Source organism: Microbispora sp. NBRC 16548 (assembly GCF_030268985.1).
Taxonomy (GTDB): Bacteria; Actinomycetota; Actinomycetes; order Streptosporangiales; family Streptosporangiaceae; genus Microbispora; species Microbispora catharanthi.
Map to the genome: position 1 here is coordinate 53,915 of NZ_BSSF01000013.1, position 111,917 is coordinate 165,831.

Below are 111,917 nucleotides of genomic sequence, written 5' to 3' on the forward strand. Positions count from 1 at the left end.
AGGTCCTGGTGTCGTGCCACATCTGCCATCCTTCGCTGGCCAACGACAACCTCGCCGGCGTCGCGGTGGCCGTGGAGCTCGCCCTGCGGCTGGCGGAACGGCGGCCTCGCCGCACCTACCGGTTCGTCTTCGCCCCCGGCACGATCGGGGCGATCACCTGGCTGGCGCTCAACCGCGACCGGGTCGGCCGGATCGGGGCCGGGCTCGTGCTCGCCTGCGCCGGCGACAGGGGATCGCTCACCTACAAGCGCAGCAGGCGGGGGAACGCCGAGATCGACCGGGTGATGGAGCACGTTCTGCGCGCCTCGGGCCGTCCGCACTCCGTCGTCGACTTCTCGCCGTACGGCTACGACGAGCGGCAGTACTGCTCGCCCGGGTTCGACCTCGGGGTCGGCTCGCTCACCCGGACCCCGTACGGCGCCTACCCCGAGTACCACACCTCGGCGGACAACCCCGGTTTCGTCTCTCCCGAGGCGATGACCGAGACGCTGGAGACCCTCTGGGAAGCGGTGGACGTGCTCGAGCGCGACCGCCGCTATCTCAACCTCAGCCCCTACGGCGAGCCGCAACTCGGGCGGCGCGGCCTGTACGGCTCACTCGGCGGCCGGAGCGACACCAAGCGCGACCAGATGGCGATGTTGTGGGTGCTCAACCTCTCGGACGGCGACCACAGCCTGCTGGACATCGCGGAACGCTCCGGACTCCCCTTTCCCCTCGTGGCGGACGCCGCGCTGGCGCTGCAGAGCGCCGGATTGCTCAAGGAGTAACAGGGATGACCCAATTGGACACCGGCAGCAGGCCCGGCACGCTCAAGCTGCGCGTCGGCGACCTGGTGGAGGTCCGGAGCGAGGAGGAGATCCTCGCCACCCTCGACGAGAACGGCGAGCTGGACAACCTCCCCTTCATGCCGGAGATGCTGCGCTTCTGCGGGCAGCGGATGAGGGTGCACAAGGTGGCGCACAAGCTGTGCGACACGATCAGCCGCAGCGGCATGCGGCGCATGGACAACGCCGTGCATCTGACCGGGGCGCGGTGCGACGGCTCGGCGCACGGCGGCTGCCAGACGGCCTGTTCCCTGTACTGGAAGGAGGCCTGGCTCAAGCGGGTGGATCCGGACGACCCGCCCGCGCAGGCGCCCCGGCCGGCCCGCGCCCTGCTGCCGCTCCTGGAGGTGAACAGCCGCAGGCCGCCCGCGGAGGACGGCGAGGAGCGCTACTCGTGTCAGGCCACCGAACTGCTGCGCGCGGCCCCCGTCTGCCTGCCGTTCAGGGACGTCCGGCAGTACGTCGAGGACGTGCGCACGGGCAACGCCGGGCTGCTGCCGGTGGTGCGCGCCTTCCTGATCTCGGCGTTCAACCGCTACCAGGACATCAGCAAGAAGGTCCTTCCCCAGGCGTGGTGGATCAGGGGAGGCCGGCGCTGGGGAGGGCTCAGGGGGATGGCCGGCGAGCGCACCCCGACCGTGGAGCTCGGCCTCCAGCCCGGCGAGCTGGTCAGAATCAAGTCCAAGGCGGAGATCCTCCGCACGCTCAACGACGACCTCCTCAACCGGGGAATGGGGTTCGAGGAGGAGATGGCCCGCTACTGCGGTCGCAGCGCGCGGGTCCGTGCCCGGGTGGACAGGTGCATCGACGAGAAGAGCGGACGGATGCTGCGAATGAAGAATCCCTGCATCATCCTCGACGACATCGTCTGCGCCGGTGTCTACAACTCCAACTGCCCGCGTGAGTTCGTCCCCTTCTGGCGAGAGATCTGGCTGGAGCGCATCGAGGAGCCCCGTCCCGTATGACCGCACAAGAGGAACCCGGCAACGACGCCGGTACCGTGGGCACGATCGGCCGCCAGGCCGGTCGTGGCCTTCGCTGGAGCCTGTTCGGCACGTTGCTCACGCGCATGGGCTCGTTCGCCATGGGGCTGGTCCTGGCCCGCCTGCTGGCCCCCGCCGACTTCGGCCTGTACGCGATCGCGCTCGCGGCCACGCAGTTCGTCATGCACGTCAACGACGCCGGTCTCATCGCCGCCACGGTGCAGTGGCGGGGCAAACTCGAGGAGATGGCGCCCACGGCGAGCGTGCTGGCCGTCGTCTTCAGCACCGGGGTCTACGGGATCTTCTGGGTCGGCGCGCCGTACTTCTCCACGTTGGCGGGCAGTGAGCAGGCGACCGGCGTCGTCCGCCTGCTCACGGCCGTCATCCTCGTCGACGGCATCACGGCCGTCCGCGCGGGCGCGCTGATGCGCCACTTCGAGCAGGACAAGCTGACCAAGGCGAACCTGGCCGGAGTGCTGGCGAACGCGGCGATCGCCGTAACGCTCGCCGCCATGGGCGCCGGCGCCTACAGCTTCGCGGCCGGTCAGTTCGGCGCCTCCGTGGTGACGGGCGTGCTGGTGTTCGTGTTCGCCCGGGTGCCCGTCCGCATCGCCGTCGACCGGGCGATCGCCGTACGGCTCCTCCGGTTCGGCCTGCCGCTGGCGGCCAGCCTCGGCCTGGAGTCGGTGCTGATGAACGCCGACTACGTCATCGTCGGCGACCGGCTCGGTATGACGATGCTCGGGTTCTACCTGCTCGCGTTCAACGTGTCCAGCTGGGTGCCCGGCCTGATCGGCACGGCCATTCGCTACGTCTCCATCGCCGGGTTCTCCCGCCTGGCGGAGGGCGACCAGGAGTCGCTCGCCGAGGGCGTGCGGCGCTCGGTGCCGCTCCTGATCGCGTTCGTGCTGCCGGTGGCGGTGGTGATGGCTACACTCGCCCACGCGATCATCATCACCCTGTACGGCGCCCAGTGGAACATGTCGGCCGGCGTGCTGCGGTTCCTGGCGGTCCTCATGGTCGTGCGGATGCTCACCGGGCTCGCCTTCGACATCCTCACCTCGGTCGGCGCCACCCGCGCGACCGTGTGGCTGAACGCCGGCTGGGCCGCGGCCCTGGTCGCCGCGCTGCTGGTCGGGATCGGGCTGGACGGGATCCGCGGCGCCGCGATCGCGCACGCCGTCGTCGGCCTGTTCGTCGCGTTGCCGCTGGCGGTCTGGGCCCTGCAGCGGTCCGGGGTGAACCTGCGGCCCGTCCTGCCCGCGCTGGTGCGCCCGCTGGCCGGGGCCGCCGCGGCGGCAGGCGTCATCCTCCTGGTGAGCCAGGTGACCGGGCACATCCTCCTGCTCGAACTCGTCGCCGCCGGAGGGGCGGGCATGATCGTCTACGTGCTGATCGTCGTGCCCGCGGCCCAGCTCAAGGGGCTCGGCGGCCGTCTGGCGCGGCTCGTCCCCGCCCGTTCGTGAAGACGCGCCGAGTCCGCTCGGCGGCTGGAAGGAATGCCATGTCCTCTCACGACACCCTGGTGTCCGTCGGACTGCCCGTGCGCAACGCGGCGGGGCGGCTGCGCGAGGTGGTGGAATCCGTGCTCGCGCAGGACCACGAGAACCTCGAACTGATCATCTCCGACAACGCCTCCACGGACGGGACCGAGGAGGTCTGCCGTGAGCTGGCCCGTTCGGACGGCCGGATCCGTTATCGGCGGCAGGCGGAGAACATCGGGCTCCTCAACAACTTCAAGGCGGTGATACGCCTGGCCGAGGGGCCGTACTTCCGGTGGGTGGGCGACGACGACCGGCTCGACCCCCGGTGCGTCTCGCGCTCGCTCGACCTGTTCGCCGAGGACGAGCGGCTCATCCTCGTTACCACGCAGATCGCTTACAAGGGGCCGGACGGCAGAACCGAGACCGCCGCCTACGAGGGGGCCGCGCTGCGTTCCGGCGACCCGGTCGAGCGGTTCGCCGAGATGCTGCGCATGCTGAACGAGAGCCACCTGATGATCGACCCGCTCTACGGGCTGATGAGACGGGAGGCCGTGCTGCCGATCCCCCGCCGCAACATGCTGCGGGAGGACGAGGTCTTCGCCGCGAAGCTCGCGCTCGCCGGGCCGTGGGGGCACGTGGCGGAGGTGCTCGGGCATCGGAACTGGAAGCACGAGACGATGCCGGTGCTGGCCCGCCGCCTCGGCGTGCCGGCCTGGCAGGCGCACTTCGCGACCACCCTGCAGTGCCGTGAGATGCTCCGCTGGCTGAAGCAGGCGCCGCTCACCCCCGAGCAGCGGGCCCGGGCGCGGGCGGCCGTCTACCGGATGTACGCCCGGAGGCAGCGACGGGTGGCCGTCCGGCGGGGCCGCAAGGCGGCTCGGCTCGTGACCGGACTGGTGGGCGCCGGACGGGGCTGACGCCTACGGCGCGGTCCTGCGAGCGAAGCGGGCGGAGGCGGCCGCCCGCAGCGCCCGCCAGGACCGGTGACGAAGGAAGGGCAGCTCGAACACCGCGGCGAACAGCCGCGCCACCAGCAGGCTCAGCGGCACGGCCAGGACCGTGGTGAGGAGGAACGCGGTGAGGCCGTGCCCGGCCGCCGGGCTCACCACGAGCGTGCTCAGCGCCACGACGATCGGCGCGTGGATCAGATAGAGACTGTAGGAGAAGTGGCCGAGGCCGCGGATCGGGCGGCTGTCGAGCAGCCGGACCAGCGGGGCCGGACGGCCCGACGCCACGGACACGAGCAGCAGGGTCACCGCCGGGCCCATCGCGATGTCCACCCAGAAGTAGTGCTCGACCGTCCAGATCGGCCCCAGAGCCACGATGACCGCGACCACGGGCAGGGCCGCCGCCAGGGCCCACCACGGCCGGAGGGCGGCGGCCTTCGACGGTCTCCCGGCGGCCTCCGTCCCGGCCTTGGCCGCGATACCCGCGCCGACGATCCCGAGCGCGAACAGCACCGCGAACTGCGGGGTGAACCGCAGGAGCTTGTCCACCAGCGGCACCGAGGGGGCGAGCAGTCCGATGGCCGCGACGGGCACGGTCACCGCGGCGAGCATGACCGTGGTTCCCGCACGCCGCAGCATCAGCAGCATCAGGGGGAAGAGGATGTAGAGGTGGGCTTCCACCGCGATGGACCAGAAGGCGCCGTTGGGGCTGGGGGAGCCGGCCACGTCCTGCAGCAGCAGGCCGTACAGGAGGACCGATTTGGCCGTGGGCGGGCCCTCGCCCGGCTGGGGAGCCAGGGTCCAGGCGACGACGAGGCTGAACGCCAGCGCGGCCCAGTAGGGCGGGAGGATCCGCCAGGCGCGCCTACGCGCGAAACGGCCCGGCCCGCCGAGCCGCCACTGTGACCGGGCAGGGGAGACCGCGAGCGAGAACCCGGACAGCACGATGAAGACCACCACGGCGAAGTGGCCGTAGAGGAGCCAGCCGAGCCACCAGGGTCCGCCGTCGCCGGGAAATCCGGGGAACGCCATCAGCCAGCAGTGATGCAGGACGACGAACAGAGCGGCCAGCCCCCGGACACCGTCCAGGCCCTCAAGCCGGCGACGCGCCGTAGGCCCGGTGACATCCCTGCTTACGACCCGTTGTGTGGACGATTTGTCCAATTCGTTCCGCTCCGCTCGCGAAGGCCGGTAACGCTGCGTGAGGGTTGCCAGATGTAACGGTTTGTTGGACCGTTTGAACCGGGTCGCGCCAACCCATGATTGGTAAAGTACATTCTCGGGTGGCCGGACGTATATGGTCACGGAGGGCGGGGAAGCATGGACTTCTGGAAGAGCATCTTCACGCTCGCTCGCCGCCGGTCCGTGGGCCCGCCGATTTTCGCGCTCGCAATTCTCGTGGCCGTGATCGCTTATCTCATGCTGCCCACCACGTATGTTTCCAGCACGGCCATGGTCCTGACCACGCCGACGAGCGGCGGCACCCTTTCGCCCGACCCCAAGGAGGCGGCCGGGCTCACCAACCCGCTCCTGCAGTTCAACGACGGTTTGCGGACCACGGCGGGCATCCTCATCCTGTCGATGAACACTCCGGAGATGATGACCCGCCTCGGCGTCAGGCCCGGCGGCCCCACCGAGATCACGATCAACGACGGCCGCACCAATCCCGACCTGCTCGGCATCAGCACCAACGGCCCGTTCGTCTACGTCGAGGTGGACAGCAGGTCCCCGGCCACGGCCGACGCGACCGTACGGAAGGCCGGGCAGCTCATTCGCGCGGAACTCGCCGCCAGGCAGCGGGCGCTGAAGGCGCCGCCGTCCACGTACATCGCCATCACCGACGTGATGCCACCCGGGACGCCCGAGGCGAAACGGACGGTCAAGTGGGGCGCGGCCGCCGGTGGGCTGCTGGCCGTCATGGTCGTCGGGTTCGGCCTGGCCTACCTCGTGGACCGGCAGCGTGGCAACCGCCGCGCGTCGTACGTCGTCCACGCCCCCTGGGTGGCTCAGCCGCAGCGCCCGGCCATCACGCCGTCGGCGTACGAGCCGGACGTCCCGCCGCCGGACGCCGACGCCGCGCCGGCCACCACGGCTCCGCCCGCGCCGAGACCATCCCAGAACTGGGACGACGACGCGACCGCCGTCATCGTCGTGGTGTCCGACGAGCCGCAGGGCGGCGACCGCTCCGGGGGGTTGCGGCTCGCGCCCGACCCCGACGGCGACGCGGTCGGCGACGGGTCCGGTGAGGACATCTCCCGCCCCGCTTCGCGCGCCGGCTGAGTGAGGAGCGGTCGATGGACTTCTGGGGGACCGTCCTTGTCGTCTTCCGGCGCTGGTTCGTGACGCTGCCCGCCTTCGCGCTGGCGGTGGGCGTGACCATCGCGGTCTATATGTCGATCCCGGTCACCTACACGTCCACGACGGTTCTCGTGCTGACGACGCCGACGACGGGCGGCAGCCTGCCGAGCAATCCCAAGTACCCGAACGGGCTGACGAACCCTCTGCTCAACTTCGACCGGGGGCTCAGCATGACGGCCTCCATTCTCATTGGGGCCCTCGCCACACCGGAGACCGCGGCGGCGCTCGGGGCGTCGCCCGAGGGCGACCCGAGCTACGAGGTCAACAACGGCAGCACCAACCCGGAGCTGCTGGCCCAGACACCGTTCGTCTTCATCACCGGTGAGAGCGCGTCCCCGGCGGCGGCCCGCGACATCGTCATGCGGGTGGAGGCCCGCGCGAGGAAGATCCTGGCCGAGCGGCAGGAGGCGCTCAAGGCGCCGCGCGCCACGTTCATCAGGATCGACCGGGCCGTGCCGGCGACCATGCCCGAGCCGCAGAAGGGCCGCAAGATGCGGTCGGCCGCCGTGGCCCTGGCCCTGGGTGCCGCCGCCACCCTCGTGGCGGCCTTCGCCGCCGAGAGCATCGCCCAGGCGATGCGCGTGCGGAAGGGCAGAAAGGTGCGCAAGGCCGGCGGAGCCGCCGATGCCGAGCCGTACGGGCCGTCCACCGTCTCAGTGGCGGACCGGACGCGACCGCGTCCATCCGAGGGACGTCAGCCGGCGGTGAGCGGCTGAGATGCCCGCAGACCTGCCGGCCCGCGGGGCCGACGACCAGGACGCCCGCCGCACTCTGACCCTGCCGGTGCTCGGCACGGCGCCGATGCGCGGCGCCCCGCTCCGCGGCGATCCGGTCCTCGCCGATCCGCTCCTTCCCGGGGCGGGCCGTCGTGCCGACGGTGCGACGCTGGCTGCCCTGTTCGCGTTGTCGCTGCTCATCATCCCGGCCCGGCTGGTCCTGAGGGGCCTGCCGCTGTCGCTGACGCCCGCGAACATCCTCAGCCTGCTCGCCGGAATGTGCTGGCTGTGCGCGCAGTTCACCACCACCCTCGGAGTGGCCAAGGGCCGCACCCCCGTTCGCACCGCCCTGTTCTGCTACACCGTCGCGCTCACCGCCACCTACGGCGTGGCCAGTTACGGCTACCTGCCGAGTGACGAGCTGAAGCTGTCCGATCACGCCCTGGTCCTCGTCATGGCGAGCGTCGGCATCGCGCTGGCCGTCTGCGACGGGGTCCGCACTCCGGAGCGCCTCGACTTCCTGCTGAAGACCATGGTGACGGGCGGGGCGGTGATCGCGGTCATCGGCGCGCTGCAGTTCATGGCCGACTTCGACCTCACTCAGTATCTCGCGCTGCCCGGTTTGCGCTTCGCCTCGGAAGGCGGGGCGGTCGACATGCGTGACTCCATGCGGCGGGTGGCCGCCACCACGGGACATCCGATCGAGTTCGGCGTGCTGTGCTCCATGCTGCTGCCCCTCGCCGTCCACTACGGTTTCCGCGGCGGCCGTGGCGCCCTGCGCTGGTGGTTGTGCGCGGCGCTCATCGGCATGGGCCTGCTGTTCTCCGTGTCGCGGTCGGCGGTCCTGGGTGTCGGAGTCGTCGGCATCATCTTGATCCTCGGGTGGCCCGTGCGGCGCAAGGTCCAGGCCCTGATCGTCACGGCGGTCTTCCTGGCCGTGGCGAAGCTGACGTTCCCCGGCCTGCTCAACACCTTGTACGGGCTGTTCGCCAACGCCGGGACGGACAGCAGCGTCCAGTACCGCACCCACGACTACGATGTCGCGGCTACCGAGGTCGCCAGGCACCTGTGGCTCGGCCGGGGCATCGGCACCTGGTACGCACCGAAGTACCAGGTCTTCGACAACCAGTACATCCTGACCGCGGTGGAGAGCGGAGCCGTCGGCGTCGCCGTCTTCGTGGCGCTGTTCTTCTGCGGGATCTACTCGGCCGTGCGGGCCCGCCGGCTGAGCGTGGACCCGGCCCCGCGCGACCTCGGCCTGACGCTCGCCGCCTGTCTGGTCGTGCCGCTGGTCGGCTCCGCGACCTTCGACCTGCTGTCGTTCGCCACCGTCACCGGTGTCGCCTTCCTGCTCATCGGGGCGTCGGGTGCGTTGCTGCGCTCGGCCCAGAGGGAGGCGGCGGTGCGGGCATGGGAGGACGACCACGCGGAGCGGGCCCCAGGCCGGTACGGCGCAGCAGACCGAGCATGGTCGCGGCTACCGTGGCTCCCCCTGCCAGGGCGATCGCCCGGCCGGCCCTGAGCGCGGCCGGATCGCCGTCTCCGCCGAGAGCCGCGAGGACCGCGACCGCGAGCCCTGCCACGGCCCCGGTCACGTGCAGCCCGATGAGCAGGCGCATCGCGACGCGTCCCAGCGGGCCGAGAGGCTCCGCCTCCCGCGTCGCCCCCACGCGTGCGAGGAACGCGACCGCCGCGCACGCGTAGGCGAGCACGATCAGATCGCTGCCGATCGTGTCGCTCGGCCGGTGCCAGTTGGCGGTGACGGTGGAGGCGCCGACGGCGATGGCCCAGGCCGAGGTGGGGAGCACCACGACCCAGCGGAACCGGTGGGGGATCACGAGGACGAGCGCGCACATGACCGACATCGCGACCGTCGTGTGGCCGCTGGGGAAGCTCTGGTCATCCCGCCGCACGCCGGACGGCAACAGGATCGGCCGCAGCAGGACCAGGTGACGCAGGACCTCGGTCGTGACGACCGATCCGGCGATGACCGCCGTACCGGCGACCGCGAGCAGGGGACGGCGCCGGACCAGTGCGACCGCGCACACCAGCAGCACCGCGCCGGCCAGGGAGTAACGCGAGATCGTGCCGAGGGCGGCGAGGGCGGCCTCCTCCTGCCGGCCGCCGGCCACGCGCTGCGCTCCCTCCAGCACCGCGTCCTCGAACCGCTGTCCCGGCACCGTCCACACCGCCAGCAGGTAGACGGCCACCAGCAGGACGAGGCAGCAGCACGCGGTGAGGGCGGCCCGCCGGGACGTCGTCATCCCACGCAGGGGAGGGGACCGACGGTCGAGACGATCCGGTAGTCCTTGTCGATCGTCACCAGCGTGTTGCCCGACCAGTCGATCCTGTCGCAGTCGGCGTCGACCGGCCCGTACACCCACGACTTGTCGACCAGCTTGTTGTCGCGGACGACGGCACGGTCGCGGACCTTCCTGACCTGGATGCTGTACGTGCCGCCCATGACGAGGTTGTCGGTCACCGTCACGTCCGACATGCGGGGGTCGGTGATGAAGATCGGCGCGGTGATGTCCCTGGCGTCACGCTGGTCCACAGTGTTGTGCTGGAAGATCAGCCCCTTGCCGCCGACGTACGTCTGGATGCCGTCGGAGTGGTCGCCGGGGTTGGAACACAGGTGAACGTAGGAGTCCCGGATGGTGACGTTGTTCCCCGAGTCGCGGAAGCCGTCCCCGTGACCCCGCACGAGCACCCGCACGGCCGTGTAGTCGGTGTCCCCGACGCCGGGCATCGACTGGCACCTGTCGGCCGTGCCCACGGTCGAGTCGGTGATGGTGAACGAGTAGGTCTTGCCGGCGTAGCTGTCCAGCACGATGCCGTCGATCTGACTGTTGCTGATCTTCACGTCGCGGGCGGTGATCAGCAGGTCGCCGGCGATGTGCACGCGGTCGAGAACGGTACCCGGGGCCGTGACGCGGTAGGCGCCCTTCTCCGTGAGGGGCAGGGTCGTCAGCCGTGTTCCGGGCGGAACCCCTGTGCAGGCCGGCGCCGGATACCCGGGGCACCGTGCGGGGGGCGACGTGCCGGGCGGTCTGGTGGGGGACACGGACGCCTCGGAGGGGTCCTCCGCCGAGGGAGAGCAGCCGAGCAGCATCAGCACGGCGGCGAGGGCCGCCGCCACAGGTGCCAGGGAGACCCCTCGCCGTCGCATGGACGCTCGCTTTCAGGTGCGTAGCCGGTCCCGCAATTGTGCCCAACTTCCCGCGGCCAGGTCGCGCTCACTGATGAGAGAAACCGGTTGGGGCCACGGGATTCGCAGGTCCGGATCGTCGTAGCGCACCGACAGGTCCTCGGACGGGTCGTGCTCCCTGTCGATCCGGTAGCAGACGTCGGCGTCCGTCAGGGCCTGGAATCCGTGCAGCAGCCCGGGGGGGACGTACAGGGTCACGAACGTCTCGTCGTCGAGCAGGACCGACGTCTGCACGCCGAACGTCGGCGAGTCCGGCCGGGCGTCCACGATCACGTCGTACACGGCTCCGCGGGCGCACCGCACCAGCTTGGCCTCGCCGCGCCCGGACCGGCCGTGCATGCCGCGGATCGTCCCCCTGCGGGAGCGTGACTGGCTGTCCTGAATGAAGGCAGCCGGGTCCAGCCCGGCCTTCGCCGCGACGTGCGCGTCGAACGTGCGGGTGAACAGTCCCCGCTCGTCACGGTGCGGTGTCGGTACGAACAGCAGCGCCCCGTCGATGGCCGTTCGCTCTACTCTCAATGCTGTGACCCCTCTCCGATCTGTGAGCCGTCCGATCGTGAGCGTCGTCGTGCCCGCGCACAACGAGGAGGGCGTTCTCGCCGGCAACCTCGCGCGTCTGCTGGACGGGACGGCGCCCGGTGAGTTCGACGTCGTGGTGGTCGCCAACGCGTGCACCGACGGCACGGCCGAGGCGGCCAGGAGAGCAGGCGTGCGGGTCCTGGAGACGGCCACGCCCGGCAAGGCCAACGCGTTGCGGCTCGGCGACGAGGCGTGCCGGACGTTCCCTCGCGTCTATCTGGACGCAGACGTCGTGCTCACGGCGGAATCGGTGCGCGCGCTCGCGGCGGCGGCGGCCCGGCCGGGGGTGCTCGCCTGCGCGCCGGTCCCCCGGTGGGACCTGGACGGCGCGAGCGCGATTTCCCGGCGGGTGCACAAGGTCCATGATCTGCTCATCGCCCCGTCCCGCGCGCTGTCCGGCGTCGGCGTGTACGTGCTGACCGAGGAAGGGCACGCCCGGGTCTTCCCCATGCCGGACGTGATCTCCGACGACGGCCTCGTCCACCGGACGTTCGCGGCCGAGGAGCGGGCCGTGGTGGCCGGCGCCTGGTCCCTGGTCCGCCCCGCCCGGACGGTCCGCGCGCACCTGCGCCGCCGCGTGCGCGTACGGCAGGGCAACCGTGAGCTCGACGCGCTGGGCCTGCCGCTGGCGGAAGGGCGGCTGGAGCTCGGAGCGCTGCGGGCCCTGGTGGCGAGGCGCGCGGTCACCCGGCTCGACGCGGCCTGTTATCTGGCCGTCCTCGCCCTCGACCGCGCGCTCACCCGGCTGCGGGCCCTGTCGGGAGGCTCGAGTCGCCGTCATTGGGGCACCGACACCGGCAGTCGCGTTCAGGCGTAGTGCGCTCAGGAGACGGCCGCGTCGTAGGCGGCCAGCAGTGCCGCACGGGAGTTCTCCCACGACAGCGGTCCGCCGACCCGGGCCTGGCCGATCTCGCCCATGCGCCGCCGCTCCTCGGGGTCGTCGAGCAGGAGGGCGATCAGCTTGGCGAACTCGGACTCGTCGTTCGGGGGCGCGTACACCGCGGCGTCCCCCGCGGACACCCGCGCCTCCTTGAGGTCGAACGACACGATGGGCCTGGACATGGCCATGTACTCCATGATCTTGTTCATCGTGGACACGTCGTTCAGCGGGTTGTACGGGTCGGGGGCGAGGCAGACGTCCGCCGTGGACAGGTAACGCAGCAGGTCCTCGTCCGGGATGCGGCCGGTGAACTCCACCATGTCGGACAGGCCGAGCTCGTGTGACAGGGCCACCATGGCGTCGAAGGTGTCGCCCGCTCCCACGAACACCGCGTGCCAGTCCGAGCGCCCGATCTCGTCGCGGAGCAGGGCCAGGGAGCGGAGGGCGTAGTCGACCCCGTCCTGAGGGCCCATCACGCCGAGGTAGCACAGCAGGTGGGGTTTGCCCCGCTTCAGTGCCTCCTCCGGCGGCACCTGATGGAAGCGTTCCACCACGGGCGCGCTGCGCACGACGAAGACCTCGTCCGGCTTCTTGCCGCCCCGGGTGAGCGCCGCGCGGCGGTAGCTCTCGTTGGTCGCGATCACGACGTCCGCTGCCCGGTAGGTGAGCCGTTCGAGCCGCAGGACGAGCCGGTAGAGGAAGTCCTCTCCCCGGCCGAACCGGGACAGGTAGAGCTCGGGAACCAGGTCGTGCTGGTCGAAGACGAAGCGGGCGCCGCGCCTTTTGAGCATCCGCGCCACGAGGAACAGCAGGTCGGGCGGGTTGCAGGCGTGGACGACCTCGACCGGGCCGACCTTGCGCGCCAGCCGGTAGGTGTGCAGCAGCGCCAGGCCGTACTCCCGGAGGTAACCGACGGGGCCACCGGTCGCGGGCCGCAGGGGATAGCGGTGGATCCGCACCCCGTCGATCACGGCCTCCGGCTCGGTGTCGCGGTTGGCCCCCATGGGGCAGATGACGTGCACCTCCCACCCGGCATCCCGCAGCGCCGTGCTCTCCTGCCAGACGCGGCGGTCGAAGGGTACGGACAGGTTCTCGACGAGGATGAGCGCTTTACCAGCCAAGGCCCACGTATTCCGGTTGTGCCCGGCGCTCCTCCGCGTCGGGAAGGCGGACGAGGTCGATGATCGCGCGGTCGCCCGCGCGTTCCAGCGCGGTCAGCACCGCGGGGTCCTTGCAGCCGACGACGCAGACCTCGGCGTGCGCGAGGACGTCGTCGGCCGAGTTGGTCAGCAGCTGGCCCAGGTGAGGCAGCCGGCCCTCGATGTAGTCGCGATTAGCCCCGGTCAGGCGCGACATCGTGACGTTCGCGTCGTAGATGCGCAGGTCGTAGCCCTTGCCGAGGAGGCGTTCCGCGAGTTCGACCAGAGGGCTCTCGCGCAGGTCGTCGGTGCCCGGCTTGAACGACAGGCCGAACAGGCCGACGCGGCGCCTGCCGGTCGCGGTCACCAGGTCGAAGGCCCGTCGCAGATGCTCCTCGTTCGACGGCAGGATGTGCGACAGCAGGGGGACGGACACGTCGGCCTGTCGCGCCGCGTAGACGAGGCCGCGCAGGTCCTTGGGCAGGCAGGAGCCGCCGAAGGCGAAGCCGGGCCGCAGGTAGGCGGGGCTGATGTTGAGCTTGCGGTCGGCCAGGAAGGCGTCCATGACCCGATGGCTGTCCAGGCCGAGCGCCCGGCAGATCGCGCCCAGCTCGTTGGCGAAGCTGATCTTGAGCCCGTGGAAGGCGTTGTCGGCGTACTTCGTCATCTCGGCCACCGCGACCGGCACCCGGAAAACCTCCCCGGGCAGCCCCTCGTACAGGGCGGCCACCACGTCGCCGCTCGTGCCGTCGAGCTCGCCGATGACGGTCTTCGGCGGATCGAAGAAGTCGCGTACGCTCGTGCCCTCGCGGAGGAACTCCGGGTTGACCGCCACCCCGAAGTCCACCCCCGCTGTGCGGCCGGAGGCCTTCTCGAGGATCGGGACGAGCAGTCCCTCGCATGTGCCCGGCAGCATCGTGCTGCGGAAGACGACCGTGTGCCATCGATCCCGGCTAGCCAGGGCCTCGCCGATCTCCTCGGCGACCCGCTCCAGGTAGTCGGTCGAGAGGCTGCCGTTCGGCGCGGACGGCGTGCCGACGCAGACCAGGGAGACGTCGCTCGCCTCGACGGCCGCGTGCACGTCGTGGGTGGCCCGCAACCGCCCCGCGGCGACCGCCTGCTCGGTCAGCTCGCCGATCCGCTCCTCGACCACCGGTGCGGTGCCGGCGTTGATGAGGTCGACCTTCACGGGGTTCACGTCGACCCCGACGACCTCGTGCCCCCGGGTCGCCAGGCACGCGGCCGAGACGCAGCCGACGTACCCGAGCCCGAACACGCTGATCTTCACAATGCGCCGTCCTCCGTCGAATCGCGTGGCGGGCGTGGATCGTTCCAGGTCAGAGGCGACGACCGCGTCGGCCGTCAGTCGCGGCCGGGCGACTCCGGGAAAAACGGTGCGTAATGTCGTTATGGTTCGCCGCGGTCACACAGATATGATCGCACATCCCTCTCCCCTCGTTACGGCCTAATACGAAATCTCAGAATCGGTCTGTTTCGGTTACGGACCGGTGATGTGGAATTTCGCGGATGTGTATTCTCGCGGCAGGAACGGCCTGGAACGGCCACGCCCGCGGAATGGACGGTGCTGGATGCGCGAGGGAACCGGGGCGTCCGCGAAGCGTCTGCCGTCGCTCACCGGGCTGCGCTGGATCGCGGCCTTCGCCGTCTTCGGATTCCACGTCCTCCACACGCCACGACTGGCCGGGGACGGCGCCGGCCGGGCCGTGCTGGAGGTGCTGTTCGGGGCGGGCGCCACCGGCGTGCCGTTCTTCTTCGTCCTGTCCGGGCTCGTGCTGACGTGGTCGGCCCGGCCCGGCGACCGCGCGGCGGCGTTCTGGCGGCGGCGGGCGGCCCGTGTCGTGCCCTCGCATGTCCTGGTGTGGATCGGGGTGCTGGCCGTCCTCGTCGTGACGGCGCGTCCCGAGAGGCCGGGGCCGGTGCTGGCCGGGCTGGTCCTGATGCAGTCGTGGGTGCCCGACCCGGCCTACTACTTCGCGGTCAACACCCCCGCGTGGTCGCTGTCGTGTGAAATCGCCTTCTACGCCGCCTTCCCGCTCCTGCTGCGGGCGCTGCGCCGGGTGCCCGCCCACCGCCTGTGGACGGTCGCGGCGGCGGCGTACGCGCTGATCTGGCTCGTCCCGCTCGCCTCGCTGCCGATGCCGCTCGACCTCGGTTACTGGTTCGTCTGGATCCTCCCGGTCACCCGGGCTCTGGAGTTCCTGCTGGGGATGACGCTGGCCCTGATGATCCGGGCCGGCCGGTGGCACGGCCCCGGGCTGCTCGCGTCCTCGGCCCTGGCGCTCGGGGCGTACCTGACCCAGCCGCTCGTGTGGGACCGCTGGGGGTGGGTCGCGTGGATGTCCGGCCCACTGGCGCTGCTCGTCGCGGCGGCGGCCACGGCTGACCTGCGGGGGCGCCGCTCGCCGCTGCGCGCGGCCTGGCTCGTCGCCCTGGGCGAGGTGTCGTTCGCCTTCTACCTCGTCCACCAGCCGGTCCTCAGGTTCGGGGCGCGAGTCGTCCCGCAGGCGCCGGTCCTGCCGGCGGTGGGCATGCTGCTCGTCGCCACCGCCGCGGCCTGGCTGCTGCACCGGCTGGCCGAGCGCCCGCTGGAGCGGCTGCTCGCCGGCCGCCGCCCGCTGCGCCGTCCCCCCGCACAGGAGAGTTCAACGCAGGAGAGAGCGGACCGACCGGACGATCCGGCGCAGGCCGGGGCCCAGGGGTGACACCTTCGCCGCCTCGACCATCGAATCGCGGGCTCTGCGCATGGTCCGCTTGGCCGCACTTCTCGTCACCAGGCCCTGCGCGACCATGACCTCCCCGGTTTTGGCCCGCCGCTTGTACTCGTCCTCACCCCGACCGAGGTCGATGCGGCCGATCCCGAGCGCCGGGGCTGCCGACACCAGCTCGCGCAGGAGCATCCAGCCGGGCGCGAGATGGGCGAAGGACGGGTCGTACACCGGGAACCACCAGTGCAGCACGCCGCCGGATCGCAGGCCGAAGTGCGCGGCGAGCAGATGGGGGCCGGCGTGCAGCGTCGACAGCATGCCGGAGAACCCGGGGCTCCGGGTGTGCAGGAGACGGTCGACGAGGTCGATGCGGTCGGGCGCGGCGAAGTAGTCGGGGGCGCCCGTCGCCGCGTACTGCGCCCGTTTGAGCTCGACGACCCGGTCGAGCGCCTTCGGGTCGACGGCGTCCGCCTCGAACCGCACCGGTCCGAGCTCGCGCTCGGCCTTGGCCGCCCGCCGGCGGGCCTGCCCCATGTTGTCCTTGCCGCTGCGGGAGGCTCTGCCGAGATAGGCGTCGAGACCGCCGCTCACGTCGATGTAGGGCGAGGGGCGGCGCGACTCGATCCAGGGGCCGAAGCCCGCTTCACCGTCCTCGTGGCCGTCTTCGTGATCGTCGGTCTGATCGTCCGCGTGGCCGTCGAGCAGATGGTCGAACGCGAAGCCGCGCACTCCTCTGGACAGCAGGAGCAGCGGCGAAAAGGACGTGCCCGGGGCGAGCACCGGTCCCTGGAAGTCGGCGCCGGGCCAGCCGGCCGGACGCAGCAGCGAACGCTCGCGGTGGCAGGGCAGCAGCGCGAGGACCCGGCCGTCCGCGTCGCGGCCGACGGCCACCTCCACGGGCCGGCCGCTCACGTGGACGGCCTCGGCGAAGCCGGGATGGAAGTACGGGCTGTCGAGCAGCGGGTTGCCCTCCCGCAGCCGGTGCCACGCGTCCAACTCCTCCTCGCCCAGTGCGTCGAACGAGGTCAGGCGCATCGTCCTGATCGGCGCGCCGGTCATGAGGCCGGAGGGGGCGTGATCAGGCGCAGCCGCCGGGAGGGCCGCAGCAGCGCGGCCACCGCCGCCCGCGAGGTCGGCCGGCCGGAGAGCGCGCGGACCCCCTCTCCCAGGGCCACGGCCAGGAAGTAGGCGGCCGCCGCGATCCGTCCCCTGCGCCGCCTGAACAGCCGCACCTTGTTCACGACGATGAGCGCGGCGAGCGTCGGGTTGACGGCGGAGTCGCCGCCGATGTGCTCGAACACGGCCGAGGGCTCATACCACAGCGACCAACCCCGGTCCGCGGCCCGCAGGGCGTACTCCGTCTCCTCGCTGTAGAGGAAGAACGACTCGTCCCAGGGGCCGATCTCCCGCCAGGCCGCTGCCGACATCAGCATGGCCGCGCCCGTGGCCCAGGCCGCCGTACAGGCCGCCTCGTACCTCACCGGGTCGGTCACCAGCTCCCCGAGCGTGCCGATACGCCCGGCGAGCGTGCCGCCGATCACGGCCTCGACGAGGGCCCGCCGCACGGTGGGCTGCCGGCGCAGCGACGGCTGCAGCGTGCCGTCCGGGTTGACGAGCCGGGGGACGGCGATGCCGCGGCCGGGCGGCCGCAGGGCCTCCGCCAGGACGGCCAGCGAGCCGGGACGCAGCCGGCAGTCGGGGTTCAGGACGAGGACGGCGTCGAGGGCGTCGAGGTCCAGGGCGGCGACCCCGGCATTGATCGCGGCGGCGTATCCGGCGTTCCTGCCGGTCTGCACGACCGTGATCGGCAGCGCCTCCGCGCGTTCCGCGACGCCCACGGAGTCGTCCCGGGAGGCGTTGTCGGCGACCACGACGTCGGCGAGGACGACCCCCCGCGCTCCCTCCGTGAGGGAGCGCAGGCAGTCGCCGAGCACGTCCGCGCTGTTGTACGTGACGATCACGACGGCTGTGCGCAGCCGGTTCTCATCCGTTCCATTAGACATATGTGGAGACTCTTCCCGATGGGGAGGTTCGTCGGTCAGCCGCGCAGGCGCTTGAACGCGCGGGCGGCGACTCTGCGGGCACGCGTACGGAGAGAGGGGCGGCCGTCGAGGACCGCCCTCGTCCAGGCGTCGTCCAGGTCGCAGGTCAGGCTGGTGCGCGCCTGCAGCCAGGCGTCGGGACGGGCCCGCCCGCCGTCGCTGGTGTACGCGCGGGAGAGCCCCGCGCGGCGCAGCCGGTGCAGTACGTGCCTGTCGTAAGAACCGAACGGGATCGCGACCCGCGTCACCGGCTGCCCCGTCAGGTCGCTCAGCAGGGCGTTGGCCCGGCCGATCTCCTCGTCGGCCTCCTGCCGGCCGATCCGGCGCCAGTCGCGGTGGGCCCAGCCGTGCGAGCCGACCCGCATACCGGCCCGGACGAGCTCGCGCACGCCGTCCGCGTCCAGCCTGCCGGGCTGCCCCAGGAGCCCGGCCAGCACGAAGAACTCCGCCGTGAGGCCGCGCTCCCGCAGGCGCGGCAGGGCGATCTCGACATCGGAGGCGTTGCCGTCGTCGAAGGTGATCCGGACGTCCGGGCGGCCCATGACGGCGTCGAGCACCTGCTCGAACTGGCCGACGGTGACCCAGGTGCCGTCCTCCCCGGGGTCGAGCGTCCTCGGGTAGGGGCCGATGCCGTGCACGGTCAGGTTGACCACACTCCTCGCCGCGGCCATCAGCCCTCGCCTTCGTACGCCGGATGGGGACCTGAGAAGTTACGGGTCACGGTAGCGCTATCGCCGTTCGGGAAGCTTCCGTTACCTGTGCTCGCGATACCAGGCCAGGGTCCGCCGCAGCCCTTCCTCCAGGCCCACGGCCGGCCGCCAGCCGAGCACCTCGGCGGCGAGGCCGATGTCGACGGTCTGGGCGTTGTCCAGGGGGCGGTCGGCGACCTCGCCGAACCTCGGACGCAGTGGGCTTCCCATGACCCGATACAGCAGCTCCACCGTGTCCCTCACCGATGTCAGGACGCCGGTCCCGATGTCCATGACGTGACCGGCCGCCCGGTCGCTCCGCCCCGCCGCCACGAACGCCTCGGCCACGTCGTCCACGTACACCCAGTCGGCCATCTTGGCGCCGCTGGTGAGGCTCGGCTCCTCGCCGCGCAGCAGCGACAGAGCCACGTACGGCACGAGCTTGGTGAGATCCCGCTGGCCCGGGCCGTAGACCATCGTGGGCCGCAGGACCGTGGCCGGCAGGTCCCACAACCGCTGGAACAGCTGGGCGTAGCCGGTCGCGGCCCACTTGGCCATCGCGTAGGGGGACGGCGGCGGCGCGTGGTCGTTCGCCGGCCGCGGCTCCTCGCACGAGCCGCAGAGCACCACCCGCGTGCCCGTACGGCCCACCGCCGCGGTCAGCAGGTTGACCGTGCCAAGCAGGTTGTTCTCGAGGGTGGGCAGCACGAGCCCGGTGTCCCTGCCCCCGTTCACCTCGCCGGCCAGGTGGAACACCACGTCGGGACGTACGGCGCCGAGGAGTTCGCCGGTCGCCGCGGCGACGCGGAGATCGGCCCGGTGCCAGACCTCGCCTACGTGCGTCACCGTGGGCGGCTTGCGGCTGACGGCGTGGACCTCGGCGCCGAGGGAGACCAGTCGTTTGACCAGACGGGCACCGATGAAGCCCGCAGCACCCGTCACCAGGGCACGCGTCCCGGCGTAGGAAAGGCCCTCCTTGCGGGTGGAGGACCGTGACGACGGCCGGGGGTCGATCGTGCGGACCCGGGGCATGGGCGCTCTCCTCGTATGCTCGATCATGGTGCGTCTCGGGCAAGGAGACGGCCGGGGGGCGACCGGGGTTGACGAGGCCGAACTTGTTCAAGCCCGGTAATAAGGAAAGGGACCCGTCCGAAGACCGGTCCCTTCCCTGGTGGTCCTGTTCAGCCGATGGTCCAGGTGTCCCCGCCGTGGAGCAGGTCGGCGAGGCTGCCCGTGCCCTTGTCGGTCGTGGCCGCCTGGACCTGCTCGTTGAGGAGCTGGTCGTAGGAGGGCCGGTCGATCGAGCGGAAGACGCCGATCGGCACGTGCTCGAACGCCGGCTCGTCCAGCCGCGACAGCGCGAACGCCAGCGACGGGTCGGGGTTGTGCGCGTCGTGCACGAGGATCTCGCCGTCGGAGACCTCGGCGCGGCGCACGACCTCGACGCCGCCCGTGGGCGACAGCCGTACGGCGCGCTCGTTGTCGCCGGTGCCGAAGACGATCGGCTGCCCGTGTTCGAGCCGGACGGTGATCTCGTCGCGGGTGCCCGGGTCCTTCAGCGTGTCGAAGGCGCCGTCGTTGAAGATGTTGCAGTTCTGGTAGATCTCCACCAGCGAGGCGCCGCGGTGCTCTGCGGCCTGGCGCAGCACGCCCTGCAGGTGCTTGCGGTCGCTGTCGATGGTCCGGGCGACGAACCCGGCCTCCGCGCCGAGCGCCAGCGAGATCGGGTTGAACGGCTTGTCCAGCGAGCCCATCGGCGTCGACTTGGTGATCTTGCCGATCTCGCTCGTGGGGGAGTACTGCCCCTTGGTCAGGCCGTAGATCCTGTTGTTGAACAGCAGGATGTTCAGGTTGACGTTGCGGCGCAGCGCGTGGATCAGGTGGTTGCCGCCGATCGACAGCGCGTCGCCGTCACCGGTGATGACCCACACCGACAGGTCCGGCCGGGAGGCGGCGAGACCCGTCGCGATGGCCGGCGCCCGCCCGTGGATCGAGTGGAAGCCGTAGGTGTTGAGGTAGTACGGGAACCGCGAGGAGCAGCCGATGCCGGAGACGAACACGATGTTCTCGCGCTTGAGCCCCAGCTCGGGCAGGAAGCTCTGCACCGCCGCCAGGATCGCGTAGTCACCGCAGCCCGGGCACCAGCGCACCTCCTGGTCGGACTTGAAGTCCTTCAGCGTCTGCTTGGCGTCCGTACGGGGGATCAGGGCCAGGCCCTTGCCATTGAGGGTGTCAGTCACTTTCGATCACGTCCTGAATGACGGCGGCGAGTTCGGCGGCCTTGAACGGGAGCCCGCGCACCCGGTTGTAGCTGATCACGTCGACCAGGAAGCGGGCCCGCAGCAGCATGGCGAGCTGGCCGAGGTTGATCTCGGGCAGCAGCACCTTGTCGTACGAGCGCAGCACCTCGCCGGTGTTGGCGGGCAGCGGGTTGAGGTGCCGCAGGTGCGCCTGGGCCACCTTGTGCCCGGCCGCGCGCACGCGGCGGGCCGCCGCCGCGATCGGCCCGTACGTCGAGCCCCAGCCGAGCACGAGCACCCGGGCGTCGCCGTCGGGGTCGTCGACCGTCAGGTCGGGCACGTCGATGCCGTCGATCTTGGCCTGGCGCAGCCGCACCATCTTGTCGTGGTTGTCGGGGTCGTAGGAGATGTTGCCGGTGCCGTCGGCCTTCTCGATGCCGCCGATCCGGTGCTCCAGGCCCGCGGTGCCCGGCACGGCCCACGGGCGGGCCAGCGTCTCCGGGTCACGCTTGAACGGCAGGTACGTGCCGTCGTCGCCGTTGGGCTCGGTGGTGAACAGCACCGAGATGTCCGGCAGCTCGTCGATGTCCGGGATGCGCCACGGCTCCGAGCCGTTGGCCAGGTAGCCGTCCGACAGGAGCATGACCGGCGTGCGGTACTTCAGCGCGATCCGCGCCGCCTCGATCGCCATGGTGAAGCAGTCCGACGGCGTGGCCGGCGCCAGCACCGGCACCGGCGACTCGCCGTTGCGGCCGTACATCGCCATCAGCAGGTCGGTCTGCTCGGTCTTGGTCGGCATGCCGGTCGAGGGCCCGGCCCGCTGCACGTCCACGACGATCAGCGGAAGCTCCGTGGTCACCGCGAGGCCCACGGTCTCGGCCTTGAGGGCGACGCCCGGGCCGGAGGTCGTGGTCACGCCGAGCGACCCGCCGAAGGCGGCGCCCAGCGCGGCGCCCACGCCGGCGATCTCGTCCTCGGCCTGGAACGTCCTGATCCCGAACCGCTTGTGCTTGGACAGCTCGTGCAGGATGTCGGAGGCCGGGGTGATCGGGTAGGACCCGAGGAACAGCGGCAGCTTCGACTGCACCGACGCCGCGATCAGCCCGTACGCCAGGGCCTGGTTGCCGGAGATGTTCCGGTAGGTGCCCGGGCGGAGCGTGGCCGGCTTGATCTCGTAGGAGACCGAGAAGGACTCGGTCGTCTCGCCGTAGTTCCAGCCCGCCTGGAAGGCCGCGATGTTCGCCTTGGCGATCTCCGGCTTCTTCGCGAACTTGGCCTCCAGGAACTGGATCGTCCCCTCGGTCGGCCGGTGGTACAGCCAGGACAGCAGCCCGAGCGCGAACATGTTCTTGGCCCGCTCGGCGTCCTTCTTGGAGATGTCGTAGCCCTCGAGCGACTTGACCGTCAGCGAGGTCAGCGGCACCGCGTGCAGGCGCCACTCGGCCAGCGAGTCGTCCTCGAGCGGGTTGCCGTCGTAGCCCACCTTGGACAGGTTGCGCTTGGTGAACTCGTCGGTGTTCGCGATGATGTCGGCGCCCTTGGGCAGGTCCCCGAGGTTCGCCTTCAACGCGGCGGGATTCATGGCGACGAGCACGTTGGGCGCGTCGCCGGGGGTCAGGATGTCGTGGTCGGCGAAGTGCAACTGGAAGCTCGACACCCCGGGCAGGGTGCCGGCGGGAGCGCGGATCTCCGCCGGGAAGTTGGGGAGCGTCGACAGGTCGTTGCCGAACTGGGCCGTCTCCGCCGTGAACCGATCACCGGTGAGCTGCATTCCGTCGCCGGAGTCACCCGCGAACCGGATGATCACGCGGTCGAGTTGCTGAACCTGCTTGGTCACAGCTCCTCAGTCCTCCTTGACGCGCCCAGGCCTGCCTGCTGGTGGCACGTTGTCATGTCCATGCTAGATCCATCGGGGTCACGCTGGTTTTTCGCAGATGCGCACTTGGGGTGCGCTCTACCGGGACTTTCCGCGCCTGTGGCGCGTTCCCGCTGGTGCCTCGGCCGCCGGGGGCGGCGCACCGTCAGCTTTGAGAACCGTCCGGGCGACACAGGCCCGACGCGAGCCGGCACAGGTCCAGGTGCAAGCGGGCGACGAGCTTGATTCGGGTCACGATCCTCAACTATATGCGGGGGACTCCGATGTGACCGTCAGGTGTTCAGCCCTTGAGATCGTGCCGGGGTTATTCTCGAGACCTGGGAGGCAGTATGAGTGGATACTTCGGCTCATATGCCGTGGTCGTCGTCCTCTTCCTCATCGGCGTGGCGATCTTCGCGGGCGGATTGTTCGTGAACCGCATGTTACGTCCAAGCCGGCCGACGCCCGAGAAGCTCACGACGTACGAGTGCGGGGTCGATCCCGTCGGCGAGGGCTGGGCGCAGTCGCAGATCCGCTACTACGTCTTCACGTACCTCTACGTGGTCTTCGCCGTCGACGCCGTGTTCCTCTTCCCCTGGGCCACCGTCTTCGCCGCCCCCGGGTACGGCATGACGACGCTGGTGGAGATGTTCGTCTTCCTCGCGTTCATCGCGCTCGGCATCCTGTACGCCTGGCGCAAGAGGGTGCTGGGCTGGACGTGACCCGACCGGCTCAGGGGAGGACAATGGACGGCATGGCGGTGACCGCATGCCCGTGAACGATCTCCCGATGCCCACGGTGGGGCCGGTGTCCCGGCTGGCGCCCAAGCCGATGAAGTTCGTGTTGAACTGGGGCCGGCGCTACTCGCTGTGGGTCTTCAACTTCGGGCTGGCCTGCTGCGCCATCGAGTTCATCGCCACGTCGATGAGCAGGCACGACTTCATCCGCTTCGGGGTGATCCCGTTCGCCAACGGCCCCCGGCAGGCCGACCTGATGATCGTGTCGGGCACGGTGACCGACAAGATGGCTCCCGCCGTACGGCGGCTGTACGAGCAGATGCCCGACCCCAAGTACGTCATCTCGTTCGGCGCCTGCTCCAACTCGGGCGGGCCCTACTGGGACTCGTACTGCGTCACCAAGGGCGTGGACCAGATCATCCCGGTGGACGTGTACGTCCCCGGGTGCCCGCCCCGCCCCGAGGCGCTGCTCCACGGGATCATGAAGCTCCAGGAGAAGATCGCGGGCGAGACGCTGGAGGACCGCTACCTCCCGGAGGCGGACGCATGAGCGAGCGGAGCGAGCGAACCGGTGAGCGCAGTGCCGAGGCCGTGCGCGAGCGGTACGGCTCACGCGTCACCGACTCCTTCGGCCAGGACGTGCTCGACGTGGACCCCGGCGAGTGGACCGACGCGCTGGCGTTCGCGCGCTCGGCCGGATTCGAGTTCTTCGACTGGCTGACCGCCGTGGACGAGCCGCCCGAGGCGTTCGCCGTCGTGGCCCACGTGTTCGACCCGGTCGCGTTCGCGCACCTGCTCGTGCGCACCCGGGTGCCGCGCGCGGACCCCCGCCTGCCGACCGCCACCGGCGTCTTCCGCGGGGCGAACTGGCACGAGCGGGAGACGTACGAGATGTTCGGCGTGGTCTTTGACGGCCATCCGGACCTGCGCCCGTTGCTGCTGCCGGACGGCTTCGAGGGCCACCCGCTGCGCAAGGACTTCGTGCTGGCCGCCCGGGTCGCCAAGGCCTGGCCCGGGGCCAAGGAACCGGGGGAGTCCGACCACGGCTCGCCGAGCCGCCGCAGGATGCTGCCCCCGGGCGTGCCACCCGACTGGGCCTCCGGGTGAGAGGGGTTCCATGGCCGAGGTGCTCGACATAGCGGTCCGGCTGGTCGTCGTGGTGGCGGCGTTCCTGCTGCTGCCACTGATCGTCGGGCAGATGGAGCACAAGGCCATGGCCCACATGCAGTCCCGCCTCGGGCCGATGTACGCCGGCGGTTTCCACGGGTGGGCGCAGCTCCTCGCGGACGGCGTCAAGTTCGCGCAGAAGGAGGACGTCATCCCAGCCGCGGCCGACCGGCGGATCTTCGCGATCGCCCCGGCCGTGGCGCTCGTGCCGTACCTCGTCGTGATGGTCGTGATCCCGGTCGGCCCCGGACTGGCAGCCGTGGACCTCGACGCCGGGCTGTTCTTCGTGCTGGCGGTGATGGGTGTCGGCGTGCTCGGCGCGATCATGGCGGGGTGGGCGTCGGCCAACAAGTACAGCGTGCTCGGCGGCATCCGGGCCGCCGCCCAGCTCATGTCGTACGAGCTGCCGCTGGTGCTCGCCGCCGCCAGCGTGGCGATGGCCGCGGGCACGCTGTCCCTGCAGGGCATCGCCGAGCAGTGGCGCTGGTGGTGGCTGCCCTGGCAGGCGATCGGGGCCTTCGTGTTCTTCGTCGCCGGCCTGGCCGAGCTGCGCCGGCCGCCGTTCGACATGCCGATCGCGGAATCCGAGCTCATCATGGGCCCGATGACCGAGTACGCCGGGTTCCGCTTCGCCCTGTTCATGCTGGCCGAGTACGCCGGGATCGTGGTGCTGTCCGCCCTCACGACCGTGTTGTTCCTCGGCGGCTGGCAGGGGCCACTCCTGCCCGGCCCGGTGTGGACGCTCCTCAAGGTCTTCGCCCTGGCCTTCGTCGTCATCTGGGCGCGCGTCAGCTATCCCCGGCTGCGCGAGGACCAGCTGCAGAAGTTCGCCTGGACCGTCCTGGTGCCCCTCGCCCTCCTCCAGCTCGCCCTCACCGGAGTCGTCAGGGTCCTCATGGCCTGAGCGCGATCACAACGGGCACTTCCACCCCGGCCACCCCGCCGTCGCCTCGTCCTCCCACGCTGACAACGTCTTCCCCCGGTAGATCGTGTCCGCATGGCTTGCGGCCCAGGTCGTGAAAGCGGCATCGGGCTCGACCCGGCCGCCGACCAGCCAGCTCCTGCGGGAAAGCTCGTTTCTGGGAATGACGCCGCTGTCTATGAAGCACTGCACGACAGCGACGAGCGCCTCCCCGCGGCGCTGAACGTCGTCGGGAGACGGAACGGGGCGCTGCTCGCCACGCTCGCACCCCGCAAGCAGCAGGATCGCCGCGATGCTCACCAAGACACCCGCGCGGCTCGTCATCGCTGGCCCCCCATAGCGCTCCTGGCTTCCTCCACCCAGTCGTCGAGCCGTCTTCCGCCGAGCACTGTCTCTCCGTGTGCGCTGAGCCAGGCGGTCAGATTGCGATTGGGCACAACCTTCCCGTCCTTGAACCACGTCGCGTCCGCCGGTGGCCGAAGGACGCCCGCATTCACCAGCCCTTGTACGACGGGGAGCTCCACGCCGAAGACGGCGTTGCGAAAGGCGTCGTTGTTCTTCTGCAGGGCCTGCGAGGCGTGACCGGTGTCAAGGGAATCGTTCACGACCGGTGCTGTCACCCCCGTGAGGAACTGGGCGATGGTGCCGGGACCCCACGGATTGGAGAAGCTCAGTGCCCCGAAGCCCCCTGAAAGTATGGAAAGGGCCACCTGGTTGCGGGTCGCCTCCTCATCCTGCTTCTGCGCCGACGCGAACTGCCTGCCGTTCTCGACGCGCTGAACAAGCCCGTACAGGCCGGCCATCTCGCGCAAGAAGTTCTCATCTCCCGGCGCCTTCACAGTCGCCGTCACCGCGGCCGCTATCCGGGCATCCGCCAAACCCTTGAACGCGCCCAGTTCTCGGGGATCACGCAACGCCTGGTCGAGAAACTTCTCCAGTTCGGACCGGTTGACGATCGCCACCCACGGATTGCCCTCGACATCGCCGAGAGGGGTCGCACCCGACCCGTACTCGCGGCTCGCCCCCTGAGCGAAGTCGGGGAGGTAGCGGCCGGCGGTGTAGATCAACGCGTGGCGGATTTCGTCGGGCAGCACCGTCTGCGGGTGGAGCTTGGAGAATTCGGCGGTGGCTTGGACGATGTGGACGACGGACCAGGCGGACTCCTTGGCGTCCACCGAGGTCCCGCGCTCGGCCGAGACGGCGGCCTTGAGGAAGGCTCCGGCGGGGGCGGACAGGTCCACCTGACCGGTGGGTGGAAGTGTGCCGCCCGGGTGTACGTATGAGCTCAGGAAAGGCCCGGGGTCGTAGCCGGGGGTGTGCCAGGAGTCGCTGACGAGCATGCGGGCGTACGTGAGGCCGGTGGCGGGATCGCCCAGCACGTGCCGGGCGGCCAGGCCGTTCTCGGCGGCCCGCTGGAGGACGGCCCCCACGGCGTCGTACTCCGCCATGAGTCGCTGATGGCGTGAGGCGTCGGCGTCGGTCTCCAGCTTGCCCCGGGCAGGCGGCCAGATCGTCTTGCCGGCGGCGCGGGCGTCGAGCATGTCGCGGGTGAGGTCGGCGAGCAGGCGGGAGTCCCACGACCTGCCGCCGGGGCCGTACTTCACGAGCATCCCGACCGACCAGGGGTCGGAGTTCCCGGTGAGGGCGGCGCGGGTCTCGGCGGGCAGGAGGGGCCGGCGATCCTCGCCCGTGCCGACCCGCATCTGGCTCGCGGCGGCCAGGGACGCCCCGAGCGCCCGTAGTACGCTCTCGCTCTCCGTGCTGAACAGGGCGGCTCCGGCCCGTTCGTAGAGCGCACGGGCCGCCCGCAGTGCGAGCGGTCCCGCGCCAGCCCAGAAGGCCGCCTGGTAGTCCTTGTCGGCGAGGTGCCGCTGCAGGCGCTCCGACAGCCCTGACAGGGCGATGCGGGTGTCCTCGGGGTTCTTGTTTGTGACGGCGGCGGCCAGCGCCTCGGCGTCGCGCTTGCCCTGGTAGCCGCTCTGCCCGGTCGCCTCCCAGTCCAGCCGTACGTCCGGAGGGCGGTCGAAGGTGAGGCCGAGGGCGCCGGGCGCACGGGTCAGCGCGCTCCAGCCCTGCTCCCTCGCCAGCTCGTACGCCCTGGTCGTGCGGGCGTCCATGTCGCGGACGTCGTCGAGCGCGGCGGCGATCAGGCCGGGCAACGACGTTGTTCCGACTTCGCTCCCCCATTTCTGCATTTTTTGCTGTATTAGCGGACTATGCCGGGCCAGCAGATCGTGGAGCTGTTCGAGCCGTTTGGTCAGCTCCTTGAGATTCGCGGGATCGACTCCGACGAATTCGCCCACGGCATTCCTTCCGTTGCGGGGTCTACGAGGCGGCTTTCCGGCGCTCCGCCTCCTCCACACGGGCGATCAGGTGCGGCTGCTCGGCCAGTACGGCGTCGAGCAGCCTGGTGAGCTGGGTCCTGCGGGCGTTCCAACCGGCGGCCCAGCGGTCGGCCGCCGGGCCCTGCCAGGTGTGGTTTCCGAACATCGCGGGGACGGCGGTGAGCGCGTGGAGAACCTCCCGTACGGCGGTGGCGGCCGCGGCCATGTCCGCCCTGCATTCGACGATCTCGGATGACGTCACTGGCCCTCCCGCTGTCACGGCTGACGCACCCTAAAGCCTAAGGAAACGCCGATGGCCCAGCCAGGGATATGTGCGACGACAATCGGGATTATCGAATGACTATGGGAGGAAAATGCCGTATTCGGCGAGGTCGGAGGTGAGGTGCGGGGGCAGGGAGGCGGCGGCCGAGACGTCCTCGGCCGAGACGAAGCCGCCGACCTGGTCGCGTACGCGCACGATCTGCTCGGCGAGCGCGGACGTCAGGCCGGGCAGGTTCGCGATCACCGAAGCGGGGGCGTGGTTGACGTCGATCAGGCCGCCGTCGTCGTACTGCCGGGGCAGGTCGGGCCGCCCGATCCGCACCTCGCGCGCCATGACCGGATCGCGCTCGGCCAGTTCCCTGGCCTGCTGCCGCAGCGCGCGGCGGTGCTGCGCGAGCGCGATCGCCTGCTCGTTCCCGGTCTCGTACGGCGCGGCGTCGCCGAACACCTGTCTCCTGATCGCGAGGGAGTGCACGGTGCCGAAGAGCCAGGGGGTCAGCATGCAGAGAACCATCAGGAGGGACGCCAGGGGCGGGGCCTGTGTGTCCTCGTACTTCTCGGACAGGTAGATCCACACGCCGGTGGCCGTGGCGTACCCGGCGGAGGCGAGCCCGTACCCCACGCTCCGGCGGCGGATGGCCGCGTACATCATGCTGAAGGGAGCGCCGAAGCCGCAGGTGTACAGCGGGGCGAGCGCCCACAGGTAGCTGGGGGCGCTGGAAGGCCGCCGCGCGGGCGGCGGCGTCGGCGGAATCGGCGGCGGCGGAGGTGGCGGCACAGGCGGCTGTGCGGGCGGCGGCGGATAGACGCCGTAGGGCCCCGGCTGCCCCTGCTGCCCGTACGGTTCCCGGTGTCGGTACGGGTCCTGTGGTCCGTGCGGTCCCTGAGAACCCCCGAGTCCCTGCGGTTGTCCCTGTGGACCCCATGGTCCCTGCGGTGGTCCCTGCGGTCCGGGCGGGTAACCTCCCGGCCCCCCATAGCCGTTCATGGTCCAGACGATACGTATTTGTCGGTGTCTGCGCGTCCCCCTTCTCCTCACATCCTGTGGACAACTCTGGGGATGACGGTGTGGACGGTGTGGAAAACAGCTGGGATGGAGTCACACGTTCACTCGCCGCCGATAGTGCGCGATGATGAGCCTGTGGCGCGCATTCCAGGAGAAGGGCTGGCCAAGGGCCTGGCCGTGACCATGCGGCACATGCTGCGGAAGTCGGAGACGCAGCAGTACCCGGAGGTCCACCCCGACCTGCCCGCGCGCAGCCGGGGCGTGATCGCCCTGGTGGAGGAGAACTGCACCGTCTGCATGCTCTGCGCCCGCGAATGCCCCGACTGGTGCATCTATATCGACTCCCACAAGGAGACCCTGCCGGCGCCCGAGGGAGGACGGCCGCGCGCCCGCAACGTACTCGACCGCTTCGCGATCGACTTCTCGCTGTGCATGTACTGCGGCATCTGCATCGAGGTGTGTCCCTTCGACGCGCTGTTCTGGTCGCCCGAGTTCGAGTACGCCGAGTACGACATCCGCGATCTTCTGCACGAGAAGGACAGGCTGGGCGAGTGGGCGGCCACCGTGCCGCCGCCACCGGCCCACGAGGTCGGCGCCGAGTCGCCGAAGGAACTGTCGGCCGGTTCCCGCCCGGCACCGGCTCGCCGTACGGCGCCGCCCGCACCGGTGAAGGGACCAGCCGAGGGCGCGTCCGTGGCACAGGAGACCGCGCAGGACACCGCGCAGAAGGCGACACAGGACGCCACGCAGGACACCGCGCGGGAGACGGCGCGGGGCGCCGCGCAGGACACCGGGCGGGAGGCGCGGCGACCGGCGGAACCCGCGAAGGGGCCGGAGAGCCGCCCGCGTCGTGAGCCGCCGAGAGCCATGCGGGACATCCGCTCCATCCGGCCGCCGGGCTCGCTGCCCAGGAACGCCGGGTCACCGCCGCAGAAGAAGGACGGGCCCGAGGGGGAGCGATGACCTCCCAGGCGCCGGGGTTGTGGCCGCCCTCGGGGCCTGAGGTCGTCTTCCTGCTGCTCGGCGCCGTCGCCGTCGGCTCGGCCCTGCTGGTCGTCACGACCAGGCAACTCGTCCACGCGGCGCTGTGGCTGGTCGTCTGCTTCGGCGCGCTCGCGGGCGGCTACCTGGTGCTGACCGCCGAGTTCGTCGCCTGGGTGCAGGTGCTGATCTACGTGGGCGCGGTCGTGGTGCTGCTGCTGTTCGGGATCATGCTGACCCGCGCGCCCATCGGGCCCTCGGCCGGCCTCGACTCCGGCAACCGGTGGGCCGCCGCGCTGGTCGCCGTCGCGACCGCCGCCGTGCTCGTCACCGTGGTCGTCACCGGTTTCGGCACGGCGTACGCGCCGCTCCGTCCCGGGCAGGGGGCGGCCGAACCCCTGGGGGCGAGCATCTTCCGCACCTGGGTGCTGCCGTTCGAGGCGCTGTCGGTGCTCCTGCTCGCCGCGCTGATCGGCGCGATCGTCCTGTCCCGTACGGACATCAGGGGGCGGGAATGACCCGGTTATCGACCTTATCGACCAGACCGACGGCCCGGAGGCGGTGAGCGAGGTGCACGTCGTCTACCCGGTGGTGGTCTCCGCCCTGCTGTTCTCCATCGGTGTGTACGGCGTGCTGGCCCGGCGCAACGCGATCCTCGTGCTGATGTCGGTCGAGCTGATGCTCAACGCGGTCAACCTCAACCTGGTGGCCTTCGACGTCTGGCTCAGGGACCGCCTGCACGGCGGCCAGGTGCTGACGCTGTTCGTCATCGTGATCGCCGCGGCCGAGGTGGGTCTGGGGCTGGCGATCGTGCTGGCCGTCTTCCGCACGCGCCGGACCGTCGACGTCGACCGGTTGCGGGCGCTCGCCGAAGTCGTACGCACACCCGACTCGGGGCGTCCCGACGGGGAGGACGCCTCGTGATCGTTGTGGTGGCTCTGATCGTCCTGCTGCCGTTCGCCGGCGCCGCGGCCGGGCTGCTCGCGACCCGCCTGGGCACACGAGATCTGCGCACCCGCGATTTGCGCACCCGAGCTCCGCGCACCCGAGCTTTGCGCACCCGAGCTTTGCGCACCCGAGCTTTGCGCACCCGAGATGTGGGCGCCCGCGCGGAACGGGCGGCGTACCGGCGGGCGGCGTGGTTCGCGATCGCCCCGGGCGCGGTGTCGGCGGCGCTCACGGTGTGGCTCGCCGCCGCTCTCGCGCGGGGAGCGGGCGTATCAGAAGGGCGGTTCTGGTCGGAGCTGCTCCCCGGGCGGGCCGAGGGCACGCTGACGGTGGTCGAGACGGGGTCGGTGCCGATCTCCCTGACTCTGCGGGCCGACGGATTGTCAGTGCTCGCGGGCATCCTGGTCGTCGTGGTCGCGCTGGCGGTGCAGGTCTACTCGGTCGGGTACATGCGGGACGAACCCCGCTACCCGTCCTACAGCGCGTTCGTCAGCCTGTTCACCAGCGCGATGCTGCTGGTGGTCTACGCGGGGGACCTGATCGTCCTCTACGTCGGCTGGGAGATCATGGGCCTGTGCTCCTACCTGCTCATCGGGCACTGGTGGGAGGACCGGGCCAACTCCCGGGCGGCGGTCAAGGCGTTCCTGGTCACCCGGCTCGGCGACGTCGGCTTCCTGTTCGGGATCTTCATCCTCGGCACGGCGGCGGGCAGTTTCCGGATCGACGCCGTGCTGCGCGCCGACATTCCCCGGGGCACGCTGGTCGCCGCGACGCTTCTGCTGCTCGCCGGGGTCGCGGGCAAGAGCGCGCAGGTGCCGTTGCAGACCTGGCTGCCCGACGCGATGGCCGGCCCCACCCCGATCAGCGCGCTCATCCACGCGGCCACGATGGTGGCGGCCGGGATCTTCGTCGTCGCCCGGCTCTACCCCGCCTTCCTCGCGGCGCCGCCCACGCTCGACGTGCTGGGCGTGGTCGCGGCCGTCGGCATGCTGGGCTCCGCGCTGGCCGCGCTCGCGCAGGACGACCTCAAGCGCGTGCTGGCCTACTCGACGATCAGCCAGCTCGCCTACATGGCCGCGGCACTGGCCGCCGGGTCCGACCGGGCGGCGATGTTCCACCTGGTGTCGCACGGCGCGTTCAAGGCCCTGCTGTTCCTCTGCGCGGGCCTGGTGATCCACCACGTCGGGTCGAACCTGATCAGCCACATGGGCGGGTTGCGCACCGCTCTTCCCGTGACGTTCTGGACGATGACCATCGGTTTCGCCGCGCTCGCCGGGCTGCCGCCCGCGAGCGGCTTCTTCAGCAAGGACGCGGTGATCTCGGCCATCGAGCACGGGACGGGACCGGCCCAGCCGTTCGTGTACGCGTCGGCGCTGCTGACCGTGGGGGTGACCGGGGCGTACGCCGCCCGCGCCTGGCTGCGCACGTTCTTCGGTCCCGCCCGGATCGAGCCGCTCGCAGAGCCGCCGCCGGGTGTCGCCCACGTCTTCGACGGCCGGGAGGCGCCCCCGTCGATGCTGTGGCCGGCCGGCGTGCTGGCCGTGCCCGCCCTGCTGCTCGGCCTCGCCGGATCGGCGGCCGGTGTGGAGGTCGAGTGGGGGCCGGCGGCCGTCAGCCTCGCCGTCGCACTGCTCGGCGCCGGGATCGTGTACGCCCTGTGGCGCGCCGCGCCGGAGCAGGACCCCGCCCGGCTGCTCGGCCCGTTCCGGGTGCCGTGCGAGCGGGCCTTCTACGTCGACGCCGCGTACGCGGCGCTGGTCGCCCGGCCCGTCCTGCGCCTGGCCAGGGGAGTGGTCCGCGCGGACGCGCGGGTGGTGGACGGCGCGGTCCGCGGTTCGGGCCGGGCGACGCTCGGCCTTTCCGGCCTGGTGCGGCTCGCCCAGAACGGCAACGCGCAGCTCTACGTCACCGGCCTGCTGGCCGGGCTCGTGCTGATCGCGGTCGCGGCGGTGGTGCTGACATGACGCGGCGGGCTCGCCGCGGTGGCACGCGGCTTCGCGCGGTGGTGACGACGTGAGCTGGCTGCCGATCGCGCTCGTGGGCGTCCCGCTGCTGGGGGCCGTCGTCGCCGCCGTCCCGGCCGTACGGGACAGGGCGGTGGCCTGGGGGATCGCGGTCTCGGCCGTGGTGCTGGTCCTCGCCGTCGCGCTCGCCGCGGCCTTCGACCACGCGCGCCCCGCCGACATGCAACTGCAGACCGACCGGCCGTGGATCCCCGGCCTCGGCCTGCGGTTCCACCTGGGCGTGGACGGCGTCTCGCTGCCGCTCGTCGTGCTGACCGCGCTGCTGACGTTCCTGTGCTTCGTCCACCTCGCCGGGCACCCGCCCGCGGGCGGCAGACCCGGTGTGAATCGGCTCGGTGCGCTGGTCGTCACGCTGCTCGTGCTCGAAGTCGGCATGATCGGCACGTTCCTCGCCCTCGACCTGCTGCTGTTCTTCGTGTTCTTCGAGGTCGTGCTCGTCCCGATGTATTTCGTGATCGCCCTGTGGGGCGGCGCGGGCAGGCGGGCGGCGGCTATGAAGTTCATCCTCTACACGCTGCTCGGCTCGGCCGTCCTCCTCATCGGCCTGCTCGTCGTCTGGACCCAGGCCGGCACGCTCGACATGGTCGCGCTGGCCGGGCGCCACGGTTCGGGCATGGCCCGGTCGGCGCAGATCCTCGCGTTCCTCGCCATCGGTCTCGGCCTGGCGGTGAAGACGCCCATGTGGCCGTTGCACACCTGGCTGCCCGACGCGCACACCGAGGCGCCGACCGTCGGCTCGGTCCTGCTCGCGGGCGTGCTGCTCAAGATGGGCTCCTACGGCTTCGCCAGGATCGCGATCCCGGTGCTCCCCGAGGGCGCGGCGGCCCTGGCCCCCTGGCTCGGCGCGTTCGCCGTGGTCGGCATCGCGTACGGATCGCTCGCCTGCCTCGCCCAGCGCGATCTCAAACGGATGATCGCCTACTCCTCCGTCGGCCACATGGGGTTCGTGCTGCTCGGGTTCGCCTCGCTCACGCCGGTGGGCCTGAACGGCGCCCTGTTCGCCAACGTCGCCCACGGGCTGATCACCGGCCTGCTGTTCTTCCTCGCCGGAGCCGTCAAGGAGCGGTACGGCACGGCCGACATGGTCCGGCTGGGCGGCGGCATGCTGCGCCGCCTGCCGTACGTCGGCTCGGTGCTGACCTTCGCCTGCGTCGCCTCGCTGGGCATGCCCGGCCTCGCCGGCTTCTGGGGGGAGATGCTCGCGCTGCTCGGCGCGTTCCGCCCGGCCGCCGGGCTCTCCCGGCCGCTGTTCCTCGTGTTCATGGCCGTCGGCGGGCTCGGCGCGGTGCTCACGGCGGCCTACTTCCTGGTCATGCTCTCGCGGGTGACGCATGGCCGGGCGGTCGAGACCATCCCGCCCCCCGGGCCCCTTGAGCCGCCGGAGCCGTATGAGCCGCCGGGGCCGCCACTCGCCACCGCCGAAGGCGTACGCGAGGTGCTGAGCGAGGCGGGGGAGGGCGCGGAACCGGTCGAGCCCGTCGCGACCGGAGCCGCCGTGGCCGCCGTGGCCGCCGCGGCCGCGCTGGACCGGGAGGGCGCGGTGCAGGAGACCGCCCGCACGAGCGCCGTGGCCGACGAGGGACGGGCCAGTGCGACGGGTGCCGGGGCCGCCGGAGTGGGCGCCGCCGACGCCGGAGAGATGGGCCGGGCGCGGCGGCCTTTCCGGGACGTCACGGCCCACGAGCTTGCGGCGTGGCTCCCGCTGGTGGCGCTGATCGTGCTGTTCGGCCTGTGGCCGAAGGCCCTGCTCGCCGTCACCACGCCCGCCGTGCAGTCGCTCCTCGGATCGGGGGTGGCGCCGTGACGGGCGGGGTGATCCAGTCCATCGACTACGCCGCCGTGGCGGCGCCGCTGGTCCTCGCGCTGGTCGCCGGGCTCGTGCTGCTGCTCGACGCGTTCCTGCCCGCCCGCCCCGGCGGGGCGCGGGTGCTCGGTCTCGTCACGCTCGGCGGCCTGGTCGCCGCCCTGGCCGTGGTGGCCGTCCAGGCCGCCGGCGGCGGGACCCGGCGCACGTTCTGCGTCCCCGCCTCGCTCGGCGGCGAACCTGCCCCGGGCCGGGCCGGCCCGGCGTCGTGCTCGTTCGTCGCGGACCGCTTCTCCCTGGTCATCGCGGCGGTCGTGCTGGCCGCCGGGGTGGTCGTCGTGTTGCTGTCGATGACGGAGATCGCCGCAGGACGCGACGCCGGGCCAGGAGAGCGCGGCCGGATTCCGGCGGGGGAGTGGTATTTCCTGCTGCTGGCCACGCTGACCGGGGCGGTCCTGCTGCCCGCCTCCCGTGATCTCATCATGCTGGTCGTGTCGCTGGAACTGGTGTCGCTGCCGGTCTTCGCGCTGACCGCGCTCAAGCGTCACGACGGCCGCGCCTCCGAGGCGGCCCTCAAGCTCTTCCTGGTCTCGGTGGTCTCCACCGCGATCACGCTGTTCGGCGTCTCGCTGCTCTACGGGGTGACCGGCTCGGTCCACCTCGACCGGATCGACGCCGCACTGCGGGCGACCGGAGACACGGCCGGGGACATGGCCGGGGACATGACGGGGGACATGGCCCAGGTCACGGCGGTGGCGATCGTGCTGGTGGCGGCGGGCTTCGCGTTCAAGATCGCCGCGGTGCCGTTCCATTTCTGGGCGGGGGACGTCTACCGAGGCGCACCGGTCCCGGTCGCGGCGCTGCTGTCGGTGGTGTCGAAGGCGTCGGGTTTCGCCGGGCTGATCCTGCTGCTGACGTCCGCGCTGCCGGGGAGGGCGGCGCTGTGGGCGCCCGGAGTGGCGGTCGTCGCCGCACTGACGATGACGGCGGGCAACGTCCTCGCGATGCGGCAGCGCGCGGCCGTCCGGCTGCTGGCCTGGTCGTCGGTCGCGCAGTCGGGCTACATCCTCGCGCCGCTGGCCGTCTACGCCGTCGCACCCCGCGCCGCCGTCGGTGCGTCGGTCGCCTATCTCGTCTTCTACGCCGCGATGAACCTGATCGCCTTCGCGGTGGTCCTGCTGGTGGCGCGGCTGCCGGAAGGCCAGGACCTGGAGGCGTACCGGGGGCTGGCGCTGCGGAGCCCGGCCGCCGGGCTGTCCCTCGCCTTCGCCCTCGTCTGCCTGGCCGGGTTGCCACCCGGGCTCGCCGGCCTGTTCGCGAAGATCGTCGTCTTCCGGGCCGTCGTGGACGGCGGGCTCGGCTGGCTGGCCCTGGTCATGGCGGCCAACACGGTGGCCGGGCTGTACTACTACATCGCCTGGACCGCCCGGCTGTTCGCGCCGCCCGCGGCGGGCGAGAGCCGTACGGTCTCGACGAGGGCGGCGGCGGGGGTCGCCGTCGCCCTCGCGGTCGCCGTCACCGTGGTCTTCTCCGTCGCCCCGCAGGTGGTGCTGTCCGTCACAGGGTGAGGCGCGTCACGGGGAACGTTCGTCCAGGCCGTATGCGTTGGTAGGGCTGGACGCACCCAACCGTGAGGAGGAGGCGTGCACCACAATCGCCTGCGCACCGCGGTCCTGCTGGGGGCGCTGTCCTCGCTGCTCCTGGTGGCCGGTGCCTGGCTGGGGGGTGGCACGGGTGCCCGGATCGCGGTCGTGGCCGCCCTCGCGGTCAGCGGCGTCGCCTACTTCTGCGCCGACAGGATCGCGCTGTCGGCCATGCGGGCCCGGCCCGTGGCGGAGGTGGAACAGCCGGTCCTCTACCGCGTCGTCCGCGAGCTCTGCACCGAGGCCCGCGCGCCGATGCCCCGCCTGTACGTGTCCCCGACGATGCAGCCCAACGCGTTCGCGACCGGGCGCAACCCGCGTGACGGGGTGGTGTGCGTCACGCACGGCCTCCTCGGGCTGCTGGACGAGCGCGAACTCAAGGGCGTGCTCGGCCACGAGCTGTCGCACATCCACAACAGGGACATCCTGATCTCCTCGGTCGCGGGCGCGCTCGCGACGATGATCACGTACTTCGGGTACGCCGGCCTGTTCTTCGGCTCCGACGACGACGAGGGTCCGGGGTTCCTCGGCGCCGTCCTCGTGATGATCCTCGGCCCGGTCGCGGCCACGATGATCCAGATGGCGATCGCGCGCTCGCGGGAGTTCGCGGCCGACGACGCGGGCGTCCGGCTGACCGGCGACCCGCTGGCCCTCGCCTCCGCGCTGCGCAAGATCGAGATGGAGGTCCGCAGGCTGCCGCTCCCGGAGAACGGCAGGCTCGCCTCCGCCGGTCACATGATGATCGTCAATCCGTTCCGGGGCACCCGGATCGGCAGGCTGTTCGCGACCCACCCGCCGGTCGCCGCGCGGATCGCCCGTCTGGAGCGGATGGCCGGCTACCGGCGGTGACGCCGGGTCGGTGAGCTTCTCGCGCACCCGGAGAACACCTGAGCGTTCCCGAGCACACTGTCGCGGCCGTTGCCGAGCGCGAGGTGCCACGAGCGGCGGCTCCCGTCCGCGCCCCCGCCTGCGCGGTGCCGGCGAGGGTGGTCAGCGCCATGGCGGCCGCCGCCGAGAGGGCGAGGACCGCGGGTTTTCTCCTCGGGCTTCCTTCCGTCTCGCCTGGATGGATGCGGTGCGACGGCGGGGGGTTCTGTCACGAATGGGCCACGCGAAGATCTCTACACATTTGGTGGGGAAAGGGATGGAAGATCCGGCCTCATGTGGTGTTTACTGCTTCTATCCATTTGGGGCGACTTGGTAGACAGGCCAGGTCACAGGGAAGGCGTGGCATGGCAGAAACGGATGAGCGCGGCGTCCACACCCGCCGGGGATTCCTCAGGACGGCGGTCACCGGCATGACGGTGCTGTCGGCCGCGGCGCTGCTGGAGGCCTGCGGCGCGGCGCCGTCGTCACCGGCCGGCTCGAAGGCGTCGAGCGGAAGCGCCGCCGCCGGCACGGACACCGGCAAGGAGATCGAGGTGCTCCGGGTGTCGCTGCCCGGATCGCTGTCGAACCTGTATCCCGGGCAGGAGTCGGGCATCCTCAACTACTACGTCGCCGGGATCTGCATGGAGGGGCTCGTCGGCGTCGACACCACGGGGAAGATCGTCCCCGCCCTGGCGTCGAGCTTCGAGCGCACGTCGCCGACCACCTACGTCTACCGGCTCCGCCCCGACGCCCGGTTCCACGACGGCACCCCGGTGACCGCCGACGACGTGCTGCACTCGATCGAGATGGCGAGGGACGCGAAGGTCTCGCCCTCCACGGCCGCCTACTGGGCCAACCTGAAGAAGGCCGAGAAGACCGGGGACGCCGAGATCACCCTCACCGCCAAGGCCGCCGACGTGGCGTTCGCCTGGCTCCCGTCGAACGCCGACGCCCTGTGGATCGCCCCCAAGGCCGCGTGGCAGAACGCGAAGAGCGGATTCGGCACCCCGCAGTCGCTCCCCATCGGGACCGGGCCGTACAAGGTCACGGGGTTCGTCCCCGACTCCTACGTCGAGTTCTCCCGGGCGGACACCTGGCACGGCACCCGACCGAAGATCGCGAAGATCCGGTTCGAGTTCGTGCCCGACGAGAACACCCGCCTGCTGGCGTGGAAGGCCGGCAAGGCCGACATGGCGCTCAACGTGCCGCTGGCCCAGTCGCGCCAGTGGGAGGGCGCCTCCGGCACCCGGGTGGTCTACGCGCCCGACCGCTCCTACGCCGGGCTGACCTTCAACACGAAGGCCGCGCCGTTCGACGACGTGCACGTCCGCAAGGCGGTCGCGCACGCGGTGAACCGCCAGGCGATCGTCGACAAGATCCTGCGCGGCCGGGGCCAGGTCGCCACCGCGCTGTCCACGCCCGAGCAGTTCGGCGGGCTCTGGACGCCGCAGGAGGCGGCGCAGCGCCTCGCCGCCGTCCCCCAGTACGCGTACGACCTGGAGAAGGCGAAGCAGGAGCTGGCGCAGTCGAAGGTGCCGAACGGGTTCAGCGCGAGCCTGTCCTACCCGAACACCGGCCCGCACCTGGGGACGGCCGCGCAGGCGTTCGCCGCCGACCTGAAGAAGATCGGCATCACGCTCGAGGTGAAGGAACTGCCGATCGAGCAGTGGCTGGCGGAGCTGAACGAGTTCCCGCCGCTGAGCTACATGTGGTACTTCAACACCACCGGCGACCCCGGCGAGCTGGCGACCTGGTTCCTCGGCGAGGGCAACCCCGCCAAGTACGCCAACGACACGATCGCCGCCACGATGGCGAAGGCCACCGCCGAGGCCGACCCGGAGAAGAGGGCCGGACTGCTGATCGAGGCCCAGACCGCACAGGCCGCCGACCTGGCGTACCTGCCGCTGTGGTGGGGCCAGGCGGCGACCGCGTTCGGCAGCGCGATCGGCGTCAAGGACTACACCTCCTACACCCTGCTGGCCGACTGGCCGGGCCAGGTCTACGCGGCGAAGTGAACCGCGCCGTCCTCGCCTTCGCGCTGCGCCGGGCCGCCGCCACGCTCGCGCTGCTGCTCGCGCTGTCGCTGCTGGTCTTCGCGCTGCTGTACCTCGCCCCCGGCGACGTCGCCCGCAACCTGCTGGGCACCCGCAACGTCACGCCGGAGGCCCTGGCCCGGATCCGCGAGCTGCATCACCTGGACGAGCCGTTCCTCGCGCAGTACTGGTGGTGGCTGTCCCACGCGGCGACCGGTGACTTCGGCACGTCCATCCGCACCGGAGGGCAGGTCGGGCCGCTGCTGCTCGACCGGACCGGCGTCACGGCGGCCACGGCCGGGCTGGCGTTCCTGCTGTCGGTCCTGGCCGGCGTCCCGGCCGGGATCGCCACCGCCGTACGGCGCGGCCGGCCGCTCGACCGCGTGATCGTGGCGGCCTCGGTCGTCGGCGTCAGCGCCCCCGGTTTCGCGGTGGGCCTGATCCTGCTGTACGTCTTCGCCCTGGGGTTGGGCTGGTTTCCCGTCTACGGCACCGGCGAGGGGTTCCTCGACGCCCTCTGGCATCTCGTCCTCCCGGCGGTGGCGCTGGCGTTCGGGCTCGGCGCCTTCGTCGTGAAGCTGACCAGGGCGGCGGTCATCCGGGAGCTGGACCAGGACTACGTGACGTTCGCGCGGGGACGCGGCCTGTCCGAGCGGCGGGTGCTGCGCCTCGTGCTGCGCAACGCGGCCATCCCCATCGTGACCAGCCTCGGCCTGATGGTGGCCTACCTGTTCGGCGGCACCGTGCTGATCGAGGTCACCTTCGCGCTGCCCGGCCTCGGCTCGCTCATGGAGGAGTCGGTGCTGTTCAAGGACGTCCCGGTGGTGCAGGCGCTGACGCTCGTCGTCGCGCTGGTCGTGTCGGTGACCGCGCTCGCCGTGGACCTGTCGTACCTCGCGATCGACCCGCGCGTGCGGGCCAGGGCGGTGCGCCGATGAAGCCGGTGAAGCGGAGGACGAAGAGGCGGCCGCCGGTCGTGGCGATCCTGTCCGCCGTCGTGCTCGCGGCCGTCGCGGTGTGCGCGGCGGGCCGGGAACTGCTCGCGCCGCACGCCCTCGACCAGGACGTCTACCTGGGCGTGGTCGGCGCGGGCGTCGAGGGCCACCTGCTCGGCACCGACCAGCTCGGCCGCGACATCCTGCAGCTGTCGCTCGCGGGTGCCCGCTCGGCGCTGGCCGGTCCGATCGTGGTCGCCGTGGGGTCGATGGTGATCGGGGTCCTGCTCGGGACCTTCGCGGGCTACCGGGGCGGGATCGTGGACATGCTGGCCGGTCGCTACGCCGACCTGCTGCTGGCGCTGCCGTCCGTGCTGCTGGCCATCGTGGTCGCCGGGCTCGTGGGGCGCGGCTACTGGGTCACGGTCGCCGTGCTGATCGTGCTGTTCTCGCCGTCCGACGTGCGGCTCGTGCGGGGAGCGGTGATGGAGCAGACACCCCGGCCCTACATCGAGTCGGCCAGGATCCTCGGCATCCGGCCGACGCGGATCATGTTCCGGCACATCGCGCCCAACATCGTGCCGATCGTGGTCGCCAACCTCCTGCTCAACGTGGCGTTCGCGCTGGTCGCGCTGTCCTCGCTGTCGTACCTCGGGCTCGGCGTGCCGCCCGGGGCGCCGGACTGGGGACGCCAGCTCGCCGACGGGCGCGCGCTGCTGGGCGACAACCCGCTGGCGGCCGTCGTGCCCGGCGTGCTGATCATCCTCACCGCCACCGCGGTGAACCTGCTCGGCGACTGGCTGTCGGAACTGCTCGACCGCAGGGTGGTGGCCCGATGACAAATGGCCCGGTGACAGAAGGCCCGGTGACAGAGGGCCCGGTGACCCCGCTGCTTGACGCCCGCGACGTACGGGTGACCTCGGCGGCGGGCGTCCTCGTCGCGGGAATCGACCTGACGGTGGCGCCGGGGGAGACCGTGGCGATCGTCGGCGAGTCCGGTTCGGGCAAGTCGATGACCGCCAGGGCGCTGACCGGCCTGCTGCCCGAGGGCGTGCACGCCACCGGACGGCTGGAGCTGTCCGGGCAGGCGTACGACCTGGCCGCGCGCACGCCCTGGCAGCGCATCCGGGGTTCGCAGATCGCGCTGCTGCTCCAGGACCCGTTCACCTCGCTGTCGCCGGTGCACCTCTGCGGCGAGCAGATCGGCTGGGCGCTGCCGCGGCCCGGCCGCGCCGTCGGGGTCGCCCGCCTGCTGGCCGAGGTGGGACTGCCCTCGGAGGTCTCAGGACGGTACCCCTTCCAGCTCTCCGGCGGCATGCGCCAGCGGGTGGCGATCGCGGCCGCGCTGGCCGCCGGTCCGGGCCTGCTGATCGCGGACGAGCCGACCACCGCACTGGACGTGACCACCCAGCACGAGGTCCTCGAACTCGTCGCCGGGCTGCAGCGGGCGCGTCGGATGGGCCTCATCCTGATCACGCACGACCTGCGGCTCGCCCGGGCCAGGGCCGACCGGATCATGGTGATGTACGCCGGGCGGCTCGCCGAGGAGGGCCCGGCGGCCGAGGTGATGGACCGGCCCGCGCACCCCTACACGGCGCGGCTGGCGGCCTGCGACCCGCCCGTCACCCACCGCCTGCCGGCGCTGCCGACGATCCCCGGATCGGTGCCCCGGCCGTACGCGGTGAGCGACGCCTGCGCCTTCGCGGACCGGTGCGATCTGGCGGTCGAGGCGTGCCGTACGGCCGAACCGGTCCTGGCGGAGGTGGCCCATGGCCCAGGAAACAGCGGGCACCGGGCGGCGTGCGTGCGGCCCTCGGACGTCCGCCCGGTCGCCGCGCCTCTTCTCGCCGTTCCCCCCGCCGCGGTCGTTCCTCCAGAGGCGGGCCCGTCGCCCGCGCTGCTGACCGTACGCGGGCTGACCAAGCGGTTCCCCGGCTCTGCCGCGCCGGCGCTCGACGGGGTCGACCTGGAGGTCGCGGCGGGGGAGGCGGTCGCGGTGGTCGGCGAGTCCGGCTCCGGCAAGACCACGCTCGCGCGGTGCGTGGTCGGCCTCGAACGGGCCGACGGAGGAAGCGTCGAGTTCGGCGGCGGGGCCACCGGCCCGAGGCGGGTGCAGTACGTGTTCCAGGACCCGTACTCCGCGCTGAACCCCGGCCTCACCGTCGGCGCCTCGCTGGCCGAGGCGCTCAAGGCGGCGGGCCGTCCCCGGTCGGAGGTGCCCGGCCTGCTCGACCTGGTCGGCCTGCCCGCGGCGTACGCCCGGCGCAGGCCCCGCGCGTTGTCGGGCGGCGAGCGTCAGCGTGTGGCGATCGCGCGGGCGCTCGCTCCCGGCGCCGAGGTGCTGGTCTGCGACGAGCCCGTCTCGGCGCTCGACGTCTCGGTCCAGGCGCAGGTGCTCAACCTGCTGTCGGACCTGCGCCGCGACCTGGGGCTGACCCTGCTGTTCATCACCCACGACCTGGCCGTCGCACGGCAGGTCGCCGACCGCGTGTACGTGATGCACCGCGGCCGGGTCGTCGAGACCGGGCCGGTCGGCGGCGTGCTGGGCGCCCCTGCCCACGAGTACACCCAACGGCTGCTGGCGTCCGTGCCGGCGGCGACCCGAGCGGAGTGAAGATCCTGATGACCGAACTACGCGTCGACGTGCTGCCCGTGACGGGGGACGTGGCCTCCGTCGCCGACGGGCTCGACGCCGTGCCCGCCGACCTGATACGCCGCTGGCGGCTCGCGGGCGGCGTGCAGGTGCGCACGCTCGTCACGGCCCGTACGGAGGACGGGACGCTCGCCGGGGCCGCCTTCGAGGTGCACAGGCCGCTCACCGCCTACCGGAAGATCGTGGACGTGTGGGCGTCCGACGACGCGGTCGCCGACACGCTCGTGCGCACCATCGAGGAGCGCGCCTGGCGGGAGGGCGCGGTGGCGGTCAAGCGGTGGTTCGCGGCGCGGGACGCCGCGTGGGAACGCTCGCTGGGCCGGGGCTACCGGGAGGTGCCGGTGCCCACCTGGGCGGGCCCGGTGGTCGGCACCCCGGAGACGGGCTACGGTCAGGTGCGCTGGCGTGAACGGCCCCCCGCGCGGGCGGTGCCGTACATGCGCCAGACCACCGACTTCACCTGCGGGCCGGCGGCGCTGCAGATGGCCCTGGGCGGGCTCGGGCTGTGGGGCGAGCCCTCCCGCGAGGAGGAGCTGCGGCTGTGGCGCGAGGCGACCACGGTGGCCGGCTGCGATCCCCTGGGCCTCGCGCTCGCCGCCGCCGGCCGGGGCGTCAGGCCGGAGGTGCTGCTGTCCACCGAGGCCCCGACCCTGCTGGAGCTGTGCCGTACGGACGAGGAGCGCGAGCTGCGGCGCTTCATCCAGACGGGGTTCCGTGCCGAGCTGTCCCGCAGGGGCATCGACGTGGAGACCGTCGCCTTCGACCTCGACCGGCTCCGCGCGGTGGTCGAGGGCGGCGGGGTGGCGCTCGTGCTGATCGAGCAGCTCGGCATGCACGACGAGAGCAGCCCGCACTGGATCGCCGTCCACGGGGTGGACGGCGACGTCTTCCACGTCAACGACCCCTGGACGGACGCCCATCTGGGCGAGACCTACCTCGACGCGCTCGACCTGCCGCTGCCCGCCGCGACGCTGGACCGGCTCGCGTGGTATGGCCGGCCGAGCTACCGGAGCATGATCGCCCTCGGCTGATCGGTCAGTCGGAGGGCATCGAGACGAGCGTCAGCAGCCGGGCCGGCTCCGCGCCGGTCCGGTAGCCGTGCTCGGCCTCGGCCGAGAAACGCACGGCGTCCCCCGCCTCGAGCCTGACCGCGTACGTGGCGACCTCCAGGGCCACCGAGCCGGACAGGACGTAGGCGAACTCCTCCGACCCCCGCCCGTGCGGGGCGCTCTCGTGGGCGTGCTCCGGCGGCAGCGGCGTCTCGTACAGCTCGAAGCGCCGCCGGTCGAGGGAGCTCAGCAGGGTGCGCGCCGCGTCGTCGCCGGCGCGGCGCATCACCTGCGGTTCGTACAGCGGCGTCCGGGTGAGGTCGGCGAAGGACAGGTTGAGAGCCTCGGCCAGCCCCGCCAGCACCTCGACCGTGGGGTTGGCCAGCCCGCGCTCGATCTGCGACAGCAACGCCTTGCTGAAGCCGGAGCGGTCCGCCAGGTCGCGGATGCTGAGCCCACGCGTGTGCCGCGCGTGCCGCACGTTGCTCGCGATCGCCGCCCGCACCTGCTCCGAGAGCGCGCCCACCCCGCCCATCCCCCTTGTCGAAGTACGCCATTGTTCCACGAAGGGGGCGCTCCGGGCGTCAGACGCCGGGGTGCAGCACGCGGCTCAGGAACTCGCGGGTCCGCTCATGCTGCGGGTCGGCGATGACCTGCTGGGGCGGCCCGTCCTCGACGATCACGCCGCCGTCCATGAACACCACGCGGTCGGCCACCTCGCGGGCGAATCCCATCTCGTGGGTGACGACGAGCATGGTCATGCCGTCCTCCGCGAGCTTCCGCATGACCGACAGCACGTCGCCGACCAGCTCGGGGTCGAGGGCGGAGGTCGGCTCGTCGAACAGCATCAGCGAGGGGTTCATGGCGAGCGCGCGGGCGATCGCCACGCGCTGCTGCTGGCCGCCGGACAGCTGGGGCGGGTAGGCGTCGATCTTGTCGATGAGGCCGACCTTCTCCAGGTTCTCCCGGGCGACGCGGTCGCACTCGCCCTTGCTCCGCTTGAGCACCCGCTCCTGGGCGATCGTGACGTTGCGCCGCACGGTCAGGTGGGGGAACAGGTTGAACTGCTGGAACACCATGCCGATGTGCCGCCGGGCGGCGTCGATGTCGGCGTCGGGGTCGGTCAGATCGACGCCGTCCACGACCACCGTGCCGGAGGTCGGCTGCTCCAGCAGGTTGACGCAGCGCAGCAGCGTGGACTTGCCCGAGCCGGACGGCCCGATCACGCAGACGACCTGGCCGCTCTCGACCGTGAAGTCGATGCCCTTGAGCACTTCGAGCTTCCCGAACGACTTGTGCAGGTTCCTGATCTCGACGGTGCTCATCGGCCCGCTCCCTGACGCGCTTCGAGCCGCCTCGCGACGTACCCGAGGGGGATCGTGATCAGCAGGTAGGTCAGGCCGGTCGCGAGGATCGGCGTGGGGTTGGCGAACGTGGAGGACTGGTCGTTGCCGAACTTCGCCAGCTCCACCTGGGCGGCCGTGACGCCGAGGATCAGCACCAGCGAGGAGTCCTTCAGCAGCATGACGAGCTGGTTGGTGAGCGGCGGCAGCACGATCCGGATCGCCTGCGGGATGACGATCGAGACCATCGCCCGCATGTGCGGCATGCCGAGCGACCGCGCCGCCTCCATCTGCCCCTTCGGCACCGCCTGGATGCCCGCCCGGAAGTTCTCCGCCATGTACGCCGCCGAGACGACGCCGAGCCCCAGCGCGGCGCTGCCGTACACGCCGCCGGGCAGTTCGAAGCCGGGGAACGCCAGCGGGAGGCTGCCGATCATCAGGAAGATGAGCAGGATCGGCAGGCCGCGGAAGATCTCGATGTAGATCGTCGACAGCCACCGGTAGGGCGCGACCGTGGACAGCCGCATCAGGGCAAGTACGAGTCCCAGGACGAAACCGAGGGCGAAGCCCGACAGCGTGTAGATCACGGTGTTGCGCAGCGCCACCGTGAACAGGTCGGGCAGGCCCTTGCGGGCGACGTCGAGGTTGAGGAACGACTCGCCGATCGCCTTCCAGTCGGCCAGGGCCACCAGGACGACGAGGACCGCCACCAGCACGACGTACTGGACGCTCCGGCTGATGCGCTGCTTCTTGCGCGGGCTGAGCCCCTTGCGGGGCCCAGCGTGGGAGGTGTCCTCCTGCTCGCTCACAGCACTCATGATCCGGCGGCGGGCGACTCGGTTCCGGTCGAAGCGCCGTCCGAAGCGCCACCGGACGCGCCACCGGGCTCGGTGCCGAACCACTTCTTGTAGATCGCGTTGTAGGTGCCGTCGGACTTGGCGGCGGCGAGGACCTCGTCGACGACCTTCTTGAGCGCCGTGTTGTCCTTCTTCATGCCGATGCCGTACTGCTCACCGGTGTCGAGGCTGGCGACCTGCTCGAACTTGGCGCCGATGTCGGACTTCTTCAGCCAGGTCAGCACGACCGGGAGGTCCTGCACGATCACGTCCGCCTGGCCGGTCTGCAGGCCGAGCAGCTCCTTGGGGGAGTCGGCGAACTCGGTCGGCTCGAACCCCTTGCTCTTGACGTAGTCGAGGCCCGTCGTGGACGCCTGCGCGCCCAGCTTGAGGTTCTTGGCCTTGACGTCGTCGAGCGAGGTGATCCCGCTGCCCTTCTTGGCCATCAGCGCCTGGGTGGCGTCGAAGTACGGCTCGGAGAAGAGCAGGTTCTGCTGCCGCTCGGGAGTGATCGTCATACCGGCGGCGGCCACGTCGCACTTGCGGGCGTTCAGGGCGGCGCCGCTCTTGATCGCCGCGAAGTCGATGTCCACGATGTCCTGGGTCACGCCCAGCTTCTTCGCGACCAGGTCGACGATGTCCACGTCGAACCCGACGACCTTGTCGCCCTGGTTGAACTGGAACGGCTCGTACGGAATGTTCGTGCAGGTCGTGATCTTTCCGGCGTTCACGAGGGCGACACCGCCGGGGGCGGCCGAGGCCGTCGCCGTGCCCGAGCCGGCGGAGTCGCTCCCGCAGGCGGTGACGGTCAGCGTCGCCGCCAGCGCCACCGCCCCGATGCTCGCCGCTTTCCGATAGGTGGACCAGGGAGCCACACCGGCCTCCTTGCTATGGTGCGAAAACGTCTGAGGCGCAGTTTAAGCGTCCCTTATGACGGTTTGGCCACCGCATGGAACGGAGGGAGTAACGCCTGTGACCTCTGGTGTCAGGGTTGCATGCCCTCGGTGAGCATGTTGAAGCGTTCGAGCATGCGCGCGAGCAGCCGTACGTCCTCCTCCGGCCAGGCGGCCAGCAGCGTGCGCAGCTGGCCCTCGCGCGCGACCCGCGCGTCGTCGAGCCGCCTGCGGCCCTCGGGAGTAAGGGCCAGCAGGTGGGCCCGGCCGTCCTCGGGGTCGGGGCTGCGGCTGATCAGCCCCAGCTCCTCCAGCACCTTGAGCTGGCGGCTGATCGTCGCCCGGCCGACCCGCAGGTAGGCGGCCAGGTCACTGGACCGCATCGGCGAGCTCTGGTCGATGCGGACCAGCAGGCCGTACGCGCCGGGGTCCAGCTCGGGATGCACCTTGCGCCCCATCCCCGCGGAGAACGCCTTGGCGCGCCGGAGCAGGATGGCGAGCTGCCGCTCGACCGCGCAGTACGCCTCGCGTTCGCCGGCCGTGGGCGGTCGGGGAGCGATGTCCGCCTCCGTCATGGCCTGCCTCCTCCTGACTGCGTGTGGCAGGGGGTCTACCCGCGCACCGCCTGGATGTCCAGCTCTACTTTCAGTGTCGCGCCGATCAGCGAGATTCCCGCCTGGACGACCTGGTTGTAGGTCATCGCGAAGTCCTCGCGGCGCAACTCCGTGACCGCGCGGAACGCCGCCCGCAGCCCGCCCCACAGGTCCGGGCCCGTGCCGAGGTAGGTCATGTCGAGATCGACCGGGCGGCTGACGCCGCTCAGCGTCAGCACGCCGTGCACCGTCCACCGGTCCGGGCCCGCCGGCGACAGCCCGGTGCTCCGGTAGGAGATCACCGGGTGCACCGGGACGTCGAGGAAGTCCGCGGAACGCAGGTGATCATCGCGCATCCGGCTGCCCGTGTCGATGGACTCGGCGACGATCTCGGCGACCACGGACGACTCCTCCGGCGTGGCGCCCATCTCGATCCGGCCGGAGAACTCGGTGAACCGCCCCTGCACGCTGCTGAGGCCGAGGTGCCGGGCCGTGGCCGAGATCTTCGAGTGTTCCGGGTCGATCGTCCACACGCCGGGCGGCGGAAGCTCGGTGCCGCCCTGCCGGGCCAGCACCAGAGTGCCGGCCTCGGCGGCGCCCGAGGCGGTCGCGATCGCGGTGGACGCGGCGGGCGCGTACCCGATCGCGGTCGCGACCACCGTGTAGACCCCCGGCGGCAGCGGGGCGGTGACGACCTGCCCGTCGGCGTCCGCCTCCGCCCGCGCCACCTGGTGGCCGGTCGTGTCCGTCACCGTGACGACCGCGTGCTGCACGGCCCAGCCGTCCTTGCTCCTGACCAGGGCGTGCAATCCCCTGGGGACCATCTGGGAGACGCTCATCGCTCGTGTCCCAGCCACACGTCGTAAGGCTCGTCGCCCTGGCCGCCCAGGTTCAGCGTGCTCGCCACGGGCGCGTAACCGCTCGCGACGATCGTGTACTGCCCACCGGTCAGGTCGGTGAAGGCGTACTCGCCGTCCTCGCCGGTGGTCGCCACGCCCACCACGTTGCCTGCGGCGTCGAGCAGCGTGACCCTCGCGTCCGCCAGCGGCACGCCGTCCTTGACGCGGACCGTGCCCCGCACCCGCGCGCCGGGCAGCAGCACGACGTCATGCCGGGTCTGGCCGGTGCCAAGCACCTCGATCGGAACGGCGGCCGGACGGTAGGCCGCGCCGCTGACCGTGAGCGTGTAGGTGCCGGCCACGATGCCGGAGAAGGAGAAGCCGCCCTCGGCGTCGGTCGAGCTCGTGGCCACGACCTCGCCGCGGACGTCCGTCACGACGACCACCGCCTCGGCGACCGGCGTCCCGTCGATGCCGCGCACGGTGCCGACGAGCCGGCCCGAGGCCGCGAGCACCATGTCGAAGTCGACCGGCTGGTCGCCCACGACCAGCGTCGCGACCTGCGGCTCCCGGTCGCCCGCCGACGCGATCAGCACGTACGTCCCGCCGCCCGGCGTCTGGAGCGCGTAGCCCCCGTCGTCCCGGGTGACCGTACGGCCGAGCTGGTGGCCGCGCACGTCGATCAGCGTGAGCGTGGCGCGCCCCACGGGCACGCCGTCCTGACCCTTGACGAACCCGCTGATGCTGACGCCGCCCGGCTCGTGCGTCTCCATGGCGAGCGCGGCGTACGGCTGGGCCTGCGTGGCGGTGAGGACCTGTGCGTTCAGGGGCTGCGGGTTCAGGGGCTGTGCGTTCAGGGGCTGCGTGGCGGAGTGGCCGTTCGGCGAGGCGAACTCGGCCTCGGCCATGATCGGCTGTTGCCTGTCACGCTGTTGCCTGTCGCGCTGGGCGTGGCGTCCGGTCACGGCGCCGTTCCGCTGGCGGGCGATCTCGGGGTCGAGGGTCTCGTCGGTCTCCTGCGTTTCGGCGCTGACCGTGATCGCGCTGGTCCGCAGCGGGACCTCCTTGATGAACAGCACGGCGATCAGCGCGAGGAGGGTGAGCGGCGCCGCGTAGAGGAACAGGTCGCCGATGCCGTGGCCGTACGCGCTCTCCACCGCCGTGCGGATCGGGGCGGGCAGCGCCGAGAGCTTCGGGATCGCGCCGCTCTCCTGGCCGGTGCCGTGGACGCCCAGCGCGGCCAGGGCGTCCGCCAGGTAGCGCTTGACGCGGTCGCCCATCAGGGCGCCGAGGGCCGAGACGCCGATCGCGCCGCCGAGGGAGCGGAAGAACGAGACCACCGAGCTGCCCGCGCCCAGGTCCTCCGCGCGGACCTGGTTCTGCACGGCGAGAACGAGGTTCTGCTGGCTCATGCCGATGCCGACGCCGACGCAGAACATGAATATCGCGACGAGCCAGTAGTCGGTGTCGTACCGCAGCGTGCCCATCAGGGCGAACCCGGCGGTGAGGAAGAAGGTTCCGGAGACCAGGAAGACCTTCCAGTGGCCGGTGCGGGTGATGATCTGCCCCGAGACCGTGGAGGAGATCGCCAGGCCGAGGATCATCGGCAGCGTCATCAGGCCGGCAACCGTGGGCGTCTCGCCCCGGGCGAGCTGGAAGTACTGGCTGAGGAAGGTCGTGCCGCCGAACATCGCGACGCCGACCAGCACGCTGGCGACCACGCTGAGGCTGACCGTCCGGATCCTGAACAGGCGCAGCGGGACGATGGGCTCGCTCACCTTGGACTCGACCACGAGGAAGAGCACCGCGAGCACGACCGCGCCGCCGACCATCGCGCCGGTCTGCCACGACAGCCAGTCGTACTTGTTGCCGGCGAAGGAGACCCAGATCAGCAGCAGCGAGACGGCGGCGGCGATCAGCGTCGCGCCGCCCCAGTCGATGCGTACGTCGCGCTTGACGACCGGCAGGTGCAGGGTCTTCTGCAGCACGATCAGCGAGAGGATCGCGAACGGCACGCCGACGTAGAAGCACCAGCGCCAGCCGAGCCACGAGGTGTCGACGATGAGGCCGCCGACGAGCGGGCCGCCGATCGTGGCGACGGCGAACACCGCGCCCAGGTAGCCGGAGTAGCGGCCGCGTTCCCGTGGCGAGATCATCGCCGCCATGATGACCTGCGCGAGGGCGGTGAGGCCGCCGACGCCGAGGCCCTGGACGACCCGTGCCGTGATCAGCATCGACGGGTTCTGCGACAGGCCGGCGATGGCGGAGCCGATCACGTACACGATCAGCCCGAGCTGGATCAGCAGCTTCTTGCTGAACAGGTCGGAGAGCTTGCCCCAGATCGGCGTCGAGACCGTCGCCGCGAGCAGGGTCGCGGTGATCACCCAGGTGTAGGTCGTCTCGTCCGCGTGCAGTTCGGCCGTGATCGTGGGGAGCGCGTTCGACACGACGGTCGACGACAGGATCGCGACGAACATCCCCAGCATCAGGCCCGAGAGCGCCTCCAGAATCTCCCGGTGCGTCATCGCGGGGGCCGCCGTGCCTGGCGGCGTCTCCCGCGTCATCGCATTCGCCATCGAAGTCCTTCCCCGTGTGATCAAACTTAGTTTCCCTAAGCAATCATATGCCTATCGTTGCTTCGGGCAACCAAATGGTCACGGTTTGGGGCTTCCGGAAATGACGAAGGCCCTGAACCCGCAGGTCAGGGCCTTTCCGTCAGTGTCGCGCTGTGACGCGTATCACCGATAGTTGACGAACTGAAGGGCGATGTCGAGGTCCTTGCCCTTGAGCAGGGAGATCACCTCCTGGAGATCGTCTTTCTTCTTGGAGCTGACCCGGAGCTCCTCGCCCTGGATCTGCGCCTTCACGCCCTTCGGGCCCTCGTCCCGGATGAGCTTGGAGATCTTCTTGGCGTTCTCCTGGTCGATGCCCTCCTTGAGGGACACCACCAGGCGGTACTCCTTGCCGGACAGCTTCGGCTCGCCCGCCTCCAGGATCTTGAGGGACAGGTTGCGCTTGACGATCTTCTCCTTGAAGACGTCGAGAACCGCGTTGGCCCGCTCCTCGCTGTTCGCCTTGATCTCGATGTCCTTCTGCCCCGACCAGGAGATGCTCGCGCCCGTACCCTTGAAGTCGAAGCGGTGCCCGACCTCCTTGACCGTCTGGTTCAGGGCGTTGTCGACCTCCTGCCGGTCGATCTTGCTCACCACGTCGAAACTGCTGTCGGCCATCGGTGTCCGTGTCCTCTCTCCGTTACCCTTCGAGATTAGTGGGCCCCGATGTGATCAGAGGTCTTTCCTCATGACGACGCGGGGCGCCACCTCTATGCCGAGGGCCCGCTCGTGCTCGACCAATGTGGTGAGTTCCGGCCCCCAGTCGTGGGGTTGTACGACCCGGAAGCCGCGCCGGGCGTACCAGGGGGCGTTCCACGGCACGTCCCGGAACGTCGTCAGCGTCACCGCGGCCGTATCGGCCTGCGCGGCTGCCTTGGAGACGGCGTCGAGAAGCCGGGTTCCGATCCCCTGGTTGCCGTGATCGGGGTGTACGGCGATCTGTTCGAGGTGGGTAAGGCCGTCGACCACCCCGAGCAGGGCGAACCCCACCGGTGGCCGGCCGGCCACGACGACACGCCTGGGGTCGTCGCACTCTTCGACGACCGTGGTGCCCGGCGGGAAGACGATGCCGAGCGGCACGAACAATCCGTCCGCCGCTCTCTCGATCTCCGCAAGGGCCGCGAGATCCGCCGGCTCGGCCTGTCTGATCACCGTCCCACTATGGCCGGTGCTCTGCCGCGCCCGCTCCCGAGTTTCCGGGAACCTCCGCCGATCATGTGAGGGGCGAGCCGGAACCCATGTCACGTGCACCCGGGAAGTCCGCTATTCTTCTACCTGTCGCCGCAGCGAGCGGAAGACAAGGCAGGTTGCCCGAGTGGCCAAAGGGAGCGGTCTGTAAAACCGTCGGCTCAGCCTACCCAGGTTCGAACCCTGGACCTGCCACCAGCAGAACAGCAGCTCAGAGGCCCTCCGGGGCCTCTTCTGTTTTCCCGGCCCATGCAGCCGTAGGCCACCCTGAGCCCCCGTCTGTCGCCGGTCCACCAATATGCGTGCAATGATCTTGGCGGCGTTTCCCCAGGTGGCCAGTGCTTTCGGTCAAACCGGATGCGGCGAAGCCGGGCTTGGACGGCCTCCGTAGATGCCGCACGGGCCACGGCCGCCCAACCCGAAGGCCGGCTCGACAGCTCAGGTGACAGTCGACGACCGCCGTGCACTCTCCCGTGACTTGTGCGGCGTAGAGAGGGGGCGCTGCGTGTGCATGGCGGAGAACATGCATCGCCGTGAGCGTCCAAGCAGCGTTTCTAGAAGCCGGACCGCAACCCAGTTCGGGAGGTGAAGCCGGAACAAGATCTCTGCACTCATCCGTTGACGCATCAGCAACTCCAGGTACTTGCGTCGCAGAGGAGCGCTGGATGCCTGAGACTGAAGAGCCGCCAAGCGAGCGGCATCTAGACCGACGGTCCGCTACTGGAAGCATGCTCAGCGGTGTCGGCACCGTGGCCACGGTAATACTCACAGTAGCTATCTTCCTCATCAGCCAACAACAGCAGCAAGATCAAGAACTGATCCAGCAGCAGCAACAACAGCAGCAATTGCAATACAAGGCGCAAGAACTCCTGCAGCAGCAGCAACTGCGGGATCAAGAGCAACGGTTTCGTCTAGCTCAACAAGAGCAGGAAGCTACGTTTCGGAGTGTTAGCTTTGCCGAACGCGTTCTTGTCACTGCCTTCATGCAAGGTAATGACTACAAGGTCATAATTGGCAACGCCAATTCTGCCCCAGCTGACGTCTGGGTCTTTATCAAGGCCGTGAGCGGCAGCAAGCACCCAACTCGAGGATTTCAGATTCTTCCCTGTGACCGCGTTGCGATGCTGGTGCCCGCTCGCCACAGTTGGCATGTAATTGTTCGAAAGGGGGGCAGGTTCTGGACTACGGGTAGCAATCCCGGCGAAGTTTCCCTCGAACGACTCGTAAGTGCCTATGGGATTAAGAGCGGAAAGGGAAAAATGGCGCTGACCTACGAGGGGTTTGATCTGCTGCCCCTGGATCCCGCTAGAGGTTGCGGCATCTAGTTAGTGGTGGTAGCCGTCCGGGGCGCGGTAATGGAGTGGAACTCCAGGTGAAGATTCTGGGCCATCGGCTGGAGAGAAATTTGCCCGCGACCGCCTATCCTTCAAGTAATTCTTCAGCCTTGGCAAGTATGTCGCGGGCGGTACACCAATATGCCTGCAGCGTGTCGATTACTTGTTTGTCATCGAAGGCCCCGCCTTTGAAGCGCCATTCAAGTGATACATGAATATGGATGGCGTTCGCCGTGAGCTCCTCGACGGTCGTCTTGATGGGTTCGGATGGGGGTGTCGGGGTTGCTAGGTCGACATTTACCCGTACTTCTGTCCGCGACTCGATCCTCTTCAGCTCCGAGTGGCGTAGTTCAGTGATTTCTTTCTGCATGCTGCGGTCGATCCCATTCCACCATGCAGAAAACTTGTTACTGCGTTGTCCTTTGCTTTCATCATCGATGCTGCGGGTGACACCCGCGAGTAGATCCAGAACGTAGGGAAGTCGGTCACGAAACGCCACCTCGTCCTGAGTATGGATCTTCAGGTCGTCTAACATACGCCCGCCTCGGGCGAGGCTCTCGTGCGCACGCGGCAGCTTCATGGTCGTGAGACTACTGCTGCCAGGGCCTTTTCACGGGATGCTTCTGCGGCTGCCCACACGGTCACAGGTCATACGTCAGGGCCTCATGGATTCTCCGATTAGCGATCTCCAGATGGCCGTCGAGGCACTTGGCATATACGCGAAGGAGCACATCGACGCTGTGCCCCGCACGATCGGCCACGTCCGGGGCTGAGACGCCGGCGTTGAGCCACAGGGAGACGGCCGCGTGCCGGAGGTCGTACGGCCGACGAGCCAGGGGAGAGGCGACCTGGGCAGGGACGAAGGCAAGCTTGCGGGCTTCCTGCCACACCTCCGTGTAGGCCGTCGAGGCGACGACCCCACCGCGCTCGCTCCGGAAGATCCGCCCATCCGAGCCGACCCCGAACTCTTCGATGTGTTGCCGAAGGATCTTCACCAGGGCCGGAGGGATGGGCACCGGCCGTACGTCGTCCCGGCCTCGGTGCTTGAGCCCACGTTCCTCGTGAGCGTCGCCGCTGTCGGTCCACTGGGTGTTGACCTCTGGGCGCGACACGTCGACGAGGAGGCGGCCCCAGCCGGTTGCCGGAAGATGGCAGTCCTGCTGTCGAAGGGCGACGGCCTCACCCGGCCGAAGTGCGGCGTAGTACATGCAGGCGAACAGGGCCATGAGTCGCCGGCCCCGGCCGCGCTTGCCCACGTAGGTCACAGCGGTCAGCAGTTCCTCGGCTTGCCGCGGATTCACGACCACGCGAGGGTCTACGGTCTCGGTCGTCTTCGGGGGCTTCCACTTGACCTTGTGGAGCGGGTTGGAAGGCAGCTCTTCCAGCTCAACGGCGTACTCCAGGACCGCATGGAGGACGGCCCGCTTCCGCCTGATGGTGTTGGCGCTGGCGGCCTGGCCGTCGAGGCGAAGCGCGAGCGCGTCGAGGGCAAGTCGTACGGTCTTCGTCTCGCTCAGGTCGGCCAGGTCGAGGGACGCACCTTCGAGCCAGCGGACCGCACGCGCCATCTCCGGGGACGGCTCCGGCCTCTTGCCCGCCGGGATGAGGGCGCACTTACGGAGCGCGGTCCGTAGGGTCTCGGCGTCAGGTCGGCCCGGACGATCCTTGGTCAGGGCGGGGAGGACGGTGGAGAGCGCGTCAGAGATGCTGTCGCGCGTCTTCGCCGCAGCGAAGGGCCACTTCATATCGATGTAGGCCCGGACGAAGTCGAAGACGGTCTGCGCGCTCTTGGCCTTGATCATGGAGGCCGGTAGACCACTCTCGACGTCGAACGGCTCTCCCCGCTTGGCCGCCTGGCGGAGGTCTGACAGGAAGCTCTCGGCGAGAGCCTTGGTCCGGTAGGTCTTCGAAGATCGCTTGCCGGCCACCTGCCATCGCACCACGTAGGACGGCGTCTTGCTCGACTTGTTCCGATAGGTCTCGAAGAACTTCACGTCATAGGAGGCGTTCACGCAGCCTCCCGCAGGCTCTCAAGCCAGGCGTCGAACTCACTGCGGTAGATGCGAATCTCCCCGTTCGGGAGCTTGAGGCCCTCGGGAGCCTTGCCAGTCTCACGCCACCGGTAGAAGGTCCGGCGGGAGACGCCGCCGAGCTCGTCGAGGATTTCGGGGACCGTCATCAGCTTGTCGTCCTTCTTCATGCCGCCCTCCCTTCAGTCGCCGAAAGATCTTGGCCGTCTCCGAGCGCTTGGAGTTGGTTCATGTGGTTGCGCCAGCGCTGGCGTTCGTGGACCGATCGGAGCAGCCGGACGCCGATCGGGGCCAGCTCGGGATCACCGGGCTTGACCGGCCGCCAGATGTAGCGATGGGGGTCGACCGGCTCGTCTTCGACGCCGAGGGCTTCCAGGACCCAGGTACGCCGGTCCTGCTTGTGCTCCGTGAGGGTCTTGTTCGACCACTTCCGCGAGACCAAGACGCGGCGGCCCGCGTAGCCGAGGTGGTCGGGCTTGTGGGCCTTTCCCTTGCACCGGCCCGGAGCCATGCCGGGCTTGGCGCCCTTGGGCTGCACTCCGTACCGCAGCCAGTTCGGGCACGTCGGCGAGCACGGCTCGAACCGCAGCGCCTCCAGCAACCGTTCGGCGTGCGCCTTACGGCGCGGGTCATCGGTCCCGAGCGCGTCACCGAGGCTCTTGGTCAGGTACTTCGACAGGTACTGAATCAGTTGGTCGGCGTCCGGCGTTCCTGCGAGCACGCTCTGTATGTCGAGCTGGTCGCCGAAGCGGAGCACGTGCAGGGGCTCGGCGTCCTCGTCGGCGTCCAGAGCGTCGAGGGCCTGGTCCCAGGTCGGCAGGACCTCCCCGGTGTCGGGGTCGAGGTAGCCGGCCCCGTCCTCCCACACCGGCAGGTGATCGCCCTCGAACCGCACGTGGTCGGTCGAGGGCCACCACACCTGGTGGTAGGTCGCGGCGATGATCTGCCGCAGCTCCGCACGGGGCAGGGTGCCGCGGATCGCCATATGCAGGTGCGGCGCGAGCCGCTTCTGAGGCTCGACCGTGGCGAAGTACTGCACGTCATAGCCCGCCACCCGGCGAAGGTTCTGCACGAACCGATCGATCAGCTTGGAGAAGTGCAGCGCGTCCCGAGCCGCCCGCGCGTAGTCGTACCGATCCGGGTCCAACGGCGCGCCCTCCAGCACCCGCCCATAGGAGGGCAGGGTGAGGGTGACGAACATCGAGGGCCGGTAGGTCTTGCCGTCCGAACCGGTGAAGGTCCGCCCGAGCGTGGTCTTGGTCATCTGCCGCTTGGGCAGATCCGGGGCGTCCTGCCGCCGCTTGGTCGAGCGCGTGCGCTTGCCGGAGGTGCGGCCGAGGACGTTGCCGCGCATGCCCGCACGGTTGATCTCCTCGTCCAGGTCCTCGATGGCGGCGTCCAGGTCGGTGGTGTCGCCGCCGGCCTTTTCGACCTCGTCCTGCCACGCCTGGGCGTCGGCCCGCAGCTCGACGAGGTGACGCTGGTACTCGTCGGCGTTGTCCGGGAGGTTCACCGGCTCGTGGTCGAGGTGCCAGCCCTCCCGGCACTGCGCCCGCCGCAACTGGCGATTCCGCTTCGCACACGGCGGGCACTTGCTCTCCAGCGTCGCCCCGCACGGCACGTCGATGACCTCAACCCGGCCGGTGAGGATGTCCTGCCGCCGCAGCGGAACCGGCCGGATACACACCCCGTACTGCTTGGCGATCTCTTCCACGACCTCACGGGCCAGCGGTTGAGCCATCCGGACGGCACGAGGTGTGGAACGGTCGTGCGGGTTGGTCACCGGTCACCGTCCCACGCGCTGAGGGGGTCGAGGAGGTCGGCCGGGCCGAGGTTATCGACCATCACGGCGGCTTTCTCGCCGCACTCGTGGCACTCGACGATGCCGCGCACGGGGTCGAGCCACAGCACGTCCAGGGCGCCGCAGCCTGAGCAGCGCAGGCCGTCGAGGATGTGGGCCAGGCGCATCATCGGCCCACCCCCGCGAACTCGGCGACCATCGCGGAGATGTCGGCATCCGAGACGTACGCCGCCCGCACCCGCACCGGATCAGGGGAGGTTTCCAACCGGACATAGCCGACGCCCGCACCCAACTCAGGAACCGGTGAGATGTGATCAGCCAGGGCACCCCGGTCGCGTGCGCCGTCGCCGAGAACCATGTCCACCTGCTCGGACTCGTCGAGCCGGAGGGCGATCTTGTCGGGGAACAGGTTGCGGATGTTCATGACCTCCTTGCGCGGGTCCTGAAGCGCCGCCATGACCCCGACGCCCACCGCGCGGCCTTGCGTGGTGAGCGTGGCCAGGGCCGCCGTGATGCGCTGCCGGAGGTGCTTGTCGGGCTGGTAGGCGGTCAGGAACGCGACCTCGTCGACGAGCACCAGGACGAACGGATCAGCGGCGGTCGGTGTGTGGGAGCGTTGGAGGCCGGCGAACCGGTCGGCCCGCTCCTGCATCACGCACACGGCCTCATCGAGCAGGTCGGCGCACTCCTTCGGATCAGCGGCGTACCGACTGCCGAAGAGGGGACGGCCGAAGGACAGTTCCATCCGCTTGGGGTCGAGCGCCCAGACCTGCACCAGCCCGGCCCGCATCGCCGGGAGGAGGCCGCGGATTGTCGACCACAGATAGGAGCCCTTGCCCGCGCCCGTGGCCCCGGCGATCAGGACGTGCGTGCCGTGGACCTTCAGCCGCAAGGGTGTGCCGTCCTCGCACCGGCCGATCTCGACCGGTCCCACCGAGGCGACCTCGGGAACCGGAAGCGCGGGCAGGGGTTCGGCGAGGGGGTCGCGCCGGGGGAAGGTGAGCACGAGCCGCCCCGCCCGAGACACGGCGACCCGGCAGGAGGGTGCGCCGAAGCCGTGGGCCAGGTGCTCGATGCGGTCGGCCCAGTCGGTGACGGCTTGGCCGTTGAGCATCTTCACACTGACGCGGTCGGCCCAGCCGTCGCACTCGACACGGATCAGGCGGGGCAGGTAGTCGCGGCCCCGGATGTGCCGCCCGAGGCCGGAGACGACCATGACCGGTTGCCAGTGCCGCCGGTAGACGGCGACGAGCCGCCACCAGGCCAGCAGCGGCCAGCCGACCAGCCGCAGAAACGAGGCCCGATCCAGCAGCGCCCACGACAGTCCGGCCGAGGGCAGGAAAGCGGCCATCACCAGGGCCAGGCGCCAGCCGTACAGGGTCCAGATCACCCCGAAGGCGACCGGCACAGCCACGGCGACCGGATGCCGAACGACCAGGCGGATCAGGCCCGCGACGAGGCGGGACAGCCAGATCACCAGGGTGACGATGGCGGGAGTCTGCATGACGGCCGGGCGGAAGACCACGGCTGTATCTGGTGTGGTGGAGACGAGGTTGCGTGCCTCGTCGCCGGGAAGTTTCTTGAACATTAGGCTTGGTGTCCTCTCAGGCATTGGCGTGTGTGAGAGATCCCGGGGGCCGCTGGAATGCCAGTTCCAGCGGCCCCGCTCGTGTGTCAGGCCGCCGACTCGGTGGCCTGGGTGTGTTCGGCGTGCATGCGTTCGCAGTCGGCCAGGTACCGCGCGGCGGCGTTGAAGATCTCCCGCGCGATGTCCAGGTCTTCGGTGGTGACCGGTCCGGCCGCCCCGGTGGTCGAGACCGTCACGTCCGCCTCGTCGGACTGCAGGACCAGGTACGGCCGCCCGGACTCCAGCACCCGAGCCCGCGCCCGAGTGATCGAGGCGTAGAACGAGATCCCGATACGGGGACGCTCGCCGGGGTCGATCGACATCGACAGGTGCGTGTAAGGCCGCCAGTTCACGCCGCCACCTCCTTGCCGTTGCCGGCCGCCTTGGCATGAGCGCGAGGAGCACGCATCTCCCGAGCCCGAATCGAGTAGGCAAGCCGTCCGGACCCGTTGACGTATGGGGTCACGGTCAGCCCGTCGAACTCGACCGGCGTGAACGGCAGGCCCGCCGCCGGAGCCGGAGGCACCGGCTGAACCGGAGCGAGGATCTTGACGGCCACGGTCTTCTGCGCCGCCTTCAGCGACGGGTCGGCGTCCATCACGGGGATCTGCCAGACGAGTTCTCCCGTCTGCTTGTCCCGTGCCTGGACGAACCGGCCGTTGCTCGACGCCTCGAAGTCCTTGACCGGCTCGACCTCGCCCACGGCGTAGCAGCCGTACGGGAAGATCTGGCCGAAGCTGATCGGAATGGGTCCCTGTAGAGCCATGATTACCGCCCTCCCCTCTTGTACGGTCAGCCACCTTGACTGACCAAGTTGTGTCTCCATTAAGCACTGAACCCACTTGGCTAGTCAAGCAGTCCAAGTGGGTTCAGGCGGGAAAGTTGGATTACCTAATCGGGTAGGCGTCCTCAAGTTCGTGACGATCGCCGGGAAGGACCGTCTCCACGACGGCCCACGGCTTGCCGGTCGCATCGCAGGCGACGGCATAGACAGCCAGCAGCGCGGCCGAGGTCTTGACGCCGAGGAGGTCGCGCTCTTGCTGAGTGGGGTTGCGTGCGGTCACATGCTCGACGATGTGGTCCAGCTCGACACCGGCCGCGGCTTCGACGTAGCGCCGTACGCCCTGCTTGAGGTCGTCGGGCTCTGTTAGCGGGCTACCTTCGGCCACATCGGCCGGCACCCAGGTGGAGGAGATTTCAGACGCTTCGTCGTCGCGGGTGACGAGGGTCTTGCGGAGGACGACCGGCGACTTGGGCGTGATGTCGAGGTAGGCCGCGATGCGGTTGGGGGCCGGCACCGGCCCGGCGGACAGCAGCGAGCTTCCGACCTGGGTCTCTTTGCGGTCGAGCAGTTCCCGACCCGTGCGGACCTGCCGTCCGGAGGCGATGGCGGGGCGACCGCGTACGAATCGGCCCTTGCCCTGATGGGTGACGATCCACCCCTGATCTCGGAGTACGCCCAGCGCCTTGACCACCGTGGGCCGCGCCATGCCGAATTCGGCCATGAGTTGGTGTTCGCTCGGCAGCGGTGAGCCGGGCGGATATTCGCCTGATTCGATGCGCCGTTCAAGCTCGGCGATCAGTTGGGCGTACTTGGGAGGAGTGTATTCAAATGACATCAGAGCCCCGCATTCAACATGCCTGTCTAGCCAAGCAGGCTAGCAGTGCAGGTGTGTTATGCGAAGGCCCATTGCCGACAGGAGCCCGTAACCCCAGGGCAGCGAACTGCCGCCCCTAACGGACCTCACCCGTCAGCAGGTCGAACCAGGTCGCCCAGCCTTGCCGGAGCGACCACCGGTGAGTCTCGGCGATCTCCGGTTCTTCGTCCTTCTGGACGGTACGGCGGATGTAGGCCAGCCCGCCGGACTGGCACAGTTCGTAGAACCTGGCCTGACAGTCGCAGGTCCAGGCCAGGACCAGGACCCGCTGCGCAGGTGTGGGCTTCCACCACTCCAGTTTGCGGAGGTATCCCCGGCGGATGGGGACGTGTGCGCTGTGCAGGCGGTCCGGCTCGTCGAGGTCGTTCACGAGGCATTCCCCGCCAGGTACGGCGGAGGGGGGTACTGCTGGCGCAGCTGCCCGTACCGGTGAGCCACCCGGCGCCCGGCGGTGACGACGTCGGAGGCCGGGCCGAAGGCGTAGACGGGCCGCCCGCTGGTCGAGGTACGGCCCGAGCGCCAGCGGAACCAGCGGCCATCGGTCCACACGACCAGCTCGACCCAGACCGACACCAGCGCCAGCCCGTACCCCTCGTGGACATCGGCGGCCACGCCGTACTGCTCCAGTTCCAGGCGCAGCCGCTCGGCACACTGGGCAGCGGTGACGACCTGGGGGCGACGGCCCGCCACGAGCCGATCGGCGCTCATGACGCCACCGCCCTACGGCCCGAGCCCGAGCACTCGAAACACTCGACGGTGGACAGCTCCACGATCACGCCGTTAAGCCGGTACTCGGCATCCGCCGACGCCCGCCGAACGAGCCGCCAGCCCTTCCCCCGGCAGGCTCCGCACCTCTCCGTCTCCGTAACCATGGGGCAAGGGTCGTAATTGCAGGTCGCTCAACCCATCCCGCGCCGATATTCCGGCCGGGCATGCTGATATCCCTTGACGGGTTAACCCCAACCCGGAAGCTTGGAAATACAGGCAGTCAAGCAGACGCAAGGGGAAGCGCCTTATGCCCGCAGAAGCGGCGGAACCGGTCATGATCCCGCCCGACCTCTGGCAGCGCCCTGAAATGCTCGACGCCCTGAAGAAACGGAACATCGGGCAAGTTTTCCGGCTTATCAGGCAATACGCGGGGGTGAGTCAGACTCGCATTGGCATTGCCGTTAACCTCAGTCAGGGCAAGGTCAGCGAGATCATGCGCGGAAGCGCGCAGGTCACAGCGCTTGATGTGTTCGAGCGGATCGCCGATGGACTGCGCATGCCCGACCCAGCCCGGCTCGCTCTCGGACTCGCCCCCCGCTCGTCCGGCCGTACCCAGATCATCGAGGCCGCCTCATCCCGTCGCGCTATCCCTTCTCGGGATGGGATGCCAGCGAGTCAGCTCCTTAGCGTCGAAGGCGTGGTGATCGGCCCGCGTCCAACTGACGACCTTTGGGATGTCGACCTTCTGACGCTGGCCTGGGTAGTGGGAAGGCTGGATGCCCGGATGGACCGACGAACGATGCTGCTCCTCGCGGCTGGAATGACCGCCGAAACCGCGGCCTCTATCGCGGACCCCTGGGAGCGCCTCTCCCGTGCGCTGAGGGGGCCGCAGATGCTCGACGACGACACGATTGAACGGCTCGAAGCGCGCACCATCGGCTTCCACCGGCTCGAATACGTCATGCCCGCCCGAGCCATCTACCAAGGGCTCACGACGCACATCAACGAGCTGAGCACCCTGCTTCAGAGCGGCCCGCCCGAGCGCTACCGGCGCCGCTTGGCGGCAACAGCCGGCGAAGCCGCAACGCTGGCGTCCTGGATCGCCTGGGACCTCAAGCAGCCCGCGCAGTCGGCCTCATTCGAGCGCGTCGCCGCCCTGGCCGCCGAGGAGAGCGGGCACCGCGTCATCCAGGCATGCACGTACGCCTACCGGTCGTACGCTGTCAACGGCCCGGAGGCTGTCGAGCACATCCGACGCGCCCAGCAGTTCCTCCCGGCTGAGGGAGACGACGCGACCCGCGCATGGTTGCTGGCCCGCGAAGCCGAAGAGCTGGCCTCACTCGGCGACGGCCAAGCCGTCGAGCTGTTGCAGCGAGCCGAGGAAGCCCACACCCGAGCCCGGCCCCACCGAGAGCGCGCATGGACCCGCTTTCTCGACGCCGGACGCATGGCCGCCTTCCAACTCTCGACCTACGTACGGCTCGGCGATGAGCAGCACGTGACAGAGGCCGGCCAAGCCGCTCTTGCCGCTCTCGGGCAGGACGAGGACCAAAAGCGCGTGTCAGTCGTCTACGCCGACATCGCACAGGCACAGCTCCAAATCGGCGACGTGACCGAGGGAGTCGCCTACGCCCGCCGCGCCCTCGAAGCCGCCCAGCGCACCGAATCCACCTGGGGCATGCAGCACCTCGCCAAGGTCGAGAAGGCTCTTGCCGCCCGGCCCGACCAGGCCGCCCGCGAACTACTCGGCGACATCCGCGCTACTCGCCGCGCTCTGGGGCCGTCTCCCGCCTGATCCACTCCAAGTAATCCGGCGTGCCCTGCACGATCGGCACCGCAACGATCTCAGGTACCTCATACGAGTGCAGCTCACGCACGCAGGCGGCAAGGTCCTCGAAGCGGTCGGCGGTCGTCTTCATGAGCACCAACCACTCCTCCGCCTGCTGAACCTCACCGGCCCACCAGTAGGTAGAGGAAATAGGCGCGACCACCTGCGCACAAGCGGCTAGGCGCCGTGCAACAGCGGTAGACGCTATCTGGTCTGCCTCGTGACGACTACTAGTTGTTATCCGCACCTCAATAGACTTCATGATTATCCTTGGCCGTTCCCATCAGCGATGGACGGAGGTGACAGACTTCTTCACTAAATAATCTCGAATCAAGGAATGAGAAAACACGTAGCCCCCTCGGATGGGGGTTAGGATAGACGCCTTTCGTAAGGCATGAAAGCTGGGATAATATGGCTTTGGCAGAAGGTGTGCCTTGACTGCTACTCTTCGGCCGACATGTCTCGCTAGCAGTTCTGCGCCACCGTTCCTCATTCCCGATATGAGCGCAAAAGGCATAATGAAATAAGGAAGGAAAACAAAGAAGGGTAGGGAGGACATCTCAAGACCTCCCATGTCGAGCGGCAACACCAACATGAATAGGCTGAGGTATAGCGAAGCGCCCGCAATCGCGGCACACGTCAGACTAGTGAGAAGCAAAGATCTATTCTCTTGGCCCGGATACCTCGGCAGGTCCAGGATGCTTCGGGTGCTCGAAGTATTCCGCGCTAAGGCAACTGCGGGGTACAGCGCAACGGCGACTCCCGCTGTGAGGTAAGCTACAACGATCACTATGTTGCCCTGCAGGCTCGTATTCATGATGGCCGTAGCCAGGCCGCCCATCATGCAGTAGAGGGTCCCCCATATTCCAGCTATTCTTAGCATGTCGTGTTTCGTTACAGTCACTTTGAATGCTGCAGGCGCTGACGAGACCTCCCGCATCGCGAAGTTTCGTAGACCTATTGAAACGAAGACCGTGCCAATGATCGACATGCCTGCATAAGGGATTATCTCTTCAACAAAGAAAAAGAATGGCACTCGCATCGGTACATAGACCAACACGACGAGTGCGACCGCATGCCAGCCGACATATTGGCGAACTTTCTCCGAAAGGTGTTGATCCAATATAAGTCGAGGCAAGCGGTCGGGGTAAAAGGAATTTTCCTTTCGCGCTCGCATGGTCGATGCGAGCCGGGGGAGCCAGGAATCGAGACCGAGATCTGCCTGGGGAGACCTAACCTCCATCCGAGCACGAATCGCGGTGAAATAGTCGTTTATGACGGTCGACTTCCATGACCCTCTGACTAGATTGATGCGCTCGTGTTCAACTCCCGAATAAGCTTGCAATGCGAGAACCAAGAAAAGTGGCGTTCGCAATAAATCGCAGAAGCTTGCGTCGTTGGCTGCCTTCCGCCATAGGCCTCGTCGTTTCTCGTCGGCGCTTTTAAGGACATCTAACACTTCGCCTGCTGTCAAGGGAACGAGCTCGAGGCACCCGCGTACATCGATGGAGAGGTCGTCATCAACATATTCTTCAGTCCGGCAAGCAACAACAAGCCCGACCAAGCCATAAGAACGAGTGAGTTCATTCAGCGCTTCGGCGCATTGACTCCGACTCCTGCGGGGGAGCTCATCCAATCCATCGAAGATCAGAACGAGACTACCATCGGTCGTCCAGAATTCGGTCAATGAGCTAGGAATGCCATAGTTCGCCTGAATGTATTCCTTCCACCATTGCGCGAACTCGCCGCCTTCGCTATCCCAGCTAGACAAGTCAATATATAGCGGGATAGGGGCGTCACTATCAGCCTGAGCGCTTTCTACCAGCCCTGATGTGAGCTCCAATAGTGTATGTGTCTTACCGCCACCTCCCACGCCCAACACAAGCAAGCGCTCAGATGCCGTTTGATATGCGTCAAAGACGTCTCGAACATCGGTCCACCTACCTCTCCGGATAGCACTAACTCTGAAGCCTCTACGGACGTTGAAATAGCGACTTGAAAGCTCTATTTCAGGGATGTCGCTAGTTTCGCTCCAGAGTGAGGATAAACGAGATAGGTGTGTCGGTAGAACATTCTGTAGCAAGCGACGTCTTACCTTGCTGGCGAATCGGGCCGAGGGCCTGGAAGTTTTTCCATCTCTATCCGTCCTCCGCGCAATAACGGTCGCTAAAATCACACAGACTGAGGCCGCCGTAAAGCAAGCGGCCTGTATCCACCACTCCCCCTCTACCCGGTTAACCAACACGCCTGAGGCCACCGTCAGAATTGCCACCAGCAACGGAGGAAGCGCCTTGCGTATCTTCAGTGCGTTCATGCCCCTCCCTAACCTCCTGGTATGCGCAAATGCGACAGCAAGATACCTCAGCTCAACGATGCGGAGGAAGGTTGCAATGGCTTTGCCGGTCACTCACTGCAGTCTTGCCAGTCTGAACTGCCGAATTGTGCTTGTACGTATCAAGGCGGCGGCGCGGCGCGCCGCCGCTGGCGGCCCACCGCCTGCCCACCGGCCGGGCGTGCGGCCTGGGGGCCGGTCCCGGCCGGCGGCAGCTCGGGCCGCAATGCCGCAGCTCGGCGGTCCCAGCAGGTGGCAGGCTCTGCAGGACTGCCGGACTACTCGTCGTAGTCCCCCGCTGCCGTCATGAACCCCTCGAAGAACGCGTGGGCGGCTGACTGGTCGTGCTCAGGCACGTAGCCGAGCTTTCCGGCCTCCATTCCGCCGAACCACGCCACCGTTTGCCAAGCCGACTTGTAGGCCGTGCTCATCGGGTGTTCACGTAGTCCAGGAAACTTCCTAGCAATGCGAGTCCCTGCCTCGAATCCGCTCCGGTACGCTTCGCTGCTCTCATCCGCCATGGATGAATCATCGCTCACAAGTGGCTCATCGGGCCGATAATCATGAACTCAAACTCCAGCCTCCGGCGGGGGCGCTCCGGCGCCGGGATGCCGCCCGGCTGGAGAGCGCGGGGCCGCAGGTGGCTGATGTAGAGCCCGCGCATCCCTCCTGCCATCGACCCGGGCAAGCCCAGCAGACCAGCTCCTACGGCTCAAGCCCGTCTGTGCCTCTTGGCGTCCAATGGCCGAGGAACGGCGACCGGTTGACGTACACGCGAAGATGGGCTTGCGCCTCCGTCGCCGGCCTGCTGCTGCTCCGCAGCGGGTCGACGGCATACGGGATACGCGGACGGGGGAGGAGCGTGCGAGGGCCGCACGGGCCCAGGGGGCTTGATCGTGCGCCGCAAGGACGGCAGCCTTACCCGGGAAGCAGGGTGAACGCGGGCACGTGCACGGGGCGGACCGCGGCGAAGTGGCGCACGTCGAGCGTGAACACCTCGTTGACCTTCAGGCGCTCGGCCACAGCGACGACCGAGGCGTCTACGGCGCCGAGGGGGAAGTCCGCATAGCGTTCGACCAGCGCGGCGACTCTGGAGAGGTCAGGCTTGGTCAGCTCGACGAGCGTGAACACGTCCGACTCGAGAGCGTGGAGAAACGTGGCCTCCGGTGCGGCACCGCCGAACCTGGAGATCATGTAGCACACTTCGGCCGCGACGAAGCTGGGGATGAGGAGCTCTCGGCGCGCATCATGGAGGCGCTTGAACTCACCGACACAGCGCTCATGATCGGCATCGTCGGAAATCGTGGCGGCCACGAGCGGGCCCGTGTCGACGACGATCACTCGCCGTGTCCGAAGCCTTCAGCAAGGATCTCTTCGGTACGGGCGGCCACATCCGAGCGGCCGGCACGGACGGAGCCGAAGAACGCCGGAGGCCATGACTCGCTCTCGGCGTGCTCGGAGGAGTGCACCAGTCGCAGCGTGTGCGCGCGGATCTCCCGGAGCTGGTCTCCGGTGAGCTGGTCGACCAGCCGATGCATGTCCTCGTACTCTTCAGGGGCAGCAGCCGTCATGGCTCCGAGTCTACGTGGTGGAACTGATCGTTTCCGAGCCGTGCAATATGCGTGCAATGATCTTGGGGACCAAGGCCGAGCATGCCCGCTTCGGCGCAGGTCAAGAGCGTCGAGTAACCGGGAATGGTCACGCGCTGTAAAACCGTCGGCTCAGCCTACCCAGGTTCGAACCCTGGACCTGCCACCAGCAGAACAGCAGCTCAGAGGCCCTCCGGGGCCTCTTCTGCTTTTCCGGCCCATGCAGCCGTAGGCCACTCTGAGCCCCCGTCTCTCGCCGGTCCACCAACAAAACGGCGAAGGGCCCCGGCGGGCCTCCGGGACCCTGTCTGTGCCGATCTCGACTCACGCCGCCAGGGCGGCATCGATCCTCCGTTGGCGATCTCCATGCCCTGATGTACCGGCGAACGGTGCTGCTACTCGCGGCCGGCATGACCGCTGAAACCGCGGCCTCCATCGCGGCCCCCTGGGGACGGCCTTCCAGCTCTCCACCTACGTACGGCTCGGCGACGATCAGTACGTGACAGAGGCCGGCCAAGCCGCCCTTCCAGCTCTCGGCCAGGACGAGGACCAAAAGCGCGTGTCCGTCGTCTACGTCGACGTCGCACAGGCATAACTACAGATCGGCGACGTGACCGAGGGAGTCGCCTACGCCCGGCGCGCCCTTGAAGCAGCCCAGCGCACCGAATCCATCTGGGGCGTGCAACACCTCGCCAAGGTCGATAAGGCCCTCACAGCCCGGCCCGACCGAGCCGCCCGCGACCTACTCGGCGACATCCGCGCTACTCGCCGCGCTCTTGGGCCGTCTCCCGCCTGATCCACTCCAAGTAGTCCGGCGTCCCCTGCACAATCGGCACCGCGACGATCTCAGGCACCTCGTACGAGTGCAGCTCACGCAGACAGGCGGCGGGGTCCTCGAAGAAGCAATGGGTCCCGTTACCTGGGCGCACGCTGCCAGTCGGCGAGTGACAACCGCCGAAGCGATCCGGTCAGCCTCTCGCCTAGTGCCCGCAGGTCGTTGATCGCTTTATCGACATAACGCCGAACGCGGAACGCCCGACGATCACACAAGTGGTGATCGCCGGGCGTCTTCCGTCTTGCTTAGCAGCAGGACTTACCCGCGCTCACCGTCTCCTTTTCGGCGTCGTCGGTGGTGCAGCAGACAGAGTCGGCCTCCTTGGTGAGAGTGTCGGCGTCGGCCTTGACCACGTAGACCTCCCAGGGCTCGTTCCCGGGGCCGTGGACCCACACCTTGTCCTGAAGGGCGTAGCAGCAGGTGGTGTCGTTCTCCTCGAAGGTGGCCAGGCCGGCCTCCTTCAGGCGCTCGGTCGCCGCCGTGACCTGATCGCTGTCCTCGACCTCGACGCCGAGGTGGTCCATCCGCGTCGGCTCACCCGCCTCACCCTCCAGCAGGACGAGCTTGAGCGGCGGCTCGGCGATGGCGAAGTTGGCGTAGCCGGGCCGCCGCTTGGCGGGCTCGACGCCGAACAGCTTGGAGTAGAACGCGATCGAGCCTTCCAGGTCGGCGACGCGCAGAGCGAGTTGAACACGGGACATGGGTGTCCTCCCTCGGCTGTGAAGTGGCGGGCAGTCGAAGCCGCACGGCTGCTTCGATGAACTTCTAATCAACAGATACCCGGAGTTTGTGCCCTTGCCTAGATCTGTGTCAAATTAGAGGTATGTCGAAGCAAGAGCTGCCGATCATCGGCGCAGGCGTGGACGTGCCCGGCGCGGCGTGCTGCGCGCCGCTGGCGTGCCAGCCATTGTCGGAGAGCGAGGCCGCCGAGCTGGCCCCGTTGTTCAAGGCGATCGCCGACCCCGTACGGCTGCGCCTGCTGTCCCTGATCGCCTCCCACGAGGGCGGCGAAACCTGCGTGTGCGACCTGACGGCCGCCTTCGACCTCACCCCGCCGACCATCAGCCACCACCTCAAGGTCCTCAAGCAGGCCGGGCTGATCGACTCCGAGCGCCGGGGCACCTGGGTGTACTACTGGATCAAGCCCGAAGTCCTGGCCCGCATGTCGGCCCTGATCGGCCCGGCGTCGGCAGGCCTCGCCGTTACGGCGTGACCACGGGCATCGGACGGCGGGCTTTCGCCGAGTTCCTGGGTAGCGGCCTGCTCGTCGCCGTGGTGATCGGGTCAGGCGTCATGGCCGCACGCCTGTCGCCGGACGTCGGGATACAACTGCTGGCCAACAGCGTGGCCACCGCGGCTGCTCTGCCGGTCATCATCACCCTGGTCGGGCCGGTTTCCGGCGCGCACCTCAACCCGGTCGTCTCCCTGGTCGACTGGCTGCTCGGACGCCGGGAGCGCACCGGGCTGACCGCCCGCGAGGTCGTCGCCTACCTGCCCGCCCAGGTCGCCGGAGGCATCGCCGGGGCGGTGCTGGCCAACCTCATGTTCGCCCTGCCGCCGGTGACCGCCTCCACCCATGTGCGGGCTGGCCTGTCGCTGTGGCTTGGCGAGGTCGTCGCGACCGCCGGCCTGGTCGCGCTCGTCGTCGCTCTGGCCCGGCAGGGCCGGGCGCATCTGGCCCCGCCGCTGGTGGGGGCCTACATCGGGGCCGCGTACTGGTTCACCAGCTCGACCAGCTTCGCCAATCCCGCCGTGACGATCGCCCGGGGCTTCTCCGACACCTTCGCCGGGATCGCCCCCGCCTCAATCCCCGCGTTCGTCGTCGCCCAACTGCTCGGAGCCCTCGTCGGAGCGGTCATCGCCGTTGCCCTGTACCCGACGCCGAGCCGCCCGCCCGCAACCGATGTCCGCCGGGACGACCGTGCCCATGACGTCGTCGTGCCGCACTCGTCCTGACCCCTGCCGCTGAGCCCGTCAAGGAGCCCCACGTGTCCGACATCCCCGAGGTGCTGTTCGTCTGCGTGCACAACGCCGGACGCTCCCAGATGGCCGCCGCCCTGCTCGACCACCACGCCGCCGGTCGGGTGCGGGTCCGGTCCGCCGGATCGGCTCCCGCCGGCACGATCAATCCTGCCGTGATCGCGGTCATGGACGAATTCGGTCTCGACCTGTCCAAGGAGTTTCCCAAGCCGCTGACGACCGAGGCCGTCCAGGCCGCCGACGTCGTCATCACCATGGGCTGCGGTGACGCCTGCCCCATCTTCCCCGGCAAGCGCTATCTCGACTGGCAGCTCGACGACCCCGCAGGCAAGCCCGTCGACCAGGTTCGCCCGATCCGCGACGAGATCGACCGCCGCGTACGCGACCTGCTCGCCGAACTCGTCCCCGCCCACTAAATCGGCGTCATCTCAGCCCGGCCCGGCATCGGCTGGGCCGGTCTCTCGTTACTTCCACAAGAGGCACTTCATCGTTTATCGTCGATTAACGATGAACGAGGGAACGAGGCCGCTCGACCGGGCCACCGCCGCCGAGTACGCCAGTTGGTTCAAAGCCCTGGCCGACGCCACACGCATCCAGATCGTGACCCTGCTCGCCCGCGCCCAGACGCCGATGGCGGTCAAAGAGATCGTGGAGGCCGTCGAGGTCGGGCAATCGACCGTCTCGGCACATTTGAAGGTGCTGGCCGAGGTGGGGTTCGTCCTGGTCGAGCATCGCGGAACGGCCAGCCTGTACCGGATCAACGACGCGTGCGTGGAGTGTTTTCCCACCGCCGCCGACGTCGTCATGGGCCGCCCCATTCCCGACCCTGCACCCTGCTGAAGGGGGAAGCTCATGTCCGAGAACGTGGAAGCAGTCAGAGCGGGTGTCGTCATTCGCTACGGCGAACTGGCCAAGGCCGCCCAGGCGGGCAAGCAGGTTATCGACTGCGAGTCGCAGGAGTTCACCGACGGTTGCTTCGGCGCGGCTGGCTACGACGACACCACCGGCCTGCCCGGCGGAGCCCTCCGGGCGAGCCTGGGATGCGGCAACCCGGTCGCCGTCGCCGGCCTCCAGCCCGGCGAAACCGTCCTTGACCTGGGATCGGGCGGAGGCATCGACGTCCTGCTCTCGGCCCGCAGAGTCGGCCCGACCGGCAAGGCGTACGGCCTGGACGCCACCCCTGAGATGATCGAACTGGCCACGGCCAACGCCACCGAGGCCGGAGCGACCAACGTCGAGTTCCTGCACGGCCACATCGAGGACATCCCGCTCCCCGGCGGCAGCGTGGACGTCATCATCTCCAACTGCGTGATCAACCTGTCCGCCGACAAACCCCGCGTGCTCGCCGAGGCGTTCCGCGTGCTCAAGCCCGGCGGCAGGCTCGGCGTCTCCGACGTCATCGCCGACGACGGACTCGACCCCGCTCGGCGCGCCGAGGCCGAACATCTCGTCGGCTGCTCGGTCGGCACCCTCACCGAACCCGAGTACCGCACCCTGCTCGCAGAGGCGGGGTTCACCACGTACACGATCACGCGCACCCAGGCCGCGACCGGCGGCCTCCACTCGGCGATCGTCCAGGCGTCCAAGCCCGCAGCGCCGTCAGGCCTCACCATCCGCCCCATGTGGGAGACCGACGCGGCGCAGGTCCTCGCCATCTACCAGGCCGGTCTCGACGGCGGGAACGCCAGCTTCGAGACCACGGCACCGATCTGGCAGGCATTCGACGCCGCGAAGCTGCCGCTCCACCGGCACGTCGCCGTCGACGCCGTCAGCGGGCAGGTCGTCGGCTGGATCGCGGTCAGCGCCGTCTCCTCCCGCCGCGTCTACGCCGGCGTGGTCGAGCACTCCGTGTACGTCCACCCCGGCCACGGTGGCCGCGGAGTCGGACTGGCCCTCCTGAACGCCCTCATCCAGTCCACCGAGACCGCGGGCGTCTGGACCATCCAGTCGGGCATCTTCCCTGAGAACACCGCCAGCCTGCGCCTGCACGAGAAGGCCGGCTTCCGCGTCGTCGGCACCCGCCACCACATCGGCCGCCACCACGACCGCTGGCGCGACGTCGTCCTCCTCGAACGCCGCAGCACCGTCACGGGCGCATGACCAGTTCGGGTATGGCTTGGGCCGCCAGCATGATCCTTGTGATGCTGCCGGTCAGCGCCACGAGCAGCAGGAGGGAGGGCGGTGGCAGAAGTGTGAGGACCGTGCCCAGTATGACCGTGTCCAGGACGGCCACGGTTCCCGTGCCGACGAGTGCGGCCAGCCGTACTGTGCGGTAGTGCCGTCCCTCCCGGATGGCGATCAGCAGCATGAGCACGGCCGACCCCAGCAGGAGGCCGAGGGCCAGGCGTGATGACAGCGGGATCGTCGAGGCCCAGGCGTTGCCGGTGACCAGAACGGCTCCCCAGCTCAGCCCGACGATCGGCCCGGCCACGAGCAGCCTGAACGCGGCTTGCCTGCCGGGAGAGGCACGGACGAAGGCGGCGGTGACGGTGTCGGCGTCGCCGAAGTCCGCCAGTGCGGCCCGGGCCGCCGCGTCAGGATCGCCGAGCCGCTCCATCTGGTCGTCGTACGAGGCGAGGAGACCGTCGGCGAGCTCCTCCACCACGGGGTCGGGGAGCCGCTTGGCGAGCGTCTGAAGGTGACGTTCGATCAGTTCGTGGCCGGCCACGGTCCACCACCCAGTGCCGCGGATATGACGGCGGCGAACTCCTGCCAGTGGTCGCGTGCCCCCGCCAGTGAGCGTCGCCCCTGCTCGGTCAGCTCGTAGGTGCGTCGTCTGCGACCGCCCACCACCGACCAGCTTCCCTTGATCAGTCCCGCGCGCTCCAGACGGTGCAGCGCCGGGTAGACGGTGCCGGTGGGCAGATCGAGTCTGCCGCCTGTGGCGTCACGCAAGGCTTCCTTCACCGCGTAGCCGTGCTGCGGCCCATCCTCCAGCGTGGCGAGCAGGAGGCCATCCAGGTGACCTTTGAGTGCTTCCGCCCTCATAGGTAGTAACGCTACATCTGCTCTTTCCATCGGCCAAGACCCGGAGTAGCGTCCCTATAGGTAGCGTCCCTACGTATTGGAGATGCGATGGACATCATCGACATCTTGGGCACTCCGATCCCCAACGCCGGACCGGTCTTTCTCTCCGCGCTCGCGGTCCACGTCACCGCCGGGATCACGTGTGTGATCTGCGGCGCGATCGCCGCATTGACGAGAAAGGGAAGCCCACGACACGTGCTATTCGGACGCGTCTACCTGTGGGGACTGACCGTCGTCTACGTCACCCTGACCGTCATGTCGGCGATTCGCTGGCGAGAAAACCTTCACCTGTTCACCATCGGTACTCTGGCGATCATCACTGCGCTGACGGGGTACGCCAACCGCCGGCAGCGGCCCGACGTCCACATCCTCGGGATGGGTACGTCCTATGTCCTGCTCCTCACCGGCTTCTACGTCGACAACGGCCCGCATCTGCCGTTGTGGGACAGGCTTCCGGCCATCGCCTACTGGCTGCTCCCGGCCCTGATCGGCTTCCCCTTGATGACACGCGCCATCGTCCGCAGACGCCATCCGAGTGCACCAGCCCGAACGTGACACTCGACCACAGCCACATGCCTTGCCGATACGGGCCCCACATACTCGGAACATGCAGCCAATGACGTACGAGGATGTGGTGGACCGGTTCGTGCGGCAGGTTCCGGAGTTCGCTCCGGTTTGGCGAGAACACGTAGCCGATAACGGAGAGGTCCTACAGCACGTGCTGTTTTGGCACGTCACAACGTTCATCCTTGACGCGCATGAGCGAGGAGACCAAAAGCTCGTCGAGCGCTGCCTCGACTTCCTCGAGCGTGCCCTTCAGTCGACAGACGTCCGCGTGCGCGAGCTGGTTGGAACTTCCTTCGTGTACAGCGTTGGCCCGTGGGATCCGGCTGTTCGCGACTTCATCGGGACGTGGCCTCCGCTTCTCCGAGAGCAGGCGGCTCATGACGGTTGGCAGGCAACGGAACCGCGCAACAAGATGCGCTGAAGAGCCCGTGCCTCCGGCATGATATCGGACGGGTTGTTGCAGGTCGCGGAGCACTCTCGACCGATGGTCGGCTCTGACTTCGAGGTCGCTGCCACGGCGACGGCGACGGCGACGGTCCGAGCCGGGCATGCTGACCAAGTGATGGATGTTGCCACAGTCTGTGTCGTTCGAACTGGCCGTCCAGATGATCTGGTGGCGGTCTTGCAGGTGTACGCCGCCGAACGCGACAACGATGGCGACTCTCCTCGCGAGGTTTCGGATCTGGAACCCCTGTCCCACAAGCGTCACGTCGCCGACGGTGCTCATCGCCTCTACACCTCGCTGGGGTTCGAGCCGGAAGCGGAGGGTTTTCGGCTCTATCTCCGGGAGGTTCCCGCCGCCGTGCAGGCCGCCAGGGTGACACAGCGCTGAGTGCCGCTCCCTGAACGCCGAAGGACCTCGGAGCGCTTCCCGGATCTCAGTTGTGCGGCAGTGATCATGGTTTCCTGTCGGAGGGGTCTGTCAGGCTGGGGCCATGACGCGCGAGGGTGTTCCGGTGTTTCTGCAGATCACGGATGGACAGGAAATGTCTCCCGACCTGCGGCGGGAGTTGCTCGAGTGCTGGGTCACGGTGACCAACGCCGGGGGCGCGGCCGGCTTTCCCTTTCCTCCCGTCACCTTCGACGAGGTCGCGGTGGTGGCCGATCAGCTCATCGCCGGCCTCGATCCGGAGCGCAGCCGATTCCTCCTGGCCCACGTCGATGGGACCCTTGCCGGCTGGCTGAATGTACGCAGGAACGTCGACCCCCTGATCGCTCACTGGGGCACGGTTCATCACGTCCAGACACACACGAGCTTTCGTAGCAGGGGCATCGGTGCTGCGCTGATGCGCCAGGTGCGGCATGTGGCCCGCGAAGAGATGGGCCTCGAGCAACTTCACCTCGCCGCCCGAGGCGGTGTGGGCCTCGAAGACTTTTATGGGCGGCTCGGCTGGAAAGAAATCGGCCGCTGGCCCAATGCGCTACGGCTCGCCCCCGGCGATGATCGCGACGAGATCCTCATGGTGCTTGAGCTCTGATCACGTGTACGGCAGCGCGTCGCCGGCATCGGCTCAGTTCGCTGTTTCCCTTTCGGGAAGCTCGATGGGACGGCGAGCGCTCCTCATTCCCGCGAGTGCGGCGAGGAGGGACGGTGGTGCGCCGGCTGCGAAGGACGCGGCCAGGGTGAGTCGTCCTATGAGCAGTCCCATGGAAGCCGAGCCCACGGCGTTTCCCGTATTGAACGCCGTATTGACCCACGCGCCGGCCTGCGTCTTCGAGTCGGGAGCCGCGGCCTTGTCCGCAGTGGCGGGGTGAAGGCGCCGGTGATGACGGCGACCGTACACACCTGTGTGACATCAGACATGGGGAAAGGTGATACGCCGAGGTCAAGCGCCTGTCAGTGCTGGGCGTGACCGAACGGCTCGACGTCGTCGGGGTCGGGCACGGCCAGCAGGAACTCGGCGCCGTGTTCGAGCATCTGGGCTGTTTCGGCCGAGCGCGGGAGCATCGATTTCTCGTAGCTGCGTACGGCGTCGTCGATGGTGGAGGAGTCGACGAGCGCGAGCGCGAGTTCTGCGGCGTCGAGCATGGCGAGGTTGACGCCGACACCCAGCGGCGGCATGAGGTGTGCGGCATCTCCGAGGAGCGTCACGCTGGGCGAGTGCTCCCATGTGTGCGGCACCGGCAGGGCGAAGAGCGGACGATCGACGTAGGCGCCGTCGTTGTCGCTGATCATCTGGCGCAGTCGTGGCGACCAGGCCGCGTACTCGCGGAGTAGATGCGCGCGGATGCCCTCGGTGTCCTCGGGGCGAAGCCCGTTCGCCGCAAGCCAGTCCACGGGGACGCGCCGCATGATGTAGACCCGCATGTGGCCGCCGCTGTTCCGCTGTGCGAAGAGGCCACGCTCCCCGTCGGCGGCGTGGGCGCTGCCCCTCCCGACCAGTTCGGAAAGCTCGGGGTGCGCGTCGTCCATGTCGTCGAACCACGCCTCGAGGAAGCCGACCCCGACGTAGCGCGGTGTCGCGGGCGACACGGCAGCGCGGACGCGGGAGAAGGCGCCGTCCGCACCGATCACGAGATCCGCCTCGGCGGCCGTCCCGTCGGTGAACGTCAACGTCCGCGGCCCGTCGGCCGGGCCGCTCACTGACTCAAGGGTGTGTCCCCACTGAACCGTCCCCGCGGCGAGCGAGCGCAGCAGGAGATCGCGAAGCTGTCCGCGGTCGATCTCGGGACTGACCCTTTCGCCCTCGTCCGGCAGATGGTGGGCAAGGACGCGTCCGGCTGAGTCCATGCGGCGCATTTCCTGCCCCTCGAACCTGGCGAGCGCGAAGAACTCCTCCAGCAGGCCCGCTTCACGGAGTGCGAGCTGGCCGTCTTCCTCGTGCAGGTCGAGCGAGCCTCCCTGGTTGCGGGAGTCCGCGTCCGGATCCCGGTCGTACACCGTCACCGGAATGCCGTGCTGCTGCAGGATGCGTGCGCATGTGAGGCCTCCCGGGCCGGCGCCGATGATGCTGATCCGCGCGTTCGCGGGTGTCGGAGAGTTCACGGTGGATTCCCTTCGTCGTCGGGTTCCCGGCGACGCCTCGGCGCGGCGACGACCGGTGCCGCGCCCCCATGGGACGGCAACCCCTGTGGAGACCACCAAAGCAGAAACGAATCAAAAAGTGCAACCGATACAGTTTCTGTCTCAGTTCAGCTGTGGAGTACAGTGACGCCATGCCCGACTCTCCGACCGTTGGCCGTCGCGAGCGCAAGAAGGCCGCGACGAGGCAGGCCATCGCCGACGCCGCCCTGGAGCTCTTCCTGGAGCACGGTTTCGAACGAGTGAGCGTCCGCGACGTCGCCGAGAGGGCCGACGTGTCGACGACGACCCTCTTCGCGCACTTTCCGAGCAAAGAGGCGCTGGTCTTCGACCGCGAGGAGGAAGTCGAGGCGGCGCTGACCGCCGCCGTGCGCGAACGGCCCAAGGACCAGAGCGTGATCGAGGCGCTCCGCGCCCACGCGCTGGAGTCCTGGGTGCGGATCTGGTCGGATCCTCGTCTGCGCGAGTTCCACGCGCTGGTGGACCGGACGCCCGCGCTGCGCGATTACGCGGAGCGCATGTGGATGCGACACGCGGCCGCCCTCGGCGCCGTGATCGCGGAGGAACTCGGGCGGGAGATGGATGATCTCGCATGTTCGGCTCTCGCGCGGTTCGTCCTGGAAATCCCGACTCTGGTCCAGGGCCGGCACGATCCGCGGGCGGCTGTGGAGACGGTGTTCGACCTGCTGATCCACGGCTGGCGGTCACAGCGCGATTCGTAGTGTCTGATCACGGTAGCTCTAACAAACAAGGAAAACCGCGTCGATCGGCGTTTGTGATGCCGTCGAACGGAAAACAGCCCCCCGGAAGAATGGTCCGCCGGGCGTTCTCGAATTCAATCAATCCGGGAAATGTCTGAATTCGGGACAGTGGTACGTTTCGTGGGGGAGAAAATGCCCAAGCGTCCTAATGTTGTTGGGTTCCTTATGCTCGGCACCGCGCTGTCCGGTGGGGCCATACCCTTGGGCACTCCCGCCATCGCCGCGTCCGCCGGGGACGCCGTCGTGACCGGCCTCGACGTCGATCACCCGGTCGTACGCGATCACGCCCGAGCGCATGGGCGCCATCGCGTCAAGCAACACGACAAGCAGCGGCAGTCGGAGCGCGAGCGGCAGCGCCAACGGCAGAACCTGCTCCGGGACGTCACGCTTGCCCTTACACCGATGCAGAAGGGCGAGACGGATTCGCGGGCCCTGCCGTACAACTGGCAGAAAACGGACTCGACGGCGAACTCCTACAGCGATCAGAACAGCCTGTCGGACATCGCGAACCGGCCCGCCCAGAAATCGGACTCACTGGCCACCGGCGACACGAGCCATTCCACGCAGAAATCGGACCCGCCGGCCACGTCATCGGCGCCGCAGGACGATTCCGCCGGTGCGGAGATGCTGGCGTACCTGCGGGATCTGGCGGCGAAGAAGCAGTTCACCGGCTCGGCGCTGGTCGTACGGCGTGGGCAGGTGCTGGCTCGGTTCGCCGCCGGCGAGGCGGACGAGCAGAAGCACATCCCCAACCGGCCGGACACGGTCTACCGGGTCATGTCGGTCACCAAGCAGTTCACCTCGATGCTCGTGCTGAAACTGCAAGACCGCGGGCTGCTCAAGCTGGACGACCGGATCTGCCCGTATCTCGTCCCGGCGTACATCAAGGCCTGCCCGACAGCGTGGCGTCCCATCACGATCCGCGAGACGCTCACACACACCTCGGGCATCCCCAACATCGAGACACTGCCCAGCTACCTCGCCAATGTCACGCGACCGACCACGCCCCGGAAACTGATCCAGCAGTTCGTGAACCTGCCACTGGACTTCAAGCCCGGCACCAGTTGGAAGTACACCAACTCCGGCTACGTCCTGGCCGGCGCGATCATCCAGGCGGTGACGCACGAGCCGTACGGCGTCGTACTGCACAAGCTGATCACCGGCCCGTTGAACCTCCGGCACACCGGTTACAGCAGGGGATATCCGCCCGACGGGTACGCGAAGGGCTACTTCACGCTCGGGTCACCGGCCCCGCTCCTCAACGGCTCCGAGCTGTTCTCCGCGACCGGCATCTACTCCACCGTCGACGACATCGCTCGCTGGGACCGGGCGTTCGGCTCGTACCGGGTCGCACCACCCGCGACCGTCAAGCTGGCGTTCACGCCGCAGGCGCCGTGCCCCTCCACCGGCTGCCTCAACCTGCCGTCGAGCGCGTACGCCTTCGGCTGGCTCGTCGACCGGCTCCAGGGGCACCGGCTCCGTTATCACCCGGGTCTTTTCCAGGGCTACACGGCGAGCAACATGTACCTGCCCGACGACGACATCCAGGTCGTCGTGCTCAGCAACGTGCAGGACACCGACACCGCCGGGATCGCCCGCCACCTCGCCACGCTCGCTCTCGATCTCTGAGGATCTACAGAGGGGCGGAGGCGGTGGTCTCGGGCACGAAGGCGATGCCGTCGAAGTGCTCGGCGAGCACCGTGGGCATGTAGCCGAGCTTGTAGGTGAACCGCCTCGACACCGCCCCATAGCCACGCATGTGGAGAGGCTCGCCGAGCCATCGCGTCACGGCCTCCGGCCGTGGCCCGCTCCGAAGGTCGATCACGTGATCACCCGGACGGGCGGCGGCCAGGCGGGCCTCTACGATCGTCGATCTCCGGACGAGCGGGACGCGGAACGTGACCGGGGGCTTGGCCGTGTCCACCCTGCCGAATCGTCGCCGGCGGGCCCGGAACCGGCCCGCGCCGAAGAGCACGCCGAGCGCGTAGTACGCCTCGCCGTGGCGCTGCCTGAGGTGCCACCCCATCGCGGGCACCGACCCGCCGCTGTGACCGCCCTTCATGACGTGGCCGTTGTGCGCCCAGAGGGCGACCCTGGCGTCCGGGTCGGCCAGGAGCAGGTCCACGTTGTCGGCGAGACAGCGGTCGCGGGCGACGCTCACGGTCTGTGCGGGGTCGGGGTGCCGGAGCGGCCGGCTCGCGAGGTCGGCGCTCTGGCGCACGATCCGCGCATGCGCAAGCGCCTCATCCGAAAGGGAGACGCCGGCCAGGAAGTCCTCCACGCGGCGGGCGTCGGCTTCGATCCGCCGGTCGAGCGGCGGGTCGACGCCCAGGCGCTTTCCGGCGAGGGGAGCGAGGGGGTCGAGCAGGCCCGGCGCGTCATCACCGAGGTAAGTACGCAGGGCTTCCAGGGACGCCGCCGGATACTGCGGATCGATCCCCACGAACCGTACCTTCCGCGAGGCGGTGCGGTTGTGGTCGCGCAGCCACTCGACGACCGCCAGCATCTCCGCGGTGTGCAACGTCCAGAAACCCAGCCCGGCGAGCGCCTCGACCGGGTCGCCGGAGCCGCCCTGCACGTAGTCGTCCACGGCTCGGGACGCCGAGGCGCTGGCCTCCACCGCGAGCGTCGTGACGCCCAGTTCCTCGACCAGGAACTCCAGCAACCGGTGCCTGATCAGGAAGAACTCCCGGCTGCCGTGTGTGGCCTCGCCGAGCCCCACCACTCGCACGCCGTCCAGTACGACGCGGAGCGGCGCCAGGTCGTCGGTTCCGGCGCCCGGGTTCAGGCCGTTCAGCGGTATCGCTCGCGCCTTCAGCCACTCCGCCACCTCGTCCTCGGTCGTCATACCGGGCGCTGGTCAGGGACCCATGACGGCGCTGCGGCGTTCGAGGAGGACGACGTCGCGCCAGCGGTCGTGGTGGCGGCCGATGTGGTGGCGGGTGCCGACGACGCGGAAGCCGGCTCCGGCTGCTGCGCCACCGAGACGGTCACCGGCGGTGACGGCTGATCGTTCCGCCGAGGCGGGCGGGCCGCCACATCAGCAGCACCACCGCCACGAAGGCGAGGGCGACCACAACGAAGAAGAGGACGTACGGGAACGGGGCCTTCCCCTCCGGCTCTTCCACGGATGTCGGTTCCTCTACCGGGGCGATGCGATCGACGAGGGCCTTCGCGGCCAGCTTGGGGTCGCCTTGGGGCGCGTGCCCGAGATCGGTCGCTTGGGCGACCTGGAGCAGGTCCTGCCGCATCGGTTCGTCCGCCGCGCGGTTGACGAGCACGACCAGCCTGCGCTGCGGAAACGGCAGGTCCCGCGGAGCGGGGCGCTGGTAGCCCTCGAAAGCGCTCACACTCTCGGGCACGATCGCGGCGTCGGCGCGGCCCTCGGCCAGCAGACGCGAGATCTCCTGGGCCGGCACGGTGGTCAGCCGGACGCCGTGATCGGTCAGCGCGCGCAACTGCTCCCCGCCGATCGTGTTGCGGATGAGGATGTCGTCGCCCTCGCCGGGGTGGTCGAGGAACCTTCCCGGCTTGACGCCGTCCCTGACGAGCAGGACGTCGGTGCTCGTCACCCGGAGGTCCGCCAGCTCACTGAGGCCCCGTGCCTGCAGGCCCTCCCGTACGTCCCTTCCGGAGAACTGACCGCCGCCGGCCGACTCGAGGACGTCGAGGTCGTACGCGATGGTCACGGCCGGCACACCGGCGGGCGGCGTGACGCTCGTGGGATCGATCGTCACGATGGCCGGGGCGTACCCGTCGCGGCGGAGCCTCTCGGCGAAGGCCTCGGCGGCGTACCGCTGGTCGGCGGGCGCCTGGACGACCACCGCCGGCGGCGCAGGGGCGAGGGCCTCCGGTGGGGATTCGCCGGCGTCGCCCAGGGTCAGGAACACGGCCACGACGGCCGCCGCGACGACCGCGGCCGTTCCCGTCAGGGTCACCGTCAGGCGGACTCGCCGGTCGAGAGCCCGCCAGGTCCGCCGGCGCTCGACGGTAGGCGTGCCCATGAGGGAGGCGAGCTTCTGCCGCACGACATCCGGCGTGCTCGGCGAGCAGATGAGGGCGTCGGCGACGTCCTGGCTGGACTGCCTCCACATCTCCTCGGCAGGGAAGGCCGCGTCCACGAGCCGCGCGTAGAGCCGGGTCGCGTCACTTCGGGGATCGATCACACTGCGAAAGCAGTTGCGCTGGAACAGCACTCTCTGGAGGTGCTGCCGGGTGGTGGGGCTGGTGCCCGAGCGAGCCAGATCCTCGACCGCGGCGCGGACGTCCTTGGCGTACGCGAGCGCGTCGGCCAGCGCCTCGGTGTAGGCGTTTCCCGCGCCGTTCCGGTACGCCACCGTGGTGTCCGTGGGGGCCACAGTGTCGATGGAGCTCACGGGTAGGGCGGGAGGAGGGCCGGGCGGGGAGTGATCCGGCTCGGGTTCGGGCTCCGGTGCCCCGGAACCGGACTGCTCGACCAGCTGGAGCACCTTGGGCCGGTCCTTCTCGATCGACAGCGGCTCGGTCTGCCTGGCGAGCCTGGCGATCATCTCCGTCGCCGGGACGTCGGACCGTGTGTAGAACTGGTGGCAGAGTTTCGAGGGCGTCTGGTCGAGGACGCTGTCGGCCGCGCGCCCCCAGACCACCGTCTGCGCCCCCTCGGGGGCGTACCGCGCGAACGACAGCTTGATGCTGTGCTCGCTTGTGCTGCTGGTCCAGGTGGCGGCGGTGAACCTGGTCCGCGTCCCGTACGGCAGCAGCGCCGCGACGGTGTCCGCGAATCGCAGCCGATCGATCATGGGGACGGTGTCGGCGCCGATCACGCACACGGGCCGTCCGTTCAGCAGCAGCGCCGCGGCGGAGAGCGTGTCCGGCCCGGGTGCCATCGCCTCCGGGTCGTACGGCGGCACGGCCACGGTCAGCGGAGGCCGCGGCTCCAGCGGCAACGCGGCGAAGGCGGTGTAGAGCGCCGTGTACGACACCGGCTGATCGACGAGCTGCTCGTACGGCACGTAGAACCACCGGGTGTAGGCGATCTTGCGGTTGGCGAAGTCGCGGTGACCCGACCACTCCCGGATCGCCAGAACCAGGTAGTGGGAGATCTGTCCGTTCTCGCTGATCCTCGCGGTGCCGATCGTCACCTGGGGCAGGTCGCCGGCGGTGCTCGCGGTGTAGCGGTGCCTGAGCTTGTCGAACACCCCGCGATCGAGCCGCCCGTCGCTCCACTCCAGCAGGCCGTATTCGTCGTAGCTGCCGGGTCGCTTGCCTTCCAGCGCCCACTCGAAACCGATCACCGTGGACCGCCGGCGGCGAGGCGCCGACCGAGCCACAGCATGGGCTCGACGACGTTGATGGGATGGACCTGCCCCCGGATCCGCAGCTCCCTGCCCGCCTCGGGCAGCAGGTTCTGGTAGTCGTTCCGGTCGAACGTCTTCGTGTGCGGCCGTACGTAGAAGCCGATCGACGAGGTGACGAAGAACTCGACGCGGGTGCGGTGGAAGAACTGGTCCAGGGCGTTGACGACCATGTCCGCGTTGCCGCTGGCGGACACCTCGCACAGCGCCCGGAACAGGTCGCGGGCGTCCTCGCTGGTCACCCGGGGGAATCCGTACTCGTCGTCGGGCGCGGAGTCGAGCAGGTGCAGCTTCTCCGCGGTCTCGAGCACGCGGGGGTCGTCGAACTTGGTGATGCAGACCGCGACGTGATGGGGGAGCATCCCGTCCCGCAGCTCTCCGGTCTCGAGCATCTTCTCGGCGAGGCGGGTGAGCGGCGGGTGCAGGTGGTCGAAGGCGTCACCGAGCTCGAACTCCCGGATGGGGTCGAAGAGGAAGACCAGGCCCCTGCTCTTCACCAGGTTGTCCATCAGGCGCCCGCGCAGGTCGTCGACGACTCCGGAGCCGCTCCCCGGGCCCGCGCCGAACAGACCGCCCGGCGCGTCGACCATGCTGATGCCGATCTTCAGCGGTGGGGTGGGCCGGGCTTTGCGGAGCCACCGGCGCTCCTGCCGCCCGCCCGGCCCGACCAGCGTCCAGCGGTAGTGCTCCAGACTCTGGCTCGCCTCCGGGAAGATCTTTCCGTTCGACAGCGCGTTCGTTCTCTCGATGAGGTAGTCGGACGAGGCGGCGTCGGAGCCGATGATCTTCCAGTCGTCCTTCCGCCGCATCAGCGCGATGTTCAGGGCGGCCAGAAGCGTGGTCTTGCCGCTGCCGGGGGCGCCCCACATGGCGATGTCGTGGGCCGGTGGTCCCTGCGCAGGGTCGGACTGCATGACTGGTCTCACTCCGTCTCGTCGAGGAGGGGGAACGGGATGGGAAGGGCGTCGGGCGCGGCCAGTCCCAGGTCTGCGGCCAGCCCCCGGATGTCGAGGGCGTCGAGATGCGCGAGCGCGTTCGCGCCGAGCTGACGCCAGGCCGGGTGCGCGGAGGTGTCCTGGCGGTCGCAGATCGCGGCGAGCACGATGTCCGGCCGGCTCTGGACGCGGCCCAGGAGTAACCGCCAGTCGTGCGGGCGCGGGCAGGGCAGGATCAGCGACCGGTTCGTACGCGCCGGGTGCGGCGGGCGGTCGCCGACCGTGAGCAGGACCGTGCGCACCTGCTCCGACGTCGTGAGCCGCCGGGCCACGGCGTCCAGCATGTCCTCCACCTGGGCGGCGTGCGGATAGTAGGGGTAGCCCTCGGTGATCGTGCCGCGCTCCTCCAGCCACTCCAGGGCGGCCAGCGCGCGCTCGGGCGTGGCCTGCCACGCGGCGACCTCCACCGGATGCTCTCCGGCCGACCGGTGGTCGTAGGAGTGCGCGCCGTACGCCACGAGGGAGACCCGCAGGAGGCCCGCGAGCTCGGCGGACAGATGACTGACCATCTGGCGTACCCGGCTCAGGCGCTCCTCCACCTTCGCGTCGGGCCCGCACACCTCCACCGCGCAGATCAGGTGCGCGGGCCCGGCCTGGGGCGGCAGCTGCGACGGCGCCGCCGCCACGAGGTCGCTCCAGCCGCGCGGGTCCCGGGCCAGCTCGGGCACGCCGGTGAATCGCACCTTCCCCGGTCGCACCAGCTCGGCCGTCAGCAGGTAACGGCCGGGGGTGAGCCTGGCGCTGTGCACCGACAGCAGCCTGGGCTCCCGGCCCTGCCAGGTGACCACGGCGAACGCGGTGCCGTACTCGTCGCCGGGCTCGCACCGCACGGGCACCTCGGCCCGGGTCCCGGGAAGGGTGCCGATCGGGAACAACTGCTTGCTTCCCAGCCGCAGCCGCCCGCTCGCGTGGTCGGCACGTAACACGACCAGGTCGTACGACCGTGACAGCGGGTCGGAGGCCAGGACATCCTCGACGATCGCGATGACCGGCCCGTCACAGGGGAGAACGGCGGCGGGCCGCACCTCGCCCAGCCAGCCGAGCGCCCGGTTGGCCTCCGCGCCGTCGGGAAACGAGCAGACGAGGACGACCTCGTCGGCGGCGAGCAGGTCGGCGGCCCGGAGCACGGCCTGCCGGGAGGACTCGTGCCCCCACCCCTGCTCGGAGTCGGAGGTCAGGTCCTCCCACGACGACGACCAGTAGTGGCAGCGAGGCCTGCCGTTGTCGTCCCGGTGGATTCGGAAGACGGTCATGCCGTCGGCGGCGACCTCCACGACTGTGAGGCGGCCGGTGGCGGTGAGCCCCGCAACGGCTCGGGCGACGGCCTTGCGAAGCAGAGCCTTGTCGGGCTCTGACACGGATCCTCCGTTGATTGTCCTACTCGTCGCTCCCGTCCCCCTATATCCGAACTAGCGGGTAACAACGAAAAGACGACTTGTCATAACGGTAGGGTTCTTGTTGTGTCGATGCGTCGAATCATTCTCAGTTTCCCGCAATCTTACGGCGGGGATCTACGATAGCCCGAGTCTCGAGCGTTATGCCACGTTCCAATATGTGCGCGTAGGCGAGGAGAAACATGAGGCGGTTTCTGATTGCGCTGTCCGGAGCGCGGCCTGAGGTGCTCGAACGGTGTCCGAGCGAGTATGGGAAGTTCGAGGGCATCGGCGGAGCCGTGCTCACGACGGCCGTCCTCGCGGTCGTCTCGATGACGTTCGCTCTCAACAGCGCCCTGGGCGTCAACGTCGTCCTGGCCGTCCTCGCCGCGCTGGTATGGGGCCTGATGATCCTGAGCCTCGACCGCTGGCTGGTCAGCACGATGAAGGCGGACGCCCCCCGTCGCTGGCCGCTGGCCGTTCCGCGCGTTCTCATGGCGCTCCTGCTCGGATTCGTCATCTCCACGCCATTAGTGCTCCAGATCTTCCGATCTGAAATCGATGCCCAAATCGTCCAGATCAAGCAGCAGCGTGCGGACACCTTCGCCGCGCGGCAGCAGCAGGGCAACGTCGGCAAGGACGTCGGCCAGCTCCGCAAAGAGGTGGCGGACCTGGAGAAAGTCATCTCCTCCGGTGGTGACGTGCCCATCGACACCGGGCAGGACCCGAACGTCAAGGCGCTGACCGCCGAGCGCGCCAAGCAGCAGAAGCTGGCCGACAAGCACTACAACGAGTGGCAGTGCCAGCTGTACGGAGGACCGTCGTGTCCGAAGAAGGGCGACGGCCCTCTCGCCCAGGACAGCCGGCGCGCGTACGAGAAGGACAAGCGGCGGATCGACCTGATCAACCGGCAGATCGAGGACCGGAAGCGGGAGCTGAACGCCGGCAGCGAGGAGGCCAAGCAGGCCCGCCTCGCGAGCGCGCAGGACGCCCTGCCCAAGGCGAAGGCGCAGCTCGACGCCGGGATCAAGCGGCAGGCGGACCTCCAGGCGTCCTTCGACGCGGAGAACATGGCGACCAACGGCCTGCTCATCCGCATCCAGGCGCTCAACGAGGTGACCGGCAAGGACAGCAGCCTCGGCGTCACCCGCCTGCTGCTGTTCCTGCTGTTCCTCCTCATCGAGTGCCTGCCGGTCACGATCAAGCTGATGCAGCGGCCGGGCAACTACGAGAAGGTTCTCGCGCTGGCCGAGAAGCACGAGTTCCGGGACGCGCGGGGGACCTTCACCTCGCAGGGCACGGGCGACCCCGGGACACCTGCCTCGCCCCCGGGTCGCTCGCAGGATGTCTGGCGCATCTGGTCCCGTACGGGCGAAACCGGACCCCAACCGGTCGTCACCGTCCCCGAGGACGGCGCGGCGTACCGGGGACCCACCGGCACCCGCGCCGAGACCGTCGGCGAGACCGGCGTGTACGACTCGATGGAGGACCAGGAACTGAGGCGGATGCCGGACGACAGGACCATGCGGGTTCCTCGGACCGGCGCCGAGCGCCCCGGCGGTGTCGAGCTGCTGCCCGATGACGACTGACGCTCCGATGGCGCGCCCGGGGCGGGTGATCAGGGATCGTTACGAGCTGAGGTCCCAGCTCGGCCGCGGCGGCATGGGCACGGTCTGGCTCGCGATGGACAGGATGCTGGGCCGGCTCGTCGCGCTCAAGGAGGTCCTGCTCACGCCGTACGGCGAGGGGCTCGAGATCCAGCGGGCGAGGGCCCTGCGCGAGGCCCGGTCGCTGGCCCGGATCAGACACCCCGCGATCGCCGAGATCTACGACGTCTTCGAGGAGGGCGGCTCGCCGTGGATCGTCATGGTCTACGTCGAGGGCGGCTCCCTGGACGACCTGATCCGGCGGCGGACGCTGTCCGAGCGCGAGATCGCCGCCTTGGGCCGCGACGTCCTGGCCGGGCTGACGGCCGCACACGCCGCGCATGTGCTGCACCGTGACGTCAAGCCGGCCAACATCGTGGTGGGCCGCGGCGGAAAGGTGGTGCTCGTCGACTTCGGCATCGCGCAGATCGTCGGCGAGAGCGGGCTCACGTCGCACAGCATCATGCTCGGCACCACGGAGTTCATGGCGCCGGAGCGGATCGACGCGCGTGCGGTGGGACCCGCCGCCGACCTGTGGTCGCTCGGCGTCACGTTCTTCTGCGCGCTGGAAGGCTACTCGCCCTTCCGGCGGGACAACGCCTACGCGACCGTGCACGCCGTCTGCAACGCAGACCTTCCGCCGCCTCGCCGCCGCGGGCCGCTGTACGACGTGATCGCGGGGTTGCTAAGGAAGGACCCCGCGCTCCGGATGGGGGCGGCCGAACTCGACCGCCGGTTGGCGGTGATCGCCGCCCCGCCGCGGCTGGAGCCGCCGGTCCAGAAGCCGCGGTCCAAGCCGCCGGTCGAGAGGCCGCGACCCCAGCAGCAACCCCCCCGGCCGCCGTCGCCGCACACTTCCTTACGCGGTGCGGCCGCGGCGCTCGCCGCGATGGCGCCCGGTGCCGCCGGGCGGGCGTTGGACGCCATGGCCGGCGATCCGTCCCGGGCGGCCGGTGTGCTGGCCCTGCTGCCGTCCGATCAAGCCGGGCGGGTGGTCGGTCACATGACCGCGGGGGGAGCGGCCGCGCTGCTGCGGCAGCTGCCCGCGAGCCGGGGCGCGAGCATCCTGGCGGACGTCCCCGACCGGGTCGCCGCGGACATCCTCAACGCGCTCGGCGTCACCCCCGCCGCGGTCCGGCTGGTCGAGGCGATGACGACCCGGCGGGCCCGGCAGGTGCTGGAGTACGTGCCGCCGCCGGTCACCGCGGCCCTGCTCCGGGCGACCACGGACGGTCGCGCAGAGCGCCTTCTGTCCGGGCTCAGCCCCACCGTACGCGCCCAGATCGCCATCGCCGAGTGAACCCTGCGACTGATCCCTGCGACGAGGGCCCGGCGGACACGCGCGTCCGCCGGGCCTTGAAAGCCTCCCGGAAACCCTACTGAACGGTGATCTTGTCGACCTCGACCGTGATGCCCTTCACCTGGGGAGTGGAGGTGCCGGTCGTGACGGTGCCGGTGCCCGACGACAAGCCCTTGACCGTGAAGGAGTAGGTGAGCGTGCCGCCGGGGGCGCCCGGCGTGCTGGTGATCCGGTAGTCCTGCGTCGGCGGGCCGCTGATCTGGCTGCCTGCGGTGCCGTCCGCGTTCTCGGCGCCGACGGTCAGGCCGTAGACCGCCCCCGGGTCACCGGGCAGGTTGCCCGGGTCGTAGGCGTACGAGATGTCCTCGGTGCCGTTGAGCCCGATCCACTGCTGGAAGACCTTGAGGCTGTTCGTGCCGTACAGGTAGACCTGCCACTCGACGACGAGCCACCTGTTCACCCCGTCGGTCAGGCTGGCGACGTAGACGCCGGGGGCGCCCGCGCCGTTCAGGTCGGTCCAGTACGACGCGAGCACGCCGTTCGGCGGCGTCGTGTCGGGGAGCGTCTGCGGTGCGAGCTGGATGTCCGCCGAGCCGTTCGTGCCGCCGGCGACCGTGTAGCCGTCGGAGACGACGCCGATCCTGTTGTACGTACGGCCGGCGTAGGTGAAGGCCGGGACGTTGAAGTTCAGCGCCTCCTCGTCGCCGATGGGGGTGGGGGCGATGCCGAAGGCCGAGAGCGGCAGGTAGCCCGCCGGGGTCTCACCGGGCGCGATGCTCGGCTTGTCCGGCTGCCTGCCCGCCAGCGTGCCCCTGGCCGTCACGACCTGGCTGCCGATCGTGGTCGCGCCCGTCGCGCCGGTGAGCCGCAGCTTCGCGTCCAGCGTGCTGAGCGCGGTGACGTCGGTGTCCTCCAGGGTGTTGTTCTGGACCGTGACCGTGCAGGTGGACTCGCCCGCGTTCTTGGCGATGGTGCTCGGGGCGCAGGTCTGGTCGATCGGCACGGCGCCCTCCTGCCGGTGGAAGGCCACCGGGAGGTGCTGCTCCCGCTTGCCGCCGACCTGCCTGAGGGTCACCTGGCCGAAGTACTGCCCGTCGGGCAGGTCAGGCGCGGTGATCACCACGGTGATCTTCTGGCTCCTGCCCGGCTTCACGGTGAACAGGGGCGGCAGCACCGTGATGTTCGCCCCGCTGACGGTGGTGCCCGTCGCGGAGTAGACCAGCGTCTTTCCTGTCGTGTTGACGAGCGTGCGCTTGGCGCTGATCACACCCGGCATGACGGGCGCGTTGACCGACGGCAGGTTGAGGTCGATCCGGTTCATCGGGTCGGCCGCCGAGGCGGCGTAGTTCGCCGCGGTCTCGTCGAGGGTCAGTCCGGGGTCGCCCGCCTTGGTCAGGTCGATACGGCCGCCGCCGTAGTCGAATGGGTCGGCCGGGGTGGTCCGGTCCTGCTTGGTGACCTTCGTCGTCGCGGTGGTCTCCAGGGCCGACTTGACCTGGCCCGGCGTCCAGTCGGGGTGCAGCGCGAACACGAGCGCGCCCGCGCCCGCGACGTGCGGCGACGACATCGAGGTGCCGGCGATCACCTGGTAGAGGTTGCCCGGGGGGCCTTCCAGCGGTGACTCGGGGGTCGGGGTGTTGCCCGCCAGGATGTGCAGGCCGGGCGCGGTGACGTCCGGCTTGAGGAAGTCGCCGCCCGGGCCGCGCGAGGAGAACGTCGTCATCGCGTCGCCCTGCCAGGTGGTCTTCTCGCCCTGGGTGAAGCTCGCCGTGCCGCCCGGGTGCGCGCTCAGCCAGGCGAGCAGCACGTCGGTCTCCGGCTTGTCGATGTGGACCGTCGGCAGCCAGTGGTTGTCGGTCATGACGTCGAGCGGCGTGGAGTTGTAGAGGATCATCCCCGCGGCGCCGCCCTGCTTGACCGCGAATCCCTTGACCACCCGGTTGGGGCCGCGCTCACAGGCGACGATCTTTCCGGCGAACAGCCCCGGGGGCGCCGGGTTGACGCACAGCGGGTCGTTGTACGGCGGGGCCGACGCGAGCACCACGGGCAGCGGTGACGAGACGCCCTGCGTGATCGACGCGCCCTTGATCGACGGCCCGCCGGTCAGCGTGATCGTCGACTGGTAGGTGCGGCTCTGCGTCGAGGCCGCCACCGTGGTGACCCACGGGCCGCGGTGGTCGGTCGTCCCGGCGCCCGGTCCCGAGTTGCCCGCCGAGGCCGACACGAACACGCCCGCCGCGTACGCGTCGAGGAACGCGAGCTCGACCGGGTCGCTGTAGGGGTCGGCGCCGCCGCCGACCGAGAAGTTGATCACCTTGACGCCGTCGGCGATGGCCTGCGCGACCGCGGCCGCCGAGTCGGACTGGTAACAGCCCTCCGCGCCGCAGACCTTGTAGACCGCGACGTGGGCCGCGGGCGCGATGCCGTGGATCGCGCCGCGGTCGATGCCGAGCGGGTTGGCGTGGTCGACCGGCCCGCCCGCCGACGTGGTGGCGGTGTGCGTCCCGTGGCCGTTGGAGTCACGGGCGCTGTCCCCGTAGACCTCTCCGCCCACTACGGCGTTGTAGGTCTCCAGGAACGGCTGGCCGGAGATCAGCTTGTGGTTGCACTGGTAGGGGTCGGCCGCCGGCGTCAGCGGGTTGTCGCCGAAGTCGCACGTACGCGGGGTGCCGTCCGCCTTCGGCGGGGGAGCCGGGAGCGTTCCCGGGTCGGCGAACGACGGGTGCTCCGGCCACGCGCCGGTGTCCAGGATGCCGACGATGACGCCCTTGCCCGACGACTTCGCGCCGCCGAGCTGGTTGTAGACGGTGGTCGCGCCGATGAACTCGGGACTGGAGTCGGTGAGGGGCTGCTCCCGCCTGTCCTCCTGCACGGCCGCCACGCCGGGCAGCCTCAGCAGGTCGGCGGCCTTGTTGGCGGGCAGTGTCAGGGCGACGCCGCCGTAGACCGTGCGGAGCTTCTGCCCCACCTTGACGCCGGGGATCTTCTTGCCCAGCTCGCTGAGGAAGGTGTTCTCGATGCCCTCGATGTGCTTCTGGTACTTCGCCGCGTCGCCGCTCTTCAGGTTGAGCGACTTGCCGGTGACCGACGGGCTGGTGCCGGGGAGTCCCGGCAGGCCGCCCTTGTAGGCCGCGAGCGCGTCGTAGTCGAGCTTTACGACGACGCTCGTCCGCTCCGGCGACTTCGAGGCGAGCAGCGCCGCGTCGCTCTTGGCGAGCCGGCCGCTGGCCGACTTGGCGCCCTGGACGCGCTCGGCGCCCGTCACGGCCGTGGCGCTCCACGACCTCGACGGGGTGGGGGTGGGGTCCGCGGCGGCGGAGGCCGCCGGGATCATCGCTGTCACGAGGCCGAGGCCGGCGACGATCGCTGTGGTCCGTACGTAGGCAGGTGGGGGCTTCTTCGACACGGCACCTCCATGGAGACCTGTCAGGCCTCGCCGTCCAGGGCGTGGAGGAGCCGCGCCGCCCACGGGCATGGGAGGGCAGGGCCCTCCCCGTTGGGCGACGAGCGAACGGCCACCCGAGACGGGTGGCCGAAGCTGACTCGGAGTTTAACTAGCGATCGTTTTTCCGGCTAGATCGTTCCATGGAGTGATTTTTCCGCTTACGTGACGGCTGATCTCCTCGGTCCGTACGCCCGGGAACGTCAGGGAGATCGGCTCGGTCAGGTAGGTCCACATGGCGTAGCCGGTGAAGTAGGCGAGTTGTAGCGCGTTCCAGGGCGTCGTCAGCTCGTGTCCGGCGAAGGACGCGCGCGGGTTCCGCAGTTCCTCGACCACCTCGCCCTCGGTCGTCTCGATCGCGACGCGGTCCGGGGTGAACGCGGTGCGCCGGTCCTTGCCCAGGAAGGGCGTGTGGCTGGTGAACTGGCGGTGCAGGTCGACGGTCACCGTGACGTCGTCGACGGCGCCGGGGTGTCCCTTCAACGGCCACAGGGCGCCGTCGGAGAACTGCCGGGCCGAGATGCGCCGGGCCTCCCGCCATCGGGCCGGGCCGCCGTGAGCCTCCAGCACGGTCGTCAGCAGGGCGGTCATCATGGGCTCCTTTTGAAGGTGACTGGTCATCTTAAGATCGTGAAAGTTGCCCGCAGGCGCCGGCCGGGCTCCCGGTAAGGTCAGGCGCGCAACGCGTCGAGGGCGATCTCGAGCTGCTCCGCGACGACGGACTGATCGCCGATGGTCTTGGCGCGCAGGGTTGCGCCCTCGAACGAGTCGATCAGGAAGGCCGCCAGCGTCCTCGCCGGACGGGCCGAGGTGATCTCGCCGGCCTCCTGGCCCTCACGCACCGTGCGGGCCACGTCCTCGGTCCAGTCCTCGAGGATCTCGCGGACCGCCGTACGCACCTGGTCTCCGGCGCTGCTGCTCTCGCTGGCGAAGGTGCCGAGGAGGCAGCCGAACTCCACGCCGGTGTCGCGGGTGCGGTCGACCATGGCGACGAAGTGGCCGCGCAGCCGCTCCAGGGCGGGCCCGTCGCCGCTGAGCACGGCGAAGTTCGTGCCGCGTGCGTAGCGCCGCACGATCTCGACGGCGAGCGCCTGCTTGCTTTCGAAGTGGTTGTAGAACGACCCCTTGGGGACGCCCGCGGCGCTGGTGATGTCCTGCACGCTCGCGCCGTTGAACCCCTGTCGGCGGAACACGTCCTCGGCGCTCTCGACCAGCTTGTTCTTCACGCTTACCTGAGGCATGGCTTCAATATGACCGTTCGTCTTGGAGGTGTCAAAAATCAGGCGGGCTGGACCTGTTCCACGTGGCGGCGGCGCGGCAGGCGGAGCAGGGCGAGCGAGCGGACCGCGATGCCGCCGATGATCACCGTCGCCGACGCCGTCACGAGCCAGCCGAGCGTCGTGTGCGGTGCCGACGGGGTGAGCGTCAGCAGGCGCACGCCGTAGGTCGCGCTCGCCGCCGTGGTGAAGGTGAAGGCCCAGAAGCCGATCACGAACGGGATGTGCGCGTACCTGCGGAGCAGGAAGAGGTGGGGCAGGAGCAGGGCGGCGAGGGTGCCGAGCAACACCTCGTGCGCGGTGTTCTGCTGCGGGCCCGCGATCGCCCACCAGGCGTTGCCTGCGACGGCGGGCGGTGCCGAGAAGATCGCGAGCGTCGGCATGAGTGGCCCGGGCAGCTCGGGGCCGGTGGCGAACCGCACGAGGAGGACGGCGCCGATCAGCAGCCAGAAGAGGATGCCCGCGGAGAACAGCGCGGTGGCCGCCCCCCGGTGGCCGATGGTCGCGAGTGACTGCGCGGCGATGAGCGAGGCCGCGACGGTCGGGAGGAGATACCCGCCGTGCAGCGTCGCGGGCCGGCGCGGCGTGGTGAGCATCGAGGCGACGAACCACGCGCCGAACGCCGCCGCGATCGCGAGCATCGTCCAGACGAGCGCGGCCCCGACGCCCGGGAGGTACGTCGCGAGGTGGGCCGCGAGGAGCGAGCCGGTGGTGGGGGCGAGCGCGGCGAACGGCCCGAGGACCGGATGCCGCAGGTCCTCGGCGATGTCACCGAGGCGGGTGACCCTCGCGCCATATCGGGCCAGGGTGCCGGCCCACAGTGCCGCCGCCGCCACCCAGAGGGCCTCGCCGACCGCGGGCGGAGCGGCGAGCGCGGGGACGGCCGCCGTCCAGGTGCCCGCGAGTCCGGAGAGTCCGAAGCCGATGCCGAGGGTGTTGAGGGGGAGCCGAGTGGGGACCGGCGTCGTGCTGGCCATGGTCGGCCTTCTTCCTTTTCGTGCTTCCCGCGCTCTGGGGCGAGCGACCGAGGGAACAATATGACCGGTCGTCTTAAGCTGTCAACGCCGTCCCCCTCAAGGTGCAGAGTTCAGAGGAGGGCGATCAGACGGCCGACGACCCCGGATTCGAGCACGATCAGCGTGCCGATCCCGACGAAGACGAGCGGGGGCCGGTGACGATCTGCCAGGGGCGCGGCCGGCCCTTCGCGCGCGCCGACAGGAACAGCACGGTCAGGATGACGACGTCGTCGACGTTGGTGCCCGCGAAGACCGCGCAGGCGGTGCCGAGCGTGGCCGCGATGCCGTCCATGGCCGGTCAGCATAGAAGTTCACGAGCGTCGTGGTCATCGGGGGCAGAACTCGGCGGTGATCGCCCGGGTGGTGACGGCGGTCTGGTCGACCCACGAGCCGTTGAGGGCCAACGCCATGGTGTGCCGCCCGCCGCGGGTGCCGGCCACCCAGGTCAGCGAGCCGTCCATGGTCCCGGCGCCGCCGTACACGGTGACGCCGCAGGGCGTGGTGGCGATCACCGTGCCCAGGCCGTACCGGAAGGTGTCGCTCTGGGGGAAGGAGCCGGGTGTCGGCGTCAGCATCGTGTCCAGCAGTCCGCGCGGCAGCAGCCGCCCGGCCAGCAGGGCCGAGACGAAGCGGTTGAGGTCGCCCACCGTGGAGATCATGTCGCCGTCGCCCGCGGAGGTGGTCGGGTTGAAGACGGTGACGTCCTTGAGGTCGGGCCGGGCGGGGTCGGGCTTGACGTACCCGTGCAGGTGCGGCCCGCGCACCCAGGGCGAACACCCGGGGAAGTACGTGTCCTTCAGGCCGAGCGGGCGCAGCACGCTCTCGGTGATCACCTGGGCGTACGGCCGGCCGGTGATCTTCTCCATCACCAGGACGAGCAGGCTGTAGTTGGTGTTGGAATACTTCCAGGAAGCGCCCGGCCGGAACGCCGGCGGGTGGCGTCCGGCCGCGTCGGCGAACTCCCGTGGTGTGAAGCAGTGGGCGGGGTCCTTCTCCGCGAGCCGCTCGACCTGGGGATCCTCCGTGTAGTCGTAGAGACCGCTGGTGTGGGCGAGCAGCATGCGCATCGTGATCGCGCCGGCGTTCCGCACCACGCCGGGGAGGACCTCCGAGAGGGGAGTGTCGAGCCGGAGGCGGCCCTCCGCGACGAGCCGCAGGATCGCGGTGGCCACGAAGGTCTTGGTGATGCTGGCGATCCTGAACCGCATGTCCGCGCTGGGCGGCCGGTGCGCCACGACGTCCGCGACACCGCTGGACAGGTTCCGCACCACGCCGTCGTCGCGGGACTGCGCGAGCGCGCCCGGAGAGCCCTGCCGTACGGCGTTGTCCAGGACCTGCCGCAGGCCGTCCCCGCCCGCACCCGAAACGAGCGCGAGGACGACAGCCGCATGAACGGCGACGCGCGATCTGCGCATGCACCCAAACTAACGTGACGCACCGAATATTTCGGTCAGGCGAGGATTGTGATTACGGATATGCGTGCCTGGCGAGGGCCAAAAACGCGGAATCACGCGCCGGAGACCGGGACAGGGACCGTGTCGCCGAGACGCTGCGCGCCGCCGTCGGCGAGGGCCGCATCACCCTCGACGAGCCGACCGAACGGCTCGGCCGCGTCCACAACACCTCTCCCGTGCCGCCCGACCCGGACGGCGCCGTGCTGCGGTTGTCCGGGCACATCGGCGGCGACATCTGGGTGCGCTACCACCGAATCCCCTGACGATCGAAAATGCCGGATTCCCGATAGGGTGCCCGGATGCCGCATCGCCGACTCGCCGCGCTGGCCGCCGCCGTGGTGGTCGTGGCCGCCGGTCTGGCGGTCCGGGCGCTGCTGCCGGGCGCGGTCGCCAAGTATGCGGGCGACCTCCTCTACACCCTCCTCGTGTACGCGCTGGTCGTCGTGGCCGCGCCGCGCGCCCGGCCGTTGGCGGTGGCGGCCGTGGCGCTCGGGGTGAGCTGGCTGGTCGAGTTCGCCCAGCTCACCGGAGTGCCGGCCGCGCTGTCTGCGCACAGCACGCTGGCACGCCTGGTGCTCGGCACGACGTTCAACGCCCCCGACCTGTTCTGGTACGCGGTGGGCGCCGCCGTCGGATACGCCATTCAATCGCTTCGCACGAGATAACCGTTGACCGCTTCTGTGGTGAAAGCTAACATCCCTTTACTCGAAAATTTCGAAGCCGAATAGAAAGTTTCGAATCGGTGATGAGCAGGTTCGCCGGGCCACAACTCCCGGGCGTGTCCCCCTCGCCGGCGGCCGTGACCCCGACCACCGTCGTCGCCGGTCCCGCCACCGCGAACCCGTCCGCGCCGGCACCTCACCATGACGACGTACGGGCCGGCTCCTACATCGCCTTCACGCCGGGCGCCGGCCGGTTCCCTCTCGTCGCGCGGGGCAGGGCGGCCCCGATCGTCGTCAGCGCGAGCGACTTCCCCGGCGTCACCCGGGTCGTGGGCGACCTGCAGGCCGACGTGGAACGGGTCACCGGAGTACAGCCCGCGGTCTCCACCGACACCGTGCCGAAGACCGGCGAGGTGGTGCTGGTCGGCACGATCGGGAAGAGCCCGCTCATCGACGGTCTGATCGAGGCGGGCAAGCTCGACGTACGCGGCATCGCGGGCAAGTGGGAGACGTCCCTGGAGCAGGTCGTGCGGAACCCGCTGCCGGGCGTGCGCCGCGCGTTCGTCATCGCGGGCAGCGACCAGCGGGGCACGATCTACGGCGTCTACGACGTGTCGAGGGAGATCGGCGTCTCGCCCTGGTACTGGTGGGACGACGTCCCGGCCCGCCACCGCGACGCGCTGTACGTCCTGCCGGGGCGGCACAGCCAGGGCACGCCGAAGGTCAGATACCGCGGCTTCTTCGTCAACGACGAGAACCCGGCGCTCGGCACGTGGGCGCCCGAGTTCTTCGGCCCTGGCCTCGCTCCCGGCTACGAGGGCGGCTTCACCAGCAGGTTCTACGCCAGGGTCTTCGAGGTCATGCTCCGCCTCAAGGCCAACTATCTGTGGCCGGCGGTGTGGGGCCGGGCGTTCGCCGAGGACGACCCGGACAACCACAAGACGGCCAGTCAGTACGGCGTGGTCATGGGCACCTCGCACGAGGCGCCGATGATGCGCGGCATCGAGGAGTGGAACCGGCACGCCGTGGCCGCCGTACGCGACAGCCAGGGGAACATCGTCACCCCCGGCCACGACCCGTACGGCGGGACCGGCGAGTGGAGCTTCCGCCGCAACGGCGAGGCGATCGAGAAGTACTGGGCCGACGGCATCCGCCGGATGAAGGAGCAGGGCTTCGAGGGCGTGGTCACGCTCGGCATGCGCGGCAACGGCGACGTCGGCCTGCCCGACGGCGACGGCATCGACCTCATGAAGAGCATCCTGGCCGCGCAGCGGGAGATCCTCGCGAAGGAGAGCGGGGCGGACATCACGACGATCCCGCAGGTCCAGACCCTCTACAAGGAGGTCCAGCGCTACTGGGACCAGGGCCTGCGCCCGCCGGACGACGTGACGGTCGTCTTCTGCGACGACAACTGGGGCAACATGCGCAAGCTGCCCGACCGGTCGCTGCCGGAGCGGTCCGGCGGCTACGGCATCTACTACCACTTCGACTACGTCGGCGCCGGGCGTAACTACAAGTGGGTCGACACGACCAACCTGGCCAACACCTGGGAGCAGCTCAACCTCGCCTACACCTACGGTGTGGACCGGCTGTGGGTGGTGAACGCCGGCGACATGAAGAGCCAGGAGCTTCCGCTCCAGTTCTTCCTCGACTACGCCTGGGATCCCGGCCGTTGGCCGCCGGAGCGGCTCGGCGAGTGGCGGCGCGCGTACGCCGCGCAGAACTTCGGCCCGGAACCGGCCGGTGACATCGCCGAGGTCCTCGACGAGTACGGCCGGCTGCAGTCGCGGCGCAAGCCGGAGCTGCTCAACCGGAAGATCACCGTCGATCCGGCCAAGGACCTCGCCACCGACTCCTCCGCCGTCGTCGACGACGACCGGGCGACGCCGTTCAGCCTCACGGCCTACCAGGAGATGGACCGGGTCACGGCGGAGTGGCAGCGGCTCGCGGCGAAGGCCGAAAAGATCCGCGAGGCCCTGCCCGCGGGCTATGACGACGCCTTCTACCAGCTCGTCTACTACGAGGTGAAGGCGAGCGCCAACCTGTACGAGCTGCGCAGGGCGCAGTTCACCAACCTGCTGTACGCCCGGCAGGGGAGGGCGGCGACCAACCGGATGGCCGACCTCGCGCAGGCCGGGTTCGACGAGGACCGGGCCATGTCGGCGTACTACAACGAGACGCTCGCGGGCGGGAAGTGGAACGGCTTCCAGACCCAGCCCAAGATCGGCTACGGGGACGTCGAGCGGTATGGCCCGAACGCACCCTGGCAGCAGCCCGAGCTGAACGACGTGGCGCTGCCCGACGCCCTCTACCCGCACCTCAAGAGGATCGAGGTGCCCCAGGCGGCCGACATGGGCGTCGCGATCGACGGCTCGGACGCGTGGTGGCCCGCGGAGACGTCACCGGCCGTGCTGCCGGCGTTCAGCCCCTATCAGACCGCGCCGGGGCAGTACATCGAGGTGTTCAACCGGGGCGCCGCGCCCTTCGACTACTCGATCACGCCGTCCGCGCCGTGGGTGAGCGTCACGCCCGCCGCCGGGAGGGTGACCGACCAGGTGCGGGCAGACGTACGCGTCGACTGGTCCCGCGCGCCGCAGGGCACGTCCGAGGTGCCGATCACGGTGACGGGCCCGTCGGGCGCGCGGGTGGTGGTCAAGGCCCTGATACAGAAGCCCGAGCGGAAGCCCGGCCTGCGGGTGAAGGGCTTCGTCGAGGCCGGCGGGTACGTCGCGATCGAGGCCGCCCACTACACCCGCGCCGTGGACGCCGCCGGGGCCGGATGGAAGGTCGTCCCCGGCATCGGCCGCACCGGTGACGGAGTCATCCCGTGGCCCGTCACCGCCGCGAGCCGCGCTCCCGGTGGCGACGGCGCGCGCCTGGAATACACGATGACGTTGACGGGGACGTTGACGAGCGGCGGGCCGGTGAAGGTCTCGGCGTATCTGTCCCCGCGCAACAACGTGCTGCCGGCCGAGGGCCTGCGCTACGCCGTCTCGATCGACGACGGCGCGCCGCAGGTGGTGAACGTCACCAAGGCCACCGGAGCCGACGACACCACGATGAACGCGCAGTGGGCGCGCAACACCTCCGACAACGCGAACGTGACCACGACGACCCACACGATCAGCGGACCGGGCGTGCACACGCTGAAGTTCTGGATGGTCGACCCGACCGTGGTCGTACAGCGGTTCGTCGTGGACACCGGCGGCGTGATCCCGAGTTACCTCGGCCCGCCGGAGAGTCACCACGTCAGGTGACCTCCCGATGACCGAGGCGGCCCCCGTTTTACCGGCACGGGGGCCGCCTCTCTATCCCTGATTGCGATCCCTTGTTATCGTCACCCTGACGATTAAGGAGGTCGTGGTGGCGCTGACCGATCTGCTGGGGCCCCTCCTGGAGCCCGCCATCACCCTGGGCGGCGTGTCGACGAGCTGGGCCGAGTTGCTCGGGTTCGCGACAGGGGCGCTCACCGTCTGGCTGGTGGTCCGCCAGCACGTCTGGAACTGGCCGATCGGCGTCGCGAACGTCGTCCTGCTCGGTCTCGTCTTCCTGGCCGTGGGCCTGTACGCCGACGCGGCCCTGCAGATCGTCTACGTGCTCCTCGGCCTGTACGGCTGGTGGCAGTGGCTGTACGGCGGGGCCGGGCGGACCACGCTCACGGTCACCAGGACCGGCCGCGCGGAGTGGGGATGGCTCGTGCTCGCGGGCGCCGCGGTGACCGCGCTGCTCACCGCCGCACTGGCGACCTGGACCAACTCGGCCGTCCCGTTCTGGGACGCCCTGACGACCGCGCTGTCGCTCATGGCGACCTACGGCCAGTGCCGCAAGCGGGTGGAGTCGTGGTGGCTGTGGATCACGGTCGACCTGGTCTACATCCCCCTTTACGCGTACAAGGACCTCTACCTCACCAGCGTGCTCTACGTGCTGTTCCTCGCGCTGTGCGTGGCCGGACTGCTCGCCTGGCGGCGCGACTCCGCCGCCCGGCCCGCTCCCGCCCCTGACGGTGACGCGGCGGTGACGCGATGAGCGCCCGATACGCGCACGGGCTGGTGATCGGCAAGTTCTACCCTCCACACGCCGGCCACCACCACCTCGTCGACACCGCCGCCGAGCAGTGCACGCTGGTCACGGTGGTCGTCGCGGCCAGCAGCGTGGAGAGCGTCCCGCTCGCCCTCCGCGCGGCGTGGCTGCGCGAGGCGCACCCGCAGCCCCACGTGGTGGTGGCGCCCGTGGTGGACGACATCGAGATCGACTACGACGACCCGGAGATCTGGGCCGCGCACGTCGAGGTCTTCCGGCACGCGCTGGCGCTGGCCCACGGCGGCCTCGCGCCGGACGTCGACGCCGTCTTCTCCTCCGAGGCGTACGGGCCCGAGCTGGCCCGCAGGTTCGGCGGCGCGCACGTGGCGGTCGATCCGGACAGGATCCGCTATCCGGTCAGCGGGACGATGGTCCGCGACGATCCGGTGGCCGCGTGGCCCTGGCTGAGCCCGGCCGTGCGCGCCCACCTCGCCTGGCGGGTGGTCGTCGTCGGGGCCGAGTCCACCGGCACCACCACACTCGCCCGCGCGCTGGCCGCGTACTACGCCGCACGCGGCGGAGTCTGGGCGGCGACCCGGTGGGTGCCCGAGTACGGCAGGACGTATTGCGAGGAGAAGCTCGCGGCGGCCCGCCGGGCGGCCAAGGCCGCGGGGGCGCAGGAACCGTGGCTGGACGACCTGGAGTGGGAGCCGGAGGAGTTCACGCTGATCGCCCACCGGCAGCTCGACTGGGAGGAGGCGGCGGCGCGGACGGGGTCGCCGGTGCTGTTCTGCGACACCGACGCGCTGGCCACCGCGCTGTGGCACGAGCGCTATCTCGGCACGGTGAGTCCCGAGGTCCTGCGGGTCCACGAACGGGCCCGGCACGACCTGTGGATCCACACGTCCGTGGACGGCGTGCCGTTCGAGCAGGACGGCTGGCGCGACGGCGAGCACGTGCGGCACGGCATGGACCGCCGCCTGCGCGCGGAGCTGGCCGATCGCGGGCTCCCGCACGTCGTCGTCTCCGGGCCGCCCGAGGAGCGGCTGACCGCCGCCGTGCGGGCCGTCGACGATCTCGTCACGGCCGGTCGCCGGTTCGCCCCGCCGTTATGAGCTGGGTCGATACGAGAACTCATATCGATCGAGTGTCCATATGAATATTGGACATGTTCTGAACACTTTGCTTTGCTCCTGCGTCTAACGCCCCTGTGACGGACGAGAGCAAGGACATGCCATGCCACGGACACTGCCGGTTACGCTGAAAGCCGCCACGATCACGGTCTCCCTTCTGGCCGGCGCCGTTCCCGCGACCACCGCCACCGCCACAGCCGCCGCCGCGCCCCGGACGGACGTGGCCGCCGCGCTGCGCGCGCTGGAGACGTCGTTCAAGGGCCGCATCGGCGCGTACGCGATCGACACGGCGACGGGGAAGACGATCGGCTATCGGGCGGGCGAGCGGTTCGCGCTGGCGTCCACCTTCAAGGCGGTGGCCGCGGGCGCGGTGCTCGCCCGGACGACCGACCGGGAGCTGACGCGGAAGGTCGTCCACTGGAAGGCCGGCGAGGTGAAGCCGAACTCGCCGGAGACCGGCAAGCACGTGAAGGACGGCATGACCCTCGCCGAGCTGTGCCGGGCGGCGATCATCTACAGCGACAACACCGCGGGGAACATGCTGCTGAAGCGGATCGGCGGGCCGCAGGGCCTCACCCGCTACTTCCGCACGCTCAAGGACCCCGTGTCCCGGCTGGACCGCTGGGAGACCGAGCTCAACGACTGGTCGCCCAAGGAGAAGCGCGACACCACCACGCCCGCGGCCGTCGCCCGCGACCTGAGGGCGCTCACGACCGGCGACGCGCTCGGCGCGAAGGACCGATCCCGGCTGATCGGGTGGCTGCGCGACAACACGACCGGGGACGCGCGCATCCGCGCCGGGCTGCCCACGACGTGGATCGTCGGCGACAAGACCGGCACCGGCGGCACGTACGGCACCGCCAACGACATCGCCGTCGTCTGGCCGGCCAAGGACGCCGCCCCGATCGTCATGGCGATCTACACCAACCGCCGGGCGGCCGACGGCGCCACCGACGATAAGGCGATCGCCCAGACGGCGACCGTGCTCGCGCGCGGCCTCGGCCGGCTCTCGTAAATACCGCGTTATGGGGCCGACCGCGCTTTACGGCCCCATAACCTTGTCTATAGCCATTTGGGGGAGGATCGTGTGAACGCCACGGGGAAGGTGCTCCGTCTGGCCGCCATGGGAGCGGCGGCGGGCGTGCTGGTCGCGGGGATCGCGCTGCCGGCGGTGGGAGGCGCGGGCGTCGGGCTGGTGTCGGCCGTCGAGGACGTGGGCCTCCAGCCCCGGGACCTCGCCGAGCCTCCGCTTGCGCAGGTTTCGGTCGTGCAGGACGTGAAGGGCCACGAGATCGCCCGGTTCTGGGAGCAGTACCGCGAGGTCGTCCCGCTCGACCAGATCGCGGACATCATGAAGACGGCCATCATCTCGATCGAGGACTACCGGTTCTACGAGCACGGCCCGATCGACATCGAGGGCACTATCCGCGCCCTGGCGAAGAACCTGCAGTCGGGCGGGGTGGCCCAGGGCGGCTCGTCGATCACCCAGCAGTACGTCAAGCAGGTGCTGCTCAACGCCGCCCAGACCGAGGCGGAGAAGAACAAGGCGCTGGAGGCCAGCTACGCCCGCAAGCTCAACGAGCTGCGATACGCGATGGGCGTGGAGAAGAAGTACTCCAAGGACCAGATCCTGGAGAAGTACCTCAACATCGCCTACTTCGGCGCGGGCGCGTACGGCGTCGAGGCGGCGGCCAAGCGGTTCTTCGGGGTCAGCGCGAGCGAGCTGACGCTGCCGCAGGCGGCGACGCTGGCGGGAGCCGTGCAGGACCCCAACGCCACCGACCCCAACCTGGGCAAGACCAGCCGCGACCGCCTGCTGAAGCGGCGCAACGTCGTGCTCGACCGGATGGCCGAGCTCGGCAAGATCACCAAGGCTCAGGCGGCCGATGCGAAGAAGGCCAGGCTCGGCTACAAGGGGACCCCGCTGCCCGGCGGCTGCGAGTCGAGCAGGTATCCGTACTTCTGCGTCTACGTGCGTAACGAGATCCTCAGCAACCCCGACTTCGGCAAGACGGCCAAGCAGCGCCTGGCGTTCCTCAACCGCGGCGGCCTGACCATCAAGACCACGATCGACCCCGCGATGCAGGCCGCCGCCGACAAGGCGATCAGGAAGTGGGTCCACCCGTCCGACAACCCCGTGGCCGCCGAGGCGCTGGTCCAGCCCGGCACCGGGGCGATCAAGGCGATGGCCGCGAGCCGTCCGTACGGGACGCGCAAGAGCAAGAACGAGATGTCCTACAACCTCGTGGCGGACGCCGCGCACGGCGGCGGCATCGGCTTCCAGGCCGGCTCGACCTTCAAGACGTTCACCCTGCTCACCGCGCTGAAGCAGGGCATGAAGATCAGCGACGGGTTCAGCGCGGGCGCCGGCTACACCGCGCCGGCCTACGCGACGTTCAAGAACTGCGCGGGCAAGCCCATCGGCGACCCGGGCCACACGGTCACCAACGACGAGGGGTCGCCCGGCTGGCTGACCCTGCAGACCGGCACCTGGCACTCGGTCAACACGTTCTTCATGATGCTGGAGCAGCGGGTCGGGCTCTGCGAGGTGATCAAGACGGCCAAGTCGCTGGGCATCCACCGCTCCGACGGCAACCCGCTCAGTGAGTTCGAGACGTTCACGCTCGGCATCAACGAGATGGACCCCGTGACCGTCGCCAACGCCTACGCCGCGATCGGCGCGCGCGGCAAGTACTGCGCGCCGATGGCGATCGCCCGGATCACCGAGAGCACCGGCAAGACCACCGACTTCACGCCCAAGTGCCGTCAGGCCCTCGACCCCGAGGTGGCGGACGCGGCGGCGCACGTGCTGTCCGGTGTCCTGACCAAGGGCACGATGGCGGCTGTCGGCGGCATCGGGCGTGACGCGGCGGGCAAGACCGGCACCAACGACGAGTCCTCCTCTGCCTGGTTCGCCGGGTTCACCCCCGACCTCGCCGGCGCGGTCAGCCTCGGCGACCCCCGTGGCACGTCGAAGTACAAGCTGAACGGCGTCACGATCGGCGGCCGTTACTACGGCTCGGTGTTCGGCGCCAGCGTCCCCGGGCCGATCTGGAAGGACACCATGCTGAGCGCGTTGCGCGGCGTGCCGCCGACGGACTTCGCGCCGGTCGATGCCGAGCGGTTCGGCGGCTGCGGCGACAGTTGCCGGGGCCTGGTGTCCGTGACGCCTCCGACGGGGGGCGGTGGTCCGGCGGGAGGCGGCGACTCTCCGGTGACGGTCCTGCCCAACTGATCCCGCCCGATCAGCCGGAGTCGTCCAGCGCGTCGGCCGTGTCGAGGACGCGGAACAGCCGGGTCAGGTTCGTCCAGCGGAGGATTCGCAGCACCTGGCCGGCCGGCGCGATGAGGGCGAGGTCGCCGTTCCTGTCGCGCAGGTTGTGCACCAGGCGCACGAGCAGCCCCACGCCCGTGGTGTCGATGAACCGCACCTCGCTGAGGTCGATGGCCAGCCACGGGCCGTGGGCCTCGATCTGGCTGAGCAGCGGCTCGCGCAGGTGCCGCACCGCGTGGAGATCCAGCTCTCCGCGCAGCCCGAGCACCCACCAGCGGGTGGGGGCCGGGGGTTGTGCCGTCCACGTCTCCACGGTGGTTCCCTTCGCTCTCCTTGGCGCCGGGGACCACCGGGGGAGCGGGACGGGGAGGTCCGGGGCGACCGGCGAAGCGCTTCGATCGACGCGCCGAGTGACCGTACGAGCTGAGCCGTACTCAGGGTAACAATCCCCCTCCGGTGCGTCGATCGGGTGAGGCAAAGCTTCCATGGTCAGGAAAGAGACGGGTGGCTATTGTCACGATCCATGGGGGTTAAGCGCGCGCTCAGGCGTCGACTGGTTCTGATCGGGGGAATCGTCGCGCTGGCCGCCACGGGATCCGCGCCGCTCAACGAGGAGCTGCCCAGGGCCGTCGCCGTCGCGTACGCCGCCCAGGGGGCTCTGCCGTACTCGTGGGGCGGGGGACACGCGACGCGGCCGGGGCCGTCGAAGGGGACCTGCCGGGGGTACAGCGGCTCGGTCACGCCCTGTCCGGCGAGGCGGACGCGCGGCTTCGACTGCTCGGGGTTCACCCGATGGGTGTACGACCTGGCGTTCGGCGACGACGTGCTCGGTCCGGGCAACACCGACGATCACATCGGCCGGCTGCGCCGGGTCGGCGTGCCGCAACCCGGCGACCTGGTCTTCTACGGCAGGCCCGGCAGAACCCACCACGTCGGGGTGTATGTCGGAGGCGGCAAGATGATCAACGCGTTCGCCACCGGGACGCGCATCCGCATGGACGACGTGTCCGTGCTGGATGACCTGCTCGGTTACTACCACTACCGAACCTGATCCCTATGCTTGCCCCCGTTATGGTAAAAGTGCGGGTTTTGGGGCGAATCGCGGCGGAGGTCGACGGGCGCCCCGCGGACCTCGGGACCTCGCTCCAGCGCGCTGTGCTGGCCCGGCTGGTCTGCGCCCAGGGACACGTGGTGTCGACCGACCGGTTCGTCGACGACCTGTGGAGGGGCCAGCCTCCGCCGCGCGCGCTGGGCGCGCTCCAGGTCTACGTCTCCAATCTCCGGCGGGCACTGGAGCCGGGCCGCGCCCCCCGCGCCGCCGCCCGCGTGCTGGTCAGCGTCCCACCCGGCTATCGGCTGGCGCTGGAGCCCGGCGACGTGGACGCCTGGCGCTTCCCCCGGCTGGTCGAGTCCGCCGCCGGCCTGCTCAACGAGGGGCGGCACGCACGGGCGCTCGAGGTCGTGGACGAGGCGCTGGCGCTGTGGACCGGCCGGGCGTACGCGGAATTCGGCGAGGAGGAGTGGGCCGTCCCCGAGGTGGTCCACCTGGACGAGCTCCGGGCGGTCGCGGTGGAGTATCGCGCCGAGGCCGGGCTCGCACTCGGCCGCCACGCCGAGGTCGTCCCCGAGCTGGAGCGTCACCTCACGCCCCATTCCCTGCGCGAGAACGCCGTACGGCTGCTCGCGCTCGCCTACTACCGGGCCGGGCGGCAGGGGGAGGCGCTGGCGGTCCTGCGCAGGACGCGCGACCTGCTCGCCGACCAGCTCGGCGTCGATCCCGGGCCCGCCCTGCGCGCGCTCGAGGCGGACATCCTCGCGCAGGCCGAGTCGCTCGACGCGACCCCCGTGGTCCGGGCGGCCTCTGCGCGCGTGGTCCCCGCCCCGCCGCCCGCCCAGGAACCCGTCCGGGAGCCCGTCCGCATGGTCGGCCGTACGGCCGAGCTGTCCCGGCTGGCCGCCGCGGCGGAGCGGGCCCGGGCCGGTTTCCGCATCGCCTGGCTCGGCGGCGAGGCGGGCTCGGGCAAGAGCACCCTGGCCGACGCGCTCGTGCGACGCCTGGCGGCCGGCGGCTGGCAGACCGTGGTCGGGCGCTGCCCCGAGACGACCGGCGGCGTGCCGCCCGCGTGGGCGTGGAGCGAGGTGCTGCGAGAGCTGTCGGCGACCTGCCCGCCCGAACCCGGGACCGCGGCCCGGCTGGCGCCCCTGCTGACCGACGACGCCGCGCCCGTGGGCCAGTTCTGGCTGGCGCGGGCGGCCGGCGACTATCTGGAGGGCGTGCCGGGACCGCTGCTGATCGTGCTGGAGGACGTGCACCGGGCCGACGAGGAGACCCTCCAGCTCCTGCGCCACCTGGCCGGCCGCCTGGCGCGGACGCCGGTCCTCGTCCTGCTGACGCACCGGCCGGCCGAGGCCGGCGACGACCTGACGGCCACCGGGGCGGCGCTCGCCGTGCAGGCGGTGGAGAACATCACCCTGGGCGGCCTCGGCGAACACGAGGTGGCCAGGCTGCTCGCCGAACGTTCCGGCACGGAGGTCGACGAGGCCACGGTTCGCACGGTCACCGAGCGGAGCGGCGGCAACCCGCTGTTCGTGACCGAGACGGCCCGGCTGCTCGCGGTGGACGGCCCGTCGGCGGCCCACGCGCTGCCGCCCGGCGTGCGCGACCTCATCCGCAGGCGTCTCGCCCGGCTGCCCGCGACGGCCCAGACGACGTTGCGCAACGCCGCGGTTCTCGGCCGGGAGGCCGACGCGGACGTGCTGATCGCCATGCCGGGAGCCGACGAGGAGACCGTGCTCGACGGCCTGGAGGCGGGCGTGCTGTCCGGCCTGCTGGAGGAGCCGCGCCCCGGCCGCGTCCGGTTCGCCCACGTGCTCGTCCGCGAGACGCTGTACGAGGACATCCCGCGGCTGCGCCGTACGCGGATGCACGGCAAGGTCCTGGCGGCGCTCGAGCGGGTCCGCCCCGGCGAGGTGGGGGCGCTCGGGCACCACGCGCTCGCCGCCGCGACCACCGCGACCGCCCTCACGGCGGCCGAGTACGCGGCGCGGGCCGCCGGGCAGGCGACCGCGCTGTACGCGCACAAGGAGGCGGCGGCGCTGCTGGAGGGCGCGCTGGGCGCACTCGACCTGGTGAGCGGAGGGGCCGGCGACGCGTCCCGGGACGTCCGCCTGGACCTCCTGTGCCGCCTGGTGTCCGCGCAGTCGCACGCGGGCGACGTGATCACTGCGGTGCGCAACCGGACGAAGGCGCTCGCGGTGGCCCGCCAGACGGGGGATCGCGGCGCGGTGGCGCGGGCGGTGTCATCGCTCGACGCGCCGGTCATCTGGACCATCCAGCCCGACCGCGCGCTCGACGCCGATCTCGTCGGGGCGATCGAGGAGTCGCTGCCCGCGGAGGCAGGGGAGCTGCGCTGCCGGATGCTCGTCGCCCTCTGCCACGCGCTTGAAGGACACGACTCGGAGCGCATCGAGGCGGCGAGCGCGGAGGCGCTGGCGATCGCGGACGCCCTCGGCGACCTCCGCCTGCGGTGCATGGCGCTCAATGGCCGCTACTGGGTCTGCCTGACCCCGGACAGGCGGGACGACCTGGAGACGCTCGGGCACGATCTGCTGGCCGCCTCGGCCGCCGCCGGGCTCCTCGGCTACCAGACGCTCGGCCACTTCTCGCTGCTCATGGTCGCGCTCAGCCGCAACGACTGGACCACGGCACGCCGGCACGCCGACAAGGCCATGGAGCTGTCGACGAGCGGCCAGCTCGGCCTGGCCCTCGGCATCCTCGCCTTCCTCGACGCCCTGCACCTGCTGGTCAGGGGGGAGTTCGAGCGGGCCGAGAGCGTCTACACGCAGCTCGGGGAGCGGCTGGCCAGCACCGGTGACGCCAACGGCGCGATGGTGGGGACGGTCGGCCGCTTCGTGGTCAAGCTGGCCGCGGGGCGGGTCCACGAGTCTGTGGAGGAGCTCGCCGCTCTGTGGGAACGCCTGCCGCAGGACGCGGGCGAGCTGTACACGCGGGCGCTCGCCGGGGCCGGCCGCCTGGAGGAGGCCCGCGTGGTGTGGGCCTCCGCGCGCGTCCCCCGCCAGGACTACTACTGGCTCGTCTTCATGTCTCTGCGTGCGGACAACGCGATCGCGCTCGGCCACCGGGGGGCGGCCGAGGAGTGCTACCGCCTGCTGCTGTCGTCCGACGGCGAGCTGGCCGGCCTGCACTCGGGCTCGGTCACGCTCGGGCCGGTCGCGCACACGCTCGGCGACCTCGCGGCGTTCCTGGGCCGGCCCGGCGCCGCCGAGGCCCACTACCTGCGGGCCGCCGAGGTCGCCCGGCAGGTCGGCTCCCCGCACTGGGAGGAGGCCGCCCGCCGTGAAGTTGACAACGCAGCGCTCACGCGGCACCGAAGATGAGCCGCTCGCGGCGGAGGTGGGCGCGGCGCATCAGCGCCAGCATGACGACCAGGACCGGCCCGGCCAGCCTGCGCAGCTCCGCCAGCTCCTCCGGCCGCGCGTGCTGCTCGATCCTGGGCAGCTCGAAGCGGACGTCGCCGCCCTTGCGGACGTGCTGCTCCATCACCTCCCAGTCCTTGCCGGAGACGTGCCGCATGATGATCGGGAAGATCGTGCGCTCCTCCTCCTGGATGTGCTCGTCGAGCAGGTCGGCCAGCCGGCGCAGCGGCTTGGCCAGCTCGGCCGGGTCACCCGCGACCGCCTGGATCTCCTCAAGCAGCGGGTCGAGCTCGGAGTGGTCCTCGCTCAGCTCGCTCAGGTCGATCTCGGCGCCCGCCGAGCGGACGAGCAGCGGCCACAGGTGGTCGTCCTCCGCCTTGTGATGGTGGTGGATGCCGCGGCACAGCTTGGTCGCGTACTCGCGGATGGCGGCGGCGCGATCCGGGCCGCACGGCTGCCGGCCCGCGGCGATCTCGGCGGTGACGTCGGCCAGGCGCCGGGAGTCGGTGCGCATCGCCCGGTGCGCGATGCGGAAGCCCAGCAGGTTGGGGGTGTCGGACATCGGAAGACCCTTCGTGAACGTGGGGAACGGTGGTGCGTCACGCTCACTGTGCGGCCCCGCACTTGGGGTCGATTAAGACCCTACTTAAGACGATTCCCATGGGACGGGAGATAGACGTGGGGAGAAGCCGATAGCTTGTTCCCCTATGGACAGCCGATGGGTGGGACCGGACGGATACGAGATCGTTCCCGCGTACCGCCGCGACCGCCAGGTGCTGCGGGTGCGGCGCAACGGTCAGGTGGTCGCCGACTGCCTCTCGGTCGAGGAGGTCGCCCGGTATGTCGACCTCGCCGACCTCTGCGAGGTGATCCCGCTGCCCGTCAAGGCCGGCGACGCCCGTACGGCCGTCAAATAGCCTGGTCACAGGCGTAACGGCGGCGGGCCCTGGGCACTCAGAGTGCCGAGGGGGAATCGATGCGCCTGCCTGTCCGTCTGCCTGTCCGTCTGCCTGTCACCGTCACCGCGCTCTGCGTCGCCGCCGGCGGCTGCGGGGCGGCGCCCACGGGCCCCCCGGCAGAGACGCCGGTGTACGTGCTCAACCTCCAGAACTCCGAGCGGGGCAGGGCCGAGCAGCGGCCGGCGAACCTCGTGCTCTCGGAGTTCAGCACGATGAGCGGGGTCACCTGGCGGACCTGGGGGCCGACCCGGGCGACCGGCGCGGGCAGGCTCAGCGGCACGTGGTGCCTGCCCGAGTGCGCGGACGCGCCGTACGCCGCCACGGTGACGTTGAGCAGCGTGATCCCGGTCAAGGGCAAGGGGTACTTCAGCCGGTACGCGGTCACGGCCGACGTGCCCGTCCGGCACCGTCCCGAGGCCGATCTGTCCGGGGTGCTGCCGACGCCCTGAGCCGCGTGCCGGAGGGAGATTCGAATTCGCACACACCGCCGTGGCCGTGTATGGTTACACCTGTCCGCAGCGCGAGAGCAGCAGGCGGACCCGCCCCTATAGCTCAGTCGGCAGAGCGTCTCCATGGTAAGGAGAAGGTCAACGGTTCGATTCCGTTTGGGGGCTCTAGCCGGAAAGTCCTATCCAAGCAGTGCTTCTGACTGAGCGCTGCAGGGTGGGGCTTTCGGCTTGGTGGGGATGCCTCATCCTCGCCGAAAGACCGATCTCGATCATGGCTGATCCCGATGCGCGAATAGCCGTTCAGGTCGGGTATCCTTGCGTGGCCGGATCCAGTTTCCGGCCGAGGCGGAGTAGCTCAGTCAGGCAGAGCAAGCGGCTCATAATCGCTGTGTCGCCGGTTCAAGTCCGGCCTCCGCTACTACCCTGCCGGGTCACCTGAACAAGGGGACCCCGGTGTGGGTTTGTCCAGTAGTCCCGAACGCAGAAAGGCACTCCCACGTGGCTGCCGCAGACGTTAGGCCGAAGATCACGCTGGCCTGCCAGGAGTGCAAGCACCGCAACTACATCACGCGGAAGAACCGGCGCAACGACCCGGATCGGCTTGAGCTGAAGAAGTACTGCCCCAACTGCAAGACGCACCGGGCGCACCGCGAGACCCGCTAGACCACGGCACGGATCGCACGCACTTCCGACACCGGCGTTCCCTAGGGGGGCGCCGGTTTGTCGTGTCCGGAGCGGTGCGGGCCGGTGTCCGCCGGCGTGGGTCTGTTACCGTACGGCCTACCCAGCTCATCTCTAAGGAGCCCGGCCCGATGCCTTTGAACCGCGATTTCGTCGGGCGGACGTACGAGTCGTCCGCGCCCTACGAGGTCAGCCGCGTGAAGATCAGCGAGTTCGCCACCGCGATCGGCGACTCCAACCCGATCTACCACGACAGGCGGGCCGCCGTGGCGGCCGGGCACCCGGACGTCGTCGCGCCGCCCACGTTCCCCATCGTGTTCAGCCTCTTCGGGACCGGTGACGCGCTCGCCGACCCCGACCTCGGGCTCAACTTCGCGATGGTCGTGCACGGCGAGCAGAGGTTCGAGTACGAGCGGCCCATCCACGCGGGCGACGAGCTGGTGTGCACCTCGACCGTCGCGGAGATCCGCAGCGTCGGCCGCAACGAGTTCCTGACCCTGCGCAGCGACGTCTCGACCACCTCGGGTGAGCTGGTCTGCCGGACGTACAACATCATCGTGGAGCGCGGAGGGGCGGCCTGATCATGGCGGCGACGGTCAAGTACGACGAGGTGGAGACCGGCCAGGAGATCCCGGCCGTCGAATACCGGGTCCGCCGGGTGGACCTGGTGAGGTACGCCGGCGCCTCGGGCGACTTCAACCCCATCCACTGGAACGAGCGGCACGCGAAGGCGGTCGGCCTGCCCGACGTCATCGCGCACGGCATGTACACGATGGCGCAGGGCGGCCGGTTCGTGACGGACTGGGCGGGCGACCCCGGCGCGGTGGTGGAGTACGGCGTCCGGTTCTCCTCCATGGTCGTGGTGCCGGACGACGACAACGGCGCGACGATCACGATCAGCGGGGTCGTCGAGGACAAGCGCGAGGACAAGCGCGTCGTCGTGGCGCTGACCGCGAGGTCCGGCGACGCCCGCGTCCTGTCCAAGGCCCGCGCGGTGGTCCAGCTCTCCTGAGCG

The 111,917-nt window shown here is 69.9% G+C and carries 111 protein-coding genes, 3 tRNA genes and 1 pseudogene (1 of these 115 cut by a window edge); 57 read left to right on the forward strand and 58 right to left on the reverse strand.

The annotated features are described in order from the left end of the window. The 4 genes in view from QSK36_RS31055 to QSK36_RS31070 are tightly spaced (at most 38 nt apart) and all read left to right on the forward strand, a layout consistent with a single transcriptional unit that may run on beyond the window. Positions 1–767, forward strand: the 3' portion of a protein-coding gene (locus QSK36_RS31055; protein ID WP_285784825.1) for a DUF4910 domain-containing protein. It extends 508 nt beyond the left edge of the window; 767 of the gene's 1,275 nt are visible here — the last part of the coding sequence; its start codon lies off the left edge, out of view; it ends in the stop codon at positions 765–767. A gap of 5 nt (positions 768–772) precedes the next feature. Further along, a complete protein-coding gene (locus tag QSK36_RS31060) occupies positions 773–1,789 on the forward strand; it encodes a hypothetical protein (RefSeq protein ID WP_285784826.1) in 1,017 nt (338 codons plus the stop codon). After that, positions 1,786–3,273: an oligosaccharide flippase family protein gene (locus tag QSK36_RS31065; RefSeq protein WP_183544846.1), complete on the forward strand. Its 1,488-nt coding sequence runs from the start codon at positions 1,786–1,788 to the stop codon at positions 3,271–3,273. Before QSK36_RS31060 ends, QSK36_RS31065 begins: the two co-directional genes overlap by 4 nt. A 38-nt stretch (positions 3,274–3,311) precedes the next feature. Then, on the forward strand, positions 3,312–4,208 hold the full coding sequence (locus tag QSK36_RS31070; protein WP_183544848.1) for a glycosyltransferase family 2 protein: 897 nt from the start codon (positions 3,312–3,314) through the stop codon (positions 4,206–4,208). 3 nt (positions 4,209–4,211) lie between these two features. Here the strand turns inward: QSK36_RS31070 and QSK36_RS31075 are convergent, their stop codons facing one another. Further along, positions 4,212–5,402 (reverse strand): acyltransferase family protein, encoded by a 1,191-nt coding sequence (locus QSK36_RS31075; RefSeq protein ID WP_285784827.1) that lies wholly within the window; start codon positions 5,400–5,402, stop codon positions 4,212–4,214. A gap of 156 nt (positions 5,403–5,558) precedes the next feature. On the opposite strand from QSK36_RS31075, the gene QSK36_RS31080 reads away from it, so the two are divergent. The 3 genes from QSK36_RS31080 to QSK36_RS31090 are packed head-to-tail and all read left to right on the forward strand — an operon-like array spanning position 5,559 to position 8,834. Next, a complete protein-coding gene (locus tag QSK36_RS31080; RefSeq protein ID WP_285784828.1) occupies positions 5,559–6,518 on the forward strand; it encodes a hypothetical protein in 960 nt (319 codons plus the stop codon). 14 nt (positions 6,519–6,532) lie between these two features. After that, positions 6,533–7,312 carry a hypothetical protein gene (locus QSK36_RS31085; RefSeq protein WP_285784829.1) on the forward strand — a complete coding sequence of 260 codons (780 nt, stop codon included), beginning with the start codon at positions 6,533–6,535 and terminating at the stop codon, positions 7,310–7,312. Between the two features lies 1 nt (position 7,313). Further along, a complete protein-coding gene (locus tag QSK36_RS31090) occupies positions 7,314–8,834 on the forward strand; it encodes an O-antigen ligase family protein (RefSeq protein WP_285784830.1) in 1,521 nt (506 codons plus the stop codon). 163 nt (positions 8,835–8,997) lie between these two features. On the opposite strand, the pseudogene QSK36_RS31095 reads toward QSK36_RS31090, so the two are convergent. From QSK36_RS31095 to QSK36_RS31105, 3 genes and pseudogenes are all read right to left on the reverse strand, one after another. Next, positions 8,998–9,576, reverse strand: a pseudogene (locus tag QSK36_RS31095) (phosphatase PAP2 family protein); the annotation flags it as partial. Then, positions 9,573–10,481 (reverse strand): right-handed parallel beta-helix repeat-containing protein, encoded by a 909-nt coding sequence (locus QSK36_RS31100; protein WP_285784831.1) that lies wholly within the window; start codon positions 10,479–10,481, stop codon positions 9,573–9,575. The pseudogene QSK36_RS31095 and the gene QSK36_RS31100, both read right to left, overlap by 4 nt. Before the next feature lie 12 nt (positions 10,482–10,493). After that, the gene (locus QSK36_RS31105; RefSeq protein ID WP_285784832.1) at positions 10,494–11,039 is read right to left on the reverse strand and encodes a dTDP-4-dehydrorhamnose 3,5-epimerase family protein; all 546 of its coding nucleotides are present in this window, start codon (positions 11,037–11,039) and stop codon (positions 10,494–10,496) included. Between the two features lie 22 nt (positions 11,040–11,061). Between QSK36_RS31105 and QSK36_RS31110 the strand changes: the two genes are divergently transcribed. Next, positions 11,062–11,916 (forward strand): glycosyltransferase family 2 protein, encoded by an 855-nt coding sequence (locus QSK36_RS31110; RefSeq protein ID WP_285784833.1) that lies wholly within the window; start codon positions 11,062–11,064, stop codon positions 11,914–11,916. A 5-nt stretch (positions 11,917–11,921) separates the two neighbouring features. Here the strand turns inward: QSK36_RS31110 and QSK36_RS31115 are convergent, their stop codons facing one another. Beyond that, positions 11,922–13,100: a glycosyltransferase family 4 protein gene (locus tag QSK36_RS31115; protein ID WP_285784834.1), complete on the reverse strand. Its 1,179-nt coding sequence runs from the start codon at positions 13,098–13,100 to the stop codon at positions 11,922–11,924. Beyond that, entirely contained in the window at positions 13,090–14,406 is a 1,317-nt protein-coding gene (locus QSK36_RS31120) for a nucleotide sugar dehydrogenase (protein WP_183544869.1), read from the reverse strand. The genes QSK36_RS31115 and QSK36_RS31120 overlap by 11 nt, the downstream gene beginning before the upstream one ends. Before the next feature lie 301 nt (positions 14,407–14,707). On the opposite strand from QSK36_RS31120, the gene QSK36_RS31125 reads away from it, so the two are divergent. Next, complete coding sequence (locus tag QSK36_RS31125; protein ID WP_285784835.1) at positions 14,708–15,841, forward strand: acyltransferase family protein; 1,134 nt, start codon at positions 14,708–14,710, stop codon at positions 15,839–15,841. On the opposite strand, the gene QSK36_RS31130 is transcribed toward QSK36_RS31125, so the two are convergent. From QSK36_RS31130 to QSK36_RS31155, 6 genes are all read right to left on the reverse strand, one after another. Beyond that, positions 15,782–16,903, reverse strand: a complete 1,122-nt coding sequence (locus tag QSK36_RS31130; protein ID WP_285784836.1) for a GNAT family N-acetyltransferase — start codon at positions 16,901–16,903, stop codon at positions 15,782–15,784. The two genes, QSK36_RS31125 and QSK36_RS31130, sit on opposite strands and share 60 nt — an antisense overlap. Beyond that, the gene (locus tag QSK36_RS31135; protein ID WP_285784837.1) at positions 16,900–17,847 is read right to left on the reverse strand and encodes a glycosyltransferase family 2 protein; all 948 of its coding nucleotides are present in this window, start codon (positions 17,845–17,847) and stop codon (positions 16,900–16,902) included. The genes QSK36_RS31130 and QSK36_RS31135 overlap by 4 nt, the downstream gene beginning before the upstream one ends. Before the next feature lie 35 nt (positions 17,848–17,882). After that, positions 17,883–18,557 carry a polysaccharide deacetylase family protein gene (locus tag QSK36_RS31140; RefSeq protein WP_183544875.1) on the reverse strand — a complete coding sequence of 225 codons (675 nt, stop codon included), beginning with the start codon at positions 18,555–18,557 and terminating at the stop codon, positions 17,883–17,885. An 81-nt stretch (positions 18,558–18,638) separates the two neighbouring features. Beyond that, positions 18,639–19,607 (reverse strand): NAD-dependent epimerase/dehydratase family protein, encoded by a 969-nt coding sequence (locus QSK36_RS31145; protein ID WP_285784838.1) that lies wholly within the window; start codon positions 19,605–19,607, stop codon positions 18,639–18,641. 149 nt (positions 19,608–19,756) lie between these two features. After that, the gene (locus QSK36_RS31150) at positions 19,757–20,815 is read right to left on the reverse strand and encodes a 2-oxoacid:ferredoxin oxidoreductase subunit beta (protein ID WP_139578967.1); all 1,059 of its coding nucleotides are present in this window, start codon (positions 20,813–20,815) and stop codon (positions 19,757–19,759) included. Beyond that, positions 20,808–22,652, reverse strand: coding sequence for a 2-oxoacid:acceptor oxidoreductase subunit alpha (locus QSK36_RS31155; RefSeq protein WP_285784839.1), 1,845 nt, complete (start codon positions 22,650–22,652; stop codon positions 20,808–20,810). Before QSK36_RS31155 ends, QSK36_RS31150 begins: the two co-directional genes overlap by 8 nt. Positions 22,653–23,020: 368 nt before the next feature. Here QSK36_RS31155 and QSK36_RS31160 point away from each other — a divergent pair, with 368 nt between their 5' ends. Genes QSK36_RS31160 through nuoH form a run of 4 tightly spaced genes read left to right on the forward strand, consistent with a single transcriptional unit; the run spans position 23,021 to position 25,478 of the window. Beyond that, positions 23,021–23,392 carry an NADH-quinone oxidoreductase subunit A gene (locus tag QSK36_RS31160; RefSeq protein ID WP_139578965.1) on the forward strand — a complete coding sequence of 124 codons (372 nt, stop codon included), beginning with the start codon at positions 23,021–23,023 and terminating at the stop codon, positions 23,390–23,392. Between the two features lie 46 nt (positions 23,393–23,438). Further along, entirely contained in the window at positions 23,439–23,957 is a 519-nt protein-coding gene (locus tag QSK36_RS31165; protein WP_030510086.1) for an NADH-quinone oxidoreductase subunit B, read from the forward strand. Continuing rightward, positions 23,954–24,514 carry an NADH-quinone oxidoreductase subunit C gene (locus QSK36_RS31170; RefSeq protein ID WP_139578964.1) on the forward strand — a complete coding sequence of 187 codons (561 nt, stop codon included), beginning with the start codon at positions 23,954–23,956 and terminating at the stop codon, positions 24,512–24,514. Before QSK36_RS31165 ends, QSK36_RS31170 begins: the two co-directional genes overlap by 4 nt. A 10-nt stretch (positions 24,515–24,524) precedes the next feature. Then, complete coding sequence (gene nuoH / locus QSK36_RS31175; RefSeq protein WP_285784840.1) at positions 24,525–25,478, forward strand: NADH-quinone oxidoreductase subunit NuoH; 954 nt, start codon at positions 24,525–24,527, stop codon at positions 25,476–25,478. 6 nt (positions 25,479–25,484) lie between these two features. Here nuoH and QSK36_RS31180 read toward each other — a convergent pair whose 3' ends face one another. The 4 genes from QSK36_RS31180 to QSK36_RS31195 form a co-directional block, all read right to left on the reverse strand. Continuing rightward, positions 25,485–25,796, reverse strand: coding sequence for a hypothetical protein (locus QSK36_RS31180; protein WP_285784841.1), 312 nt, complete (start codon positions 25,794–25,796; stop codon positions 25,485–25,487). Positions 25,797–25,816: 20 nt separating this feature from the next. Continuing rightward, on the reverse strand, positions 25,817–27,799 hold the full coding sequence (locus QSK36_RS31185; RefSeq protein WP_285784842.1) for a hypothetical protein: 1,983 nt from the start codon (positions 27,797–27,799) through the stop codon (positions 25,817–25,819). A 22-nt stretch (positions 27,800–27,821) separates the two neighbouring features. Next, complete coding sequence (locus QSK36_RS31190) at positions 27,822–28,082, reverse strand: hypothetical protein (RefSeq protein WP_285784843.1); 261 nt, start codon at positions 28,080–28,082, stop codon at positions 27,822–27,824. Between the two features lie 99 nt (positions 28,083–28,181). Further along, positions 28,182–28,880, reverse strand: coding sequence for a ComEA family DNA-binding protein (locus QSK36_RS31195; protein ID WP_285784844.1), 699 nt, complete (start codon positions 28,878–28,880; stop codon positions 28,182–28,184). A gap of 363 nt (positions 28,881–29,243) precedes the next feature. Here QSK36_RS31195 and QSK36_RS31200 point away from each other — a divergent pair, with 363 nt between their 5' ends. The 12 genes from QSK36_RS31200 (at position 29,244) to QSK36_RS31255 (ending at position 44,030) form a co-directional block, all read left to right on the forward strand. Next, positions 29,244–30,071 carry a NuoI/complex I 23 kDa subunit family protein gene (locus tag QSK36_RS31200; protein ID WP_285784845.1) on the forward strand — a complete coding sequence of 276 codons (828 nt, stop codon included), beginning with the start codon at positions 29,244–29,246 and terminating at the stop codon, positions 30,069–30,071. Beyond that, the gene (locus QSK36_RS31205; RefSeq protein ID WP_285784846.1) at positions 30,068–30,607 is read left to right on the forward strand and encodes an NADH-quinone oxidoreductase subunit J family protein; all 540 of its coding nucleotides are present in this window, start codon (positions 30,068–30,070) and stop codon (positions 30,605–30,607) included. The genes QSK36_RS31200 and QSK36_RS31205 overlap by 4 nt, the downstream gene beginning before the upstream one ends. A gap of 52 nt (positions 30,608–30,659) precedes the next feature. Then, positions 30,660–31,013 (forward strand): NADH-quinone oxidoreductase subunit NuoK, encoded by a 354-nt coding sequence (gene nuoK, locus QSK36_RS31210; protein WP_183544962.1) that lies wholly within the window; start codon positions 30,660–30,662, stop codon positions 31,011–31,013. Further along, complete coding sequence (locus QSK36_RS31215) at positions 31,010–33,001, forward strand: NADH-quinone oxidoreductase subunit 5 family protein (protein ID WP_285784847.1); 1,992 nt, start codon at positions 31,010–31,012, stop codon at positions 32,999–33,001. The genes nuoK and QSK36_RS31215 overlap by 4 nt, the downstream gene beginning before the upstream one ends. A gap of 49 nt (positions 33,002–33,050) precedes the next feature. Next, positions 33,051–34,865 (forward strand): complex I subunit 4 family protein, encoded by a 1,815-nt coding sequence (locus QSK36_RS31220; RefSeq protein WP_285784848.1) that lies wholly within the window; start codon positions 33,051–33,053, stop codon positions 34,863–34,865. Then, positions 34,862–36,433 (forward strand): NADH-quinone oxidoreductase subunit N, encoded by a 1,572-nt coding sequence (locus QSK36_RS31225; protein ID WP_285784849.1) that lies wholly within the window; start codon positions 34,862–34,864, stop codon positions 36,431–36,433. The genes QSK36_RS31220 and QSK36_RS31225 overlap by 4 nt, the downstream gene beginning before the upstream one ends. A gap of 75 nt (positions 36,434–36,508) precedes the next feature. Then, entirely contained in the window at positions 36,509–37,357 is an 849-nt protein-coding gene (locus QSK36_RS31230) for a M48 family metalloprotease (RefSeq protein WP_139578955.1), read from the forward strand. A 383-nt stretch (positions 37,358–37,740) separates the two neighbouring features. Further along, positions 37,741–39,393 carry an ABC transporter substrate-binding protein gene (locus QSK36_RS31235; RefSeq protein WP_285784850.1) on the forward strand — a complete coding sequence of 551 codons (1,653 nt, stop codon included), beginning with the start codon at positions 37,741–37,743 and terminating at the stop codon, positions 39,391–39,393. Then, the gene (locus QSK36_RS31240; protein ID WP_285784851.1) at positions 39,390–40,349 is read left to right on the forward strand and encodes an ABC transporter permease; all 960 of its coding nucleotides are present in this window, start codon (positions 39,390–39,392) and stop codon (positions 40,347–40,349) included. Before QSK36_RS31235 ends, QSK36_RS31240 begins: the two co-directional genes overlap by 4 nt. Further along, positions 40,346–41,185 (forward strand): ABC transporter permease, encoded by an 840-nt coding sequence (locus tag QSK36_RS31245; protein ID WP_285784852.1) that lies wholly within the window; start codon positions 40,346–40,348, stop codon positions 41,183–41,185. Before QSK36_RS31240 ends, QSK36_RS31245 begins: the two co-directional genes overlap by 4 nt. A gap of 26 nt (positions 41,186–41,211) precedes the next feature. Next, positions 41,212–42,960 carry an ABC transporter ATP-binding protein gene (locus QSK36_RS31250; protein WP_285784853.1) on the forward strand — a complete coding sequence of 583 codons (1,749 nt, stop codon included), beginning with the start codon at positions 41,212–41,214 and terminating at the stop codon, positions 42,958–42,960. 8 nt (positions 42,961–42,968) lie between these two features. Beyond that, a complete protein-coding gene (locus tag QSK36_RS31255; RefSeq protein WP_285784854.1) occupies positions 42,969–44,030 on the forward strand; it encodes a peptidase C39 family protein in 1,062 nt (353 codons plus the stop codon). Between the two features lie 4 nt (positions 44,031–44,034). Here the strand turns inward: QSK36_RS31255 and QSK36_RS31260 are convergent, their stop codons facing one another. From QSK36_RS31260 to QSK36_RS31300, 9 genes are all read right to left on the reverse strand, one after another. Continuing rightward, positions 44,035–44,574: a helix-turn-helix domain-containing protein gene (locus QSK36_RS31260; protein WP_285784855.1), complete on the reverse strand. Its 540-nt coding sequence runs from the start codon at positions 44,572–44,574 to the stop codon at positions 44,035–44,037. 58 nt (positions 44,575–44,632) lie between these two features. Continuing rightward, the gene (locus QSK36_RS31265) at positions 44,633–45,373 is read right to left on the reverse strand and encodes an amino acid ABC transporter ATP-binding protein (RefSeq protein WP_183544909.1); all 741 of its coding nucleotides are present in this window, start codon (positions 45,371–45,373) and stop codon (positions 44,633–44,635) included. Then, complete coding sequence (locus QSK36_RS31270; protein WP_183544911.1) at positions 45,370–46,209, reverse strand: amino acid ABC transporter permease; 840 nt, start codon at positions 46,207–46,209, stop codon at positions 45,370–45,372. Before QSK36_RS31270 ends, QSK36_RS31265 begins: the two co-directional genes overlap by 4 nt. After that, complete coding sequence (locus tag QSK36_RS31275; RefSeq protein WP_285784856.1) at positions 46,206–47,102, reverse strand: ABC transporter substrate-binding protein; 897 nt, start codon at positions 47,100–47,102, stop codon at positions 46,206–46,208. Before QSK36_RS31275 ends, QSK36_RS31270 begins: the two co-directional genes overlap by 4 nt. A gap of 110 nt (positions 47,103–47,212) precedes the next feature. Continuing rightward, positions 47,213–47,695 (reverse strand): MarR family winged helix-turn-helix transcriptional regulator, encoded by a 483-nt coding sequence (locus tag QSK36_RS31280; protein ID WP_139578947.1) that lies wholly within the window; start codon positions 47,693–47,695, stop codon positions 47,213–47,215. Positions 47,696–47,730: 35 nt separating this feature from the next. Further along, on the reverse strand, positions 47,731–48,552 hold the full coding sequence (locus tag QSK36_RS31285) for a YceI family protein (RefSeq protein WP_285784857.1): 822 nt from the start codon (positions 48,550–48,552) through the stop codon (positions 47,731–47,733). After that, positions 48,549–51,128 (reverse strand): MFS transporter, encoded by a 2,580-nt coding sequence (locus QSK36_RS31290; RefSeq protein WP_502883370.1) that lies wholly within the window; start codon positions 51,126–51,128, stop codon positions 48,549–48,551. Before QSK36_RS31290 ends, QSK36_RS31285 begins: the two co-directional genes overlap by 4 nt. Before the next feature lie 162 nt (positions 51,129–51,290). Continuing rightward, positions 51,291–51,782, reverse strand: coding sequence for a YajQ family cyclic di-GMP-binding protein (locus QSK36_RS31295; protein WP_139578945.1), 492 nt, complete (start codon positions 51,780–51,782; stop codon positions 51,291–51,293). 54 nt (positions 51,783–51,836) lie between these two features. Then, a complete protein-coding gene (locus QSK36_RS31300; RefSeq protein ID WP_285784859.1) occupies positions 51,837–52,316 on the reverse strand; it encodes a GNAT family N-acetyltransferase in 480 nt (159 codons plus the stop codon). A 149-nt stretch (positions 52,317–52,465) separates the two neighbouring features. On the opposite strand from QSK36_RS31300, the gene QSK36_RS31305 reads away from it, so the two are divergent. Both QSK36_RS31305 and QSK36_RS31310 read left to right on the forward strand, forming a co-directional pair. Next, positions 52,466–52,550 (forward strand) — tRNA-Tyr (locus tag QSK36_RS31305). Positions 52,551–53,017: 467 nt separating this feature from the next. Then, positions 53,018–53,677: a hypothetical protein gene (locus QSK36_RS31310; RefSeq protein WP_285784860.1), complete on the forward strand. Its 660-nt coding sequence runs from the start codon at positions 53,018–53,020 to the stop codon at positions 53,675–53,677. 94 nt (positions 53,678–53,771) lie between these two features. Here QSK36_RS31310 and QSK36_RS31315 read toward each other — a convergent pair whose 3' ends face one another. The 11 genes from QSK36_RS31315 to QSK36_RS31365 form a co-directional block, all read right to left on the reverse strand. Next, a complete protein-coding gene (locus QSK36_RS31315; protein ID WP_285784861.1) occupies positions 53,772–54,266 on the reverse strand; it encodes a hypothetical protein in 495 nt (164 codons plus the stop codon). A gap of 61 nt (positions 54,267–54,327) precedes the next feature. Further along, positions 54,328–55,698, reverse strand: coding sequence for a tyrosine-type recombinase/integrase (locus QSK36_RS31320; RefSeq protein ID WP_285784862.1), 1,371 nt, complete (start codon positions 55,696–55,698; stop codon positions 54,328–54,330). Beyond that, positions 55,695–55,886: a helix-turn-helix transcriptional regulator gene (locus tag QSK36_RS31325; protein WP_157099558.1), complete on the reverse strand. Its 192-nt coding sequence runs from the start codon at positions 55,884–55,886 to the stop codon at positions 55,695–55,697. The genes QSK36_RS31320 and QSK36_RS31325 overlap by 4 nt, the downstream gene beginning before the upstream one ends. Continuing rightward, positions 55,883–57,457, reverse strand: coding sequence for a replication initiator (locus tag QSK36_RS31330; RefSeq protein ID WP_285784863.1), 1,575 nt, complete (start codon positions 57,455–57,457; stop codon positions 55,883–55,885). Before QSK36_RS31330 ends, QSK36_RS31325 begins: the two co-directional genes overlap by 4 nt. A gap of 38 nt (positions 57,458–57,495) precedes the next feature. Continuing rightward, positions 57,496–57,687 (reverse strand): hypothetical protein, encoded by a 192-nt coding sequence (locus QSK36_RS31335; RefSeq protein ID WP_285784864.1) that lies wholly within the window; start codon positions 57,685–57,687, stop codon positions 57,496–57,498. After that, on the reverse strand, positions 57,684–59,105 hold the full coding sequence (locus QSK36_RS31340) for an FtsK/SpoIIIE domain-containing protein (RefSeq protein ID WP_285784865.1): 1,422 nt from the start codon (positions 59,103–59,105) through the stop codon (positions 57,684–57,686). Before QSK36_RS31340 ends, QSK36_RS31335 begins: the two co-directional genes overlap by 4 nt. 86 nt (positions 59,106–59,191) lie before the next feature. Next, positions 59,192–59,497 (reverse strand): hypothetical protein, encoded by a 306-nt coding sequence (locus tag QSK36_RS31345; RefSeq protein WP_285784866.1) that lies wholly within the window; start codon positions 59,495–59,497, stop codon positions 59,192–59,194. Next, positions 59,494–59,910: a plasmid replication, integration and excision activator gene (locus QSK36_RS31350; RefSeq protein ID WP_285784867.1), complete on the reverse strand. Its 417-nt coding sequence runs from the start codon at positions 59,908–59,910 to the stop codon at positions 59,494–59,496. The genes QSK36_RS31345 and QSK36_RS31350 overlap by 4 nt, the downstream gene beginning before the upstream one ends. A 121-nt stretch (positions 59,911–60,031) precedes the next feature. Then, positions 60,032–60,763, reverse strand: coding sequence for a GntR family transcriptional regulator (locus QSK36_RS31355; RefSeq protein ID WP_285784868.1), 732 nt, complete (start codon positions 60,761–60,763; stop codon positions 60,032–60,034). Positions 60,764–60,878: 115 nt separating this feature from the next. Next, positions 60,879–61,172 (reverse strand): hypothetical protein, encoded by a 294-nt coding sequence (locus tag QSK36_RS31360; protein WP_285784869.1) that lies wholly within the window; start codon positions 61,170–61,172, stop codon positions 60,879–60,881. Further along, positions 61,169–61,510 carry a hypothetical protein gene (locus tag QSK36_RS31365; protein WP_285784870.1) on the reverse strand — a complete coding sequence of 114 codons (342 nt, stop codon included), beginning with the start codon at positions 61,508–61,510 and terminating at the stop codon, positions 61,169–61,171. Before QSK36_RS31365 ends, QSK36_RS31360 begins: the two co-directional genes overlap by 4 nt. A 307-nt stretch (positions 61,511–61,817) precedes the next feature. On the opposite strand from QSK36_RS31365, the gene QSK36_RS31370 reads away from it, so the two are divergent. Continuing rightward, positions 61,818–63,305: a helix-turn-helix domain-containing protein gene (locus tag QSK36_RS31370; RefSeq protein WP_285784871.1), complete on the forward strand. Its 1,488-nt coding sequence runs from the start codon at positions 61,818–61,820 to the stop codon at positions 63,303–63,305. Here the strand turns inward: QSK36_RS31370 and cutA (QSK36_RS31375) are convergent. From cutA (QSK36_RS31375) to QSK36_RS31405, 7 genes are all read right to left on the reverse strand, one after another. Continuing rightward, positions 63,271–63,600, reverse strand: a complete 330-nt coding sequence (gene cutA, locus QSK36_RS31375; RefSeq protein WP_285784872.1) for a divalent-cation tolerance protein CutA — start codon at positions 63,598–63,600, stop codon at positions 63,271–63,273. The genes QSK36_RS31370 and cutA (QSK36_RS31375) overlap by 35 nt on opposite strands. A 21-nt stretch (positions 63,601–63,621) precedes the next feature. Beyond that, entirely contained in the window at positions 63,622–65,745 is a 2,124-nt protein-coding gene (locus tag QSK36_RS31380; protein WP_285784873.1) for an NACHT domain-containing protein, read from the reverse strand. 203 nt (positions 65,746–65,948) lie between these two features. After that, positions 65,949–66,191, reverse strand: coding sequence for a hypothetical protein (locus QSK36_RS31385; RefSeq protein ID WP_142622531.1), 243 nt, complete (start codon positions 66,189–66,191; stop codon positions 65,949–65,951). 397 nt (positions 66,192–66,588) lie between these two features. Next, a complete protein-coding gene (locus QSK36_RS31390; protein ID WP_285784874.1) occupies positions 66,589–67,011 on the reverse strand; it encodes a type II toxin-antitoxin system VapC family toxin in 423 nt (140 codons plus the stop codon). Then, a complete protein-coding gene (locus QSK36_RS31395; RefSeq protein ID WP_285784875.1) occupies positions 67,008–67,241 on the reverse strand; it encodes a hypothetical protein in 234 nt (77 codons plus the stop codon). The genes QSK36_RS31390 and QSK36_RS31395 overlap by 4 nt, the downstream gene beginning before the upstream one ends. Before the next feature lie 779 nt (positions 67,242–68,020). Further along, positions 68,021–68,188 carry a divalent cation tolerance protein CutA gene (gene cutA, locus QSK36_RS31400; protein ID WP_352241224.1) on the reverse strand — a complete coding sequence of 56 codons (168 nt, stop codon included), beginning with the start codon at positions 68,186–68,188 and terminating at the stop codon, positions 68,021–68,023. Between the two features lie 151 nt (positions 68,189–68,339). Further along, a complete protein-coding gene (locus tag QSK36_RS31405) occupies positions 68,340–68,795 on the reverse strand; it encodes an ArsI/CadI family heavy metal resistance metalloenzyme (RefSeq protein WP_285784876.1) in 456 nt (151 codons plus the stop codon). 122 nt (positions 68,796–68,917) lie between these two features. Here QSK36_RS31405 and QSK36_RS31410 point away from each other — a divergent pair, with 122 nt between their 5' ends. The 5 genes from QSK36_RS31410 (at position 68,918) to arsM (ending at position 72,174) form a co-directional block, all read left to right on the forward strand. Further along, the gene (locus QSK36_RS31410; RefSeq protein WP_285784877.1) at positions 68,918–69,307 is read left to right on the forward strand and encodes an ArsR/SmtB family transcription factor; all 390 of its coding nucleotides are present in this window, start codon (positions 68,918–68,920) and stop codon (positions 69,305–69,307) included. Continuing rightward, a complete protein-coding gene (locus QSK36_RS31415; protein ID WP_285784878.1) occupies positions 69,304–70,050 on the forward strand; it encodes an aquaporin in 747 nt (248 codons plus the stop codon). The genes QSK36_RS31410 and QSK36_RS31415 overlap by 4 nt, the downstream gene beginning before the upstream one ends. 32 nt (positions 70,051–70,082) lie before the next feature. Continuing rightward, a complete protein-coding gene (locus tag QSK36_RS31420; RefSeq protein WP_285784879.1) occupies positions 70,083–70,490 on the forward strand; it encodes an arsenate reductase ArsC in 408 nt (135 codons plus the stop codon). 91 nt (positions 70,491–70,581) lie between these two features. Continuing rightward, positions 70,582–70,914, forward strand: coding sequence for an ArsR/SmtB family transcription factor (locus tag QSK36_RS31425; RefSeq protein ID WP_183533839.1), 333 nt, complete (start codon positions 70,582–70,584; stop codon positions 70,912–70,914). A 12-nt stretch (positions 70,915–70,926) separates the two neighbouring features. Then, positions 70,927–72,174, forward strand: coding sequence for an arsenite methyltransferase (gene arsM / locus QSK36_RS31430; RefSeq protein ID WP_285784880.1), 1,248 nt, complete (start codon positions 70,927–70,929; stop codon positions 72,172–72,174). On the opposite strand, the gene QSK36_RS31435 is transcribed toward arsM, so the two are convergent. Next, complete coding sequence (locus QSK36_RS31435) at positions 72,161–72,742, reverse strand: hypothetical protein (RefSeq protein ID WP_285784881.1); 582 nt, start codon at positions 72,740–72,742, stop codon at positions 72,161–72,163. The two genes, arsM and QSK36_RS31435, sit on opposite strands and share 14 nt — an antisense overlap. Further along, positions 72,724–73,062 (reverse strand): PadR family transcriptional regulator, encoded by a 339-nt coding sequence (locus tag QSK36_RS31440; protein ID WP_285784882.1) that lies wholly within the window; start codon positions 73,060–73,062, stop codon positions 72,724–72,726. The genes QSK36_RS31435 and QSK36_RS31440 overlap by 19 nt, the downstream gene beginning before the upstream one ends. A gap of 87 nt (positions 73,063–73,149) precedes the next feature. On the opposite strand from QSK36_RS31440, the gene QSK36_RS31445 reads away from it, so the two are divergent. From QSK36_RS31445 to QSK36_RS31460, 4 genes are all read left to right on the forward strand, one after another. Next, positions 73,150–73,656, forward strand: coding sequence for a DUF2306 domain-containing protein (locus QSK36_RS31445; RefSeq protein WP_183533847.1), 507 nt, complete (start codon positions 73,150–73,152; stop codon positions 73,654–73,656). Positions 73,657–73,717: 61 nt separating this feature from the next. Next, the gene (locus QSK36_RS31450; RefSeq protein ID WP_285784883.1) at positions 73,718–74,089 is read left to right on the forward strand and encodes a DUF7674 family protein; all 372 of its coding nucleotides are present in this window, start codon (positions 73,718–73,720) and stop codon (positions 74,087–74,089) included. A 63-nt stretch (positions 74,090–74,152) separates the two neighbouring features. Next, positions 74,153–74,500, forward strand: coding sequence for a hypothetical protein (locus QSK36_RS31455; RefSeq protein WP_285784884.1), 348 nt, complete (start codon positions 74,153–74,155; stop codon positions 74,498–74,500). Between the two features lie 103 nt (positions 74,501–74,603). Next, positions 74,604–75,146, forward strand: a complete 543-nt coding sequence (locus QSK36_RS31460; protein ID WP_285784885.1) for a GNAT family N-acetyltransferase — start codon at positions 74,604–74,606, stop codon at positions 75,144–75,146. A gap of 359 nt (positions 75,147–75,505) precedes the next feature. Here the strand turns inward: QSK36_RS31460 and QSK36_RS31465 are convergent, their stop codons facing one another. Further along, positions 75,506–76,654 carry an FAD-dependent oxidoreductase gene (locus QSK36_RS31465; RefSeq protein WP_285784886.1) on the reverse strand — a complete coding sequence of 383 codons (1,149 nt, stop codon included), beginning with the start codon at positions 76,652–76,654 and terminating at the stop codon, positions 75,506–75,508. A gap of 170 nt (positions 76,655–76,824) precedes the next feature. Here QSK36_RS31465 and QSK36_RS31470 point away from each other — a divergent pair, with 170 nt between their 5' ends. Together QSK36_RS31470 and QSK36_RS31475 are read left to right on the forward strand one after the other, a co-directional pair. Continuing rightward, positions 76,825–77,412 (forward strand): TetR/AcrR family transcriptional regulator, encoded by a 588-nt coding sequence (locus tag QSK36_RS31470; protein ID WP_183533855.1) that lies wholly within the window; start codon positions 76,825–76,827, stop codon positions 77,410–77,412. 240 nt (positions 77,413–77,652) lie between these two features. Then, positions 77,653–79,080: a serine hydrolase domain-containing protein gene (locus QSK36_RS31475; protein WP_285784887.1), complete on the forward strand. Its 1,428-nt coding sequence runs from the start codon at positions 77,653–77,655 to the stop codon at positions 79,078–79,080. Between the two features lie 4 nt (positions 79,081–79,084). Here the strand turns inward: QSK36_RS31475 and QSK36_RS31480 are convergent, their stop codons facing one another. From QSK36_RS31480 to QSK36_RS31495, 4 genes are all read right to left on the reverse strand, one after another. Continuing rightward, complete coding sequence (locus QSK36_RS31480) at positions 79,085–80,299, reverse strand: erythromycin esterase family protein (protein WP_285784888.1); 1,215 nt, start codon at positions 80,297–80,299, stop codon at positions 79,085–79,087. Positions 80,300–80,441: 142 nt separating this feature from the next. Next, the gene (locus QSK36_RS31485; RefSeq protein ID WP_285784889.1) at positions 80,442–82,724 is read right to left on the reverse strand and encodes a type 2 periplasmic-binding domain-containing protein; all 2,283 of its coding nucleotides are present in this window, start codon (positions 82,722–82,724) and stop codon (positions 80,442–80,444) included. Further along, complete coding sequence (locus tag QSK36_RS31490; RefSeq protein WP_285784890.1) at positions 82,721–83,698, reverse strand: DEAD/DEAH box helicase family protein; 978 nt, start codon at positions 83,696–83,698, stop codon at positions 82,721–82,723. The genes QSK36_RS31485 and QSK36_RS31490 overlap by 4 nt, the downstream gene beginning before the upstream one ends. Positions 83,699–83,706: 8 nt before the next feature. Continuing rightward, entirely contained in the window at positions 83,707–85,137 is a 1,431-nt protein-coding gene (locus QSK36_RS31495) for a hypothetical protein (RefSeq protein WP_285784891.1), read from the reverse strand. Positions 85,138–85,355: 218 nt separating this feature from the next. Between QSK36_RS31495 and QSK36_RS31500 the strand changes: the two genes are divergently transcribed. Then, positions 85,356–86,741 (forward strand): DUF4407 domain-containing protein, encoded by a 1,386-nt coding sequence (locus tag QSK36_RS31500; protein ID WP_183533866.1) that lies wholly within the window; start codon positions 85,356–85,358, stop codon positions 86,739–86,741. Beyond that, positions 86,731–88,098: a protein kinase domain-containing protein gene (locus tag QSK36_RS31505; protein ID WP_285784892.1), complete on the forward strand. Its 1,368-nt coding sequence runs from the start codon at positions 86,731–86,733 to the stop codon at positions 88,096–88,098. Before QSK36_RS31500 ends, QSK36_RS31505 begins: the two co-directional genes overlap by 11 nt. Before the next feature lie 76 nt (positions 88,099–88,174). Here QSK36_RS31505 and QSK36_RS31510 read toward each other — a convergent pair whose 3' ends face one another. The 6 genes from QSK36_RS31510 to QSK36_RS31535 form a co-directional block, all read right to left on the reverse strand. After that, positions 88,175–91,504: a S8 family serine peptidase gene (locus QSK36_RS31510; protein WP_285784893.1), complete on the reverse strand. Its 3,330-nt coding sequence runs from the start codon at positions 91,502–91,504 to the stop codon at positions 88,175–88,177. A gap of 144 nt (positions 91,505–91,648) precedes the next feature. Continuing rightward, positions 91,649–92,131, reverse strand: a complete 483-nt coding sequence (locus tag QSK36_RS31515; protein ID WP_285784894.1) for a hypothetical protein — start codon at positions 92,129–92,131, stop codon at positions 91,649–91,651. 80 nt (positions 92,132–92,211) lie between these two features. After that, a complete protein-coding gene (locus tag QSK36_RS31520) occupies positions 92,212–92,781 on the reverse strand; it encodes a TetR/AcrR family transcriptional regulator (RefSeq protein ID WP_183533869.1) in 570 nt (189 codons plus the stop codon). Between the two features lie 38 nt (positions 92,782–92,819). Next, entirely contained in the window at positions 92,820–93,794 is a 975-nt protein-coding gene (locus QSK36_RS31525) for an SLAC1 family transporter (protein WP_285784895.1), read from the reverse strand. Positions 93,795–93,951: 157 nt separating this feature from the next. Then, positions 93,952–94,125, reverse strand: coding sequence for a hypothetical protein (locus QSK36_RS31530; RefSeq protein ID WP_221263377.1), 174 nt, complete (start codon positions 94,123–94,125; stop codon positions 93,952–93,954). A gap of 34 nt (positions 94,126–94,159) precedes the next feature. Next, positions 94,160–95,248 (reverse strand): serine hydrolase domain-containing protein, encoded by a 1,089-nt coding sequence (locus QSK36_RS31535; RefSeq protein ID WP_183533871.1) that lies wholly within the window; start codon positions 95,246–95,248, stop codon positions 94,160–94,162. A 14-nt stretch (positions 95,249–95,262) separates the two neighbouring features. Between QSK36_RS31535 and QSK36_RS31540 the strand changes: the two genes are divergently transcribed. The 7 genes from QSK36_RS31540 (at position 95,263) to QSK36_RS31570 (ending at position 104,337) form a co-directional block, all read left to right on the forward strand. After that, on the forward strand, positions 95,263–95,550 hold the full coding sequence (locus QSK36_RS31540; protein ID WP_285784896.1) for a DUF1707 SHOCT-like domain-containing protein: 288 nt from the start codon (positions 95,263–95,265) through the stop codon (positions 95,548–95,550). Between the two features lie 36 nt (positions 95,551–95,586). Beyond that, the gene (locus tag QSK36_RS31545; protein WP_182898305.1) at positions 95,587–95,952 is read left to right on the forward strand and encodes a ribosomal maturation YjgA family protein; all 366 of its coding nucleotides are present in this window, start codon (positions 95,587–95,589) and stop codon (positions 95,950–95,952) included. Positions 95,953–96,032: 80 nt separating this feature from the next. Then, positions 96,033–99,206 (forward strand): glycosyl hydrolase 115 family protein, encoded by a 3,174-nt coding sequence (locus QSK36_RS31550; protein WP_285784897.1) that lies wholly within the window; start codon positions 96,033–96,035, stop codon positions 99,204–99,206. A gap of 106 nt (positions 99,207–99,312) precedes the next feature. After that, complete coding sequence (gene pnuC, locus QSK36_RS31555) at positions 99,313–99,975, forward strand: nicotinamide riboside transporter PnuC (RefSeq protein ID WP_285784898.1); 663 nt, start codon at positions 99,313–99,315, stop codon at positions 99,973–99,975. Next, complete coding sequence (locus tag QSK36_RS31560; protein WP_285784899.1) at positions 99,972–101,084, forward strand: AAA family ATPase; 1,113 nt, start codon at positions 99,972–99,974, stop codon at positions 101,082–101,084. Before pnuC ends, QSK36_RS31560 begins: the two co-directional genes overlap by 4 nt. Positions 101,085–101,205: 121 nt before the next feature. Beyond that, positions 101,206–102,117 (forward strand): class A beta-lactamase, encoded by a 912-nt coding sequence (bla, locus tag QSK36_RS31565; protein WP_285784900.1) that lies wholly within the window; start codon positions 101,206–101,208, stop codon positions 102,115–102,117. A gap of 72 nt (positions 102,118–102,189) precedes the next feature. Then, positions 102,190–104,337, forward strand: a complete 2,148-nt coding sequence (locus QSK36_RS31570) for a transglycosylase domain-containing protein (protein ID WP_352241235.1) — start codon at positions 102,190–102,192, stop codon at positions 104,335–104,337. A gap of 10 nt (positions 104,338–104,347) precedes the next feature. Here the strand turns inward: QSK36_RS31570 and QSK36_RS31575 are convergent, their stop codons facing one another. Further along, complete coding sequence (locus QSK36_RS31575; protein ID WP_285784901.1) at positions 104,348–104,689, reverse strand: STAS domain-containing protein; 342 nt, start codon at positions 104,687–104,689, stop codon at positions 104,348–104,350. A 210-nt stretch (positions 104,690–104,899) separates the two neighbouring features. Here QSK36_RS31575 and QSK36_RS31580 point away from each other — a divergent pair, with 210 nt between their 5' ends. Together QSK36_RS31580 and QSK36_RS31585 are read left to right on the forward strand one after the other, a co-directional pair. Then, a complete protein-coding gene (locus QSK36_RS31580) occupies positions 104,900–105,427 on the forward strand; it encodes a C40 family peptidase (RefSeq protein ID WP_285784902.1) in 528 nt (175 codons plus the stop codon). 29 nt (positions 105,428–105,456) lie between these two features. After that, on the forward strand, positions 105,457–108,774 hold the full coding sequence (locus QSK36_RS31585) for an ATP-binding protein (protein WP_285784903.1): 3,318 nt from the start codon (positions 105,457–105,459) through the stop codon (positions 108,772–108,774). On the opposite strand, the gene QSK36_RS31590 is transcribed toward QSK36_RS31585, so the two are convergent. After that, a complete protein-coding gene (locus QSK36_RS31590; RefSeq protein WP_285784904.1) occupies positions 108,755–109,375 on the reverse strand; it encodes a hemerythrin domain-containing protein in 621 nt (206 codons plus the stop codon). The two genes, QSK36_RS31585 and QSK36_RS31590, sit on opposite strands and share 20 nt — an antisense overlap. A 145-nt stretch (positions 109,376–109,520) precedes the next feature. On the opposite strand from QSK36_RS31590, the gene QSK36_RS31595 reads away from it, so the two are divergent. From QSK36_RS31595 to QSK36_RS31625, 7 genes are all read left to right on the forward strand, one after another. After that, positions 109,521–109,730 (forward strand): transposase, encoded by a 210-nt coding sequence (locus tag QSK36_RS31595; protein WP_183533882.1) that lies wholly within the window; start codon positions 109,521–109,523, stop codon positions 109,728–109,730. 59 nt (positions 109,731–109,789) lie between these two features. Then, positions 109,790–110,221 (forward strand): hypothetical protein, encoded by a 432-nt coding sequence (locus tag QSK36_RS31600; RefSeq protein ID WP_183533884.1) that lies wholly within the window; start codon positions 109,790–109,792, stop codon positions 110,219–110,221. 92 nt (positions 110,222–110,313) lie between these two features. Continuing rightward, positions 110,314–110,386, forward strand: a tRNA-Thr gene (locus QSK36_RS31605). A 179-nt stretch (positions 110,387–110,565) separates the two neighbouring features. After that, a tRNA-Met gene (locus QSK36_RS31610) sits at positions 110,566–110,639 on the forward strand. 80 nt (positions 110,640–110,719) lie between these two features. After that, positions 110,720–110,884 carry a 50S ribosomal protein L33 gene (rpmG, locus tag QSK36_RS31615; protein ID WP_030510782.1) on the forward strand — a complete coding sequence of 55 codons (165 nt, stop codon included), beginning with the start codon at positions 110,720–110,722 and terminating at the stop codon, positions 110,882–110,884. 149 nt (positions 110,885–111,033) lie between these two features. Continuing rightward, positions 111,034–111,483, forward strand: a complete 450-nt coding sequence (locus QSK36_RS31620; RefSeq protein WP_139579907.1) for a MaoC family dehydratase N-terminal domain-containing protein — start codon at positions 111,034–111,036, stop codon at positions 111,481–111,483. 2 nt (positions 111,484–111,485) lie between these two features. After that, complete coding sequence (locus QSK36_RS31625) at positions 111,486–111,914, forward strand: MaoC family dehydratase (protein ID WP_182898314.1); 429 nt, start codon at positions 111,486–111,488, stop codon at positions 111,912–111,914. Positions 111,915–111,917: the final 3 nt, after the last annotated feature.

Bases quoted from the DNA above. Each gene is read 5' to 3' on its own strand.
- QSK36_RS31060 (WP_285784826.1), top strand. From the start codon at position 773: ATGACCCAATTGGACACCGGCAGCAGGCCCGGCACGCTCAAGCTGCGC.
- QSK36_RS31065 (WP_183544846.1), top strand. From the start codon at position 1,786: ATGACCGCACAAGAGGAACCCGGCAACGACGCCGGTACCGTGGGCACG.
- QSK36_RS31070 (WP_183544848.1), top strand. From the start codon at position 3,312: ATGTCCTCTCACGACACCCTGGTGTCCGTCGGACTGCCCGTGCGCAAC.
- QSK36_RS31080 (WP_285784828.1), top strand. From the start codon at position 5,559: ATGGACTTCTGGAAGAGCATCTTCACGCTCGCTCGCCGCCGGTCCGTG.
- QSK36_RS31085 (WP_285784829.1), top strand. From the start codon at position 6,533: ATGGACTTCTGGGGGACCGTCCTTGTCGTCTTCCGGCGCTGGTTCGTG.
- QSK36_RS31090 (WP_285784830.1), top strand. From the start codon at position 7,314: ATGCCCGCAGACCTGCCGGCCCGCGGGGCCGACGACCAGGACGCCCGC.
- QSK36_RS31100 (WP_285784831.1), bottom strand. From the start codon at position 10,481: ATGCGACGGCGAGGGGTCTCCCTGGCACCTGTGGCGGCGGCCCTCGCC.
- QSK36_RS31125 (WP_285784835.1), top strand. From the start codon at position 14,708: ATGCGCGAGGGAACCGGGGCGTCCGCGAAGCGTCTGCCGTCGCTCACC.
- QSK36_RS31130 (WP_285784836.1), bottom strand. From the start codon at position 16,903: ATGACCGGCGCGCCGATCAGGACGATGCGCCTGACCTCGTTCGACGCA.
- QSK36_RS31135 (WP_285784837.1), bottom strand. From the start codon at position 17,847: ATGTCTAATGGAACGGATGAGAACCGGCTGCGCACAGCCGTCGTGATC.
- QSK36_RS31140 (WP_183544875.1), bottom strand. From the start codon at position 18,557: ATGGCCGCGGCGAGGAGTGTGGTCAACCTGACCGTGCACGGCATCGGC.
- QSK36_RS31145 (WP_285784838.1), bottom strand. From the start codon at position 19,607: ATGCCCCGGGTCCGCACGATCGACCCCCGGCCGTCGTCACGGTCCTCC.
- QSK36_RS31160 (WP_139578965.1), top strand. From the start codon at position 23,021: ATGAGTGGATACTTCGGCTCATATGCCGTGGTCGTCGTCCTCTTCCTC.
- QSK36_RS31165 (WP_030510086.1), top strand. From the start codon at position 23,439: ATGCCCGTGAACGATCTCCCGATGCCCACGGTGGGGCCGGTGTCCCGG.
- QSK36_RS31170 (WP_139578964.1), top strand. From the start codon at position 23,954: ATGAGCGAGCGGAGCGAGCGAACCGGTGAGCGCAGTGCCGAGGCCGTG.
- nuoH (WP_285784840.1), top strand. From the start codon at position 24,525: ATGGCCGAGGTGCTCGACATAGCGGTCCGGCTGGTCGTCGTGGTGGCG.
- QSK36_RS31205 (WP_285784846.1), top strand. From the start codon at position 30,068: ATGACCTCCCAGGCGCCGGGGTTGTGGCCGCCCTCGGGGCCTGAGGTC.
- QSK36_RS31235 (WP_285784850.1), top strand. From the start codon at position 37,741: ATGGCAGAAACGGATGAGCGCGGCGTCCACACCCGCCGGGGATTCCTC.
- QSK36_RS31245 (WP_285784852.1), top strand. From the start codon at position 40,346: ATGAAGCCGGTGAAGCGGAGGACGAAGAGGCGGCCGCCGGTCGTGGCG.
- QSK36_RS31255 (WP_285784854.1), top strand. From the start codon at position 42,969: ATGACCGAACTACGCGTCGACGTGCTGCCCGTGACGGGGGACGTGGCC.
- QSK36_RS31265 (WP_183544909.1), bottom strand. From the start codon at position 45,373: ATGAGCACCGTCGAGATCAGGAACCTGCACAAGTCGTTCGGGAAGCTC.
- QSK36_RS31270 (WP_183544911.1), bottom strand. From the start codon at position 46,209: ATGAGTGCTGTGAGCGAGCAGGAGGACACCTCCCACGCTGGGCCCCGC.
- QSK36_RS31280 (WP_139578947.1), bottom strand. From the start codon at position 47,695: ATGACGGAGGCGGACATCGCTCCCCGACCGCCCACGGCCGGCGAACGC.
- QSK36_RS31285 (WP_285784857.1), bottom strand. From the start codon at position 48,552: ATGAGCGTCTCCCAGATGGTCCCCAGGGGATTGCACGCCCTGGTCAGG.
- QSK36_RS31290 (WP_502883370.1), bottom strand. From the start codon at position 51,128: ATGGCGAATGCGATGACGCGGGAGACGCCGCCAGGCACGGCGGCCCCC.
- QSK36_RS31295 (WP_139578945.1), bottom strand. From the start codon at position 51,782: ATGGCCGACAGCAGTTTCGACGTGGTGAGCAAGATCGACCGGCAGGAG.
- QSK36_RS31310 (WP_285784860.1), top strand. From the start codon at position 53,018: ATGCCTGAGACTGAAGAGCCGCCAAGCGAGCGGCATCTAGACCGACGG.
- QSK36_RS31315 (WP_285784861.1), bottom strand. From the start codon at position 54,266: ATGAAGCTGCCGCGTGCGCACGAGAGCCTCGCCCGAGGCGGGCGTATG.
- QSK36_RS31325 (WP_157099558.1), bottom strand. From the start codon at position 55,886: ATGAAGAAGGACGACAAGCTGATGACGGTCCCCGAAATCCTCGACGAG.
- QSK36_RS31330 (WP_285784863.1), bottom strand. From the start codon at position 57,457: ATGGCTCAACCGCTGGCCCGTGAGGTCGTGGAAGAGATCGCCAAGCAG.
- QSK36_RS31335 (WP_285784864.1), bottom strand. From the start codon at position 57,687: ATGATGCGCCTGGCCCACATCCTCGACGGCCTGCGCTGCTCAGGCTGC.
- QSK36_RS31340 (WP_285784865.1), bottom strand. From the start codon at position 59,105: ATGTTCAAGAAACTTCCCGGCGACGAGGCACGCAACCTCGTCTCCACC.
- QSK36_RS31350 (WP_285784867.1), bottom strand. From the start codon at position 59,910: ATGGCTCTACAGGGACCCATTCCGATCAGCTTCGGCCAGATCTTCCCG.
- QSK36_RS31355 (WP_285784868.1), bottom strand. From the start codon at position 60,763: ATGTCATTTGAATACACTCCTCCCAAGTACGCCCAACTGATCGCCGAG.
- QSK36_RS31365 (WP_285784870.1), bottom strand. From the start codon at position 61,510: ATGAGCGCCGATCGGCTCGTGGCGGGCCGTCGCCCCCAGGTCGTCACC.
- QSK36_RS31370 (WP_285784871.1), top strand. From the start codon at position 61,818: ATGCCCGCAGAAGCGGCGGAACCGGTCATGATCCCGCCCGACCTCTGG.
- cutA (WP_285784872.1), bottom strand. From the start codon at position 63,600: ATGAAGTCTATTGAGGTGCGGATAACAACTAGTAGTCGTCACGAGGCA.
- QSK36_RS31385 (WP_142622531.1), bottom strand. From the start codon at position 66,191: ATGGCGGATGAGAGCAGCGAAGCGTACCGGAGCGGATTCGAGGCAGGG.
- QSK36_RS31395 (WP_285784875.1), bottom strand. From the start codon at position 67,241: ATGACGGCTGCTGCCCCTGAAGAGTACGAGGACATGCATCGGCTGGTC.
- QSK36_RS31405 (WP_285784876.1), bottom strand. From the start codon at position 68,795: ATGTCCCGTGTTCAACTCGCTCTGCGCGTCGCCGACCTGGAAGGCTCG.
- QSK36_RS31410 (WP_285784877.1), top strand. From the start codon at position 68,918: ATGTCGAAGCAAGAGCTGCCGATCATCGGCGCAGGCGTGGACGTGCCC.
- QSK36_RS31425 (WP_183533839.1), top strand. From the start codon at position 70,582: ATGAACGAGGGAACGAGGCCGCTCGACCGGGCCACCGCCGCCGAGTAC.
- arsM (WP_285784880.1), top strand. From the start codon at position 70,927: ATGTCCGAGAACGTGGAAGCAGTCAGAGCGGGTGTCGTCATTCGCTAC.
- QSK36_RS31440 (WP_285784882.1), bottom strand. From the start codon at position 73,062: ATGAGGGCGGAAGCACTCAAAGGTCACCTGGATGGCCTCCTGCTCGCC.
- QSK36_RS31445 (WP_183533847.1), top strand. From the start codon at position 73,150: ATGGACATCATCGACATCTTGGGCACTCCGATCCCCAACGCCGGACCG.
- QSK36_RS31450 (WP_285784883.1), top strand. From the start codon at position 73,718: ATGACGTACGAGGATGTGGTGGACCGGTTCGTGCGGCAGGTTCCGGAG.
- QSK36_RS31455 (WP_285784884.1), top strand. From the start codon at position 74,153: ATGGTCGGCTCTGACTTCGAGGTCGCTGCCACGGCGACGGCGACGGCG.
- QSK36_RS31460 (WP_285784885.1), top strand. From the start codon at position 74,604: ATGACGCGCGAGGGTGTTCCGGTGTTTCTGCAGATCACGGATGGACAG.
- QSK36_RS31470 (WP_183533855.1), top strand. From the start codon at position 76,825: ATGCCCGACTCTCCGACCGTTGGCCGTCGCGAGCGCAAGAAGGCCGCG.
- QSK36_RS31480 (WP_285784888.1), bottom strand. From the start codon at position 80,299: ATGACGACCGAGGACGAGGTGGCGGAGTGGCTGAAGGCGCGAGCGATA.
- QSK36_RS31490 (WP_285784890.1), bottom strand. From the start codon at position 83,698: ATGCAGTCCGACCCTGCGCAGGGACCACCGGCCCACGACATCGCCATG.
- QSK36_RS31500 (WP_183533866.1), top strand. From the start codon at position 85,356: ATGAGGCGGTTTCTGATTGCGCTGTCCGGAGCGCGGCCTGAGGTGCTC.
- QSK36_RS31505 (WP_285784892.1), top strand. From the start codon at position 86,731: ATGACGACTGACGCTCCGATGGCGCGCCCGGGGCGGGTGATCAGGGAT.
- QSK36_RS31515 (WP_285784894.1), bottom strand. From the start codon at position 92,131: ATGACCGCCCTGCTGACGACCGTGCTGGAGGCTCACGGCGGCCCGGCC.
- QSK36_RS31520 (WP_183533869.1), bottom strand. From the start codon at position 92,781: ATGCCTCAGGTAAGCGTGAAGAACAAGCTGGTCGAGAGCGCCGAGGAC.
- QSK36_RS31525 (WP_285784895.1), bottom strand. From the start codon at position 93,794: ATGGCCAGCACGACGCCGGTCCCCACTCGGCTCCCCCTCAACACCCTC.
- QSK36_RS31530 (WP_221263377.1), bottom strand. From the start codon at position 94,125: ATGGACGGCATCGCGGCCACGCTCGGCACCGCCTGCGCGGTCTTCGCG.
- QSK36_RS31535 (WP_183533871.1), bottom strand. From the start codon at position 95,248: ATGCGCAGATCGCGCGTCGCCGTTCATGCGGCTGTCGTCCTCGCGCTC.
- QSK36_RS31545 (WP_182898305.1), top strand. From the start codon at position 95,587: ATGCCGCATCGCCGACTCGCCGCGCTGGCCGCCGCCGTGGTGGTCGTG.
- QSK36_RS31550 (WP_285784897.1), top strand. From the start codon at position 96,033: ATGAGCAGGTTCGCCGGGCCACAACTCCCGGGCGTGTCCCCCTCGCCG.
- QSK36_RS31560 (WP_285784899.1), top strand. From the start codon at position 99,972: ATGAGCGCCCGATACGCGCACGGGCTGGTGATCGGCAAGTTCTACCCT.
- bla (WP_285784900.1), top strand. From the start codon at position 101,206: ATGCCACGGACACTGCCGGTTACGCTGAAAGCCGCCACGATCACGGTC.
- QSK36_RS31580 (WP_285784902.1), top strand. From the start codon at position 104,900: ATGGGGGTTAAGCGCGCGCTCAGGCGTCGACTGGTTCTGATCGGGGGA.
- QSK36_RS31590 (WP_285784904.1), bottom strand. From the start codon at position 109,375: ATGTCCGACACCCCCAACCTGCTGGGCTTCCGCATCGCGCACCGGGCG.
- QSK36_RS31595 (WP_183533882.1), top strand. From the start codon at position 109,521: ATGGACAGCCGATGGGTGGGACCGGACGGATACGAGATCGTTCCCGCG.
- QSK36_RS31600 (WP_183533884.1), top strand. From the start codon at position 109,790: ATGCGCCTGCCTGTCCGTCTGCCTGTCCGTCTGCCTGTCACCGTCACC.
- QSK36_RS31620 (WP_139579907.1), top strand. From the start codon at position 111,034: ATGCCTTTGAACCGCGATTTCGTCGGGCGGACGTACGAGTCGTCCGCG.
- QSK36_RS31625 (WP_182898314.1), top strand. From the start codon at position 111,486: ATGGCGGCGACGGTCAAGTACGACGAGGTGGAGACCGGCCAGGAGATC.